This is a genomic window from Vibrio sp. V15_P4S5T153, from assembly GCF_963874485.1.
In the GTDB taxonomy this organism is placed as follows: domain Bacteria; phylum Pseudomonadota; class Gammaproteobacteria; order Enterobacterales; family Vibrionaceae; genus Vibrio; species Vibrio anguillarum.
In genome coordinates this window covers 1,513,512-1,628,854 of record NZ_CAWNHR010000011.1, presented here as the reverse complement: position 1 = coordinate 1,628,854, position 115,343 = coordinate 1,513,512, and the positions used below count along the sequence as shown (strand labels likewise).

General features: G+C 45.0%; 101 protein-coding genes, 2 pseudogenes and 1 other annotated feature (2 of these 104 cut by a window edge). Of the genes and pseudogenes, 68 read left to right on the top strand and 35 right to left on the bottom strand.

Annotated elements, in window-relative coordinates; genetic code table 11:
* Positions 1 to 2,329: the 5' portion of a glutamate synthase large subunit gene (gltB, locus tag AACT42_RS09370; RefSeq protein ID WP_094132257.1), read on the bottom strand. The gene continues 2,219 nt to the left of window position 1, outside the view; 2,329 of the gene's 4,548 nt are visible here — the first part of the coding sequence; its start codon is at positions 2,327 to 2,329; its stop codon lies beyond the left edge, outside the window.
* Positions 2,330 to 2,867: 538 nt separating this feature from the next.
* Between gltB and AACT42_RS09365 the strand changes: the two genes are divergently transcribed.
* From AACT42_RS09365 to AACT42_RS09355, 3 genes are all read left to right on the top strand, one after another.
* Positions 2,868 to 3,803 carry a TIGR01212 family radical SAM protein gene (locus tag AACT42_RS09365; protein ID WP_094132258.1) on the top strand — a complete coding sequence of 312 codons (936 nt, stop codon included), beginning with the start codon at positions 2,868 to 2,870 and terminating at the stop codon, positions 3,801 to 3,803.
* A gap of 99 nt (positions 3,804 to 3,902) precedes the next feature.
* Positions 3,903 to 6,242: an aerobic respiration two-component sensor histidine kinase ArcB gene (gene arcB, locus AACT42_RS09360; RefSeq protein ID WP_094132259.1), complete on the top strand. Its 2,340-nt coding sequence runs from the start codon at positions 3,903 to 3,905 to the stop codon at positions 6,240 to 6,242.
* A 4-nt stretch (positions 6,243 to 6,246) separates the two neighbouring features.
* Positions 6,247 to 6,693: a hypothetical protein gene (locus tag AACT42_RS09355; protein WP_013856107.1), complete on the top strand. Its 447-nt coding sequence runs from the start codon at positions 6,247 to 6,249 to the stop codon at positions 6,691 to 6,693.
* A gap of 92 nt (positions 6,694 to 6,785) precedes the next feature.
* On the opposite strand, the gene arcA is transcribed toward AACT42_RS09355, so the two are convergent.
* Positions 6,786 to 7,502 (bottom strand): two-component system response regulator ArcA, encoded by a 717-nt coding sequence (gene arcA, locus AACT42_RS09350; protein ID WP_013856108.1) that lies wholly within the window; start codon positions 7,500 to 7,502, stop codon positions 6,786 to 6,788.
* A gap of 704 nt (positions 7,503 to 8,206) precedes the next feature.
* Here arcA and AACT42_RS09345 point away from each other — a divergent pair.
* Positions 8,207 to 8,692, top strand: a complete 486-nt coding sequence (locus AACT42_RS09345; RefSeq protein WP_010318275.1) for a putative 4-hydroxy-4-methyl-2-oxoglutarate aldolase — start codon at positions 8,207 to 8,209, stop codon at positions 8,690 to 8,692.
* Here the strand turns inward: AACT42_RS09345 and AACT42_RS09340 are convergent.
* A complete protein-coding gene (locus AACT42_RS09340) occupies positions 8,689 to 9,192 on the bottom strand; it encodes a hypothetical protein (protein ID WP_017043071.1) in 504 nt (167 codons plus the stop codon). The genes AACT42_RS09345 and AACT42_RS09340 overlap by 4 nt on opposite strands.
* A 242-nt stretch (positions 9,193 to 9,434) precedes the next feature.
* Here AACT42_RS09340 and thrL point away from each other — a divergent pair, with 242 nt between their 5' ends.
* The 4 genes from thrL (at position 9,435) to thrC (ending at position 14,311) form a co-directional block, all read left to right on the top strand.
* Entirely contained in the window at positions 9,435 to 9,512 is a 78-nt protein-coding gene (gene thrL, locus AACT42_RS09335) for a thr operon leader peptide (protein ID WP_100208354.1), read from the top strand.
* Positions 9,450 to 9,567: a sequence feature (Thr leader region), on the top strand. Its footprint overlaps the gene before it by 63 nt.
* A 29-nt stretch (positions 9,568 to 9,596) precedes the next feature.
* Complete coding sequence (gene thrA, locus AACT42_RS09330; RefSeq protein WP_026027387.1) at positions 9,597 to 12,056, top strand: bifunctional aspartate kinase/homoserine dehydrogenase I; 2,460 nt, start codon at positions 9,597 to 9,599, stop codon at positions 12,054 to 12,056.
* Between the two features lie 18 nt (positions 12,057 to 12,074).
* A complete protein-coding gene (gene thrB / locus AACT42_RS09325; RefSeq protein ID WP_094132260.1) occupies positions 12,075 to 13,031 on the top strand; it encodes a homoserine kinase in 957 nt (318 codons plus the stop codon).
* Positions 13,028 to 14,311, top strand: coding sequence for a threonine synthase (thrC, locus tag AACT42_RS09320; protein ID WP_017047475.1), 1,284 nt, complete (start codon positions 13,028 to 13,030; stop codon positions 14,309 to 14,311). Before thrB ends, thrC begins: the two co-directional genes overlap by 4 nt.
* Before the next feature lie 109 nt (positions 14,312 to 14,420).
* On the opposite strand, the gene grcA is transcribed toward thrC, so the two are convergent.
* The gene (gene grcA / locus AACT42_RS09315) at positions 14,421 to 14,798 is read right to left on the bottom strand and encodes an autonomous glycyl radical cofactor GrcA (RefSeq protein WP_026027385.1); all 378 of its coding nucleotides are present in this window, start codon (positions 14,796 to 14,798) and stop codon (positions 14,421 to 14,423) included.
* A gap of 298 nt (positions 14,799 to 15,096) precedes the next feature.
* On the opposite strand from grcA, the gene nfo reads away from it, so the two are divergent.
* The 3 genes from nfo to AACT42_RS09300 all read left to right on the top strand — a co-directional run bounded on the left by nfo (position 15,097) and on the right by AACT42_RS09300 (position 17,605).
* Positions 15,097 to 16,014: a deoxyribonuclease IV gene (gene nfo / locus AACT42_RS09310; RefSeq protein ID WP_094133452.1), complete on the top strand. Its 918-nt coding sequence runs from the start codon at positions 15,097 to 15,099 to the stop codon at positions 16,012 to 16,014.
* Positions 16,015 to 16,285: 271 nt separating this feature from the next.
* Positions 16,286 to 16,966, top strand: coding sequence for a uracil-DNA glycosylase (gene ung / locus AACT42_RS09305; protein WP_094133451.1), 681 nt, complete (start codon positions 16,286 to 16,288; stop codon positions 16,964 to 16,966).
* Positions 16,967 to 17,053: 87 nt separating this feature from the next.
* Positions 17,054 to 17,605, top strand: a complete 552-nt coding sequence (locus AACT42_RS09300) for a hemerythrin domain-containing protein (protein WP_017047477.1) — start codon at positions 17,054 to 17,056, stop codon at positions 17,603 to 17,605.
* A 50-nt stretch (positions 17,606 to 17,655) separates the two neighbouring features.
* Here AACT42_RS09300 and AACT42_RS09295 read toward each other — a convergent pair whose 3' ends face one another.
* Positions 17,656 to 17,835 carry a DUF3545 family protein gene (locus tag AACT42_RS09295; protein ID WP_010318284.1) on the bottom strand — a complete coding sequence of 60 codons (180 nt, stop codon included), beginning with the start codon at positions 17,833 to 17,835 and terminating at the stop codon, positions 17,656 to 17,658.
* 710 nt (positions 17,836 to 18,545) lie between these two features.
* Between AACT42_RS09295 and AACT42_RS09290 the strand changes: the two genes are divergently transcribed.
* The 10 genes and pseudogenes from AACT42_RS09290 to tnpA all read left to right on the top strand — a co-directional run bounded on the left by AACT42_RS09290 (position 18,546) and on the right by tnpA (position 28,667).
* Positions 18,546 to 19,970 (top strand): alanine/glycine:cation symporter family protein, encoded by a 1,425-nt coding sequence (locus AACT42_RS09290; protein ID WP_013856119.1) that lies wholly within the window; start codon positions 18,546 to 18,548, stop codon positions 19,968 to 19,970.
* Between the two features lie 109 nt (positions 19,971 to 20,079).
* The gene (yaaA, locus tag AACT42_RS09285; protein WP_094133450.1) at positions 20,080 to 20,853 is read left to right on the top strand and encodes a peroxide stress protein YaaA; all 774 of its coding nucleotides are present in this window, start codon (positions 20,080 to 20,082) and stop codon (positions 20,851 to 20,853) included.
* Between the two features lie 16 nt (positions 20,854 to 20,869).
* Entirely contained in the window at positions 20,870 to 21,007 is a 138-nt protein-coding gene (locus tag AACT42_RS09280) for a DUF5363 family protein (protein ID WP_013856121.1), read from the top strand.
* The gene (locus AACT42_RS09275) at positions 20,994 to 21,782 is read left to right on the top strand and encodes a TatD family hydrolase (protein ID WP_094125663.1); all 789 of its coding nucleotides are present in this window, start codon (positions 20,994 to 20,996) and stop codon (positions 21,780 to 21,782) included. Before AACT42_RS09280 ends, AACT42_RS09275 begins: the two co-directional genes overlap by 14 nt.
* Before the next feature lie 208 nt (positions 21,783 to 21,990).
* Positions 21,991 to 23,250, top strand: a complete 1,260-nt coding sequence (locus AACT42_RS09270) for a NupC/NupG family nucleoside CNT transporter (protein WP_017043062.1) — start codon at positions 21,991 to 21,993, stop codon at positions 23,248 to 23,250.
* 646 nt (positions 23,251 to 23,896) lie between these two features.
* Complete coding sequence (gene deoC, locus AACT42_RS09265; RefSeq protein ID WP_094133449.1) at positions 23,897 to 24,673, top strand: deoxyribose-phosphate aldolase; 777 nt, start codon at positions 23,897 to 23,899, stop codon at positions 24,671 to 24,673.
* 95 nt (positions 24,674 to 24,768) lie between these two features.
* Positions 24,769 to 26,130: a thymidine phosphorylase gene (gene deoA, locus AACT42_RS09260; protein WP_094133448.1), complete on the top strand. Its 1,362-nt coding sequence runs from the start codon at positions 24,769 to 24,771 to the stop codon at positions 26,128 to 26,130.
* Between the two features lie 21 nt (positions 26,131 to 26,151).
* On the top strand, positions 26,152 to 27,375 hold the full coding sequence (locus AACT42_RS09255) for a phosphopentomutase (protein ID WP_026027379.1): 1,224 nt from the start codon (positions 26,152 to 26,154) through the stop codon (positions 27,373 to 27,375).
* Positions 27,376 to 27,454: 79 nt separating this feature from the next.
* A complete protein-coding gene (deoD, locus tag AACT42_RS09250; protein WP_013856127.1) occupies positions 27,455 to 28,174 on the top strand; it encodes a purine-nucleoside phosphorylase in 720 nt (239 codons plus the stop codon).
* A gap of 165 nt (positions 28,175 to 28,339) precedes the next feature.
* Positions 28,340 to 28,667 (top strand): annotated as a pseudogene (gene tnpA / locus AACT42_RS09245) (IS200/IS605 family transposase).
* 80 nt (positions 28,668 to 28,747) lie between these two features.
* On the opposite strand, the gene AACT42_RS09240 reads toward tnpA, so the two are convergent.
* Positions 28,748 to 29,365 carry a YtjB family periplasmic protein gene (locus AACT42_RS09240; protein WP_026027378.1) on the bottom strand — a complete coding sequence of 206 codons (618 nt, stop codon included), beginning with the start codon at positions 29,363 to 29,365 and terminating at the stop codon, positions 28,748 to 28,750.
* A gap of 187 nt (positions 29,366 to 29,552) precedes the next feature.
* Here AACT42_RS09240 and serB point away from each other — a divergent pair, with 187 nt between their 5' ends.
* On the top strand, positions 29,553 to 30,533 hold the full coding sequence (serB, locus tag AACT42_RS09235; RefSeq protein WP_026027377.1) for a phosphoserine phosphatase: 981 nt from the start codon (positions 29,553 to 29,555) through the stop codon (positions 30,531 to 30,533).
* An 86-nt stretch (positions 30,534 to 30,619) separates the two neighbouring features.
* Here serB and AACT42_RS09230 read toward each other — a convergent pair whose 3' ends face one another.
* Entirely contained in the window at positions 30,620 to 32,965 is a 2,346-nt protein-coding gene (locus AACT42_RS09230; protein WP_094131956.1) for a PilZ domain-containing protein, read from the bottom strand.
* Positions 32,966 to 33,156: 191 nt separating this feature from the next.
* On the opposite strand from AACT42_RS09230, the gene radA reads away from it, so the two are divergent.
* Positions 33,157 to 34,536 (top strand): DNA repair protein RadA, encoded by a 1,380-nt coding sequence (gene radA, locus AACT42_RS09225; protein ID WP_013856131.1) that lies wholly within the window; start codon positions 33,157 to 33,159, stop codon positions 34,534 to 34,536.
* A 162-nt stretch (positions 34,537 to 34,698) separates the two neighbouring features.
* Complete coding sequence (gene fusA / locus AACT42_RS09220) at positions 34,699 to 36,792, top strand: elongation factor G (protein WP_088732818.1); 2,094 nt, start codon at positions 34,699 to 34,701, stop codon at positions 36,790 to 36,792.
* Between the two features lie 168 nt (positions 36,793 to 36,960).
* Here fusA and AACT42_RS09215 read toward each other — a convergent pair whose 3' ends face one another.
* From AACT42_RS09215 to AACT42_RS09195, 5 genes are all read right to left on the bottom strand, one after another.
* Positions 36,961 to 37,173, bottom strand: coding sequence for a VF530 family protein (locus tag AACT42_RS09215; protein WP_017046551.1), 213 nt, complete (start codon positions 37,171 to 37,173; stop codon positions 36,961 to 36,963).
* Between the two features lie 154 nt (positions 37,174 to 37,327).
* On the bottom strand, positions 37,328 to 39,016 hold the full coding sequence (locus tag AACT42_RS09210; RefSeq protein WP_013856134.1) for an AMP-binding protein: 1,689 nt from the start codon (positions 39,014 to 39,016) through the stop codon (positions 37,328 to 37,330).
* A 176-nt stretch (positions 39,017 to 39,192) separates the two neighbouring features.
* On the bottom strand, positions 39,193 to 40,341 hold the full coding sequence (locus AACT42_RS09205) for an HD domain-containing phosphohydrolase (RefSeq protein ID WP_017046553.1): 1,149 nt from the start codon (positions 40,339 to 40,341) through the stop codon (positions 39,193 to 39,195).
* A 224-nt stretch (positions 40,342 to 40,565) separates the two neighbouring features.
* Positions 40,566 to 41,714, bottom strand: a complete 1,149-nt coding sequence (gene chrA, locus AACT42_RS09200) for a chromate efflux transporter (protein WP_094131955.1) — start codon at positions 41,712 to 41,714, stop codon at positions 40,566 to 40,568.
* 114 nt (positions 41,715 to 41,828) lie between these two features.
* Positions 41,829 to 43,139, bottom strand: coding sequence for an MATE family efflux transporter (locus tag AACT42_RS09195; RefSeq protein ID WP_081244942.1), 1,311 nt, complete (start codon positions 43,137 to 43,139; stop codon positions 41,829 to 41,831).
* A gap of 292 nt (positions 43,140 to 43,431) precedes the next feature.
* Here AACT42_RS09195 and galE point away from each other — a divergent pair, with 292 nt between their 5' ends.
* The 4 genes and pseudogenes from galE (at position 43,432) to galM (ending at position 47,957) form a co-directional block, all read left to right on the top strand.
* Positions 43,432 to 44,445, top strand: a complete 1,014-nt coding sequence (gene galE, locus AACT42_RS09190) for a UDP-glucose 4-epimerase GalE (RefSeq protein WP_094131954.1) — start codon at positions 43,432 to 43,434, stop codon at positions 44,443 to 44,445.
* A 53-nt stretch (positions 44,446 to 44,498) separates the two neighbouring features.
* Entirely contained in the window at positions 44,499 to 45,551 is a 1,053-nt protein-coding gene (locus tag AACT42_RS09185; protein WP_017050435.1) for a UDP-glucose--hexose-1-phosphate uridylyltransferase, read from the top strand.
* Between the two features lie 189 nt (positions 45,552 to 45,740).
* Positions 45,741 to 46,892 (top strand): annotated as a pseudogene (gene galK, locus AACT42_RS09180) (galactokinase); the annotation flags it as partial.
* 30 nt (positions 46,893 to 46,922) lie between these two features.
* Positions 46,923 to 47,957, top strand: coding sequence for a galactose-1-epimerase (galM, locus tag AACT42_RS09175; protein ID WP_237666784.1), 1,035 nt, complete (start codon positions 46,923 to 46,925; stop codon positions 47,955 to 47,957).
* A 69-nt stretch (positions 47,958 to 48,026) separates the two neighbouring features.
* On the opposite strand, the gene AACT42_RS09170 is transcribed toward galM, so the two are convergent.
* The 4 genes from AACT42_RS09170 to AACT42_RS09155 form a co-directional block, all read right to left on the bottom strand.
* On the bottom strand, positions 48,027 to 49,025 hold the full coding sequence (locus AACT42_RS09170; RefSeq protein WP_094131952.1) for a substrate-binding domain-containing protein: 999 nt from the start codon (positions 49,023 to 49,025) through the stop codon (positions 48,027 to 48,029).
* A 156-nt stretch (positions 49,026 to 49,181) separates the two neighbouring features.
* Complete coding sequence (locus tag AACT42_RS09165; protein WP_176429079.1) at positions 49,182 to 49,733, bottom strand: gamma-glutamylcyclotransferase family protein; 552 nt, start codon at positions 49,731 to 49,733, stop codon at positions 49,182 to 49,184.
* Between the two features lie 10 nt (positions 49,734 to 49,743).
* Positions 49,744 to 50,685, bottom strand: a complete 942-nt coding sequence (locus AACT42_RS09160) for a zinc transporter ZntB (RefSeq protein WP_094167983.1) — start codon at positions 50,683 to 50,685, stop codon at positions 49,744 to 49,746.
* 66 nt (positions 50,686 to 50,751) lie between these two features.
* The gene (locus AACT42_RS09155) at positions 50,752 to 52,203 is read right to left on the bottom strand and encodes a RimK family protein (protein ID WP_017046561.1); all 1,452 of its coding nucleotides are present in this window, start codon (positions 52,201 to 52,203) and stop codon (positions 50,752 to 50,754) included.
* Between the two features lie 70 nt (positions 52,204 to 52,273).
* Between AACT42_RS09155 and AACT42_RS09150 the strand changes: the two genes are divergently transcribed.
* Both AACT42_RS09150 and AACT42_RS09145 read left to right on the top strand, forming a co-directional pair.
* Entirely contained in the window at positions 52,274 to 53,389 is a 1,116-nt protein-coding gene (locus AACT42_RS09150) for a GNAT family N-acetyltransferase/peptidase C39 family protein (RefSeq protein WP_094132528.1), read from the top strand.
* Positions 53,390 to 53,569: 180 nt separating this feature from the next.
* Positions 53,570 to 54,754: an NnrS family protein gene (locus tag AACT42_RS09145; protein ID WP_094132525.1), complete on the top strand. Its 1,185-nt coding sequence runs from the start codon at positions 53,570 to 53,572 to the stop codon at positions 54,752 to 54,754.
* A 127-nt stretch (positions 54,755 to 54,881) separates the two neighbouring features.
* Here the strand turns inward: AACT42_RS09145 and dapD are convergent, their stop codons facing one another.
* From dapD to AACT42_RS09130, 3 genes are all read right to left on the bottom strand, one after another.
* Positions 54,882 to 55,913 carry a 2,3,4,5-tetrahydropyridine-2,6-dicarboxylate N-succinyltransferase gene (gene dapD / locus AACT42_RS09140; RefSeq protein WP_094132522.1) on the bottom strand — a complete coding sequence of 344 codons (1,032 nt, stop codon included), beginning with the start codon at positions 55,911 to 55,913 and terminating at the stop codon, positions 54,882 to 54,884.
* A 248-nt stretch (positions 55,914 to 56,161) separates the two neighbouring features.
* Positions 56,162 to 56,461, bottom strand: a complete 300-nt coding sequence (locus AACT42_RS09135; RefSeq protein ID WP_010318120.1) for a YebG family protein — start codon at positions 56,459 to 56,461, stop codon at positions 56,162 to 56,164.
* Positions 56,462 to 56,558: 97 nt separating this feature from the next.
* The gene (locus AACT42_RS09130; protein ID WP_013856148.1) at positions 56,559 to 57,452 is read right to left on the bottom strand and encodes a LysR family transcriptional regulator; all 894 of its coding nucleotides are present in this window, start codon (positions 57,450 to 57,452) and stop codon (positions 56,559 to 56,561) included.
* 117 nt (positions 57,453 to 57,569) lie between these two features.
* Between AACT42_RS09130 and AACT42_RS09125 the strand changes: the two genes are divergently transcribed.
* From AACT42_RS09125 to recD, 4 genes are all read left to right on the top strand, one after another.
* Positions 57,570 to 58,586 carry a TDT family transporter gene (locus AACT42_RS09125; protein ID WP_094132519.1) on the top strand — a complete coding sequence of 339 codons (1,017 nt, stop codon included), beginning with the start codon at positions 57,570 to 57,572 and terminating at the stop codon, positions 58,584 to 58,586.
* 98 nt (positions 58,587 to 58,684) lie between these two features.
* On the top strand, positions 58,685 to 62,128 hold the full coding sequence (gene recC / locus AACT42_RS09120; protein WP_094132516.1) for an exodeoxyribonuclease V subunit gamma: 3,444 nt from the start codon (positions 58,685 to 58,687) through the stop codon (positions 62,126 to 62,128).
* Between the two features lie 273 nt (positions 62,129 to 62,401).
* Positions 62,402 to 66,019 carry an exodeoxyribonuclease V subunit beta gene (gene recB, locus AACT42_RS09115; protein ID WP_094132514.1) on the top strand — a complete coding sequence of 1,206 codons (3,618 nt, stop codon included), beginning with the start codon at positions 62,402 to 62,404 and terminating at the stop codon, positions 66,017 to 66,019.
* Positions 66,016 to 68,142: an exodeoxyribonuclease V subunit alpha gene (gene recD, locus AACT42_RS09110; RefSeq protein WP_094132512.1), complete on the top strand. Its 2,127-nt coding sequence runs from the start codon at positions 66,016 to 66,018 to the stop codon at positions 68,140 to 68,142. Before recB ends, recD begins: the two co-directional genes overlap by 4 nt.
* A gap of 114 nt (positions 68,143 to 68,256) precedes the next feature.
* On the opposite strand, the gene AACT42_RS09105 is transcribed toward recD, so the two are convergent.
* Both AACT42_RS09105 and argA read right to left on the bottom strand, forming a co-directional pair.
* Positions 68,257 to 68,436, bottom strand: a complete 180-nt coding sequence (locus AACT42_RS09105; protein ID WP_013856153.1) for a hypothetical protein — start codon at positions 68,434 to 68,436, stop codon at positions 68,257 to 68,259.
* A 257-nt stretch (positions 68,437 to 68,693) separates the two neighbouring features.
* A complete protein-coding gene (gene argA / locus AACT42_RS09100; protein ID WP_026027647.1) occupies positions 68,694 to 70,031 on the bottom strand; it encodes an amino-acid N-acetyltransferase in 1,338 nt (445 codons plus the stop codon).
* 151 nt (positions 70,032 to 70,182) lie between these two features.
* Here argA and AACT42_RS09095 point away from each other — a divergent pair, with 151 nt between their 5' ends.
* The 4 genes from AACT42_RS09095 to csdE all read left to right on the top strand — a co-directional run bounded on the left by AACT42_RS09095 (position 70,183) and on the right by csdE (position 73,160).
* Positions 70,183 to 70,650, top strand: coding sequence for a DUF2850 domain-containing protein (locus AACT42_RS09095; RefSeq protein WP_013856155.1), 468 nt, complete (start codon positions 70,183 to 70,185; stop codon positions 70,648 to 70,650).
* A gap of 69 nt (positions 70,651 to 70,719) precedes the next feature.
* The gene (gene mltA, locus AACT42_RS09090; protein ID WP_094132509.1) at positions 70,720 to 71,823 is read left to right on the top strand and encodes a murein transglycosylase A; all 1,104 of its coding nucleotides are present in this window, start codon (positions 70,720 to 70,722) and stop codon (positions 71,821 to 71,823) included.
* 90 nt (positions 71,824 to 71,913) lie between these two features.
* Complete coding sequence (gene tcdA, locus AACT42_RS09085; protein WP_094132507.1) at positions 71,914 to 72,723, top strand: tRNA cyclic N6-threonylcarbamoyladenosine(37) synthase TcdA; 810 nt, start codon at positions 71,914 to 71,916, stop codon at positions 72,721 to 72,723.
* Positions 72,724 to 72,728: 5 nt separating this feature from the next.
* Positions 72,729 to 73,160, top strand: a complete 432-nt coding sequence (gene csdE, locus AACT42_RS09080; RefSeq protein ID WP_094132505.1) for a cysteine desulfurase sulfur acceptor subunit CsdE — start codon at positions 72,729 to 72,731, stop codon at positions 73,158 to 73,160.
* Positions 73,161 to 73,192: 32 nt separating this feature from the next.
* Here csdE and csdA read toward each other — a convergent pair whose 3' ends face one another.
* The 4 genes from csdA to AACT42_RS09060 all read right to left on the bottom strand — a co-directional run bounded on the left by csdA (position 73,193) and on the right by AACT42_RS09060 (position 76,783).
* Positions 73,193 to 74,404: a cysteine desulfurase CsdA gene (gene csdA, locus AACT42_RS09075; RefSeq protein ID WP_094132503.1), complete on the bottom strand. Its 1,212-nt coding sequence runs from the start codon at positions 74,402 to 74,404 to the stop codon at positions 73,193 to 73,195.
* Positions 74,404 to 75,003, bottom strand: coding sequence for a DJ-1 family glyoxalase III (locus tag AACT42_RS09070; RefSeq protein WP_094132501.1), 600 nt, complete (start codon positions 75,001 to 75,003; stop codon positions 74,404 to 74,406). The genes csdA and AACT42_RS09070 overlap by 1 nt, the downstream gene beginning before the upstream one ends.
* Positions 75,000 to 75,890, bottom strand: a complete 891-nt coding sequence (gene panE / locus AACT42_RS09065) for a 2-dehydropantoate 2-reductase (RefSeq protein WP_094132499.1) — start codon at positions 75,888 to 75,890, stop codon at positions 75,000 to 75,002. Before panE ends, AACT42_RS09070 begins: the two co-directional genes overlap by 4 nt.
* Positions 75,891 to 75,994: 104 nt before the next feature.
* Positions 75,995 to 76,783 carry a nucleoside-specific channel-forming Tsx family protein gene (locus AACT42_RS09060; RefSeq protein WP_081245439.1) on the bottom strand — a complete coding sequence of 263 codons (789 nt, stop codon included), beginning with the start codon at positions 76,781 to 76,783 and terminating at the stop codon, positions 75,995 to 75,997.
* 329 nt (positions 76,784 to 77,112) lie between these two features.
* Between AACT42_RS09060 and AACT42_RS09055 the strand changes: the two genes are divergently transcribed.
* From AACT42_RS09055 to AACT42_RS09045, 3 genes are all read left to right on the top strand, one after another.
* The gene (locus AACT42_RS09055) at positions 77,113 to 77,688 is read left to right on the top strand and encodes an LON peptidase substrate-binding domain-containing protein (protein ID WP_176429077.1); all 576 of its coding nucleotides are present in this window, start codon (positions 77,113 to 77,115) and stop codon (positions 77,686 to 77,688) included.
* Between the two features lie 162 nt (positions 77,689 to 77,850).
* Positions 77,851 to 78,453, top strand: coding sequence for an RNA polymerase sigma factor (locus AACT42_RS09050; protein ID WP_094132495.1), 603 nt, complete (start codon positions 77,851 to 77,853; stop codon positions 78,451 to 78,453).
* Positions 78,450 to 79,133 (top strand): ChrR family anti-sigma-E factor, encoded by a 684-nt coding sequence (locus tag AACT42_RS09045; RefSeq protein WP_017044032.1) that lies wholly within the window; start codon positions 78,450 to 78,452, stop codon positions 79,131 to 79,133. The genes AACT42_RS09050 and AACT42_RS09045 overlap by 4 nt, the downstream gene beginning before the upstream one ends.
* Before the next feature lie 55 nt (positions 79,134 to 79,188).
* On the opposite strand, the gene AACT42_RS09040 is transcribed toward AACT42_RS09045, so the two are convergent.
* The 4 genes from AACT42_RS09040 to AACT42_RS09025 all read right to left on the bottom strand — a co-directional run bounded on the left by AACT42_RS09040 (position 79,189) and on the right by AACT42_RS09025 (position 82,933).
* A complete protein-coding gene (locus AACT42_RS09040) occupies positions 79,189 to 80,580 on the bottom strand; it encodes an AmpG family muropeptide MFS transporter (protein ID WP_026029152.1) in 1,392 nt (463 codons plus the stop codon).
* 83 nt (positions 80,581 to 80,663) lie between these two features.
* Positions 80,664 to 81,209, bottom strand: a complete 546-nt coding sequence (locus AACT42_RS09035; RefSeq protein WP_094132493.1) for a peptidylprolyl isomerase — start codon at positions 81,207 to 81,209, stop codon at positions 80,664 to 80,666.
* Positions 81,209 to 81,778: a YajG family lipoprotein gene (locus tag AACT42_RS09030; protein WP_094132491.1), complete on the bottom strand. Its 570-nt coding sequence runs from the start codon at positions 81,776 to 81,778 to the stop codon at positions 81,209 to 81,211. Before AACT42_RS09030 ends, AACT42_RS09035 begins: the two co-directional genes overlap by 1 nt.
* 24 nt (positions 81,779 to 81,802) lie before the next feature.
* Positions 81,803 to 82,933: a methyltransferase gene (locus tag AACT42_RS09025; protein ID WP_094132489.1), complete on the bottom strand. Its 1,131-nt coding sequence runs from the start codon at positions 82,931 to 82,933 to the stop codon at positions 81,803 to 81,805.
* Between the two features lie 161 nt (positions 82,934 to 83,094).
* Between AACT42_RS09025 and AACT42_RS09020 the strand changes: the two genes are divergently transcribed.
* The 13 genes from AACT42_RS09020 (at position 83,095) to AACT42_RS08960 (ending at position 96,338) form a co-directional block, all read left to right on the top strand.
* On the top strand, positions 83,095 to 83,403 hold the full coding sequence (locus AACT42_RS09020) for a BolA family protein (RefSeq protein WP_026027643.1): 309 nt from the start codon (positions 83,095 to 83,097) through the stop codon (positions 83,401 to 83,403).
* Between the two features lie 495 nt (positions 83,404 to 83,898).
* A complete protein-coding gene (locus tag AACT42_RS09015; protein ID WP_026027642.1) occupies positions 83,899 to 85,239 on the top strand; it encodes a Na(+)-translocating NADH-quinone reductase subunit A in 1,341 nt (446 codons plus the stop codon).
* A gap of 5 nt (positions 85,240 to 85,244) precedes the next feature.
* Complete coding sequence (locus AACT42_RS09010; protein ID WP_094132487.1) at positions 85,245 to 86,489, top strand: NADH:ubiquinone reductase (Na(+)-transporting) subunit B; 1,245 nt, start codon at positions 85,245 to 85,247, stop codon at positions 86,487 to 86,489.
* Entirely contained in the window at positions 86,479 to 87,246 is a 768-nt protein-coding gene (locus AACT42_RS09005) for a Na(+)-translocating NADH-quinone reductase subunit C (RefSeq protein WP_013856173.1), read from the top strand. The genes AACT42_RS09010 and AACT42_RS09005 overlap by 11 nt, the downstream gene beginning before the upstream one ends.
* The gene (locus AACT42_RS09000; protein WP_013856174.1) at positions 87,246 to 87,878 is read left to right on the top strand and encodes an NADH:ubiquinone reductase (Na(+)-transporting) subunit D; all 633 of its coding nucleotides are present in this window, start codon (positions 87,246 to 87,248) and stop codon (positions 87,876 to 87,878) included. The genes AACT42_RS09005 and AACT42_RS09000 overlap by 1 nt, the downstream gene beginning before the upstream one ends.
* A gap of 7 nt (positions 87,879 to 87,885) precedes the next feature.
* On the top strand, positions 87,886 to 88,482 hold the full coding sequence (gene nqrE, locus AACT42_RS08995) for an NADH:ubiquinone reductase (Na(+)-transporting) subunit E (protein ID WP_013856175.1): 597 nt from the start codon (positions 87,886 to 87,888) through the stop codon (positions 88,480 to 88,482).
* A 33-nt stretch (positions 88,483 to 88,515) separates the two neighbouring features.
* Positions 88,516 to 89,739: an NADH:ubiquinone reductase (Na(+)-transporting) subunit F gene (gene nqrF, locus AACT42_RS08990; protein WP_013856176.1), complete on the top strand. Its 1,224-nt coding sequence runs from the start codon at positions 88,516 to 88,518 to the stop codon at positions 89,737 to 89,739.
* A gap of 178 nt (positions 89,740 to 89,917) precedes the next feature.
* A complete protein-coding gene (locus AACT42_RS08985; protein WP_094123634.1) occupies positions 89,918 to 90,925 on the top strand; it encodes an FAD:protein FMN transferase in 1,008 nt (335 codons plus the stop codon).
* A gap of 8 nt (positions 90,926 to 90,933) precedes the next feature.
* Positions 90,934 to 91,167, top strand: coding sequence for a (Na+)-NQR maturation NqrM (gene nqrM, locus AACT42_RS08980; protein ID WP_013856179.1), 234 nt, complete (start codon positions 90,934 to 90,936; stop codon positions 91,165 to 91,167).
* A 116-nt stretch (positions 91,168 to 91,283) separates the two neighbouring features.
* Positions 91,284 to 92,348, top strand: a complete 1,065-nt coding sequence (gene dinB, locus AACT42_RS08975) for a DNA polymerase IV (protein WP_017046582.1) — start codon at positions 91,284 to 91,286, stop codon at positions 92,346 to 92,348.
* Positions 92,349 to 92,490: 142 nt separating this feature from the next.
* Positions 92,491 to 93,234, top strand: a complete 744-nt coding sequence (locus AACT42_RS08970; RefSeq protein WP_094132485.1) for a YggN family protein — start codon at positions 92,491 to 92,493, stop codon at positions 93,232 to 93,234.
* A gap of 65 nt (positions 93,235 to 93,299) precedes the next feature.
* Positions 93,300 to 94,856 carry a diguanylate cyclase gene (locus AACT42_RS08965; protein WP_176432269.1) on the top strand — a complete coding sequence of 519 codons (1,557 nt, stop codon included), beginning with the start codon at positions 93,300 to 93,302 and terminating at the stop codon, positions 94,854 to 94,856.
* Positions 94,857 to 94,982: 126 nt separating this feature from the next.
* Complete coding sequence (locus tag AACT42_RS08960; RefSeq protein ID WP_064625823.1) at positions 94,983 to 96,338, top strand: sodium-dependent transporter; 1,356 nt, start codon at positions 94,983 to 94,985, stop codon at positions 96,336 to 96,338.
* A gap of 106 nt (positions 96,339 to 96,444) precedes the next feature.
* Here AACT42_RS08960 and AACT42_RS08955 read toward each other — a convergent pair whose 3' ends face one another.
* The 4 genes from AACT42_RS08955 to AACT42_RS08940 form a co-directional block, all read right to left on the bottom strand.
* Entirely contained in the window at positions 96,445 to 97,542 is a 1,098-nt protein-coding gene (locus AACT42_RS08955; RefSeq protein WP_088718002.1) for a succinylglutamate desuccinylase/aspartoacylase family protein, read from the bottom strand.
* A complete protein-coding gene (gene rimK / locus AACT42_RS08950; RefSeq protein ID WP_010320145.1) occupies positions 97,502 to 98,407 on the bottom strand; it encodes a 30S ribosomal protein S6--L-glutamate ligase in 906 nt (301 codons plus the stop codon). Before rimK ends, AACT42_RS08955 begins: the two co-directional genes overlap by 41 nt.
* Positions 98,407 to 98,847 carry an ATP-dependent zinc protease family protein gene (locus AACT42_RS08945; protein WP_019282319.1) on the bottom strand — a complete coding sequence of 147 codons (441 nt, stop codon included), beginning with the start codon at positions 98,845 to 98,847 and terminating at the stop codon, positions 98,407 to 98,409. The genes rimK and AACT42_RS08945 overlap by 1 nt, the downstream gene beginning before the upstream one ends.
* A gap of 295 nt (positions 98,848 to 99,142) precedes the next feature.
* On the bottom strand, positions 99,143 to 100,615 hold the full coding sequence (locus AACT42_RS08940; RefSeq protein WP_017046587.1) for an aminoacyl-histidine dipeptidase: 1,473 nt from the start codon (positions 100,613 to 100,615) through the stop codon (positions 99,143 to 99,145).
* Positions 100,616 to 101,501: 886 nt separating this feature from the next.
* Between AACT42_RS08940 and AACT42_RS08935 the strand changes: the two genes are divergently transcribed.
* From AACT42_RS08935 to pgpA, 14 genes are all read left to right on the top strand, one after another.
* Positions 101,502 to 102,797: an NCS2 family permease gene (locus AACT42_RS08935; RefSeq protein ID WP_013856188.1), complete on the top strand. Its 1,296-nt coding sequence runs from the start codon at positions 101,502 to 101,504 to the stop codon at positions 102,795 to 102,797.
* 39 nt (positions 102,798 to 102,836) lie between these two features.
* Positions 102,837 to 103,301: an oxytetracycline resistance phosphoribosyltransferase domain-containing protein Tet(34) gene (gene tet(34) / locus AACT42_RS08930; RefSeq protein ID WP_010320141.1), complete on the top strand. Its 465-nt coding sequence runs from the start codon at positions 102,837 to 102,839 to the stop codon at positions 103,299 to 103,301.
* Positions 103,302 to 103,390: 89 nt separating this feature from the next.
* Entirely contained in the window at positions 103,391 to 104,638 is a 1,248-nt protein-coding gene (gene frsA, locus AACT42_RS08925; RefSeq protein WP_017047326.1) for an esterase FrsA, read from the top strand.
* A gap of 100 nt (positions 104,639 to 104,738) precedes the next feature.
* On the top strand, positions 104,739 to 105,128 hold the full coding sequence (crl, locus tag AACT42_RS08920) for a sigma factor-binding protein Crl (protein ID WP_026027640.1): 390 nt from the start codon (positions 104,739 to 104,741) through the stop codon (positions 105,126 to 105,128).
* Positions 105,129 to 105,250: 122 nt separating this feature from the next.
* Positions 105,251 to 106,390 (top strand): glutamate 5-kinase, encoded by a 1,140-nt coding sequence (gene proB / locus AACT42_RS08915; protein WP_038148735.1) that lies wholly within the window; start codon positions 105,251 to 105,253, stop codon positions 106,388 to 106,390.
* A gap of 13 nt (positions 106,391 to 106,403) precedes the next feature.
* A complete protein-coding gene (locus AACT42_RS08910) occupies positions 106,404 to 107,654 on the top strand; it encodes a glutamate-5-semialdehyde dehydrogenase (RefSeq protein WP_094132481.1) in 1,251 nt (416 codons plus the stop codon).
* A gap of 131 nt (positions 107,655 to 107,785) precedes the next feature.
* Positions 107,786 to 108,235 carry a transcriptional regulator NrdR gene (gene nrdR, locus AACT42_RS08905; RefSeq protein WP_010320136.1) on the top strand — a complete coding sequence of 150 codons (450 nt, stop codon included), beginning with the start codon at positions 107,786 to 107,788 and terminating at the stop codon, positions 108,233 to 108,235.
* Positions 108,236 to 108,241: 6 nt separating this feature from the next.
* Complete coding sequence (gene ribD, locus AACT42_RS08900; protein ID WP_017046594.1) at positions 108,242 to 109,339, top strand: bifunctional diaminohydroxyphosphoribosylaminopyrimidine deaminase/5-amino-6-(5-phosphoribosylamino)uracil reductase RibD; 1,098 nt, start codon at positions 108,242 to 108,244, stop codon at positions 109,337 to 109,339.
* A gap of 1 nt (position 109,340) precedes the next feature.
* Positions 109,341 to 109,997 carry a riboflavin synthase gene (locus AACT42_RS08895; RefSeq protein ID WP_094132479.1) on the top strand — a complete coding sequence of 219 codons (657 nt, stop codon included), beginning with the start codon at positions 109,341 to 109,343 and terminating at the stop codon, positions 109,995 to 109,997.
* 88 nt (positions 109,998 to 110,085) lie between these two features.
* Positions 110,086 to 111,195: a bifunctional 3,4-dihydroxy-2-butanone-4-phosphate synthase/GTP cyclohydrolase II gene (gene ribBA, locus AACT42_RS08890; RefSeq protein ID WP_013856195.1), complete on the top strand. Its 1,110-nt coding sequence runs from the start codon at positions 110,086 to 110,088 to the stop codon at positions 111,193 to 111,195.
* Between the two features lie 208 nt (positions 111,196 to 111,403).
* Complete coding sequence (gene ribH, locus AACT42_RS08885) at positions 111,404 to 111,874, top strand: 6,7-dimethyl-8-ribityllumazine synthase (RefSeq protein ID WP_026027639.1); 471 nt, start codon at positions 111,404 to 111,406, stop codon at positions 111,872 to 111,874.
* The gene (gene nusB / locus AACT42_RS08880) at positions 111,874 to 112,341 is read left to right on the top strand and encodes a transcription antitermination factor NusB (protein ID WP_013856197.1); all 468 of its coding nucleotides are present in this window, start codon (positions 111,874 to 111,876) and stop codon (positions 112,339 to 112,341) included. The genes ribH and nusB overlap by 1 nt, the downstream gene beginning before the upstream one ends.
* A gap of 123 nt (positions 112,342 to 112,464) precedes the next feature.
* Positions 112,465 to 113,439, top strand: a complete 975-nt coding sequence (thiL, locus tag AACT42_RS08875) for a thiamine-phosphate kinase (RefSeq protein ID WP_026027917.1) — start codon at positions 112,465 to 112,467, stop codon at positions 113,437 to 113,439.
* Positions 113,436 to 113,939, top strand: a complete 504-nt coding sequence (gene pgpA, locus AACT42_RS08870; RefSeq protein WP_047689286.1) for a phosphatidylglycerophosphatase A — start codon at positions 113,436 to 113,438, stop codon at positions 113,937 to 113,939. Before thiL ends, pgpA begins: the two co-directional genes overlap by 4 nt.
* 143 nt (positions 113,940 to 114,082) lie before the next feature.
* Here pgpA and AACT42_RS08865 read toward each other — a convergent pair whose 3' ends face one another.
* Both AACT42_RS08865 and glnD read right to left on the bottom strand, forming a co-directional pair.
* On the bottom strand, positions 114,083 to 114,466 hold the full coding sequence (locus tag AACT42_RS08865) for a DUF3461 family protein (RefSeq protein WP_026027637.1): 384 nt from the start codon (positions 114,464 to 114,466) through the stop codon (positions 114,083 to 114,085).
* Positions 114,467 to 114,594: 128 nt separating this feature from the next.
* Positions 114,595 to 115,343, bottom strand: partial view of a bifunctional uridylyltransferase/uridylyl-removing protein GlnD gene (gene glnD, locus AACT42_RS08860; RefSeq protein ID WP_094132477.1) — the 3' portion only. The gene runs 1,876 nt beyond the window's last position; the window shows 749 of its 2,625 coding nt (coding positions 1,877-2,625); its start codon lies beyond the right edge, outside the window; the stop codon is at positions 114,595 to 114,597.

Genomic DNA, 115,343 nt, shown 5'->3' with positions numbered 1-115,343 from the left:
CAATGGTCAAACCTTGGATGCGCGATACAGTGCCAGTAAAGTACTTATCTACCACTGATTTGCTGATGCCCAACGCTTCAAAAATTTGCGCACCGTGGTAAGACTGCAGTGTGGAAATGCCCATTTTGGAGAAGATCTTCAGTAGCCCGCCGTTGATGCCTTTGCGGTAATTGTCAAACAGATCTTTCGCTGCAATGGTCGGGTCGAGTTTTTTAACTCGTTGTAAATCGATAATGGTTTCAATGACTAAATACGGGTTAACCGCATTTGCGCCATAGCCAATCAATGTCGCAAAGTGGTGTGTTTCACGCGCGTCGCCGGTTTCTACCACTATGTCACATTTAGCTCGTAAGCCTTTACGGATCAGGTGGTGATGAACCGCACCGACAGCGAGCATTGCAGGGATTGCCGCATGGTTTGAGTTTACCGCGCGGTCGGTCAATAAAATAATCGAGTAACCATCGATAACCGCATCTTCTGCATATTGGCAAATGCGTTTCAGCGCGCGTTCCAATTTGCCTTGATCTTCACTGGCTTGAAATACGATATCTAAGGTTTTCGCTTGCAGATGTTCGTTATCAATAGCGCGCAGTTTCTCAAGCTCAGAGTTGGAAAGAACAGGAGATTCCAATTCGACTTTTAAGCAGTGCAGGGGCGTCTCTGTCAGTAAGTTCTGATCTTTACCGAGGTAAGTATTGAGCGACATCACCATTCTTTCACGGATCGGGTCGATCGGTGGGTTGGTGACCTGAGCAAACAGTTGCTTAAAGTAGTTGGAGAGATGCTGTGATTGATGCGAAAGCACTGCCAGAGGCCAGTCTGCCCCCATGGCCGAAAGCGGTTCATAACCGGTTTTTGCCAAAGGAAGAATGATTTCATTCACCTCTTCTGAGCTGACGCCAAACGACTGTTGGCGGGACATTAGACGCTCAGGAGCAGGTTGGCTGTACTGGTTGCTCGCTTCAGGCAGTTTTTTCAAGCTGAGGAGGTTCTCTTCAACCCATTTGGCGTAGGGCTGAGCATTCGCAATGCTGTCTTTCACTTCCTCATCAGAAATGATGCGTCCTTGCTCTAAATCAGCGACAAAGATACGTCCGGGCTGTAAACGGCCGCGGTATTCCACGTTCTCTGGTGCAATTTCAACCACGCCAGATTCTGAAGCCATGATCAGAAAATCATCTTTAGTCACGGTATAACGTGATGGGCGCAGGCCGTTACGGTCCAGTGTTGCGCCAACTTGTACACCATCAGTAAAACATACTGATGCTGGGCCATCCCACGGTTCCATGACGTTAGCATGGTATTGGTAAAATGCGCGGCGGGTTGGATCCATATTTTTATTTTCTTGCCACGCTTCAGGGATCATCATCATCAGGGCGTGTGGCAGGCTGCGGCCAGACAGAACCAGTAACTCTAATGCCATATCGAAGTTGGCGGAATCTGAACTGCCTTCTTGGCAAATTGGCAGCAGCATGTCGATTTCAGCTTGTGTAAACAAATCTGATTCGAGGATCGCTTCGCGCGCTTTCATCCAGTTTAAATTGCCGCGAACTGTGTTGATTTCGCCGTTGTGCGCAATGTAACGGAAAGGCTGAGCTAAGCGCCATTTAGGGAATGTATTGGTCGAAAAACGAGAATGCACCAGCGCCAGCGCGGTCACCATGGTCGGATTTTGTAGATCAAGGAAGTACTGTGGTACTTGCTCTGTGGTGAGCTGACCTTTATACACCAAGGTTTTGTAAGACATGGAGTTGATGTAAAAATCATCACCAATGTTAGATACACTTTCTAAGCAGACGCGAACGGTGTAATTACGCAGAACGTACAATTTACGCTCTAATTCTGCGGGGGTGGTACTTGGGCCACCGGAGATGAAAACGTGCTCAAATTGAGGCTCAGTGCTAAGTGGGTCTGCGCCAATCATGGAGTTATCGGTTGGCAAAACGCGATAACCCAGTACTTCTAAATCGAGTCTCTTGGCGTTGCGTTCTAAAATATCACGACACTGGGCGCGTTTGTGCTCATCTCTTGGAAACAGCACCACGCCGACGCCGTACTTTTCAAACGAAGGCAGTTTTAAGCCAAGTTTAACGGTCTCTTCAAGTAAAAACTCATGGGGTTTTTGTAATAAGATACCTGCGCCATCACCAGAACATGGGTCACAGCCTTGGCCACCACGGTGTTCCATACGAGCAAGCATGTCTAAAGCTTGAGTCACTACTTGGTGAGACTTACGGTTTTTCAGGTGGGCAACAAAACCGATACCACAAGCGTCATGCTCCAATTCAGGAGTATATAGACCTCGTGAATCCTGCTCTCTATCTACCATAGATACATCCTTCCAGTTCAATTTAGACGCACGTGTGCTAAGGCATACTTAGCGATGCGACTTGTCCTTTAATTGTTATCAATCTAAACCTGCCTGTGTTGGCGGGTTCGAATCCTTTCCGTCTCTCGCCGGAAAAATATGGCGAGAAAAACATTCCTTAGTGATATTCAATTTATTTATGCCACTTGCTAGTGGTTTGTATAGGAGGGGTGCGAATATCACCGATTTTTCCACAACTATTTATGTAAGGAATATCACAAAAAATAGGGCGGATGTGTAAGTATCCTACAATTTTGTTTATAGGAATTCCAACGAAAACTCATTTTAGTCGCCCATTTTTTTCGTTAAAAATGCATGCACTGTTTAACATTGGTGCAACATTAAGCAAATAACGCTGTTTTTATGAATGTTTATTGATTTTTGTTAGGTAGGAGAGTGTTTGATACGGCTACTCTTTGTGAATTTATTTTGCAGGGATGTAATTTAGTTACATAAATCTAACTGAGATTCATTACTATCTATAAGCGGTATTTCTTCAATGCAATTACATCAACTGGTTAACACGATCGGCCAAGATCTGCAGCGCCGTTATGGCGAAAAAGTTCACAAGCTGACCCTGCATGGTGGTTTTAGCTGTCCGAATCGAGATGGCACGATTGGGCGAGGTGGTTGCACCTTCTGTAATGTCGCCTCTTTTGCTGATGAAGAAACACAAGCCCAAAGTATTGAGCAGCAATTGACAGAACGCGCTGGTGAAATCAAACGTGCCAAAAAATATCTCGCGTATTTTCAAGCTTATACCAGTACCTATGCGGAAGTGCAGGTGTTGAAAAATATGTATCAGCAAGCGCTTCAATCGGCTGACATTGTTGGGTTATGCGTCGGTACTCGGCCTGATTGTGTACCCGATGCTGTGCTCGATTTATTGGCCGATTATGTGCGACAAGGTTTTGAAATTTGGCTCGAACTGGGTTTGCAAACCGCCAATAATCAAACACTCAAACGGATCAACCGTGGTCATGATTTTGAATGTTATGCGTTGATCACTGAGCGCGCTCGAGCCTTGGGGATCAAAGTATGCACGCATCTCATTGTGGGGCTACCTAAAGAAACGCGTACCGATAATCTTCAAACCTTAAAGCAAGTCTTAGCGGTAGGCACTGATGGCATCAAGTTACATGGGGTGCATATTGTTGAAGGCAGTACGATGGCCAAAGCGTGGCGAGCAGGAAAATTACAAGCGCCAACGTTAGAAGAGTATGTTTCCATTGCGAGTGAATTGATTCAAATGACGCCACCTGAGATCATTTATCACCGAGTCTCGTCAGCCGCCCGGCGGCCGACCCTGCTTGCGCCACTGTGGTGTGAAAATCGTTGGCTTGCGATGACCGAAATAGGTCGAGCACTTAATCAAGGTGGCGCACAAGGCTCACGCTTAAGTCGACCGTTTGTCTATACGCTTCCAAACAGCTAAAGATTCAAGCAATTTCGCAAATCCTTGTGATTAACTTGGCTGACGAATCGACGTTAAACGCGTTAGACTAGTGGCACTGTTATTACATGGAAGTGTTTAATGAAACCCATGAAAAACCTTGCCCAGTACTATGTCGACCTATTGGTCAAACTGGGCATTCTCCGTTTCTCCATTCTTCTAGCGCTCGCTTTAGTGGCCTTGGCAGTGGTGGTGCAAGTTGGTATCACGTTGGTGCTCAATGGTTATGTTGATGATATCGACATCGTTCGTTCCGTCTTTTTTGGTTTATTGATCACGCCTTGGGCGGTCTATTTTCTTTCAGTGGTGGTCGATCAGTTAGAAGAGTCACGTCAACGCCTCTCGAAGTTGGTTTCTAAGCTCAAAGACATGCGCTCACGCGATCAAGAGCTCAATTATAAGCTTCAGCAAAATATCGAAAAACTCAACCAAGAAATTGAAGAGCGAATTAAGGCAGAGGAAGCGCGTGAAGAGGCGATGGCCGATTTAGAAAATGAGGTCTATCAACGCGAAAAAACGCAGCTTGAATTGGCAGAAAGAACCGCCTTATTGCGCTCTTTTATCGATGCCTCTCCTGATCTGATTTACTACCGTAATGCGAACGGCGTTTTTTCTGGCTGCAACCGAGCGATGGAAGAGCTAACGGGCAAGCGTGAGCATCAGTTGGTTGGGTTAACTCCGTGGGATGTCTATAGCAAAGAAGTCGCGCAACAGATCGTTGAAACTGACGAAAAAGTGTTTGCTGACAATCAAGCCATCACTTATGAGCAGTGGCTTGAATACCCTGATGGCCGCAAAAACTATTTTGAACTGCGTAAAGTCCCTTTTTATAGCAAAGATGGCCGCCACTTAGGGTTGGTGGGCTTTGGGCGAGACATTACCGAACGTAAACGCAATCAAGAGTCTTTGGAAAAAGCGAGCCGGGATAAAACCACTTTTATTTCGACCATCAGCCACGAATTGCGCACACCACTCAACGGTATCGTTGGTTTGAGCCGCATGTTGCTCGATAGCCCCATGACCCCAGAACAGCGTAAGTACATGCAGACCATTAATGTCAGTGCCATTACGTTAGGTAATATCTTCAACGATATCATTGATATGGATAAGTTTGACCGCCGGAAACTAGAGCTACTGCCAGCGCCGTTGAATTTTGAAGAATTTGTTGCTGAAATTGAAAGCATCTCGGCGTTGATGGCAGAGCAAAAAGGGCTTAGGTTTGATCTCGAACGGCTCAGTGATTTACCTGTTGCGATTGAAGTGGATGCTACGCGCCTGCGTCAGGTATTGTGGAACCTGATAAGCAATGCGATGAAATTTACCAAAGAAGGTGGCGTCGTCATGACGGTCTGCGCTGACATTGAGGATAAGTTTGCGCACATTACCATGGAAGTTGAAGACACAGGCATTGGTATACCGGAAGCTGAACTCGATAAAATCTTCGCCATGTATTACCAAGTTAAATCGGGTAAGGACAATTTGCACGCTGTTGGCACGGGGATTGGCTTAGCGGTATCTCGCCAGTTAATCAACTTGATGGATGGTGATATTTCTGTGAGCAGTGAAGAAGGTTTTGGTAGCACCTTCACCGTTTCAATTCGTGTGCCTTTGGCACAAGATGCCCAATTCAAACCAACGTTACCCGTTCCTCAAAAAAGTTTAGCCATTTTTATGGTTGAAGATATTGAGCTCAATATTACAGTTGCTCGTTCTTTGCTAGAAAGTTTAGGACACACGGTTACCGTCGCTATGACAGGTGAAGAAGCCAAACAAAAATTTGTGCCGCAAAAGTACGATCTGGTTTTCCTCGACATTCAACTGCCAGACATGACCGGGTTTGATGTCGCTGCGTTTTATCGAGAAACTTATGATAACCTTCCGCCACTTGTTGCATTGACCGCCAACGTATTGAAAAATAAAGCTGAATATCTAGAGAAAGGGATGGATGACGCGATCAGTAAACCATTGTCAGTACTGGCGATTCAAGAGGTGATTGCAAAATTCACCCATAGTGAGGCGATTCAACTTGCCGACGCTAAGGTTAAGGCTGCCTCAGAAGAACACAGTGAGTTGAACATGCATTTGCTCGATTTTGAAATGCTTGAGTCTTATATCGATATTGTTGGCCCGAAACCTGTGCTGGAAAGTATCCAAATGTTCGAGCAGATGATGCCCAGTTATGTTGAAGTGCTAGACTCCAATATGGTAGCAAAAGATCAAGCAGGCATTGTTTCAGAAGCACACAAAATCAAGGGTGCTGCGGGTTCAATTGGTTTGAAACACATCCAAAACGTTGCACAAAAGGCACAGTCGCCAGAGCTACCTGCTTGGTGGGAAAATATTGGTGACTGGATAGATGAAATTAAAAATGGGTATCAACACGATATTCAAGTCTTGAAACAATGGTTAACTCAAAGGTAATGGTATGAAAAAAATCGGGTTGGCTTCATTAGTCATGGCGCTACTATCTGGCTGTAGTTCACCGCAAGTGAATTGGCTGCAGGACAGCAGTGCCGTGATATCAAATATCACCATTGGGTTGAAAAGTAACCTTTGGATCAATCAAATGCCTACAGCTAATGAGAGCGAAATACCTCTTGTGCATGGGACATTAAGATTGGATTCATCGGCAATATTACCTGCCAATTTAACGATTGACGCGTTGATGGTCCAGCAAAGGGATAAAAATTGGCTGGTGGGCAGTGAATCGTTAGATTTACGGACTCAAAGTGAAGATCAATGGGAAGTTGTGTTTGAATGGCCGATGCAGCTTAATGTGGATAAGCCCGTTAATGTAGCTTTGCAATTGAGCGATGGTACAACAGCGCAGTGGCTTATCGAAAAGAGCGTCTTCATCGACAAAGTCTATTAGATTTATAGAACGGCTCCACGCACAGTAGTCAGCCATGAAAAAAGCCCTTTAACCTGAGGTTAAAGGGCTTCTAACTATCTGGGGGTAGACGCTTAGTCTTCTAGATCACCACAGAAGCGGTAGCCTTCGCCATGAATTGTGGCGATGATCTCTGGCGTACCTGATACTGATTCAAAGTGTTTACGGATACGACGAATCGTCACATCTACTGTTCTGTCGTGTGGTTTCAATTCACGGCCAGTCATCTTTTTAAGCAAATCTGCGCGAGTTTGGATTTTTCCTGGGTTCTCACAGAAGTGCAGTAAAGCGCGGAATTCTGAGCGAGGAAGCTTGTAGCCTTCACCATCCGGATTCACTAAAGAGCGGCTATTGATATCCAATACCCAACCGTTGAACTCATATTTTTCCACACTGCGTTTCTCTTCTTGAGTCGTATTGGTATTCATTGAACGACCTAGAAGATTACGAGCACGAATCGTCAGTTCACGTGGGTTAAATGGTTTGGTGATGTAGTCATCAGCCCCGATCTCTAAACCGAGGATTTTATCAACTTCATTATCACGACCAGTCAAAAACATCAGTGCAACATTAGCCTGTTCACGAAGCTCACGAGCTAACAGAAGGCCGTTTTTACCTGGTAAATTGATGTCCATAATGACCAAGTTAATGGGGTTATCAGACAGCACATGGTGCATCTCTTCACCGTTACTGGCCTCAAAAACAGCGTATCCCTCTGCTTCAAAAATACTCTTAAGAGTGTTACGAGTTACTTGCTCATCTTCAACGATAAGAATCTGCGGGGTTTGCATTGGCGGTACCTAAACTTGTGAAAAAATTGTGCTAATAGAATTAATTGTAGGCAAAAAATTGCAACATACAGGTAATCTGCTGCCGATAATAAACTAAAGTTTTGAAAAAAACACTTACTTCAGTTGCCCGCCGTCCTTAGGCATATCTTGCATTGAGGTCTCCATACCCTCGGTGTTCTACTAGTCTTTAAGGCGGATTCTATAATGTTAACAGCATGCTAACAACGGCAGAATGTTAATTCCAATCACTTTGTTGATTTACATCAAGAGTTCTAATGTAACAAATATTAATCGTCTTAAGCAGTTGTAAATTTACACCACATTACCCATGCAAATAGCATGCTTTTTGGGGATTTTCGCTGGGGATGGTAGCATTAGGCGTAATGGGCTTTACCTCACATAGAAATTTACCAGCAAAGAACTTGTTAACTCGATACTTGTCAAAAAATGGGAATTGCGTAAAAAATCAACGTTTACAGCGGGGGATATCGCACTATTATGGATGTCACCAATATGAATATTCAGTCTTTTAAATGCAGTTGGCCGCCAAGTTATGCTCATTCTCAGCGGGTTTTTCTTTGCATCGTTTGTATGAATAGGTGAGTAAAGTATCTGGCATTATGGTTCATTGAGCTGTGGTTTTACAGCGCGTCTAATGTGTCAGATGAAAATAATAAACAATAAACAATAATCAAGGAAGAAGGATGATAGATATCACACCAGATATTTGCGATAAATTTGAATCGCAAATCAATATATTGGATTTGCCTTTGCAAACTTTTGGTTTAAGGAGTGCTTTTTGGGGGCAAATTGTCACCGTGCGTTGCTATCACGATAACTCTAAAGTTCGTGACGTATTAAGCCAAAATGGTAAAGGTAAAGTTTTAGTCGTCGATGGTAACGGTTCGTGTCAAAGAGCCTTATTGGGTGACCAACTGGCGATCATGGCGATTGAAAACGGTTGGGAAGGGGTCATCATTTATGGAGCGATACGCGATGTTGCTGCGTTATCGCAAATGGATTTAGGCGTGAAAGCGTTAGCGAGTTGTCCACTTAAGACCGATAAGAGAGGTGCAGGCGAAATTAATGTGACGCTGACTATCCTCAACCAGATGATTCAGCCGGGTGACTATGTTTATGCCGATTGGAATGGTGTTTTAACGTCAACTCAAGCGCTAGACTGGCACTAGAATCTGAAACCCACCCCAAATTGAACGCCTTGCTGCCACTCTTGATAATCAAGGGTGGCATGTAAATCAACGTTTTCTGATAGTTGAAGTCGGCTAGATAGCTCCGCCGCCATAGCATCGGCACTGCTCGTATCATTCGGATTACTGGCGGCTGACCGTAAGGTGCTTTTTAGTGATAATTTTGGGGTTAGCTGGTAGCTAAGGCCACTTAAAAAACCACTTTCGGATCCGTAGTCGGAATTATTTATCCTCGCTCCAATGTACAGATCTAAATTGTCAAAAAGGTTATAAGAATAACCGCCATCAATAGTCCAACTATCAAATTGTTGACCATCACTTTCGCTTGAAAGAAATAAGCGATGTGGAGATTGGCTCTGTGAAGAAGGAAGTGCAGGTAAGGTATTGGCCATGCTAGATAAAGAGACAAGCAGAAATAAACATAGTGCAACTTTTAGTTTCATCTGCCTCTCCTTATTCTTGTTTTGAGTTACTGCGTCCACTGCGGTAACAACAATTAAAGCACAAATTTCACACGATGACAGCGTTATGTATATAGCATTTTGTTATTTGCTTATGTGTAAAATGGTTGTGCTTAATGTGCAATAAGTATCTTATTTGTGTTGTGTTTTTTAATTTGATTAATTCGGAATGACTATAAAAAATAGCAGATTTTCGTTGACTAATGATGACGAAGTAAGGTAAACGTAAAGGCAATTAAACACACGAGTATTTAAATTTTTCTATGTTACAGCGCAGCCTAGTAGTAATGACAACCACCATTATTATTACCGACATGACACATGTTGGGGCGGGCCGCTGAGCGAAAAGTTTTTACAAAAAAGGCCTGTATCCCACCAGATACAGGCCTTTTTTTATACCAATTTGAACTGTTTTGGAGGAAGGGATGCGAGTATTAAAGTTTGGAGGTTCATCGTTAGCCGATGCTGATCGTTTTTTAAGGGCGGCAGATATCATCGTTAACAATGTACAGCAAGAAGAAGTCGCCGTTGTGCTCTCTGCACCGGGAAAAACCACCAATAAATTAGTGGCAGTTATTGAGAGTGCTTTGCGTAATGGCGAAGCAGAACGCCAAATAGCGGAGCTTGAATTCTCATTTTTCGATCTACTCGCTGGCATCAAAGCACAATTACCTAATGTGGATTCGGCCGCTTTTGACAATCAAGTAAAAACGTCACTGTCTCAGCTGCGTCAATTTGTACACGGCATTAATTTACTCGGTATGTGCCCAGACAACGTCAATGCGCGCATTATCAGTAAAGGTGAGCGAGTCTCTATCCAACTGATGAAAGCGGTACTTGAAGCAAAAGGACAAGCGGCTGCACTGATTGATCCAGTACAATATCTTTTTGCTAAAGGAGAGTACCTTGAGGCAATGGTTGATGTTGAGATCTCCACGCAAAATTTCAAGCAAAATCCACTTCCGCAAGCGCATGTTAACATTATGCCGGGTTTCACGGCTGGTAATGAAAAGGGTGAATTGGTCTGTCTAGGCCGTAATGGCTCGGATTATTCTGCAGCCGTGCTTGCGGCATGTTTACGTGCAGATTGTTGTGAGATTTGGACCGATGTCGATGGCGTTTATAACTGTGACCCACGTTTGGTTGCGGATGCTCGTTTATTAAAATCACTCAGCTACCAAGAAGCGATGGAGCTTTCGTATTTTGGCGCGTCAGTGTTACATCCCAAAACCATTGCACCGATTGCACAATTTCATATTCCGTGTCTTATCAAAAACAGTTTTAATCCTCAAGGCGCAGGCACGCTGATTGGTCAAGATACAGGTGAAGATAAGCTGGCTATCAAAGGTATTACTACACTCAATAATTTGACTATGGTCAACGTCTCCGGCCCTGGCATGAAAGGCATGGTCGGCATGGCTAGCCGTGTGTTTGGCGCGATGTCTGCCGCAGGCGTTTCTATTGTGCTGATTACACAATCTTCTTCAGAATACAGCATCAGTTTCTGTATTGAGGCGCAAGATAAAGCCCTTGCCAAAAGAGCATTATCGGAAGCGTTTGAACTGGAATTAAAAGATGGCCTACTTGAGCCTGTCGAGTTTATGGATGACGTTGCGATTGTCACTCTGGTTGGTGACGGCATGCGCACTTCGCGCGGAGTGGCTTCTCAATTTTTCTCATCGCTGGCTGAAGTTCACGTCAATATTGTTGCCATTGCACAAGGCTCTTCCGAGCGAGCTATTTCGGCGGTGATTCCAGAAGATAAAATTTCAGAAGCGATCAAGGCTTGTCATGAAAATCTCTTCAATTCTAAGCATTTCTTGGATGTGTTTGTGGTCGGTGTCGGCGGTGTCGGAGGCGAATTAGTTGATCAAATTCATCGTCAGCAAGCCAAACTAGCCGATAAAGGAATTGTGATTCGAGTGTGTGGCCTTGCGAATAGTAAGGCACTATTGCTGGATAGCGAAGGCTTGCCGCTGGAGCATTGGCGTGATCGAATGCATAGCGCGAGTGAAGAATTTAGCCTCGCAAGGCTTATCTCTCTAGTGCAGCGTAACCATATCATTAACCCTGTCTTAGTTGATTGTACTTCCAGTGAAGTGATCGCCAACCAGTACGCCGAATTTTTGGCTGCGGGTTTTCATGTTGTGACGCCTAATAAAAAAGCCAATACCGCAAGCATGGCCTACTATCACCAGCTGCGTGAAGTGGCGCGCAACTCGCGCCGTAAACTGATGTACGAAACGACGGTTGGTGCTGGTTTACCTGTGATTGAAAACTTGCAAAATCTCATTGCTGCTGGTGATGAGTTGGAAAAATTCAGCGGTATTTTATCTGGCTCTCTCTCGTTTATTTTCGGCAAGCTGGATGAAGGTATGACACTTAGTCAAGCTACGCAGCTGGCTAAAGACAAAGGTTTTACTGAGCCTGATCCTCGTGATGATCTGTCGGGAATGGATGTGGCTCGCAAGCTGTTAATTTTAGCTCGTGAGGCGGGAATGCCTTTAGAACTGGATGACGTAAAAGTCGATCTTGCTTTGCCACCGGGTTTTGATATTTCGGGTACAGTTGAAGAGTTTATGGCGCGCTTGCCGCAGGCTGATGCTTATTTCCAAGAGTTATCCACTAAGGCAGCAGCCGAAGGTAAGGTATTACGTTATGTTGGTGAAATATCAGAAGGCCAATGCAAGGTGAAAATTGCAGTAGTCGATGAAAATGACCCAATGTTTAAAGTCAAAGATGGTGAGAATGCACTGGCGTTTTATAGCCGTTATTATCAACCGATTCCATTGGTGTTGCGTGGTTATGGGGCGGGTACAGAAGTAACAGCAGCAGGGGTGTTCTCTGATGTGATGCGCACCTTAGGTTGGAAGTTAGGGGTTTAATTGATGAGTTCAAGTGACATGAGTGTGGTGGTGTATGCCCCAGCTTCAATTGGTAATGTGAGCGTTGGGTTTGATGTTTTAGGGGCGGCCGTGTCGCCAATTGATGGTAGTTTATTGGGGGATCGCGTTGAAGTTAAAGCGGGCAGCGAACCTTTTGTACTCGAAACTGCAGGTCGCTTTTTCGACAAGCTGCCTGAAGATCCAAAGCAGAATATTGTTTACGATTGCTGGCTTGTTTTTGCCAGAGAGCTTGAAAAAAAGAGCATTGCAGTAAAGCCGTTGCAAATGACGTTAGAAAAAAATATGCCGATTGGTTCAGGCTTAGGTTCGAGTGCTTGTTCAATTGTTGCAGCTTTAGATGCGTTGAACCAGTTTCACGGTAACCCACTTAATCAAACCGAGCTTTTAGCGCTGATGGGCGAAATGGAAGGCAAAATTTCAGGCGGTATACATTATGATAACGTTGCCCCCTGCTACTTAGGCGGCGTGCAATTGATGCTTGAAGAGCTAGGTATCATCAGCCAAGAAGTGCCTTGTTTTGACGATTGGTATTGGGTGATGGCGTATCCTGGGATTAAAGTTTCCACAGCCGAAGCGCGAGCGATCTTACCTTCACAATATCGTCGACAGGACATCATTGCGCATGGCCGTCATCTCGCAGGTTTCATTCATGCTTGTCACTCAGGTCAGCCTGAGCTAGCGGCTAAACTGATCAAAGACGTGATTGCTGAACCGTATCGTGAGAAACTTCTGCCCGGCTTTTCGGATGCGCGTAAATACGCTGCATCAGCCGGAGCGCTCACCACTGGCATTTCCGGCAGTGGCCCAACACTGTTCAGTATTTGCAAAGAAAAAGAGGTTGCCGAGCGAGTTGCTCGTTGGCTTGAACAACATTATGTACAAAATGAAGAAGGATTCGTCCATATTTGTCGCTTAGACAAAAATGGCTCGACCGTTACAGGAAGTGCTCTATGAAGCTTTACAACATAAAAGAAAATGATGAACAAGTCTCTTTTGGCCAAGCCGTACGCCAAGGATTAGGACGCAATCAAGGGCTATTTTTCCCAGCAGAGTTGCCTCAGTTTGAAGATATTGACGCGTTACTAGCCGAAGATTTTATCTCTCGTAGTACAAAAATTCTCAGCGCCTTGATTGGTGATGAATTACCAGCAGAGCAAGTGAATGCGATGGTTGATGCGGCTTTTCAGTTTCCAGCACCCATTAAGCAAGTGAAAGACGGCATTTATGCTCTAGAGCTTTTCCACGGCCCAACGCTGGCATTTAAAGATTTTGGTGGTCGCTTTATGGCGCAGTCACTGGCCGCCGTTTCAAATGGTGGACAGATCACCATTTTAACCGCGACTTCTGGTGATACTGGCGCTGCGGTGGCTCATGCCTTTTATGGAATGCCCGACATCAAGGTCGTGATACTTTACCCTAAAGGTAAGATCAGCCCGTTACAGGAAAAACTCTTCTGCACTCTGGGCAACAATATTCACACTGTCGCGATAAATGGTGACTTTGATGCTTGCCAAGCGTTAGTTAAGCAGGCTTTTGATGACGCCAAGCTTCGCCAAGAGATCGGTTTAAACTCTGCAAATTCAATCAATATCAGCCGATTAATGGCACAAATTTGCTACTACTTTGAGGCCGCATCACAATTAAGCAAAGCGCAGCGTGAAAACTTAGTCATCTCCGTACCGAGTGGCAACTTTGGCAACCTAACCGCTGGTCTGTTGGCAAAAGCATTGGGCTTACCAATCAAACGTTTTATCGCGGCAACCAATGCCAATGATACCGTTCCTCGTTACTTAGAAACGGGTCAATGGGATCCAAAACCCACTGTCGCGACCACATCGAATGCGATGGATGTGAGTCAGCCGAACAACTGGCCGCGCATCGAAGAGCTTTGTCGCTTAAAGGGCTGGGGGCTAGATACCTTAGGTAAAGGTGCGGTATCTGATGCACAAAGTGCGGATTCAGTTCGTGAACTTTACGCGCAAGGTTATTTGTGTGAACCGCATGGTGCCATTGCGTATCGAGTTTTGGATGAGCAGTTACAAGCGGGAGAAACGGGGCTATTTTTGTGTACTGCGCACCCTGCCAAATTTAAAGAAGTCGTTGACGATGTGCTAGGCACTGACATTGAATTACCAGCTCCTCTTGCAAAACATGCAGTGATGACGTTGCTTTCTGAAGAGTTAGACAATGATTTTGACGCTCTAAAAACGGTGTTAAGACGCGTTCAGCCTTAAAGAGATCCTTATTTCATCTTATTGAAGTCAGGATGATATTCCTCTAACGATAAAAATGGCGCTCATTGAGCGCCATTTTTGGATATGAATATTCTCATCAACGCTATGATTATAGCGTCTCAGTGAAAGTACGTGCGATAACGTCACGTTGCTGTTCTTGAGTCAATGAGTTGAAACGAACAGCGTAACCAGAAACACGAATCGTCAGTTGCGGATACTTCTCAGGGTGTGCAACGGCATCTTCAAGAGTTTCACGCTTAAGAACGTTCACATTTAGGTGCTGACCGCCTTCGATGCGAGGTGCTGTTTCAATCGCAACTTCACGGCTTTCATACTCACCAAGGTCGCTGACCGCGATAACTTGATCTGCTTGGTAGCCTGCGTTAGCGGCAACGCAACGTGCTTCATTCTTTTCGTTATCGAGTAACCAGATAGAATTTAGTAGGTTGTCGTTTGCTGCTTTTGTAATTTGAATGCCTTGAATCATCACTATCTCCTAGTCCACTTAAGTGGCGTTATTGGTGTTTATTTTCTAACTTTGTTGAGTTGGTTATTATATAGCTAATATCCTTAAAATTAATATTGATTTAGGTCAAAAAACAACGATAAACATTGATAATGTGGGGTTTATTTTATTGATTTAAATCAATAAAGCATTTAAAAACAATGAGTTCTACTTTTTTTTAATACATAAAATATTTTTTATTCATTGTTTTGTTGTAATTTTACTACATTTTTAGCGCGTGTTTGACCTAAGTAACAGAAAATCAGACAATTGAAGTCCAATGTTGAAAGTACAAAGTGATTTAATGACAAATAGAATTCAGGGCCGTGGAATGAAATTTATTGGTGCTCATGTATCGGCCTCTGGCGGTGTTGACCAAGCCCCATTGAGAGCGAGAGAAATTGGAGCAAATGCATTTGCTTTATTCACTAAAAACCAGCGCCAGTGGGTTGCTAAACCGCTCGAAGAGGCAACCATTCGCGCTTTTAAGGCTAACTGCCACATGCTTGGTTTTAAAAGTGAACACATTTTGCCGCATGATTCATACCTTATTAATCTGGGCGCGCCAGAAGCCGATAAGCTTGCTAAGTCACGCGAAGCTTTTATTGATGAAATGCAACGTTGCCAGCAACTGGGGCTGACGCTTCTGAATTTTCATCCGGGTAGTCACCTTAAACAAGTCTCAGAAAGTGAATGTCTTGCGACGATTGCAGAATCGATAAACCTTGCACATCAAGCCGTGCCTGAGGTCGTTGCTGTGATTGAAAACACCGCAGGGCAGGGGACGAATCTAGGCTGGCGTTTCGAACATTTAGCCGAAATTATCCAGCAAGTTGAGGATAAATCGCGAGTAGGTGTGTGCCTTGACACGTGTCATACTTTTACTGCGGGTTATGATTTGCGCACAGTTGAGGCGTGCGAGGCAACCTTCTCAGAGTTTGATAGCGTGGTGGGAATGCACTACTTACGTGCAATGCACATCAACGACTCAAAGGCAAAGTTTGCCAGCCGTGTTGACCGCCATCATTCTCTAGGGCAAGGCGAAATTGGTTGGCCATGCTTTGAATTTATTGCCAAAGATGCAAGGTTTGATGGTATTCCATTGATTTTAGAGACAATCGATCCAGACATTTGGGCCCAAGAAATTCAAATATTAAGAGATCTACACGCACAATCGGTGGATTCAGTAGCATCTTAAATAAGTTGGCATCTTTCTTTCATAAAGACAAAGGCATAGCCGCGTCAAAATGAAGGAGGATGTCACTATGTTTCATATGATCTCACGTTCACCATCAATAGCTCGACCACCAGTCCGATTGCCTATACCTAACCGACATGTGAACGGTCAAGGGCATACTCGAACGCCACAAAAATCACATTAACTGGCAAAAGCTCTGTGACATTGACTCATGCAGTGGTGGCTTTTTATGGTTACAATGCTGTAATTAGTTAATTTGCAGAGCGTTGTTATGACTCAATCATTGACTTGGCACGATGTTATCGGCCATGAAAAACAGCAGGAGTATTTTCAACAGACGATAGCGTTTGTTGAAAAGGAAAGGCTGGCGGGGAAAGTGATTTATCCACCTGCTGCTGACGTGTTTAATGCGTTTCGTTTTACCGAATTTGGCGATGTTAAGGTTGTGATTTTAGGGCAAGATCCTTATCACGGGCCAAATCAGGCTCATGGGTTATGTTTTTCGGTGTTACCCGGCGTAAAAACTCCACCTTCACTGGTGAATATCTACAAAGAGCTGGTGCAAGATATCCCTGGTTTTGTGACTCCTCAGCACGGTTACCTAAAAAGCTGGGCCGAGCAAGGGGTACTATTGCTCAATACCGTATTGACCGTTGAACAAGGTATGGCGCATTCGCACGCTAATACTGGTTGGGAAACCTTCACCGATCGGGTGATTGAGGCGGTAAATCAGCAGCGTGAAGGTGTTGTCTTCCTGTTGTGGGGTTCACACGCGCAGAAGAAAGGCAGCATGATTGATCGCAGTAAACATCATGTATTAGTAGCACCGCATCCTTCCCCTCTTTCTGCGCATCGAGGCTTTTGGGGCTGTAAACATTTTTCAAAGACTAATCAATTACTTATTGAGCAGGGGAAAGCGCCTGTGAATTGGCAACCCGTATTGGATAAGTGATTAATTGATGTTTTTTCGAGCAGGGTCAAAACAAGCACGCTGAAGCTTTTATACACTTATCTAAAATAAGTGTAATGGAGAAGCACAATGATGATTGAAAGGATCCGTAGAGAACACGGGTATATGGCGCGTTTGCTTGCCATTTTGCGAGATAAACAACGGCAATTGAGTAATGAACAAAGTATCAACTACTCTTTAGTGAGAGAGATTATTGACTACTTGGCGACGCATTCAGAGTCAGTACACCACCCCAAAGAAGATATTCTCTATCACTATTATATTGATCATTATGGTCAACATAATGATATTCAAAATTTAGCGAGAGAACATGTAGAACTTTCTGAGAAAACTCATGCTTTTCTAGAGATTGTCGATATGATTTTGCAAGATGCTGTTGTACCACAGCACGTGTTCATCGAGCAGCTTGATGCATTTATTTCTTCCCAGAAGCGTCATCTGGAGTTAGAAGAACAATCGGTTTTACCTTTGATCAGCCGCACCTTTAATGTGACTGATTGGCAAGCGGTGGAGGCGAGTTGGCAACAATCCGAAGATGACCCAGTATTTGGTGAGACAATTGCGGAGCAGTACCAACAATTAGCTCACCGAGTTCGACAAACCGCACAAGAGTGCCAGTAATCTCTGCTGATTCAGTTAAACAAAAAGGCACTGTTGAAGTGCCTTTTTACTCAGAGTTTTATTTGATCAGCCTCGAAGCAGACATCCATCTCCATCAATTCTCTTTGTAACCGTTTTTGATCCTGAATCGCTTCAATTTCTCGCCACATTCTTTTTACTGGTTTAGTGCGACTAGAGCGGAGTTTTGTGATTTCCATTTCCAACATTTCGTCAAATTGCAAGCTTTCCATAAGCAACCTCTTGTTGTTGTTATTACGCCATGTCGTGCTCTCTAGATAGCACAGTTTTCGCTAGCCTAGCTATGATTTGTTTCTCATTTGTTTCCTTTTGATGAACCTTTTATTGGATTTTGACCAGAATTTCACAGTTTCAGTGGGATTCTTTAGTACAAAAAGGGAGCGGTTAAGCGACGCAAACGATTTTATTTGCATTTTGAAATGTTAAATAAATGTTGTTTTGAAAATTTACAATTGCCTGGTTGGTTGTTTTATGACCATTCAATAAAAAATTATCATAAATTTATGCAAGATTTAGTGGTGAAACTGATTAGCCCTTTATTCTCAAGGGGTGAGATTAAGTGAGTGCAACTGGGTTTTTATGGTTGTTTTTTATCTTTCAATGTTTCCAGTTTGGGTTGTTTTGGTTGCCAAGCTGTTGCTGTGTTGGTTTGTTAAATGTTAATCAAAGGTGATTTTATAGTGAAAAATAACATTTTAACTAAACTTGTTGCATATTGATTTTTGTTCTTTCAGGTTGCATTATCCGCCCGTCAAAAATACGTTGCCCCTTCAAAAGTTGAGACTCCTCACTTTTTGGACGAATAAAATGCATTGCATAATATCGATAAAAACATGCTGGTTAGAACGTTGACTCGCAGCATGTGCATTTTTTCGTGAAGCTTTTCGCTTAGGTCAGCGCTATCACTCTATGAGAGGTTCTTGTGACAGACTTAATCAATTTAATGAATGATTTACTTTGGGGATCCATCCTTGTTTATCTTTTAGTCGGTGTTGGTGTGTACTTCACCGTTCGCCTAGGATTCATTCAATTTCGCCATTTCGGCCACATGTTTAGTGTGTTGAAAAACAGCCGCAAAGCAGATAAAGCTGGTATTTCTTCTTTCCAAGCACTTTGTACTAGCCTTGCTGCGCGTGTTGGTACGGGAAACATGGCCGGTGTAGCCGTTGCTTTAACGGCAGGTGGTCCAGGCGCGATTTTCTGGATGTGGTTGATTGCTATGCTTGGTATGGCGACTTCATTTGCTGAAAGCACGTTGGCTCAGCTATACAAAACCCGTGACAAAGATGGTAACTACCGTGGTGGTCCTGCGTACTATATGGAAAAAGGCCTTGGTATGCGTTGGATGGGTGTCCTGTTTTCCATCTTCCTGATTATTGCTTTTGGCCTAGTATTCAATGCCGTTCAAGCTAATTCAATTGCAGGGGCTATGAAAAATGCTTTTGGATTTGATCCGCTGTATGTCGGTATCTTCATCGTTGCAATTTCGGCTTTCGTCATTTTTGGTGGTATCCGTAAAATTGCGCGTACCGCTGAGTTGATTGTACCTTTCATGGCATTAGCTTACTTAGCGATTGCGATGTTTGTCATGGTCACTAATATAGAAAAGCTACCAGCCGTATTAAGCCTTATTTTCAAAAGTGCATTTGGCCTTCAAGAAGCGGCCGCAGGCGGTTTAGGTTACGCGATTGCTCAAGCCATGATTAACGGCATCAAACGCGGTCTGTTTTCCAATGAAGCGGGTATGGGTTCAGCACCTAATGCAGCGGCTTCTGCAACGCCTTATCCGCCGCATCCTGCTTCTCAAGGTTACGTGCAAATGTTGGGTGTTTTTATTGATACGATTGTGATCTGTTCAGCAACCGTCGCCATTATTTTGATGTCGGGTGAATATGTACCGCACGGTGAAATTACCGGTATCGAGCTGACTCAGCGCGCATTAAGCTCACAAGTGGGCAGTTGGGGTGGGATTTTTGTTGCTTTTGCGATTTTCTTCTTCGCCTTTACTTCAATTATTGCCAACTACTCTTATGCCGAAACGAACCTGATTTTCTTAGAGCACAACAATAAGAAAGGGTTAACGTTGTTCCGTATTGTTTTCCTTGCCATGGTGATGTTTGGTTCATTGGCGACCTTGCCTACCGTATGGGCAATGGCGGATGTCTCGATGGGGTTAATGGCGATTGTTAACTTGGTGGCGATCATTCTGCTCTCTGGCATTGTGATTAAGCTCGCGAAAGATTATAACCGTCAGCTAGCCGCAGGTAAGGTTCCCACCTTCGATGCTAATGATTACCCTGAGTTAAAATCTCAGTTGGAAGATGGCATTTGGTACAACAACAAATAGCCTGTTATCGTTACTGACGATTAAATAGATTGAAAAAGCCATGCAGACACCGCATGGCTTTTTTTGTACTCTGTGAGCCATAAAATAAGAATAGAAAGGAAGGAAAATTATGCTCATTGTTGTTTCCCCAGCCAAGACGTTAGATTACGAATCCCCGTTGGTGACAAGCAAATATACTCAGCCGGAGCTTATTGACCATTCAGCTCAGTTGATCGATGTTTGCCGTCAATTGACTCCTGCCGACATCTCAGCGTTGATGAAAGTGAGCGATAAAATTGCTGGGCTCAACGTGGCTCGCTTTGCGCAGTGGAGCCCAACCTTCACGTTGGATAATGCACGTCCCGCCATTTTGGCGTTTAAAGGGGATGTTTATACAGGATTTGAAGCAGAAACATTATCGGATGCCGGATTTGAATATGCCCAACAGCATTTAAGAATGCTCTCTGGCTTGTATGGTGTATTGAAACCACTGGATCTGATGCAACCGTACCGTTTGGAGATGGGCACGAGATTGGGTAACCCGAGGGGGACTAACCTGTACCAGTTTTGGGGAGATATCATTACCGATAAACTCAATCAAGCTCTGAAAGAGCAAGACGATGATGTGTTGATTAATCTCGCTTCCAACGAGTATTTTAAAGCGGTTAATCCGAAAAAGCTTAAGGGGAGCATCATTACTCCGGTATTTAAGGATTGTAAGAAAGGGCAATACAAAGTCATTAGCTTCTATGCTAAGAAGGCTCGTGGCATGATGGCGCGCTACATTATCGATAAACAAATCTCTTCTGTAGAGCAATTGGCTCAGTTTGACAGTGCTGGCTACTATTTTGTAGAACAGGAGTCATCAGCAACTGAGTTGGTCTTTAAACGCGAAGAGCAGTGATGTAAGAGAGGCGGTTATGTGGCAGTGGTTGAAAAAGCAGGTTGCGCGTTATGATCGCTGGTGTGAGAACATGGGTTTAACACCAGATAAAAAACGTAGCTGTGTTCCTTATCGTCAAGATCCTGTTCAGAGTAAAGAACGTGAGCGAGAATAAGAAGCTGCGTTTATTTGATACGCATTGCCATCTCGATTTTCCTATCTTTGAGCGTGAGTTTGAACACCATTTACATTTAGCTCGCCAGCAGGGGGTTGAAAAAATAGTGATTCCCGCCGTTGGTCCAAGTAACTGGCAACGAGTGGCCGAGCTTGCTAACGGTTATCCTGAACTCTACTTTGCTCTCGGTTTCCATCCCTGTTTTTTATCAACCTCTTCCCCTGCGGATATCGACGAGCTTGAGCAAAAGTTACTTCAAAAACCAGCTCAATGCGTGGCTCTGGGGGAGTGTGGCTTAGATTTTACGACGGATATTGCTCCCGCTTTGCAAGAAACAATGTTTGAAATGCAACTAGAGCTTGCGAAACGAGCCAGACTTCCATTGATATTACACAGCCGCAAAGCGCACAACCGCCTTATACAACTGTTAAAAAAACATCAATTTAGCCAAGGTGGAGTGCTGCATGCTTTTTCTGGCAGCGTTCAACAGGCAAACCAGTTTATTGAACTGGGTTTTAAGATTGGCGTGGGTGGTGTTATTACCTATCCAAGAGCCAACAAAACCCGTCTTACTATTGCAGCACTCCCCATCGAAAGTTTAGTGCTAGAAACGGATGCTCCTGATATGCCACTCAATGGTTTTCAAGGGCAAGCGAATCACCCACAAAAACTGCCGATTATCCTGCAAACGCTTGCGTTGCTGAAGAACCAATCAGAGCAAACGGTTGCTGATGTTTTGTGGAAAAACAGCCATTCTCTGTTCTTTCCGGTGTGAATAAATTCGAAATGAAATGTAGGTTTAATGATTCTAGTATCAGTAAATATTGAACGTGCTCACATAAATGAGTGAATGGGCAGTGAATCTTATAAGAAAGTGTGAGGCTGGCATTACTTTATCTTAGTGGTGATGAGTATAATCACCCCGCTTCATGAGCTCCATTTTATAACACGCCAACAATAACCTAATAAGGAAATCATAAACTATGAGCCTGTTTATGAGCCTAGTCGGTATGGCAGTTCTGCTAGGACTTGCAGTTCTACTGTCTGATAACCGCAAAGCTATCAATCTAAGAACAGTGGGTGGCGCTTTTGCTATCCAATTTATTATCGGTGGTTTCGTTCTTTACGTACCATGGGGTCGTGATCTCCTTGCAGGTTTCTCTGCGGGTGTTCAAAACGTCATCGACTTCGGTAAAGACGGTACTGGTTTTCTATTCGGCAGCCTAGTTAACTTTTCAGTTGACGGTATTGGCTTCATCTTTGCTTTCCAAGTTCTACCTACTCTAATCTTCTTCTCGGCACTTATCTCTGTGCTTTACTACATTGGCGTTATGCAATGGGTAATTAAGATTCTAGGTGGTGGTTTACAAAAAGCACTCGGTACCTCTCGTGCGGAATCGATGTCTGCTGCAGCCAACATTTTCGTAGGTCAAACAGAAGCGCCACTCGTGGTTCGTCCGTTTGTACCTAAAATGACTCAATCTGAGCTGTTTGCAGTAATGTGTGGTGGTTTGGCTTCAGTTGCGGGTGGTGTACTTGCTGGTTACGCATCGATGGGTGTGCCGCTAGAGTACCTTGTTGCGGCCTCTTTCATGGCAGCACCGGGTGGTCTACTGTTTGCAAAAATCATCAAACCAGAAACCGATACTCCAGACGAAGAACTGGGTAGCGATATGGATGGCAATGATAAACCTGCCAACGTAATCGATGCTGCTGCAGGTGGTGCTTCTGTTGGTCTGCAACTTGCGCTGAACGTAGGTGCAATGCTACTTGCCTTCGTTGGTCTAATCGCGTTAGTTAACGGTATGCTTGGTGGTGTGGGTGGTTGGTTCGGTATGCCTGAACTGACTCTAGAACTACTGCTTGGTTGGCTTTTCTCTCCATTAGCATTCCTGATTGGTGTGCCATGGGAAGAAGCAACGCTAGCGGGCTCTTTCATCGGTCAAAAACTGGTTGTAAACGAATTTGTTGCTTATCTAAACTTCGTACCTTACGTGGGTGATAACGCACAGATCGTTGCTGCTACTGGTGCAGTGATGTCTGAGAAAACTCAAGCTATCATCTCATTTGCACTGTGTGGCTTTGCCAACCTTTCTTCTGTTGCGATTCTACTCGGTGGTTTAGGTGGTCTTGCTCCTAACCGTCGTCACGATATCGCGAAGATGGGTGTAAAAGCCGTTTGTGCTGGTACACTGTCTAACTTAATGGCAGCAACCATTGCTGGCTTCTTCCTTTCTTTCTAATTAAATAAGAGAAAGAGATATAGACGCCGTTTAACATCGCCCCGTAGCAAGAGATTGCTGCGGGGCTTTTTTGTTTTGGCGAAAGGAATACTTTGATTCACTCTTTAGTCGGGTGGTCAGTGTGTATCACCTCAAGCTCTCTTTTATAAGTTAGCTTTTAATGGATAGATCAGAGTTTATCGGTAAACGAGATTATCGTTGACGCTGATCTTTTTTGAGATACAAACCGTTTGCTCTATGAATGACGCTACAGTTTTGTAGTGAAAATCTATACTGTATCAGTGAGATTCATTTTCAATAGAAGAGTGAAGATATCAGCTAGCGCCAATCAATACATGGAGTATGATTTGACGCAAAGGCAGCCCGTTTTATCATGTCGTGTTGCTTTGATATAAATTAGATACGGGTATAAGTTACACACGGATATACGTTAGACACGGCGATGAGTGCAAATAAGCGGCATATCATGGTTGTGCCATAGGCCAAATTGGTACTGTGCGGTGACAGGGATAGCAATTGAAATGCAAGTGCATTTCGAGTCTTCAAGGAACCAAGTCCGTTCATTTGTGGCTAGTAAGCCATCTCGCTCTTAACACTGAGCGTGGTTTACTAGTGAACTATTTGAATATATTGATCGGAGATAGAAATGAGCGATTTAAAAGCAGCCGCACTACGTGCACTGAAATTGATGGATTTGACTACGCTAAACGATGATGACACGGATGCGAAAGTGATTGCCCTTTGTCATGATGCCAAAACGGCTGTAGGTAATACCGCTGCAATTTGTATTTACCCTCGCTTTATTCCTATTGCGAAGAAGACACTTCGTGAGCAAGGCACGCCAGATATTCGTATCGCAACCGTTACCAACTTCCCACACGGTAATGATGATATTGAGATTGCCGTTGCGGAAACTAAAGCCGCTGTTGCGTACGGTGCTGATGAAGTCGACGTTGTGTTCCCTTACCGCGCATTAATCGCCGGTAATGAGCAAGTCGGTTTTGATCTTGTTAAGCAATGTAAAGCCGCGTGTGGTGACATTCTGCTTAAAGTGATCATCGAAACTGGTGAGCTAAAAGAAGAAGCATTAATCAAAAAAGCGTCTCAAATCTGTATTGAAGCGGGTGCTGATTTCATCAAAACCTCAACGGGTAAAGTCCCTGTGAATGCAACACCAGAATACGCACGTATGATGCTAGAAGTGATTCGCGATATGGGCGTTGCCAAAACGGTAGGCTTTAAACCTGCGGGCGGTGTACGCACAGCGCAAGATGCTGCATTGTATCTCGCGATGGCTGATGAGCTACTTGGCGCAGATTGGGCCGACAGCATGCACTACCGTTTTGGGGCTTCAAGCCTGCTAACCAATCTTTTGAATACATTAGAAGTAACAGACCAAAAAGCCGATCCAGCTGCGTATTAATTATGCGCTGAAGTAGGACTGATAATAATAAGTCTGACTCGTGGAGCTGAGCCATCAGCTCCCGATTACCTCTTTACCTTACTGACCAAAGCATCATGCTTGGGAGGCAACTAATGTATTCAACTCAAACTTTTTTACCTCAAGAAATTATTCGCAAAAAGCGTGACGGCGAGATCCTCACCACCGAAGAAATTAACTTTTTTATTCAAGGTGTGGCGAATAATACCGTCTCCGAAGGCCAAATTGCGGCCTTTGCCATGACGATTTTCTTCAATGAAATGACTATGCCAGAGCGCATTGCACTGACGTGCGCTATGCGTGATTCTGGGATGGTGATCAACTGGGATGCGATGAACTTCGGTGGCCCTATCGTTGATAAACACTCAACTGGCGGCGTAGGCGATGTCACTTCGTTGATGCTTGGCCCCATGGTCGCAGCCTGCGGTGGTTTTGTCCCTATGATTTCAGGGCGCGGCCTTGGTCATACGGGCGGCACGCTGGATAAATTGGAGTCGATTCCCGGTTATAACATCACGCCAAGTAATGACGTATTTGGTCAAGTAACCAAAGAAGCGGGCGTTGCTATCATCGGCCAAACGGGTGATCTCGCGCCAGCGGATAAACGCGTATACGCCACACGTGACATTACCGCAACGGTCGACAATATTTCACTCATCACCGCCTCGATTCTTTCTAAAAAATTAGCCGCTGGGTTAGATTCCTTGGTAATGGATGTCAAAGTCGGTTCTGGCGCATTTATGCCGACTTACGAAGCTTCTGAAGAGTTGGCTAAATCTATCGTCGCAGTGGCTAACGGCGCCGGTACGAAAACCACGGCTATTTTAACGGATATGAACCAAGTGCTGGCCTCTTCGGCAGGCAATGCCCTTGAAGTGCGTGAAGCGGTACGCTTTTTAACTGGTGAATATCGCAATCCTCGCTTACTGGAAATTACCTTGGCCTCTTGCGTTGAAATGTTGTTATTAGGCAATTTAGCAAAAGACAGCAGTGATGCTCGTGCGAAACTGATGGCCGTTCTTAATAACGGAAAAGCGGCTGAATGCTTTGGCAAAATGGTCAAAGGGTTAGGCGGCCCCGCTGATTTTGTTGAAAATTACGATCACTATCTTGAAAAAACCGAGCTGGTTAAGCCCGTTTACGCTCTAGAAAGTGGCGTCGTATCGGCAATGGATACTCGCGCGATTGGCATGGCCGTGGTGGAGATGGGCGGTGGACGCCGCGTCGCAACTGACACTATTGATTACGCGGTTGGGTTTGACCAATTTATTCGCCTAGGTGAAGTTGCCGATAGCAGCAAGCCGTTGGCGGTGATCCATGCGCGTAATGAAGCGCAATGGCAACAAGCGGCCAAAGCATTACAAAGCGCCATTCAAATTGGCGGAGAATACACACCAACACCCGATGTCTACGGCCAAATTCGCGCAGAAGACGTATAAAAATATCGGTTGGAGAGAGCAATGAAAAGAGCATTTATTTTAGTATTAGATTCATTTGGTATCGGCGAAACCGCTGATGCACCACAATTTGGTGATGTTGGCGCTGACACTTTGGGCCACATCGCAGACCAATGTGCTAAAGGCGAAGCGAATAACGCGGATCGCCAGGGCCCATTGACGCTGCCAAACTTATCGAAACTGGGGCTTGCCATGGCGCATAAAGAGTCAACGGGGCGTTTTGCTCCGGGGCTTGATGCCAACGCTGATATTATCGGTGCGTACGGCCACGCAGCTGAGCTTTCATCAGGTAAAGATACTCCTTCGGGTCACTGGGAAATTGCTGGTGTTCCTGTACTGTTTGAATGGGGTTATTTCAGCGATAAGCAAAATAGTTTCCCGAAAGAGCTGACAGATCGCATTATTGAACGCGCAGGTTTGGATGGTTTTCTTGGTAACTGCCATGCATCAGGCACACAGGTTTTAGATGATTTGGGTGAAGAGCACATGAAAACGGGTAAACCGATTTTCTATACCTCAGCTGACTCAGTGTTCCAAATAGCTTGTCACGAAGAGACGTTTGGTCTTGATCGTTTGTTAGAACTTTGCCAGATCGCACGTGAAGAATTGGCGGATTACAACATTGGCCGCGTGATTGCGCGCCCGTTCATTGGCCCGAAAGCGGGAGAATTTGCTCGTACTGGCAACCGTCGTGATTTATCCGTTGAGCCGCCAGCGGCGACCGTGCTGCAAAAATTGGTTGATGAGAAGCAAGGTAACGTGGTTTCTATTGGTAAAATTGCTGATATTTACGCCTACTGCGGCATCACTCATAAAGTCAAAGCGACAGGCATCCCAGCTTTATTTGATGCAACACTAGAACAAATCAAACAAGCGAAAGATAACACCATCGTCTTCACTAACTTCGTTGATTTTGATTCCGCTTATGGTCATCGCCGTGATGTAGCGGGCTACGCTGCGGCACTGGAGTACTTTGACAAGCGTCTGCCACAAGTACTTGAGTTAATGGAAGAGGACGATGTACTTATTCTTACAGCGGATCATGGTTGCGATCCAACTTGGCCGGGTACGGATCATACGCGCGAGCATATTCCAGTCTTGATTTATGGGCATAAAGTGGCCCCCGGTTCATTGGGCCGCCGTGAGACGTTTGCTGATATTGGTCAGTCACTGGCGCACTATTTCGGTACGTCTGCGATGGATTACGGCACCAATTTCTTACAGTAAGCGTAGCGATTCATTTTTTGAGGATGAATAGAGAGATCACTCTCTATTCTTTGGTCAATTTAGATAAAGGATACTTTTAATGGCAACTCCACATATTAATGCTGAAATGGGTGCATTTGCAGACGTCGTTTTAATGCCGGGTGACCCACTTCGCGCAAAATACATCGCAGAAACTTTCCTTGATGATGTGGTTCAAGTGTGTGATGTCCGTAACATGTTTGGTTATACAGGTACATACAAAGGTCGTAAAATTTCGGTAATGGGCCATGGCATGGGGATCCCTTCATGCTCAATTTACGTGACGGAACTTATCAAAGATTTTGGCGTGAAAAAAGTGATCCGTGTCGGAAGCTGTGGTGCGGTCAGCGACGATATTAAAGTGCGTGATGTTGTGATTGGTATGGGTGCTTGTACCGATTCCAAAGTTAACCGCATCCGTTTTAAAGACCACGACTTTGCTGCGATTGCCGATTACAAAATGGTTAAAGCCGCAGAAGAAGCGGCTACGGCGCGTGGTATTAACGTGAAAGTGGGTAACTTGTTCTCCGCAGAGCTTTTCTACACGCCAGATCCAGAGATGTTCGATGTGATGGATAAATACGGCATTGTTGGTGTAGAAATGGAAGCGGCAGGAATCTACGGCGTAGCGGCGGAATATGGCGCAAAAGCACTGACGATTTGCACTGTGTCTGATCACATCAAAACTGGCGAGCAAACGACGTCAGAAGAGCGTCAAAACACTTTCAATGAAATGATTGAAATTGCGTTAGATTCAGTATTGATTGGCGACGCTCAATAATATTCTTTTATAAAAAACCTCAGTGTCGCAACTGAGGTTTTTTTATTGTCATCCCTAAACCACCGCCTTGGGCGGTGGTGATTGAACCTTGGGGCTATTGCCCGAAGGAGTGCCCATGCTAGAAGTAAACCACTTATTCACCACAAGTAAGAGGAAACTAAAAACATGGGCGATTATAGAAGTTCATCACATGTATATTGGCGTTGCAAATACCATATANAATGTTCAGCCGGATCACGTTCACTTGGTTGTGATAGTTCCACCAAAAGTTTCGATATCAACGTTGATGGGAGTATTGAAAGGGCGTTCAGCAATCCGCTTGTTTAACAAGTTCCCACATATAAGAAAGAAACTGTGGGGTAATCATTTTTGGGCAAGGGGATACTTTGTTGACACAGTTGGTGTGAATGAAGAAATCATCAGGCGTTACGTAAGGCACCAAGACAAGAAAGATCAAGAATATGAGGCGCAGTTAGAGTTGAAGATAAACTAGCAGTGCAGGGATGCCCCCTTATAGGGGGCTATAAACCAAAGCCGCCTTCTAAGAAGGCGGATTTTTACTTACAAAGCCTGCTAAGTCATATCATCCACATTCTGTAGCAGCAGGTTCTCACCACCACTTTTCGGTTTTCGACGCAGTAGTAGCAGCGTGAGCAATACACCGCTGACAAAGCTGGTTAGCAGCATGAGATACATGTAGCGATCACTTTTACGATAGTGGTGATCTGAAATCGCCGTGACGCGGCCAGTTTCAAAAGTAATGCGGATAAAACCAATGATACTGCTTTCATGATAGACAGGCTCAACCAGTTGCTGACGGCCAATGCTGGCCGTGCGCAGTGGTGTATCCAATCCTAATACTTCGCGTACGCTTAACGCGTTATCGCTGGCGGCTAATTTGACCCCTTCGGAATCATAAATGGTGGCATCAAACACCAGTTTGTCTTGAGCTAACTGGTTGGTAAGGGCTAGCAGGCGCTCTTGATCTTGCTCTGATATCATGCTGCCCGCAGATAATGATGCCTGTGAAATCAAAACCTTAGTTAATGTTTCTAGTTGGTTGGCCTGAATTCGTTCGTTACCTTTACTGATCACAACGCTGTTTTTTACGGTAAAGAAGAACATGCCTGCTAATAAAATGACGGTAAGCACACGAATTGCGACGCGAAATGAAAATAAAGAGCCGTCCATAACCCACCTGATTGGATAAATAAAAACTTTACTCATATTGAGACTTGCGTTTTTAAATTGCAATAGGGTAACGTCAGGGGCATACACCCATTTATTGATACTCGAGCATTGAATCGAGTTGATCCCATTTTGCTTGTGGTGCGTTTAAGCAGGCTGAAGGAAAAGGATTGATTAAGGAATGATAAACATGGATGCCCTCAAAACATTGCCGATCAAAAGGCACACAACGCTGCTCAACCGCTTGCCTGAAACTCGTTTCTCTTCACAATTTGACAAAGCAAAAGCAAGTTGGATTGTTTTTGCACCTTATCTATCCACTCAACATTTTGATGATATTGACTTTTTTACCGGTTACTACAACGCTGTCCTCGATATATGGAAAGTGGGGCATTATGAAGTGGCGCTGATGTCAGGTGAGCTGACGACAGAGCACGAGAAAATTTTACAAGGGCTCGAAATTGATTATGCCCGTTTGTGTGAAGTACCAGACCTTTCTAAACCGGGTTTGATTGTGATGGATATGGACTCCACGGCGATTCAAATTGAATGCATTGATGAGATAGCTAAGTTAGCGGGTGTCGGAGAGGAGGTAGCCGAAGTCACTGAGCGAGCGATGCAAGGTGAATTGGATTTTGAGCAAAGCTTGCGTCAGCGGGTTGGAAAGCTTGCTGGTGCCGATGAGTCGATTCTTGAAGCGGTTCGCTCTACATTACCCATGATGCCCGATTTACGTGAACTGGTGGCGACACTGCATGCATTGGGGTGGAAAACGGCGATTGCATCCGGTGGCTTTACCTATTTTTCAGATTATTTAAAAAGCGAACTGCAACTTGATCATGCGCAATCCAATACGTTGGAAATTGTTGATGGCAAGCTTACTGGTCAAGTGCTAGGTGATGTCGTTTCGGCACAAACCAAAGCCGATATTTTGGTTGAGTTAGCACAACGTTATGAGATTGAATTGCACAATACTGTCGCGGTTGGCGATGGGGCGAATGATTTAGTTATGATGGCTGCCGCGGGGTTAGGCGTTGCTTATCATGCTAAACCTAAAGTTGAAGAAAAAGCACAAGCGGCGGTCCGTTTTGCAGGCCTTGGTGGCGTGCTCTGTATTCTCTCTGCCTCATTGGTGAAGCAGCAAAAACTCAGTTGGAAAGTGAAGCCTTAAGTAAAGCTCAACAGCAAGAGATAAGAGAGTGAGCGATGCCCACTCTCTTTTTTACCCACACTCTCTTTTACAAAAGTCAGTCGCTTTTACAAGGTCAGCTCTAAGCGGATCAATACTTCTTCTGTAATATCGATCACCTCTCCATAACCAATGATTGAGGTGATCTCTTTTTCTAGCGTACGAGCGTGATGAAGACTAATTTGTGCCAACTCATTGAGATCACTGCGCAGCAGCGTAGTGATTGGGTCAAAGACGGGTGCACTGCAAATCCTCAAGATGTAAATTTCACCCATGTGCTGCGCTTTTTGAATGAAATCAATACGCTCTTTAGTGTTTTCAAAATCACTTAATAATTTCGATTGGATTGATTGAATACGCGTGCCAAATTTGATTGCCGCAATATAAACGTCGTGATATTGCGGTATCGCTCCTTCAATGCGCCGCATCGGTTTAGCCAGTAGCGTATTGGTGTGACCTTTGAATATTGGCTCTAACGTGATGCGATTTTCTTGGCCTAATTTAGCCAGTAACACAAGATGAGGCGGCAAGGGATAATTCACGCCAATCACTTTAGGGCGTAAATTTGCACCGTGTTTATCAACGAAAATTGGCGAACTTATCATCTTATCAAGCAAAATGTTGTGCAACCCTTCCAGCAAGTTATGACTTGGTAGCACTTCTTCTTTCTGTAACAACTTATCTTGATTGTTTTCAATAATGCTATTGAAAAAAGCGATTGTTTTGATGGTATGTATATTTTCTTCTATCAGCAATTGTAGACGCCGACCTTCGGGCCCAATACGAATGACATTATAGGGAAGGCTATGCAGTGGCAGCTTTTTGTCGTAAAGCTGTAATTCGTGGTAATTGATGGTGACGTTATCGCCTGCTTTCACGGGTAGTGGTGTATCCACAATAATACTTAAACCACGTTTGGATAAATCAATCGTGTGGCCTGTTGCATTTACTCCAGAGTCTGAGGTGATGGTTAGCGGTGTCTTGAATTGGTAACGAGGCTCTTTTCTACGCGAGCGAGCATCAAAATAAATGCCTGTAGGTTGGCCAATGATCTGCCTTGGATGACGAAATTTATTGAGTTCGCTATTGGGTAAATTGGGTTTGTCAGTCAATAGGTAATCTTTTGCCGAATCCTCATCGCCAATTTCTTGTAAAACGCCACAGTGCGTTAAGTGGCTTGAGCGATCTGACAATTCATGGGCATGAACCGCAAGTTCTTGACGCTCTTCATCCGAGAGTTCAAAGACAAATAAGCGAAACGCTTTCCAACTTTGTCGACGAGCGCCAACATGCCAAAACATTTTTCTTTGTTCACGGTTGGCCTCTGGCATCATCATTGAAAAAAAGAGCGTTTTTTCCTGATGTTCATGCTTAAAAGCATAAAGCACATTATTGCTACCCCGCATCCCCGGCTTGGTTAACTGTTCCATCCGCTCTTTATTGAATAACGAACCGAGTGCTTGTTGATTACGCTCGTCGTGCCAGTATTGCCAAATTGGTTGGTTATTTTCAGTCAGCAGCACCAACTTCAATTCACTGCCACTAAAAAACACTGGTAAGTTACAGGTGTGTTTTAAATAGGTGTGCTCGTAACCACGGGTTCGAGCTCGGATGAGTTTATCTTGGTTATCGTGGCGCGCTTTTTGAGTGTTATTTTGCAGCGATTCAGTAATCACTTTTTCGATGATGTTAGTGTCGGAAAGTTTTAGTGTACGCAGAAATTTCACGGCATCGTTATCGTAAGACTCATCAATACCTAAAATACGATATTCAATGGCGTGGTGCAGTCCAACCACTTCTGACGTTTTGTTGAGTTCGGAAAAATAGACTTTGATCACCTCACCGAGCTTGTAGTTAAAAGCGGCGGGAACTTTAAATTTTGCACCCGAAACGGATAGATCAACACTGAGGCCATTGACCAGCTGTTTACTAGGTAGGTGAATCTCAACTTGTGAGGTGACTTTTAAGCGATTTTCTTGACGCTTGAGATCATAACCAAGCTTAATTGGCTCAGCCTCAAAAAACGTACTGCCACCACCGTCTTTTTGTGGGTTTTGGGCACCACGTTGTTGCATCACGCGGAAGTTGTTTGGCGTATTGTTTAATGCTTCCCATACACCTTCCGTATACGCACCAAATTTTTTGACCCCTTTATGGTATGCGTTAAAGGCCACATCATCGAACCAATGTTTGCGGCCATCTAATTCATATTCGCGGCATTCCCCTTGTACCCGACCTCGCAAGTCTATGCTTTTAACACAAGGAGCCATGATGCGATTGAGCTCCATTTTGACCAGTAATTTCGCTGACGGGGATTCATCTTCTGTCATTTGAGAAAGAAGATGTTCAAAATCAGATGAACGGTAAGCTGGGATCAAACGCTCTGCGATTGATAGAATTTCAGATTGCTGCATACTTTTCTGTTAGAGTGTCCGTCTTAAAGATTAATCGGCATCGTTATCATAATCTTTAGTTATCTGTTGCGAAGGTTCAACCTTTATTTAAACGTAAATCAACCTATATCACTTCATGATTACTTAACAGTTTAATCTTTAAGCTTGAAAAGTATAGGTTACCAACAAGAAACAGGAATTGTTGAGGAAGCATGGCAAAAGCAAAACGCGCCTATGTATGTAATGATTGCGGCGCAGATTTTCCGCGTTGGCAAGGTCAATGTAGTGCTTGTGGTGCATGGAATACTATCACCGAAGTACGCTTGGCAGCATCGCCGCAGGTTGCACGTAATGAGCGACTAGGTGGTTACGCTGGGGCGGTAACGGAATCACAAGTCCAAGTACTGTCGGATATTAATCTGCAGGAAGTCCCACGGTTTTCTAGCGGCTTTAAAGAGTTGGACCGTGTATTGGGTGGTGGTGTCGTACCCGGCGCGGCGATTTTAATCGGTGGTAACCCTGGCGCTGGGAAATCGACTTTATTGCTGCAAACCATGTGTCAGCTCGCGGCGTCAATGCCTGCTTTGTATGTCACGGGTGAAGAATCGCTTCAGCAAGTCGCGATGCGAGCCTCTCGTCTTGGTTTACCTAAAGATAAGCTTAAAATGCTGTCGGAAACCAATGTAGATCGCATTTGCCAAATCGCTGAAAAAGAGCAGCCCCGCATCATGGTCATAGACTCAATTCAAGTGATGCATGTGGCCGACGTCCAATCCTCTCCCGGTACGGTGGCACAAGTGCGCGAGTCTGCGACAACGCTCACACGCTACGCTAAGCAAAATAACGTTGCCGTATTTTTAGTCGGACACGTTACTAAAGACGGTTCTTTGGCTGGTCCAAAAGTGCTAGAGCATATTATTGACTGCTCGGTATTGCTCGACGGAGGGACTGATAGTCGTTTTCGTACATTGCGCAGTCACAAGAACCGATTTGGTGCGGTCAATGAACTCGGCGTTTTTGCCATGACGGGACAGGGCTTGCGTGAAGTGAGTAATCCTTCTGCCATTTTCCTTTCGCGAGGCGAAGAAGATACTTCGGGCAGTTCGGTGATGGTTGTATGGGAAGGAACGCGTCCACTGCTAGTGGAGATCCAAGCACTGGTTGACTATTCACAATTAGCAAACCCAAGGCGAGTCGCCGTTGGGCTTGAGCAAAATCGCTTATCTTTATTATTGGCTGTGCTTCACAAGCACGGTGGCTTACAAATGTCCGATCAAGATGTGTTTGTTAATGTGGTTGGTGGCGTTAAAGTGACGGAAACAAGCGCTGATTTAGCACTTCTCATGGCACTGCTTTCAAGCTTCAGAGATAAACCACTTGCTAAAGATGTTGTCGTGTTTGGCGAAGTCGGTTTGGCCGGAGAAATTCGCCCAGTACCTAGTGGTCAAGAGCGATTAAATGAAGCATTTAAACATGGTTTTAAGAAAGCAATTATTCCGATGGCGAATATGCCTAAAGGTGGGATACCGGGCATGCAATTGCACGGTGTGAAGAAATTATCTGAAGCAATTGAAGCATTTGATGAGTTATAAATCTTAATTAAACTCGCCTCTTTTACGGTTATGACCTATATTTCACCGACAGTTCGTAACCGTACTATATTTTTTTTCAAGCAAGCGTATGCAAGGGTATCAGTCTTGACAGATTGTGATATACTCTGCGCGCACTTTATACCTTATTAACAGAGTAAGACAATGGCAGATTTATCAAAATACAGAAACATTGGTATTTTCGCGCACGTTGATGCCGGTAAAACCACTACCACTGAGCGTATTCTTAAGCTTACTGGTAAAATCCACCGTACAGGTGAAGTACACGATGGCGCTTCTACCATGGATTTCATGGATCAAGAAGCTGAACGCGGTATCACAATTCAATCAGCAGCGACGACTTGTTTCTGGAAAGATCACCGTTTTAACGTTATCGATACTCCTGGGCACGTTGACTTCACAGTTGAAGTTTACCGTTCTCTGAAAGTTCTTGATGGCGGTGTTGGTGTATTCTGTGGTTCTGGCGGTGTTGAACCTCAGTCAGAAACTAACTGGCGTTACGCGAACGATTCAGAAGTAGCTCGTCTGATCTTCGTAAACAAACTAGACCGTATGGGTGCAGACTTCTTCCGCGTTGTAGGACAAGTGAAGAAAGTTCTTGGCGCAAACCCACTTGTTATGACTCTTCCAATTGGTCGTGAAGACGAATTCGTTGGCGTTGTTGACGTATTAAACCGTCAAGCTTACGTTTGGGATGATTCAGGTCAGCCAGAAAACTACGAAATCAAAGAAATTCCAGCAGACATGGTAGAGCAAGTTGAAGAATACCGTGAAATGCTAATCGAAACTGCAGTAGAGCAAGACGACGAGCTAATGATGGCTTATATGGACGGCGAAGAGCCAACTATTGAGCAACTAAAAGCTTGTATCCGTAAGGGTACTCGTGAATTAGCGTTCTTCCCTACATTCTGTGGTTCAGCATTCAAAAACAAAGGCATGCAACTTCTACTAGATGCCGTTGTTGATTATCTTCCAGCTCCAGCTGAAGTTGTACCTCAAGATCTGACTGATCCTGAAACAGGTGAGCCTACTGGTAAAGTTGCAACAGTTTCTGTTGACGAACCATTCCGCGCACTTGCATTCAAGATCATGGATGACCGTTTTGGTGCCCTAACGTTTATCCGTATTTATTCTGGTAAACTGAAGAAAGGTGACACCATTCTTAACAGTGCTACTGGTAAGACTGAGCGTATTGGCCGTATGGTTGAGATGCACGCGAACGATCGTAACGAACTTGATTCCGCTCAAGCGGGTGATATCATCGCTATCGTTGGTATGAAAAACGTGAAAACTGGTCACACTCTATGTGATCCTAAACACGAATGTACTCTTGAGCCAATGATTTTCCCAACGCCTGTAATCTCTATCGCTGTTGCTCCTAAAGACAAAGGCGGTTCTGAGAAGTTAGGTATTGCGCTAGGTAAAATGGTTTCAGAAGATCCATCATTCCAAGTTGAGTCTGATGAAGAAACTGGCGAAACCATCCTAAAAGGTATGGGTGAACTTCACCTAGATATCAAAGTTGATATCCTTAAGCGTACACACGGCATTGATCTTATTGTTGGTGCTCCTCAAGTTGCTTACCGTGAAACTATCACTAAAGCAATTGAAGACAGCTATACGCATAAGAAACAGTCTGGTGGTTCTGGTCAGTTCGGTAAGATCGACTACCGTATCAAACCAGGTGAGCCAAATTCAGGTTTCACGTTCAAATCAGTAGTTGTTGGTGGTAACGTACCTAAAGAATTCTGGCCTGCGGTAGAGAAAGGCTTTAAGTCTATGATGGACCAAGGTGTTCTTGCTGGGTTCCCTGTACTAGACGTTGAAGTTGAACTGTTCGACGGTGGCTTCCACGCAGTTGACTCATCTGCAATCGCATTTGAAATCGCAGCGAAAGGTGCATTCCGTCAATCTATGCCTAAAGCTGGCGCTCAACTTCTAGAGCCAATTATGCACGTTGACGTGTTTACTCCAGAAGATCACGTTGGTGATGTTATCGGTGACCTTAACCGTCGTCGTGGCATGATTAAAGATCAAGAAGCTGGCGTAACAGGTGTACGTATTAAAGCGAACGTTCCTCTATCTGAAATGTTTGGTTATATCGGTCACCTACGTACAATGACATCTGGTCGTGGTCAGTTCTCTATGGAGTTCTCACACTACGCTGCATGTCCTGCAAACGTTGCAGAGCAAGTTATTGCTGACGTTAAAGCACGTAAAGAAGCAGATAAGAAGTAATTCTTAAAAGCTAAGCTGAACGTAAAAAGCCCCACCAGTGAAAGCTGGTGGGGCTTTTTTATGTAACAACGAAATAGAAAAGGGCATAAAAACCGATAAAAGCAGAACCGATAAAAGTGGAAACTGCCGGGTGAAGGTAGTTTATACCACTCAATTCATATCGTTTAGTTAGCCCTTAAGGTTGATATAGATTTCTTCCACTTTAATACGTGCCCATTCAGTTTTACGTAAAAACTTCAAGCTTGATTTAATACTCGGATCCTTTTTAAAGCAGTTAATATTGACCATATAGCTGAGCTCTTCCCAGCCATAGTATTCAACGAGCTCCGTGAGTAGTTTTTCTAAAGTGACCCCATGCAGCGGGTTATTATCTTGTGTCATGATTCAATTATTCAATAGCGTTATTTAAGCTAAGTATAGCAGGCACAGGAGTTAAATTAGGACAAAATATTAGGCAATATAGGAGGTTGTTAGTGTGAAAACTTGGTGTATTGGCAGGTTAGAGGTTAAGTCCAACCTGCTCAATTAGAATGGATTACTCTTCCCAAACAACCAGTTGTCCTTTTGGCCAATTGTGCCCCATTTCATGATATTTCTGTTCTAATACATGCCGCTTGATTTTTAAGGTAGGAGTGAGGACACCATTTTCGATTGACCATGGCTCCTTTATCATTAGCACGCCTTTGATTTGCTCATGCGATTCCAATTCCTCATTCATCCGCTTAATGACTTTTTGAGTAGTACGCTCATAACGAACGCGATCAAAATGAGGGAAATTATGTGGAACAACTAGCAAAATAGGGGCGGGAAGCCCTAAGCCAATCAGACACATCATCTCGACTCGAGTGTATTCGAACAGTTTATTTTCGATAGGTACGGGAGCCACAAACTTGCCTTTGGCTGTTTTAAAGGTATCCTTTTTGCGCCCTTGAATGGTGAGATAACCTTCAGCATCAATAAAACCGATATCGCCAGTATGTAGCCATCCTTCTTTATCAAATGACTCTTGAGTTGCAATGTCATTTTTATAATAGCCAGAAAATAGTCCTTGGCCACGCACCATAATCTCATGATCATTATTAGCGATTTTAAGTTCGATTCCTGGGCCTGCTCGTCCAACCGACCCCAATTTGTCGGCTCTAAACGGGTAGTTCAGGGTGCTATAAGCAAAAGATTCTGTCATGCCCCAAGCTTCGGTAATGTTTAGCCCAATTTGGTGATACCACTCTAATAACGCCGGTGATACGGGAGCCGAGCCACAACCAAGCACACGTGCTTGATCAAGCCCTAAGCCATCAGCAAGTTTCTTCTTAATCAGCGTGCTTACAAAAGGGATCTTTAGCAGAAAATTGAGCTTTTTCTGCGGTAATTTGTCTTGAATGCGTTGCTGAAATAGAGTCCATAACCTTGGTACTGAGATAAAGAGCGTCGGGCGCTGCATTTTGACATCTTCAATAAAGGTGTCTAATGATTCAGGGAAAGCCGTTTGTACCCCACCCATGATGGAAGAGCCAAAAATATAAACACGTTCAGTAATATGAGCTAAAGGGAGGTAGGAAAATAAACGGTCGTTTTCTTGAATGCCAATGTGGTTTATAAGCTGTTGAGCTGACCAGCTAAATGCACCGTAGGTCAGCATCGCTCCTTTAGGCAAGCCCGACGTACCCGATGTATAGACTAAAGACATCAACTTATTGTCATGATGTACAGGGCGTTCTGTGCTTGGTGGATAGTGCTCAATCAATTTTGTAAACAGGTGATCGCAAGTGGGAGCAGAATCATAGGGTAGCGCAATACTGATGATATCTGGCAAATGGCTCAATACTTGTTGGGTGGCTTGTCCGTTATCGAGTTTACCCACAATGACTATTTTTGTTTCGCTATGGGTGAGGCAGTATTCGATGGTATCGGCGCCAGCCGTTGGAAAAATGGGAACACTGACAAAGTCGCCGAGCATCATTGCGAGATCACACACAAACCATTCAGCGCAGTTTTTGGAAATGAGTGCAATTTTATCTTGGGGTTTTGCCCCTAGCGCTTGTAGCGCCGAGGCGAGCCTGAGTGCTTTGTCGGCCACTTCAGCATAGGTGTATTCAACAAATTTTCGGTTAATAATTTGTCTTAAATAAACTTGGTTGGGGCGTTCCGCTGCCCATTTCAAGATCATTTCATTCGGTGGTGGGAGAGCACAAGTTGCTTTGCTTAACTCGTTAGGCTGAATCATTCTCTAACTCCATGTTATTGGCAAAAATATTATTATTTTTATGTTAATGTTTTGTTAACTTTAGCATGGTGGAATGGTTAGGTAAAAGAAGATTGTAGTTACTAAACGTTAAAGTTGCGCGCTGGATTCACTTTCTTATTTTGACACTATTAACTCAGAGTGACGTTTATTTCTGTTCAGTTGAATCTATCCTTCGGGTCGATTTCTGGGTGAATATCAATCACATGTTTTAAGTAATCTTGATGATAGCGAAGGGCATTAACACAATGTTTATCAAGCTTGCCGCTCACGACCATTTTTTCCAGTTCGAGAAGAGCAAAAGGAACAGACCAAGCTTGTTTGTATGGACGATGGCTTGTTAAGGCATCAAAGACGTTGGCAACAGCAATAATGCGTGCCGATATCGGGATATTGTCTTGCATTAGGCCGTAAGGATAGCCACTGCCATCCAAAAACTCATGATGATAAGCGACGATCTCTTTTAATATGGATATGCAAGGGTGATCAGGTGTACCTATGTCATCAATAATTTGATTAATGATTTCAATCCCTTTTTCTATGTGGCTATACAGTTGAGCACGCTCTGGTTTATCTAATGTATTTGGGTTAAGTAATAAGCTTGTCGGTAGGGCAAGTTTGCCTATGTCGTGATAGCGCGAAAACTGGATGATGTTATCAATGGTCTCATCATCTAGTTGATAAATGTCAGCAACCTCAGTAGCGATGACTTTGGCATAACAGCTAATACGTTCTTTATGCTCTTTCGATTCCAGTTGATGCTCTGGGGAGCGTGCTTGAGTCAAATTTACAGTCTCTAAAATAGTGTGGACTAAATCGTATTCAGAGCAAACTGCAAAGCGAATCATCTCAATAAAAGGTTCTACATTCTGCTTTACCTGTTCGGTAAACAAATGGCTTTGACACGAGTTGAGGAAAATAAAGCCAATAAATGCTTGCTGGTGGTAAGTCGGAATCGCCAGTGATGAACAATAACCTTGCTCAATTAGCCAGCGAGTATGAGGATAGTCTGGCTTCAATTGGATTGGGATATTTTCAACGCTACGACTCTGGCCGTTTTGTGCGCATTGCTTAAGGACTGGAAGCTCAGCAAGTGGAAACTCGTAATGTATAAGCTCGCCCCCGTGAAAGGTGCTGTCGGCGTAGGTTTTCAAATTATCATGATGATGGTCGTATAGCGCAAAAGAGATACGGTCAATCTCTGGGACTTTGACTTGCATTCGTTGGTGTATGTTAGCCAGTTGCTTATTGAGTGGACCAACATGTGGAAAATAGGCGTGCTCGCAACCTTTGCTATGCGTATCCATCGCGTGTTCCTCTGCGCTACAGGGTCTCCAAGGTTGAAATGGAGAAGCTCTTCTAATTGATAAGTTTAGAACAGATAAGCGATGCGTGCGTGAAATTTAACTAAAAAATGGGTTATATAACCAAGCAATATGAGGTGGTACTGGAAAGCCGTTGGATGACGCTGGGTCACTAGATAAATACGGCTATTTGACGCCATTTTTAGTCACAAGGCGTATGGCCAATTTCAGTTTAATCCAAGTGCAATACCACTGAGCATAAAGAATATAACCAGCCAGACAATAGGCAGTTTGAGCTGTTTTAGTAGGTAAAAACCGATCAGAACAATCGCCATGTCTAAATTGTTGCTGACCGAGCTTGTAAATACAGGGTGATATAAGGCTGAGAGCAGCAAACCAACGACGGCGGCGTTAACACCGTTGATTGCTCCTGATACTGATCGATAGTTTGCTAAGGCTTGCCAATTTTTAAGCACGCCGAGCAGTAACAAAAAACCCGGCAAAAAGACGGCAATGGTCGCCAGCGTTGCGCCTAAGATTGGCGCTTGTGGTAGTAGAGCGTAGCCAATGTAAGTGGCGAAGGTAAACATTGGACCAGGAACCGCTTGTGCTGCGGCATATCCTGTTAAAAACAGATCTGGGTCAAGCGCGTCGCCAACCAAATTTTGCAGTAATGGAAGTACGACATGCCCACCGCCAAACACTAAGCTACCCGCTTGATAAAAGTGGTTAAATAGAGCGATTTCAGGCATTAAGTGGGCGGCAAAAGGTAAACCGACCAGTAAGCCAATAAAGAGAGTGAAAGGGACGAAAGCGGGGACAAATGAACGTTCAGTGGCTAAATCTTGACTAGGGAGCCATTTCACTCCGATCAGCGCTGCCCCAATGAGAACTCCGATTTGCGTTCCAATACTGGGTGCAACAATCAGCATCACAGCGGTGGCCACACACAACCCAACAGTTAAGCGATTCTTACAGAAGTTTTTATACATTCCCCATGTGGCATCCGCGACAACCACAACGGCTAGCAGTTTTAAGCCGTGAATCACGTTTTGAAATAAGGGGGTTTGTAGTAATTGGCTGCTGGCGATGGCAAGGGCAACCATGATCAAAACCGAAGGGAGTGTAAAACCAGCAAAAGCGGCGCATCCACCCAGTAAGCCACCACGATGGTACCCTAGTGCAAACCCAACTTGGCTTGAACCAGGCCCTGGCAAAAACTGACTTAAGGCAACGATCTGTGCGTATTCTTTATCTTCAATCCATTTTAATTTTTCAACGAATGTATTGCGGAAATAACCAATGTGAGCGGCTGGCCCACCAAAGCTTATCCACCCAAGCAGAAAAAAAGTTTTGAAAATAGTAAACATGTGCATAAGCACTCTTAAAGAGACGTTGTTTCGCTACTTTAAAAGGATGTTTGAGCAGATTCAAATTTAATCCTTAACCATTTGTAAACCGCAGAAAAACGATAAACAGACAGGCATGGGTTAACTGAGTTTAAACTTAGTCCAAGCCTTAGATCGCCAACGCCTAAACATGATGAGGCCTCTAAACCATTCATCCACCGAAATGGCCACCCATGCACCCATAACTCCCCATCCCCAATGTAAGCCAAATAAGTAAGTTAAACCTGCGCCAAAAGTCCACATGCTTAATATGCCCATCTGCACTGGAAAGCGAATGTCTCCTGCGCCTTTGAGTGCGGCAATAAAAATTAGGTTAAACGTGCGCCCAGCTTCCATTGCAATGGAGCCAGCAATTAACCCTGCGACCAAGGCCGTTATCTCAGGATCAGAAGTGAAGAGGGCGATGATGTCAGCGCGCAGTAGATAAATTGAGATCGTCAATGTGCTGGAGACGAGAAAGCCAACCACAAAATATTGTTGTACTTTAGTCAGAATCTCATCCACCCAACCTTTACCAATGTAGTAGCTAGTTTGAATTTGCCCGGCTTGCCCAAGAGCTACTGAGAATGCAAAGGCGAGGCGGGCAATATTTTGCGCATAAGTAAACGCGGCCAGTGAAGCCGTGCCCATTTTTACAACGAAAAAAATCACCGTCAGTTGCATCATGTTATAGGAAAGAATCTCTCCCGCATTCATCATGCCGATCTTGATGATCTTCTGGTATAGCGGCTTCGGGATGATTTTCCACTCTTTCACCGGTAGTGATATGTGGTAGTACTTAACGGTGTAGTACAGCAAAATAGTGCTGACAATTTGGCTGAATACTGTTGATATCGCAACCCCTTGTACACCGTAGACGGGCAGTCCAAAGGGTTGAAAAATAGCAATATAGTTACCGATGATATTCAATAATCCGGCAAATAAATTAATGAACATCGGCGCTTTGGAGTAGCCGTTACTGCGCAAAATCGTCGCCAGTACAATGCCGATGGTAACGTTTACTGTAAAGCTGCCACTGATAACCAGATATTCATAGCCATATTGTGCGACCTGCGCTTCTAAGCCGTAGGCATTCATGACTGAATTAGCGCTCAAATAAGCGGCTAAACTGAGCGATGAGCCAATGATTAATCCAAGCAGTAAACTGGCCACCCCAACATGTGCCGATTCACTTTGGCGGCCAGAGCCATTGTATTGCCCAATTAGGATCCCTGTACCACTGCTGACCATCATTGAGACAATCAGCAAGAAAAAATTGATTTGAGTGATAACCCCAACCGCTGATACAGCCTTGTCTGAATAACTACTCAGCATAAATACATCACTGGTGTTAATCGCCGTCCGTAATAAAATCTCAATAAAGATCGGCCAAGTCAAAGTGACGATATTCATTCGGTTATTCAGTTCTACACGGCTTTGGGTCATGGGCTAAAACTCAGCAAGGTAAGTCGAACTAGAGAAGATGATGGTGCAAGGTGGTGGGCAGCAAAATATCTCACTAGAGCCTACCTGTGCGTATTGTATACGTAATTTAAATAAAATCAGTTAAGTGAAGGGAATTGTTTTAGAGTTTTCGTGGAAACGTTTACATTGTGGTGTTTTGATCACAGATTGAAAGCGAGTAAGGCTGTTAGACTTTTTCAAGAGCGAGAATCAACCTCTATCGGTATCCCAATAGGAGAGTATGGTGAAAGTATTAGTGACGGGCGGTATGGGCTATATCGGAAGTCATACCTGTGTACAAATGATACAAGCGGGTATCGACCCCATTATCGTTGACAACTTATCTAACGCGAAGATTGAAGTATTAAGCCGTATCCATGCACTGACAGATAAAACACCCGTGTTTTATCATGGTGATATCCGTGATGAGGCCTTTCTCGATAAGGTATTTTCTGAACATAATATTGATGCTGTGATTCATTTCGCAGGTTTAAAAGCCGTCGGTGAATCCGTGATAAAACCGCTCGAATATTATGACAATAACGTCAATGGTTCGTTGGTGCTAGCGCGCAGTATGCGTAAAGCTGGAGTGAAAAGTATTGTATTCAGTTCATCGGCGACAGTGTATGGCGATCCTGAAATCGTGCCGATAACTGAAGATTCTCCAACCGGATCAACCACCAATCCTTACGGTCGTAGCAAATATATGGTTGAGCAGTGCCTGTCGGATTTAGTGGTTGCTGAGCCAGATTGGAGTGTGACCTTACTGCGTTACTTCAACCCTGTGGGGGCTCACCCTTCTGGCACTATGGGCGAAGACCCGCAAGGTGTGCCGAATAATCTGATGCCGTTTATTGCCCAAGTTGCGGTAGGTCGCCGCGAGAAGTTATCCATATTTGGTAGCGACTATCCCACACCGGATGGTACGGGTGTGCGTGATTACATTCATGTGATGGATCTAGCCGATGGCCATTTGGCCGCTTTAAATACGGTTGCGATGAAAGCGGGAAGGCATATTTACAACCTTGGATCGGGTAACGGATCGAGTGTGTTAGAGATAGTTTCAGCCTTTGCTCAAGCAAGTGGTGTTCCTATTGCTTATGATATTTGCCCACGCCGCCCGGGTGATATTGCCGAGTGTTGGGCTAGTACCACAAAAGCGGAGCGAGATCTGGCTTGGAAGGCGACGCGCAGTATCAATGAAATGGCTGCTGATACATGGCATTGGCAATCCAATAACCCGCAAGGGTACTAGTTTTATCCGGCGTGACGCGCCGGACTATCAAATAGCATAATTGAGTAAGCAATATGTCGAATGTTGAATTTAACCCAGTGGATCATCCACATCGTCGCTACAACCCACTCACGGGGCAGTGGATTTTAGTCTCACCACATCGCGCTAAACGCCCTTGGAGCGGGGCTGATGAAAAGCCAGCGGTAGATGAACTGCCAAGTTATGATGAGAAGTGTTTTCTTTGTCCGACAAACGAGCGTATTTCTGGTGATGTCAACCCAGACTACCGAGGTACATACGTATTCAACAACGACTTCGCAGCACTGATGGTAGATTCGCCAGATGCACCGAAGTCCGATAGCCCTCTATTCAAAACTCAAGGTGTGCGTGGTTTGAGCCGAGTGATTTGTTTCTCTCCAGATCACAGCAAAACTCTGCCAGAGTTACCCGTGGGCAACATTCGCAGCGTGATTGATACGTGGAACGATCAAATCGAAGAGTTAGGTAAAGAGTACGTTTGGGTGCAAGCATTTGAGAACAAAGGCGAAACCATGGGTTGTTCCCAACCTCACCCACACGGCCAAATCTGGGCTAATAGCTTCTTACCCAATGAAATTGAACGCAAGGAGCACAACCTAAAAGCGTATTACCAACAGCAGGGTAGTAACCTGCTGGTGGATTATGTGCAAGCTGAGCTGAAAGATGGCTCACGCATTGTGCTGGAAACAGAGCATTGGGTGGCTGTTGTGCCTTACTGGGCTGCATGGCCATTTGAAACCATGTTGCTGCCAAAAACGCATATCCGTCGCATGAGTGAGTTGAGTGATGCGCAACGTGACGATCTCGCCGTTGCGATCAAAAAACTGACCAGCCGTTACGACAACCTGTTCCAATGTTCTTTCCCTTATTCTATGGGCTGGCATTACGCGCCTTTCTTTGAAGAGGGTACGAACATTGACCATTGGCAACTGCATGCACTGTTCTACCCACCACTGCTGCGCAGTGCCTCGATTCGTAAGTTTATGGTGGGTTATGAAATGTTGGCTGAAAGCCAACGAGATTTAACCGCAGAACAAGCGGCGCAGCGTCTGCGCGAGCTAAGTGATGTTCACTACAAAGAGCAGTAACGTCATCTGTGCAGTTGTAGCCTTGTTGCTGCGTAAACGCACCCTAAGAACATAGGTAATCTATGTTCATTGGCTGAATTTACTTATCACCTCGCTGCGCCTCCAACGACTTGGGCTTAACAAAGTTTTTTTCATAGTGCTAAGTGGTTAATGGGAAATGAAAACCAGTTTATGAGTTTAGGAATGCAAATGTTTGATTTAATCCAAAATGTGAAAGCGTCTTTTGAGCAAGTGTTGGGCTACGCGCCTAGTCATATCATCCAAGCACCTGGCCGTGTGAACTTGATTGGTGAGCACACCGACTATAACGACGGTTTTGTGCTCCCCTGCGCAATTAACTACCAAACCGTGGTAGCGGCGGCCAAGCGTGAAGATAATTTAGTGCGCATCGTGTCTGTTGATTATGGCAATGCACTTGATGAGTTTGACCTCACCCAAGAGATTACTTTCCAACAAGACAAAATGTGGGCGAACTACATTCGCGGCGTGGTGAAATGTTTGCTTGCGCGTGGGTACTCGTTTACCGGAGCGGATATTACTGTCAGCGGTAATGTTCCACAGGGAGCGGGGCTTAGCTCTTCGGCTGCGCTTGAGGTCGTGATCGGTCAAACTTTTAAAGAACTTTATCAACTGGATATTTCTCAAGCGGAAATTGCACTAAATGGCCAACAGGCCGAGAACGAATTTGTTGGCTGTAATTGCGGCATTATGGATCAAATGATTTCGGCGCAAGGTCATGAGAACCACGCGCTACTTTTAGATTGCCGTAGCTTGGAAACACAAGCGGTTTCAATGCCAGAAGAGATGGCCGTTGTGATCGTCAACTCCAATAAAAAACGCGGCTTGGTAGATAGCGAATACAACACCCGCCGCCAGCAGTGTGAAGAGGCTGCGCGTATTTTTGGCGTAAAAGCGCTGCGTGATGTAAGCATTGAACAGTTTAACCAAAAAGTCTCTGTGCTTGATGAGCTGGTGGCTAAACGTGCTCGTCACATCATTACTGAAAATGACCGTACTGTTGAAGCGGCCCAAGCGTTGCGCGCCCACGACATGAAGCGCATGGGCGAGCTGATGGCCCAATCACACGCATCGATGCGTGATGATTTCGAAATTACGGTCAAAGAGATTGATACCTTGGTTGATATCATCAAAGAAGTGATTGGTGACCAAGGCGGTGTGCGTATGACTGGGGGCGGCTTTGGTGGCTGTATTGTGGCACTTGTCCCACCGACATTGGTTGATGCAGTGAAAGCGGCTGTCGATGAGAAATATGAAGTGGCGACTGGCCTGAAAGCGTCGATTTACGTCTGCCAAGCAAAAAAGGGAGCTGGTCTAGTGGAGGCTTGCTGTACATCTTCACTTGTTCACACTATGACTCAGCAAGTGGCCTATGATGGCCGCCCTGCACAACTTGTTAGTTTGACTAACCGCATTGGTAGCCGCGTAGTATTAATGGATATTGGCGCGACATGGCTCAGTTGTGAGTTGGCGCTTAAGGATGGGGAACGCAGAGAAGTTCTGTTGGGTGTTTCCACCATGAGCGACTTCCAGCAGCAACAAAGCTATATGGGCGTCACTGTGGGCCGTTATGCCAACCGGATCGCTAAAGGCCAATTTGAATTAAATGATCAACGCTATCAAGTGACGACCAACCAAGCTGGAAATAGTTTGCATGGCGGTCTTGAAGGGTTAGATCAGCGTCGTTGGACTACTGCTCACAAAAGTGCTCAACAGGTGACGTTTTCAATCCATTCATCGGATGGTGACCAAGGTTTTCCCGGTAATGTTGACATTGCCGTGAGCTATGAACTGAACGATCAGAATCAATTGATCCTCCGCTATTTAGCGACCACAGATAAACCAACGCCGCTTAATTTAACCAACCACGCCTATTTTAATTTGCTAGGCGCAGAGAGTGATCATACGATTTTAGATCATTCACTTTCTATAAAAGCCGATCAATTTTTACCCACAGATCCACATGGAATCCCATTGTCAGGGCCAAAATCTGTCATCGACACGGGCTTTGATTTTCGCGTTGCAAAATCAATAGGTCGTGACTTACTCAAAGATGAGCAGCAACAAGCAAGCAAAGGGTATGACCACAGTTATTTATTGCCTGATAAAGCTGATTTAACCGTGTGCGCCGCGCAACTGAAGTCACCAGATGCAAAGGTAACCATGAGCGTATTTACGACTAAGCCAGCCATACAACTTTATAGTGGAAACTGGCTATCGGGGACGCCCAATCGGCGCGGTGGGGTTTATCAAGGCTATGCAGGGGTCGCATTAGAAACTCAATACTTGCCGGATGCTCCCAATCATCCCGAATGGCAGCAACCCAGCTGTATTACTCTGCCAGGGCAAGAATATACTCATACCACCATTTACCAATTTGACGTTTAAGGTGGGTGCGTCGCTTAGATGTTGAGTATTGATGCCCAAAGTGGCGAGTGAAAGTGTAACCTGAGTGCGTCAGATTTTTTCTACCGAATCTCGACGCACCAAAGTCGGTGAGAAAATCATCGGTTCTTTTTCTATCGTTTCGCCACGGGCTAATTGGAGTGCCAGTTTAGCGGCTTTTTCAGCCATCATCTCGATTGGGTAGCGGATGGTGGTCAGCCTTGGGCGAATGTAGCGTGCGATCAACGCATCATCAAAGCCGATCACTGAAATTTGCTCAGGGCTTTTTACACCATTCTCCTCAAGCACATTTAACGCGCCCGCTGCCATATTGTCGTTGTAGGCGACCACGGCAGTCATGTCGATCGAACGGATCAGCAAGTGAGTCATCGCTTGCTCGCCACCTTCGCTGTGTGGTTCGGCCAACTCGATGTAATTAGGAGCGATCTCAATACCGTGATCTTTCAACGCGGCTTGATAACCAGCTACGCGATCTGTAGCGTCTTCAATCGAATGAGAAGAGCCAATACAAGCGATTTTTTTATGACCGTGGCGGATCAAAAACTCAGTCGCCAAATAAGCACCTTTGTAGTTATCCAATGAGATGCAGCGGTTAGCCAGTTGCGGGATATGACGGTTGATCAATACCATCGATTTCACTTCGGCGGCGTAGTCGATCAATTCTTGATCCGATAAACCTTTCGAGTGAATCACCAAAGCGTCACAACGGCTGTTGATCAACAGTTCAATCGCTTGGCACTCTTCTTCAGCACGGTGATAACCATTGCCAATCAACAGATGCTTGCCATTGTCATGAGCCACATTATCGACCGCTTTCACGAGCATGCCAAAAAAAGGATCGGAAACGTCACTGACTAGCACGCCTATGGTGTCGGTACTTTGGCTGACTAAAGCTCGTGCGGCGGCGTTAGGCCGATAGCCAAGTAAACTCATTGCGGCGGTGACCGCTTCAATCGATGTTTTACTCGCTTTAGGGGATTTATTGATGACTCGTGAAACCGTTGCCACTGACACACCGGCTTCGCGAGCTACATCTTTTATGGTAGCCATATTACACCTCTTGCTATTGCTCGCTGTATTTAACAATGGTGGTGTAAATAAGGCAAACGAACAATGCAATCAATGTGATAATTACGACTTTCTATATAGGTAAATCAAGGCTTCTAATTAATGTAAACGTTTAAAATTGGAATAAAAGCTAATGCGCTAACGGACCGTAGCAATCAGCTCATCAATGATCGCATGATGACAGGGTTCTACCCCTGCTAAATTACCGTATTTCGGCGCGAGGCGATCGTTAATCAGCGGATGTTGCCAGCCAACCGTGTGCTCAACAAAATGGCGCGCAAAGGTTTCTGAAAACTCTAAACAACCAGCCAGCACGGTATCGACATAGGTTTGTACGATAGGGCTTCGCTCGCAGGGAGGCTCTGGTGCCTCTTTGACATAAACCCAAATCGGACATTGGAGGTTAAACGCGTCATCACTCTCGATTTGATTAGCGTTGAGGGGCACTCGCTCATAACCACGCTCTCGACGGTCAAATTCTGCCAAAGCAGTTTCATCGATCTCCAGCAGTACGCCGTTGACTTGCCCTTGTCCTTCATTCACCACCAAAGGTGACAATATGTAGCTCTCATCAATTTTTCCCCAGTAACGAACTAAACCATGCGCGACCACGGGAATAGCTCTTCCTGTTTGCCCTGTTAACTGGCGAGAAGCGGAGTTGATCAAGCTGCCATAACCAAAAATATACATCATCAGTGAATTACGACTCCTTATTGAAAAAACGTAACCGATGCAAAATCCAAAACTCTAAACCAAAAATACCAACCAGTGCGATGCAAAAGAGAGCAAAAGCAACGGGGGATTCAGTGCCGGGAATACCGCCGACATTAACCCCAAGTAAGCCAGTTAAAAAGCTTGTGGGTAGAAAGATCGCCGCAATCACCGAGAATAAATAGGTGTTTTGGTTCATCTTCTCTGCATGATATTGACGTAATTCCCCTTTGATCAGTTCGAGCTCACCAAGGTAAAAATCGAGGGTTTCATTAATGCGCGTGATGGTGTTAACGCTGTGGCGCAGACGCAAGTTTTTATCATTTGCCAGCGAGACTTTGGAATCACTGAAATCATCGATGGCGTATTGCTGAGGTTTGATAAAACGTTTGATTTTGAGCAGCGCTTTATGCGTCTGCATCAGCTCGTCACTGAGTTCAATCTCGTTATCGTATTGGGTGATTTTCGCTTCAATGCTGTTTAAGTAGTTATCGATGTTTTTGTTTAAACCATCAATGATCTGCACGAGTACATCTGAAAGAGTTTGCGGGCCTTGCCCGGCCTGAAGTAGGTCACGGATTACATTGACGGCTTTTGACGGGATTTTTCGGGTTGAAAATAGCGCGCCATTGAAATAGAGAATGCGAACGCTCAACATATCTTCTGGGTTTGCGTTGTCGTTCATGTTGACGCCACGCAAAATCAGTAAAAAGTTATCATCATCGTATTGCTCAAACAGTGGGCGAGTGTCCTCTGCTAAGAGGCTGTCGACAATTGAAGTGGGGATCTGATACTGCAGCAACCACTCTTTTAAACCGGGAATATCGCGTTGGCAGTGATACCAATTCCCTGATTCAATCAGTGAAGCACTATTGAGTTTTTGCTGCGGAGCGGATGCAGAAAAATGCCACTGGTCGATCAAAAATTCCATGAATATCCTTATCACTTGCTCCTCAATGACTCTGCATTGAGGAGCAGTAGATTATACCAATTGAGATCAGAAGCCGCGCATTTGAATACGGCGCAGAAACTCAGTCATGATCCTATCGTAAAGAAGATCGCCTAAAAACGCATCCTCAACTTGGTGATCAATACTAGGGTTATCGTTCACTTCGATTACGTAAACTTGGCCATCAATCTCTTTCAAGTCAACGCCGTATAGGCCACTGCCGATAAGGTTTGACGCTTTTAAGGCAACATCAACCACGTTTTTAGGTACTTGTTTTAAATCCAAGGTTTCAAAGCCGCCAGAAGAGACTCGGCCACTGTTGTGATGTTGATAAATTTGCCAGTGGCCGCGGCTCATCATGTATTTGCAGGCGAAGATGGCTTGGCGGTTCATTACACCGATGCGCCAGTCAAAGTCAGTTGGCATGAAGGCTTGTGCCAAAATCAGAGCACTTTTTTCAAACAGTGCGCCGGCTTCGCGTTCCAGCTCTTGCTCGTCGCGTACTTTGACCACGCCACGTGAAAATGCGCCATCTGGAATTTTTAATACCATGGGAAAGCTCAACTCCTGCATGACATTGCTTTTCCATTGCTCATCAAAACTTTGCAAAATCACGCCCTTTGGCGCAGGCACTTTATTGCGTTGCAACAACTCAGTTAAGAACACTTTATTGGTGCATTTCATGATCGATTCAGAATCATCCATCACCACCAAGCCCATTTTCTCAGCCGTTTTTGCAAAGCGGTAAGTGTAATTACTGATGTTCGTGGTGGCGCGAATAAACAAGCCATCAAATTCACCCAAACGCGATAAGTCATCCGGTGAAATGGTTTCTAGGTTCACCCCTAAACGGTTTGCGGCGCGGCGAAAACGTTTTAATGCTGAGGGATCAGAAGGTGGCATTTTCTCTTCTTCGTCCACCAGCATGGCAATATCGTAACGGTACTTTTTCTCTTGCTTCGGTTTACGCCAAACTTTGGTTGAAAACAGTTCTAATGATTCGACGAAGAAATCTTGCTCTTGGTCGTTCAAATCTTGGAATGGGAAAGGGCCAATTTTGCTGATTTGCCACTGCCCTTGAACGCGGTTCATTTCCAACTCAATGACGGGCACCATAAACTGTTCAAACAGACGGCGAGCCAGTTTATCCAAGCCTTTTTCTGCGGTGCGGCCAAAATAAATTTTGCACTGTATAAAATCGGTTTGGGCGCACAGTTTATTGAGTTTCAATAAGCCAGAAGAGAGTAAAAAGGGTTGATTGATGTCGTTGATTGCCATCACTCGAGGGATAACGCGGTGGCCGCGTGCCTCTGCCATCAGCGAGCAGTAATAGCCGCTGCTCATGTAGCCATAATCGCGACACAGGTTGACCACTTGCAGGCTGCGATGAGTATGGGTGCCATTACTGTTGAGGTATTGGTCTACACTTACCACTTGCTCTGAGGGGAAATATTGTTGCCAGTCACTGGACTGGTCGGTCACGATCAAAAGGTTTGCCATTGCTATTCTTTTCCTTAATCAATAGGAATAATATTGAGCCGCAATCTTGCCAACCACTTAAGGACGTCGTATGGACTTTCGTCTTGCGAAAAGTGCTGATCTCACTGCTCTTAATGCGTTAGAACAACAGCTGTTTGACGGAGATAAAATCTCTCCACGTCAAATGAAGCGTTTTTTACATTCCAACCAAGCGGTGTTGTTTGTGGCCGATTCCGGCACAGAGCTGGCTGGATATGCATTGCTACTATTTCATCAAGGTACACAGCTATCAAGGTTGTATTCGATTGCCGTAAAACCTGATTTCAGAGGCCGGAGGATTGCTCAAAATTTGGTCGAGCAATGCGAGCGTGCTGCTCTTGATCAAGGTGCCACTACATTACGATTAGAAGTGCGTGAAGACAATACGGCAGCGATAAATTTATATGAAAAAATGGGCTATAAAACCCTGAAATTTCTTATCCATTATTACGATGATTTGTGTAATGGACGCCGGATGCAAAAACGCTTGTCGCCACAAGGGCCTAAGGTGCAATTACCGATGCCACTTTATGTTCAGACTACGCCATTTACTTGCGGTGCGGCATGCTTGCTGATGAGCTTTTCTTGCTTGTCTAAATCGTTTGAGCCGAGTCGCACCGCTGAGCTGCAACTGTGGCGAGAAGCGACAACGATTTTTATGGCGGCAGGGCACGGTGGGTGCAGCGGCCAAGGGTTGGCATTGGCTGCTAGTCGACGCGGTTATCATGTGGAGCTGTGGAGCCAATCCAAAAGCACGCCTTTTATTGATAGCGTGCGAGATGCCAATAAAAAACAAGTTATCGAATTGGTTCATCTTGATTTTTGTGAGCAGCTTACTCATCAAGATGTGGCGATGATTGATGCACCACCGAGTCAAGAGCAACTAGAAGCGTGGGTGACGGAAGGGGCATGTGTGCTGCTACTCATCAGCACTTATCGTTTCGATGGTAAGAAAGAGCCGCATTGGATCGTACTCAGTGGTATGAGCGATAAATTCTTCTTCATTCACGATCCACATGCAGAAACAGAAGCGGATGCGATGGCTTCGGCCTTCATTCCGGTCGGCAAAAAAGCGCTGTCACAAATCATCGGTTTTGGTAAACAAAAACAGACGGCTTGTGTGGTGATTAGCCCGAACCGCAGTGCCATGCGTGTAACCACTGGTTAGGATAGAGTTTAAGTGAATTCGTTGAGTCATAATGACTGTTTTTTCTTGAGTTGTTATGACTCTTTTTTTTGAGTGATATTTCTTATTTTATTGTTTTTATTCGGTATTTTTATTGGCTTAAATTGTGCTTGTGGTGTTGGTCGTCTGTCATGATATCCACCACCGCCGTAAGAGGTCACAGTGCTCAATATTACCGATATACAAGTAGAACAACGCATACCCGCTTGGTTGCGCCTTGGTTTTCGTCCCTTTTTCCTACTTGGTAGCGTATATGCCGTTTTAGCGGTGACGTTATGGGTCTGGATGTTTCAAACCGGTCAGCCATCGGCATTGCAAGTTCCTGCGCTGTGGTGGCATGTACATGAAATGCTGTTTGGTTTTGCTATGGCAATTGTGGTCGGTTTTCTATTGACTGCCGTACAGAACTGGACTGGCATTAATGGCACGAAACATTATCGCTTAGCCGTGTTAGTCGCCTTGTGGCTAGCGCCTCGAATCTTATTGTGGACGCCGACACCTTTGTGGGTCATCTCTTCTGTCGAAGCGCTTTTTTTGGCGGCTTCGGCCTATGAAATTGGCCGCCGAGTAGTGCAAGCGAAAGGCTGGAAAAATCTCTTTTTTGTGCCGCTGTTTATTTTAGCGATCGGCGCGAACTTTGCGAGTTATGCCACCATCAAAGGAATGCCGCCCTTTAGCTCAGCGGCGGTATGGCAGGCGATGTTGTGGTGGTTCACATTGTTGCTATCAGTCATGGGAGCACGCGTGATCCCTTTCTTCAGCGCAAGGCGTTTTAACTTTGAAAAAGCACAGCCATGGGTATGGCTCGATTGGTTAGCCAATGCACCCATTGCGGCCTTGTTTATTTTGAGTTTCTTCCCGCTGACGATGGTGCAGATTGGTCAGCCTATCATGTTACTGGCTGGGTTAGCGCAGTGGGTACGTTGGATGCGTTGGAAACCATGGCTAACACTGAGTGAGCCTCTGGTTTGGTCGCTGCACGCTGCGTATGCCTGCATTCCTTTGAGCTTATTATTGCGCGGGTTGATTGATGATGTATATGTCACTCATAACCTGATCCATCTCTTTGCCATTGGAGCCATCTCAGGCTTGATTTTGTCGATGATTGCACGCGTGACCATGGGGCATACCGGCAGGGCGATTTATCAAGGGCCTAAAATGAGTATTGCGTTTGCGGCTTTGATGATGTCGGCATTGGTACGCAGCCTCGGTGTGGCGTTTTTCCCAGCACAACTCTTTTTGATGCTGAATATCAGCGCCGCACTCTGGATATTGGCTTTTACTCTGTTTGTGTGGAAATTCGGCACGATGTTACTTACGCCGAGAGTCGATGGCCACCCGGGATAACGGTTTGGCTCGTAACGTGGAAGTAGCAAAATAAAAAAGTAGAAAGTAGAAAGTAGCCTAGCAGTAGAAAGCGCGCCAAAGAAAAAGGCTTGGCACATCGCCAAGCCGTTTTATCAGAAAAACTGGATCAGTTATGGCTGTGCAGCATGCTGTTCAGTTCAACGGCTGATTTATTGGCTAAACACTCAATTTGACCTGTGATCGAGTTGCGACGGAAAAGTAGATCCGATACACCAGCTAAATCACGTGCTTTAACGATCTCCACTTCTTGGCCTTGGTTATCGAGCATACGCACTTTAGTACCAGCAGTTACATATAAACCTGATTCTATCGTGCAGCGATCGCCGAGTGGGAAACCTAAGCCTGCATTTGCGCCAAGCAGTGAGTTTTCACCGATAGAGACCACGACCTTACCGCCGCCAGAAAGCGTACCCATGATAGAAGCGCCACCGCCGATGTCCGATCCATTACCAACAACCACACCAGCAGAAATACGCCCTTCAACCATGCTCACGCCTGTTGTACCAGCGTTGAAGTTGATAAAACCTTCATGCATCACAGTGGTACCTTCGCCCACGTGCGCGCCAAGGCGAACGCGCGAGGTATCCGCAATACGGATGCCCGCTGGGACAATGTAATCAACCATTTTCGGGAATTTATCGACACAATCTACCGTTAAAGCTCGGCCTGCAAGGCGAGCTTCAATTTGACGATCTGCTAGTTCAGGTAGGTCGATAGGACCTTCATTAGTCCATGCGATGTTGTGCAGCAGGCCAAAAATACCATCAAGCACAGTACCGTGTGGTTTCACTAAACGGTGTGAAATCAGTTGTAGCTTCAAAAAGCCTTCAGCGACTGATTGAGGCTGTTGGTCGGAAGCTAAAATAACCAGCACCAGTGGTTGTGAGGCGTTAGCGGCTTTATCGGCAAAACTGGCATTGTTAGCCTGATCATGTTGAGCAAATATCGCGGCGAGTTGGGCGCTTTGCTCGGTTGAGATGTCGATATACTGGTTGCCTTCGCCATAACCAGAGACTTGAGCAAGCTCGCTCACTAGTGCGTCACTTGGGTTGAGAATTGGCGCTGGAAAAAACGCTTCAATAATTTTTCCATCACGGTTTTTGGTTGCCGTGCCAAAGGCAAGTGCAAAGTAAGCCATCTTGATATCTCCATGTTGTCACTATTGATGCGCTCGCCAGCGTAGGTTGAGCATCATTGCGGCGCACTCGATTTATCAAGCATCATAAAGAGTGAGGCAGGGGTAGGAAAGGGCAAAAGGGGAGAAAGTCCGTAAAACGATACCTTTTGTCTTTTTAGCGATGTATTTCTTTAGACAGAAATATAAAACCGCTGACGAAGCAGCGGCCTTTTCACGTTCTATCATCTTAAGTTAAGCGTTTAATCGCCTTAAGCTGCATCTTCTTCTGGTGCTTCGTCTTTTACCGCTTTGGCTTTTTTAGGCTTAGCCGGTGCAGGCTTGCGCTTTGCGCCAAGTGCGTAAAGCACTTCTTCTTTGTTTTGCGCTAAGAACATCGCCAAAGCTTCTTGCTTGGCTTCATCTTCTAGCAACTCACTTTTCCCTAACAGTTCGAAAAGCTCATCTGCCATATCGAGCATTTTGTCATAAGCGTCAGCGTCTGCTTTAGAGGTAAAAGTCATCTTTTCTTCTCCGTTGCGTTCCACCACGTACTTGACGATTACAGCCATGGTTAATCCTCTAACTTAGTCATTAATTCTACTGGCTGTTTATACAGTTTTTAAACCATGAAGTCTAGGTGAGCAGGAAAAAGTGAGAGGTGGATGGCTACTCTTTGTTCCATTGATAACAAAATTCAATAAAGTGTTTGAGCAGTGGGCTTTGGTATTTTTCTTTATGCACCAATAGCCAAAAACGGCGTTTCATGTCCAGCGGAACATCGAGTCTTTTAACCCGGCCATCTTGCAGTGCTGAATGCGCAGCAAGGGTGGATAAACAGCCCAAACCTAACCCTGCCGAAACACTGTTGATTAAGGCTTCAGTGGTATTCAATTCAAAGGCTTCATGCCACTGCTCAAGTCGTGGTGCGATAGCCCGTAAGAAAAACTCTCGCGAGCCAGAACCCGCTTCGCGCAATACCCATTGGCTCTGTTCGAAATCATTGAGGGTGAGCTGATTTATCATTGTGAGTGGATGTTCGGGTGCGCAAATAATACACATTTCATCGTGTGAAAAAGGCGTTGAAATCAGCTCTGGGTGCAGTGTTTTTCCTTCAATCAACGCAAGATCCAGTTCGTAATCGACCAACTTTTGGCAAATCAGCGCCGAGTTGGAAATAAACAAACTTTGCGAGATGTGTTGGGTTTGCTGGCGAAATTGACTGAGTAGATAAGGCGCAACATGGTTGCCAATCGTATCACTGGTACCAATGCGCAATTGGCCTGCGAGGGTTTGCTCACTGTCAAACAGTTGGTTGATGTTGCTCGCACGGCTTAGCAGTTCATCGGCGAGCGGCAACAGTTTTTGTCCCTCTTGATTGAGGATTAAACGGTTATTGACCCTATCGAACAGCGCATGCCCAAGCTGTTTTTCCAGTTCAGACAGTGACATGCTCACGGCCGCTTTTGACAAAAACAGCGCCTCTGCAGCTTGGGTCAAGGTTTTGTGTTGCGTAATTGAAGTGAATACTTTCAATTGCTTAAGAGAAATATTGGCAGCCATAATTTTGTTTAATTAATCTGAACGTGTGTTCTATATATTTAGATATATCAGAACAAAAGGCAAGCGTATGATAGCGACATTGAACAACTACTTTGTTAGTTCTGATGAGAGGTCAATATGATTCGAGCAGCAAAAGCGAAAGTTATGGGTGCGCCAACCCCTATGGCGGGTTTAGCTCTAGGCATCGCAAGCTTGGGTTGGAGTTGGGAAAACTTTGCACCATTACAAGGTTATGGACAATTAAGTGGGGCCGTTATTGCCAGCGTGTTACTGGTGGTTCTTGCGTTTAAATTTCTTTTTCATGGCCACTTATTACGCCAAGATCTCGCTCATCCGGTCGTGGGCAGTGTTGTGCCTACTTTTGCGATGGGCACAATGGTGGTTTCCAATTCATTAGGCCATTTTTACCCAATGGCCGGTGATGCGTTATGGCTATTTGCTGTGGGTTTACACATCATCTTCTTGGTCAGTTTTTTGTACCATCGTGCGCAGTCTTTTGAACTTCACCACATGGTGCCAAGTTGGTTCGTTCCACCTGTGGGTATTATTGTGGCTGACGTGGCGTTTTCTGGAAACCCAGCACTTGCACCAATCGCAAATGCAGCCATGATGTTCGGTTTAGTCGCTTATGCGGTGATGCTGCCGATGATGATTTACCGTTTCATGTTCACACATGAAGTTCCAGATGCAGCAAAACCAACCATGGCTATTTTGGCGGCACCAGCGAGCCTCTCATTGGCTGGTTACTTAACTGTCACGGCTAACCCATCGCCAGTGATTATCGGCATTTTATTTGGTATTGCCGTGTTAATGACAACGATTATCTACTTAGCTTTCTTTAAATTATTACGCTTGCCTTTTAGTCCAGGCTACGCAGCGTTTACCTTCCCAATGGTGATTGGTGCAACGGCGCTATTTAAACTCACACATTGGATGGAAACCGTTGGGGTGAGTGCTGAGTATGTACAGCAAGTGCATTGGTTGGCTGGGTTAGAGTTGATTGTGGCAACTATTGTGGTGGGTTATGTTGCTATTCGTTACTTAAATTTCTATCAACCTCATCGCGTGCTACTCAGCAGCATGAATGAGCTAGAAGAGCAAGACGAACACGCATTGAACTGTGAAATGAAATAGCCTGCAGTTTAGGCAATTCAAAACATAAAATTCTCAAGTATAGAATGCACTTATGCTAATCTCAGTCCTTATTGTGACAAGAAAAGCGTGAGTGCATTTTGTTTACTGTCTACCATTCCAATAAAGTCGATACCTTAAAGATCCTACTCGTGCATTTGATCAAAAGTGCACCGTTAGCCAACCCCTTTGAGAAAGAGCAGATCTTGGTGCAAAGCCCGGGGATGTCGCAATGGCTCAAAATGGCCTTAGCGAAAGAGCTCGGTGTGGCGGCGAACCTTGAGTTTCCTCTACCGGCGACCTTTATCTGGGACATGTTCACTAAAGTGCTACCTGATGTACCTAAGCGCAGCGCTTTTAACAAAGAAGCGATGACGTGGAAACTGATGCATCTGTTGCCAACCTTGCTCACGCTCGACCCCTTTGCCCCTTTGCAGCGTTATCTTGAACAGGATGATGACCATTCCAAGCTCTATCAGTTGGCCGAGAAAATTGCCGATATTTTTGATGGTTATTTAGTCTACCGCCCCGACTGGATTGCCAAGTGGGAGTCGGGCGATGACGTGAGCGAGATTGGTGATGAGCACCCATGGCAGCCGATATTATGGCAAGCCTTATATCAATACACGCTAGATCAAGGCCAGTCGCACTACCATCGTGCCAATCTCTATCAAAGCTTTATTGATCAGCTTGCGCGTGGCTCGGTTGATTTAACCAAACTGCCTAAACGTTTGTTTATTTTCGGTATTTCGTCACTGCCGCCTCGTTATATGGATGCACTCAAAGCGTTGGGCGAGCAGATTGATGTTCACTTGATGTTTACCAACCCTTGTCAGCATTATTGGGGCGATCTTCGAGATAGAAAAACGCTCGCCAGACTGCACAGTCAGCAACGTAAAACGTTCGCCTTACAAGGTGATGAGATTCAGTTTGAAGGGCAACGCTCGCCGCTTAAAGGTGACATTGAAGCTAACCTCGTGGATGAATTGCATACCGAAGCTGCGGTTGGCAATGAGTTATTAGCCTCGATGGGAAAACTTGGGCGCGATAATCTTTTTTTACTCTCCCAAACGGAAAATGAAGAGCACGAATTTTTTATTGATCTGCCACGCGATAACTTATTGCATCAGTTGCAGGCCGACATTTTACATTTGCAAGAGCATCGAGATGATAGTCAACTGGACAGTAGCGACCACAAACAAGTGATTGCTTTGGATGATCCATCGCTCACTCTTCATGCTTGCCATAGCCCGATGCGAGAAGTGGAAGTGTTGCACGATCAATTGCTGGCAATGTTTGATGCTGACCCTGAACTGAAACCGCGCGATATTATTGTGATGGTGGCGGACATCAATGCTTACAGCCCAGCCATTGCGGCGGTATTTGGTAACGCGCCGGGTGAGCGCTTTATTCCTTACTCCATTTCAGACCGTACGGCAGATCAAGAGAGCCCGATCTTAGCGGTATTTATGCAATTAGTGCATTTACCCGATTCTCGCTGCCTAGCATCAGAGTTATTAGAGCTGCTTGAAACTCCTGCGATGATGGCAAAATTTGAGCTTAATGAGCAAGACTTTGCGCAAGCCAAATTGTGGGTAGAAGAGTCAGGCATTCGCTGGGGGCTTAATGCTAGCACCGCGCAACAATTTGAGTTGCCGCAGACCGAGCAAAATACTTGGCAATTCGGGATTGAGCGCATGTTACTTGGTTATGCCATGCCTGCCTCAGCGGGTTTATTTACGCAAGGCGAAGTGACGCTCGCGCCTTATAATGAAGTGCAAGGCATGAACGCTGAATTGGCTGGTAAATTAGCGCACTTTATTCAGCAAGTGAGCCATTACCGCGAGCAGTTAGCGCAAACCCAAAGCGTGGACGAGTGGCGTCGTTTGCTCGGTGAGATGCTTGGCGCTTTTTTCAAGGTTGAGTTGGAAGGGGAGCTCGCACTCAAGTCGATTCGCGACACCTTGTCGCAGTTAAAAGATCAACTGGCCGAGGCCGGTTATGAGCAAGCACTTGCGCCAAGTATTATTACTCAATATTTGCAAAACAAATTGTCAGGTACGCGCATCAGCCAGCGTTTTCTAGCGGGACAAGTCAATTTCTGTACTTTAATGCCAATGCGTTCCATCCCTTTTAAAACCGTTTGTTTACTAGGAATGAACGATGGCGTTTACCCGCGCACTATGCCAGCCGAAGGGTTTGATTTGATGAACGGTCGCACCCGCGCTGGCGATCGCTCGCGGCGTGACGATGACCGCTATTTGTTCTTAGAAGCGATGCTCTCGGCGCAGCAAACCTTGTACATCAGCTACGTCGGACGCTCAATTCAAGATAATACCGAACGCGTTCCTTCGGTGTTGGTCTCTGAGCTTTTAGAGTATTGCCAACAAAATTACTGTTTGGTCGGGGATGAAGCGCTTGGCAGCGATCAATCGGCCAAAAATTTAGCCTGTGCTTTAACGACCACTCACGCCATGGTGCCTTTTAGCCCTAATGCTTTTTTGAGTAAAGCTGGTAGCTATGCCAAAGAGTGGCTCCCTGCCGCGAGTCGGCAGGGGCGAGCCAGTGGTGAGTTTAATCTCGCCCTGAGCGATTATTTACAAGGGGCGAGCTTTCCTGTCAGTTTAGATCTGGTTGAGCTGCAACGGTTTTGGCGTTTGCCTGTGCAATATTTCTTTAACCGTCGCCTTAAAGTGACGTTCGAGCCTCCGTTACCGGTAATGGAAGATGATGAACCCTTTGCCTTAAATGGCTTGGAGAGCTACCAGTTACGTGATGAACTGCTAGAGTTGCTGCTTGAGCAACCCAATTCACCGCATGCCCTTGAGAGATTCATTGACCAGCGGCGCGCGCAAGGAAAGTTACCGATTGGTGCTTTTGGAGCCTTGGAATTTGAAACTAATCGCGTGCAAGCACAAGAATTGGCGCAAAGAATCGCTTTCTTATGCCATTCGCCACTTGATGACCAAGAGATCGATCTAAAATTTGAATTGTTTGGTGAAGGCAAAAACGTACAACTGACGGGGTGGCTGACTAAGCGCTATCAATCCGGTTTAGTGCGCTACCGCAGTGGTTCGATTCGCGCGCAGGATTATTTAGCCGCGTGGATTGATCACCTCTCACTAGCGGCGATGGGCGAAAGTCAACCTACTCATTTGATGGGCTACGATCGTAAAGAAGGTGTGCAGCATTTTATTTATCCGCCCATGCCCGATACCGAACAAGCCAAAGCGTTGCTCGCAGAACTGGTGGGTTTGTTTTATCAAGGTATGACAGCGCCGCTCGCTTACTTTCCAAAAACCGCGTTAGCCTGTGTGGAAGCTGGCTTCAGCCGTGGTCAATGGGTTGATGATCGCGATAAATCGCTCAAGAAAATGGCCGATACCTTTAATGAAAGTTACATGAGCCACGGTGAAGGAAGCAATGTTTACATCGCGCGTATTTGGCCGCAGTGGAATGAAGCCTTAGCTGAGCAGGTGCGTTTATTGGCCACGTTGGTGATGCAAGGGCCACGATTGTGGGTTCAAGTGGCGCAGGATGTTTAGCGATGGATAACTGCTTGGAAAGTAGAGTGGCCGCCAGTCAATCATTATTGTGTAGGGCGTTTTCTGTACGGCCACAGGTCAGAGGGACCATGATTTGGTTGGTTCGCATCATCGTGAGATTTACGAAACACGTGGCGCGGATAGTAAAGGCTGCCCGTTTGGCGAACCGTGAGAAAGATCTCACAACGTCTTAATTTATAAACTTATTTTGATTATTCATACCATTATTCAAGCGCGATCACATTCGCTTGCGTATTCAAAGGCTAACTGTTTATGAGTATGACCCCGGCTACGGTCACAACACCATTAAATACCCTTACGTTCCCGCTGCACGGTGCAAGGCTTATCGAAGCGTCGGCGGGCACAGGTAAAACCTTCACCATTGCTGGTTTGTATTTGCGCCTGTTACTTGGGCATGGTGATGCAAAGTCACGTCATCAAGTGCCACTGACGGTCGATCAAATTCTAGTGGTTACTTTTACTGAAGCTGCCACTGCAGAGCTTCGTGACCGTATTCGGCGGCGCATTCATGAGGCGCGTATTGCTTTTTCGCGCGGTTTCAGTGATGACCCTGTTATCAAACCGCTACTTGAGCAAACCAGTCATCACAAGCAAGCGGCGCAAATATTACTGCAAGCGGAACGGCAGATGGATGAAGCGGCAGTCTATACCATTCACGGCTTTTGCCAGCGTATGCTCACCCAAAATGCGTTTGAATCGGGCAGCCGTTTTAATAACGAATTTGTGACCGATGAAAGCCATCTAAAAGCGCAAGTGGTCGCGGATTATTGGCGTCGTCAGTTCTATCCGTTGTCGATTCAGCTTGCTGCGGAAGTGCGCCGTTTATGGTCATCACCAGCGGCGCTGCTTGAAAAAATCAGTGGCTATTTAACTGGCTCGGCGCTAACGCTCTCTGTTGAAGCGATGAGTGGAGATTTAAGCGCGCTTTATCAATCGTGCTTGTCACGCATAGAGTCGCTAAAAAAGCAGTGGCTTGATTCATGCGATGATTTACCGCCATGCATTGAAGCTTCAGATTTGCATGCAGCAACCAAGAAAGCGTTGCTGAAACGGCTAGAAGGGTTAGCGTTGTGGGCAAGCAACCCGCAGCATGAATTGAACCTACCGTGCGAATTACAAGAGTTTGCACAAAGCGCGTTGGAGGCTAAGTCGAAAAAAGGTCAACCCCCGCAACATGCGCTGTTCACGACCATTGAGCTCTTTTTGCAACAACCCATCAGCTTAGAAGCGCCGCTGCTGGCGCACGCTATTACTTATTGCCGAGCCATGCTTGCCAAAGCGAAAGCACAAAAGCAGTGGTTATCGTTTGATGATTTGCTCACTCAGCTTTCTGCCGCGATAGATAATGATGAGCTGGGCATACTGACTGAGCGGATTCGCAGCCTTTACCCCGTTGCGATGATCGATGAATTCCAAGATACCGATCCACTGCAATACAGTATTTTTAGCCGTATTTATCTGCCTAAGGCTGAATGCGGTTTGTTTATGATTGGCGACCCCAAACAAGCGATTTACGCGTTTCGTGGTGCAGACATTTTTACCTACATCAAAGCGCGTAAACAGGTGAGCGCACACTACACCTTGGGGACCAACTGGCGTTCTAGCGCGAATATGGTCAATGCCGTCAATCAGATTTTTAGTACGCCTGATAGTGCTTTTATCTACGACCAAGACATTCCCTTTTTACCCGTTGAAGCCAGCCCAAATGCGCAGCAGCGTCAATGGTGGCTTAACGGAACCGTACAACCTGCGCTCACCTATTGGCTGCAAGAAGCGCAAGACAGCCCGTTGCCAAAAGGCGAATACCTGCAATGCATGGCCAAAGCGTGCGCCAGCCAAATTCAGACAATTTTGAGCGCCGCGCAGCATCAACAAGCGTACTTTGATACTGCTAAAGGGCAAAAGAGCGTGCAAGCCGGTGACATCGCGGTCTTAGTGCGGACGGGTAATGAAGGTCGTATGGTGAAAGAGGCGCTCGCCACGCAAGGCATTGCCAGTGTTTATCTCTCGAACCGCGATAGTGTTTTTAGCAGCGAGGTAGCACAAGATGTACAGCGTCTATTGCAAGCGGTACTGACTCCTGAACATGATCGCGCCTTGCGGGCTTGTTTGGCCTCACCACTTTTCTCTTTAGATGCTGCCAGCTTGGATGATTTAAACAACGACGAATCGGTATGGGAAAGCGCGGTTAACGAATTTAAACAGTATCGCCAATTGTGGCTTGAGCGCGGCGTGCTTCCTATGTTGCGCAGTGTGATGAGCAAACGTCACGTCGCTGAACGTTGGTTGGAAGAGCCGCAAGGTGAGCGCTCACTGACCGATTTTATGCACATCGGTGAGCTACTACAGCAAGCGCGACAAGAGATTGATAGCGATCACGGTTTGCTGCGTTGGCTAGCACAAGCCATCAGTGACGCCGAGCATGGCCTAGGGAGCCGTGATGATCAAATTCAACGTTTGGAATCCGAACGCAACTTGGTGCAGATCGTCACCATTCACAAATCGAAAGGTTTGGAATACGACTTAGTGTTTCTGCCGTTTGTGGCCAGCTATCGCGAGGCAAGTGAAGGCAAATATCATGATGCCGTGAATGAGGAAACGGTGCTGGATATTACCGCCAGTGAAGCTTCTCTCAAGCAAGCAGATAAAGAGCGGCTTGCGGAAGATCTGCGCTTGATTTATGTAGCGCTGACTCGTGCTGTGTATGGCTGTTTTATCGGCATTGCGCCGCTGCGTAATGGCCGCTCCACCAAAGAGCCAACCGGTGTGCATTTAAGTGCCATTGGCTATCTGCTGCAAAATGGTCAAGCCGCAGGCATTGCCGATCTTAACGCTGCGTTGCACGCTCAATCCAATCAATACATTCGTGTTTCTGAGCCACCAGCCGAGCAGCCAGAGCCGTTTAAAGCGCTGAGCGTCGAGACGCCGGTATTGAGTGCCAAAACACTGCAAGCGCAGATTGACCGTTTTTGGCGAATGACCAGCTATTCTGGGTTGGTAAAACAAGGTGTGAAACACGCTAGCCACGACGCGAGTTTAGAAGTCTCAGGCTTTGATATCGACTCTGCTGATGAGCAAGCGGAAGCTTTACTGGTTGAGCCAGAACGTTCCATTTTTACTTTTCCACGCGGTGCAACGCCCGGTACTTTTTTGCATTCTCTCTTTGAGGAGGTCGAGTTTACTGAGCCTGCGAGCAGCGATGCTAACCAAAAAGTGATACTGGATTTACTGGTGCGAGAACAAATCGATATTGAATGGTTACCAGTATTACAAACGCTGGTCGATACCGTGTTACAGACACCTTTAGATGGCAAAACGTTGCGTTTGAACCAAAAAACCTCCACTCAGCGTTTGGTTGAAATGGAATTTCTATTACCGATAGAAGTACTGAGCGCTCCTGCATTGAACCGTGTCATTCAACGCCATGATCCACTGTCGGCCAAAGCCGGAGATCTTGGTTTTTACACTGTGCAGGGCATGCTGAAGGGCTTTATTGATTTGCTGTTTGAGCATCAAGGAAAGTATTACGTGCTGGACTGGAAATCGAATCATTTGGGGGATGATGTGAGCGCCTATCATGGCGATCGTTTGAAAGCGGCGATGGCAGAGCATCGCTATGATTTACAATATCAACTCTACGCATTAGCGCTGCATCGATTCTTACGCAGTCGTCTAGAAAACTATGACTACCATCACCATTTTGGCGGAGTCTATTATCTCTTTTTACGCGGCATGGATGGCGAGTCTGAGCATGGGATTTTCTCAACCAAACCGAGTTTTGAACTGCTTGATGAGATGGACAGATTGATTGATGGAGAAACCGTAGATACTCGCACGACCGATGCAGGGCAAATGGAGTTAGATTTATGAGCAGTACGCTAATGACAACGCTTAAGCAGTTAGCGGAAAAAGGCGCTATGCGTCAGTTGGATTACCAATTCGCGCGTTTTATCGAACAAAAAAGCCAGCAGCAACTTGGCGCTGAACATAGCCAAGCGCTCGGGTTTATTGCCGCGGTGGTCAGTGCTGAATTGGCCAAGGGGCATATCTGCTTACCTTTAGTGGACGCTTCAACGGCGCAGGGTGTCGACCTCGCAGCTAAGTTAGGCTTGTTTGGTGAGGCTGCATTGGCGGTCAATCAGCACCTATTGGCGATTGATTGGCCTTGGCTACTCAACCGTTCAGACTTAGTCGGACAACAAGGGGAAGCGGTGCCTTTAATGTTTGATGGGCAACGTTTATATCTACACCGTTACTGGCATTATGAAGTTACCTTAGCACAGCGTTTAATCAGCTTTGGGACACCCATGAGCCTAAAGCCTACTGATGTCCAAAAGCTAAAATTGCTGCTCGATACACTGTTTGCGCGTCAATACCACTTTCTGCTCCATGCGCTTCGCCAATTGCCAGAGACAGCCAATGCATCAGCACGCCAGCAACAAGTGTGTGATTTTCTGGATGTGGTCAACGCCGATGAACTTAATTGGAATGAGATTGATCAAGTCATTAGCCAAGCACGTACGGTGAAAGAACTCGAAGCATTAGAGACGCTGATCCCGCAAAGCGTTTGCATCAACTGGCAAAAAGTCGCAGCGGCAGTGGCACTGACACGCCGCTTTGCCGTTATTTCTGGTGGGCCTGGAACCGGGAAAACCACCACGGTTACCAAATTACTAGCCGCTTTGATTACCCAAGCCCAACAGCAAGGTGAGACGCCCACCATTAAATTGGTCGCACCAACGGGTAAAGCTGCGGCACGTTTAACGGAATCGATCGGTAAAGCGGTGGCTGAACTGGCGGTTGAGCCGGCGTTGAAAGCGGCGATTCCCACCGAGTCGAGCACTCTTCACCGTTTATTGGGCGTCATACCTAACAGTGTTGAGTTTCGTCACCATCAGCGTAACCCGCTGCATTTGGATATATTGGTGGTTGATGAAGCATCGATGGTCGATTTACCGATGATGGTCAAGTTAATCGAGGCATTACCCAAACACGCGCGCTTGATTTTACTGGGTGATAAAGACCAACTTGCGTCAGTCGAAGCGGGCGCTGTGCTGGGGGACATTTGTTCATTTTTGATCTTAGGCTACAGCCGAGCGCACAGCGAACACTTAGCCAAGTTAACGGGTTATCAAACCTTGATTACTCATTCACACCCTAACGCAACCCCGATTTCAGACAGTTTATGCATGCTGCAAAAAAGCTACCGCTTTGATGTCCGATCAGGCATCGGTCAATTAGCAAAAGCGATCAATGCTGGGCAAGTGGCTATGGTGGATGAGGTGTTAAAACGTAATTATGCTGATATTACGCACCACTCACTCAGCAGTGAAAGCTATAACCTAATGCTGAAAACCTTAGTTAAGGAGTATGGCCGTTATCTCACGCGCATCGAGAGTTCTGGTGCTTATACTGCGGAAACTCAAGCCCAAAAAGCCAAAGCCGTATTGGATTGCTTTAATCAATGCCGTTTGCTTTGCGCTATTCGTGAAGGGGATTTTGGGGTAAGTGGTTTGAATCAACGTATTGAACGTGCGCTGGTCGCACGTAAGTTGATCAATACTCAAGATGAGATTTGGTATCACGGCCGACCCGTGATGGTGGCGCGTAACGATCATGGGCTGGGTTTGTATAATGGTGATATCGGCATATGCATGCTTGATACGAGCGAGCAAGAACCGCGTTTGAAAGTGTATTTTGAGCTGCCAGATGGCAGCGTGAAAGCTATTTTACCAAGCCGCGTACCAGAGCACGAAACAGCCTATGCGATGACCATCCATAAATCACAAGGCAGTGAGTTTGATCTAACACTGATGATTTTACCGCCTGATTTTAGCCCGATATTGACCAGAGAGCTTATCTATACTGGCATTACGCGCGCCAAGAAGCAGTTGATGCTTTTTGCTGACATGGGAACGATGAAACGAGGGCTCAAGATAAAAACGCAGCGAGCCAGCGGCTTAGTTACGAGATTAGACAAGAGACTAGCGTAAATCAGCAACTGGAATAAACGAGTTTGAGCAGTCCCCACACAGTTTGAAGTTTACATGGTATGTTGAATTCATTCCGTTGTTTAGGGGAAGCTCAATTAATGATTTGGTGTGCTGCTATGCGAAAGCATGAGTAAAAGAGATGTTTCTGATTTTATAACGATCTTGCGAGCTGAGTATAAAGACTCGTAGCTTGTCGTTAACGGGAAATACGCAATGCACATGTTGGCCTTCAAGGAATTGGTTATCAGCCATATCCCAAAAGCTTTGAAGTGAGTTACAAATAACAGTTTTCATAGAATTTTTGCTCTTAAGTACGTGTCGTAGTAAAAGCAATCCGTGCAAGCCGACCTACTGGTATCTGACCAATCGGTATAAAGCCAAGTTCCTGTGTTGTTCATTAAATGTACATCATTAATGATGTCGGCGGATTCTACACATAATATTAAGTTAAATAAAGCGCTTATTTTGTATACAAAATAATGAAAACGTTTGCACTTGAACAAAGATAAACTATTCACCATAACTTAACGAATAAATACAATATCCTGACGTTAGAGCGTCAGTACTAAAATTTTTGAACGGCGTTGATAGTTGTACAAACTCTGTTTAGTTATCGGTAACGATTCCACACCGACTTCATAAAAACCTTGTTCTCTAAACCAATGCAAACTGTGCGTTGTCAAAACAAAGAGGCGATCTAAACGCATCGATTTTGCTTGTTGCTTCATGTGATTGAGTAACAATAAACCGCGGTTGCCGTCCCGATACTCCTGGTGAATAGCGACACACGCCATTTCTGCCATGCCCTCTTCTGGGTAAGGGTAAAGTGCGGCGCAACCAATCAATAAGCCATCTTTATCAATAATCGTGAATTTGTGGATCTCTTGCTCTAACTGCTCACGTGAACGCCGTACTAATATTCCTTGTTCTTCTAACGGGCGGATTAAATCGAAAATTCCGCCGATATCATCGATCTGTGCCTGACGGACTTGTTCGGCACTTGCCATGACAATCTGAGTACCGATCCCGTCAAAAGAGAACAACTCTTGGATCAAAGCACCATCTTGTTTGTAACTGACTAAGTGACTACGTGGCACACCTGCGCGGCACGCTGAAACGGCGGCTCGCAGAAAGCGTGAGGTACCTGAGCTATTATCCTGAACTTGGTCGGTATCTGCTTCAATACGCTGCATTATCCGTTCAACATCAGATGGGAACAGTTCAGCAATTGCGTTGCCTTGCTCATCGATAATGCCTTGCTCTGAGCAAAAACCGATCAGCTTATCTGCTTTTAGGCGTATTGCGACTTGTGTGGCTACTTCTTCAGAGAGCAAATTAAAACATTCGCCAGTGACGGAACTCGCAATAGGCCCCAGTAGCACGATCGAACCTTGGTCAAGCATACGGTTGATGCCTTCAATATCAATACGGCGAATGCGGCCACTGTGGCAATAATCGACACCATCATCTATACCTAATGGTTGAGAGATAACAAAATTACCACTAACGATATTGAGCTGAGTTCCTGCCATTGGCGTGTTATTTAAGCTCATTGAAAGGCGTGCTGTGATAGCGAGTTGGAGCTGCCCCGCGGCTTGCATGACTAAGCTGAGCGCTTCCTCATCAGTGACCCGAATGCCTTTGTGATAAGGAGTGGAGCAATGATGTGTCGCCAGAATTTGATTGATTTGTGGGCGAGCACCGTGCACCAAAACAATTTTGACACCAAGGCTATGCAGCAGTGCGAGATCGCTGATGATATTAGCGAAATTTTTATCGGCAATCGCTTCACCGCCGAGCATGATCACCATGGTTTTACCACGGTGAGCGTTAACATAGGGAGCAGATTGTCTAAATCCTTTAACGAGAGCTGTACTGCGAATTTTCACTCTGAGAGTACCTTGGTGTTTAAATATGTTCAAATAATGACTTTTTATTCACGTGTCGGCAAGTGGTTTTTTGAGTTTGGTGCAATTATTCAATCGCCGATTTTATCTCTGATTTAGGACACGTTAGACTGCTTGCCAATAAAGGCGAAATATGGCCAAAACCAACGAGTTAAGTCGCATGAAAATGACAAAAAACGTAGGCCTTACGGCTACGCCTCAGTTCACAAACTTGCGAAGACGTAAGTACATTGAACGAGGCTTGATGCTGGTTGTGATGATTGGCTTGCTTTCCGTAGCGTCGCTATACGGTGATCTCTTTACTCGGTTGGAAAACTATTTTTCGCCAAAGGATGAGGTGTATGGGGTTTGGGTTGAGCAGTATGTTGCCCCTTATTCAGCCAAACGAATTGAATTGGGGAAAGCAGGCGTGATCAGTAGCGGCCGAGTACTCACCACTTCATTTGAGTTTGATGGTCATTTTTTAGAATACCAGATTGGTGATACGAGCTATCGTTACAAAATGCGTGATGATAACAATACCGAAATGACACAAATGTCGTCGTCGCACTACAATCCAACCTTCCGATTGTCAGGAAAATACCAAAAAAACCTCCGTTAACAATTCGCTGATTGCGGTTTAGGCGCGAGTTTGTCATGCTTTTAGCAACTCAAATAACGGATAACTTCTGTGATTAAGCAAATTTTCCCTCTTGCGGCAGTACTGCTGCTGTTTGGTTGTGCGCAACCGACCGACCGTGCTCAGCAATATTTGGATGGTGATTTCTCTAAAGCGCTCAACAGAGTAGACACGGTGCAGTCCAATACGCCACGTGACTTTACGCAATTTCCCAAACAGAGCGAACAAGTGGTGACTCGCTCGGCGTCGATGGCAGCGATTTATCAACCTTTGTATCAACAGATCAGTGAATGGATTTTGCAAAGTGGTGATCCACAAGATTTGGCGAATTTTGGAATACAAGCGGCGCAGCTTGGTGGTGGCGATAAAAAAGGTAATGTGCTTTTCACTGGCTATTTTTCTCCGGTAATGGAGCTTCGCCATCAACCGGATGAAATATTCAAATATCCCGTATTTGGTTTGCCTGAATGTTCGGCCGATTGCCCAACGCGTGCGCAAATTTATGATGGTGCGTTAGCTGAAAAAGGGCTTGAGTTAGGTTATGCGGCGAACCTGATTGACCCTTTCATTATGGAGGTGCAAGGCAGTGGTTTTGTGCATTTTGAAGATGACGATACGCTTGAGTACTTCGCTTACGCGGGTAAGAATAACAAAGCCTACATCAGTATTGGCAAAGTCTTGATTGAACGAGGTGAAGTGACACGAGAGAAAATGTCACTCAAAGCGATCAAGGAATGGGTGCTAGCCAATGATGAACCGACGGTGAGAGAGCTGCTAGAGCAAAATCCTTCCTATGTCTTTTTTGCGCCCAAAGCGGCAGCCCCTGTCACTGGCTCTGCCGGTATTCCACTCCTGCCGATGGCCTCGGTGGCCGGAGATCGTTCCATCTTTCCAATGGGCACACCTATTTTAGCAGAAGTGCCGCTGCTTAACGCCGATGGTACATGGAGTGGCGCTCATCAGTTGCGAATGTTGATTGTGCTAGATACGGGCGGCGCGGTAAAAGATAACCACCTCGATCTGTACCATGGCATGGGCGAGCGCGCCGGAACGGAAGCTGGGCATTACAAACATTTTGGTCGCGTTTGGAAGCTGGGGTTAGAAAACTCAGCCACACAAGCGCCTTGGGCATTGCCGCCTGAAAAGCTACAATAGTGACACAGGTTTCGACCTAGACTTTTAAATAAAGAGTGCGTATAAATCGCACTCTTTATTTTTCTATCGCTTTCAATCGGACTTTTAATTATGCGTGAACTCGATACCCCCGCTTCAGATAGCTACAACCAACGCTTCGGAGGCACTCGTCGCCTTTATGGAAATCGTGAGGTTGAAATACTGCGTGCTGCGCATGTGTGTGTGATTGGTATCGGTGGCGTTGGCTCGTGGGCAGTCGAAGCATTGGCGCGCACCGGCATTGGCGAGTTAACGCTGATTGATATGGACGATGTGTGCGTCACCAACATCAACCGTCAAATCCATGCGATGAGCGGTACGATTGGGCAAAGTAAGATTGAAGTGATGGCCGAGCGGGTCAAGCTCATCAACCCTGAGTGTGTGGTGCACTTAATTGATGACTTTATCACGCCAGATAACCAGCACCGCTATTTGAGTCAAACGTTCGATTACGTGCTCGATGCGATAGACAGTTTGAAAGCGAAAGCTTCACTACTGGCTTATTGCCGTAGCAATAAAATTAAAGTGATTACCGTTGGTGGTGCGGGTGGTCAAGTTGACCCAACTCAAATCAAGGTCGCGGATTTAACCAAAACGATTCAAGACCCATTGGCAAAAAAACTCAAAGATACGCTTCGTCATCGCCATAATTTCCCTGTAAACCCTGCGCGTAAGTTTGGTATCGATTGCGTGTTCTCGACAGAGCAGCTCAAATATCCGCAAGCCGATGGCAGTGTGTGCGCGGTGAAATCAACCGCAGAAGGGCCAAAGCGGATGGATTGCGCCAGCGGATTTGGCGCTGCGACGGTTGTTACCGCAACTTTTGGTTTTGTTGCCGTAGCGCGCATTGTTGAAAAGTTAATTCAGAAACATAAGGTGTAACGTTAATGACTCCTTTTCCTGCCTCCCCCTTTGGTCGTGAGATTGGCGCCGATGACATTGTGGCGACCATGCAAAATTTTACTGGTTGGGAAGATCGCTACCGACAAGTTATCTTGTGGGGGAAATTATTGCCCGCGATGCCTGATGCTTTGAAATCGCAGCAAGTCAGTGTTGCAGGCTGCGAGAGTCAAGTATGGTTAGTGGGGCAGGAGTACCAAGGAATATGCTCTTTCTGTGCCGATTCGGATGCGCGGATTGTGCGTGGTTTAATTGCTTTAGTCCTTGCTGCGTACAACGGCAAGACCTACGCACAAATTCAAGCGTTTGATGTGGATGCTTATTTTGAAAAAATAGGCTTGATTGCTCATTTAAGTCCTTCTCGTGGTAATGGCCTTAAAGCCATTGTCGATAAGATAAAAAATATCGATCCAAGCTGAGCATCTCCCCCTTTTGATGAAAGGGGGAATTATTACAGCATATCAACCGCTTTAGTAATGGCGGCGATCAACTGTTCAACCTCTTGTTCGGTATTGTAAATACCAAACGAAATTCTCACGGTGCCAGTTAATCCGAGCGCATCCATTAATGGGTGAGCGCAGTGATGGCCAGAGCGAACCGCGATGCCTTGCTGATCGAGTAAGGTGGCTATGTCTTGATGATGAACGCCATCCATCACAAAACTGAGAATACTGGCATTCGGTTGATAGCCGATCACGCGAATATCATCGAGCTGCTGCAGAGCTTGATAAGTGCGTGCTTGCAATCTATGCAGGTGAGTTTCTACGGCCGTTCGATTGCAGTTTTGTAACCATTCGATTGCTTTGGCAAGGGCTATCGCCCCTGCGACATTCGGTGTGCCTGCTTCAAATTTCCCCGGCAGTTCGGCAAATGTTGTACCTTCAAACGAGACTTTTTCTACCATCTTGCCGCCGCCATGCCATGGAGGCATTGTTTCAAGCAGCGATAATTTTCCGTACAGAACGCCAATGCCAGCGGGAGCGTAAAGCTTGTGCCCAGAAAAGAGATAAAAGTCGGCGTCGAGTTCGCGCACGTTGACGGTTTCATGAACAATTCCTTGCGCGCCATCAATCACGACCACAGCGCCGACTTGGTGCGCCAGTTTAATCGCAGTTTCAATCGGTTGGCGCGTGCCCGTCACGTTGGTGGTATGGGCTAGGGCGACAATTTTGGTTTTATTCGATAGTCGTGCTTGAAAAGCCTCAAGATCAAAGTGGCACTCTGGCGTGATGGGGACTTTGACGACACTTGCTCCGGTTTGAGCCGCGACGATTTGCCAAGGCACTATATTGGCGTGGTGTTCCATTTCACTGACCAGAATCTCATCACCGGCTTGCAATGTATTACGTGCGTAAGTCTGCGCGATCAGGTTGATCGCTTCGGTCGCTCCGCGAGTCCAAATAATCTCTTTACGAGATGATGCGCCAATAAATTGAGCCATAGTGTCACGCGCCGCTTCAAAATCGCTGGTCGCTTTGGCCGTTAAGCGATGGCTACCACGATGTACATTGGCATTTTGCGTACTGTAGTAATGACTAATGGCATCTATCACCACTTGTGGCTTTTGCGTGGTAGCGGCGCTGTCTAGATAAATCAGAGTTTCGCCATCCACGGCTTGATTGAGTGCGGGGAATTGATCGCGAATGGTCTGCACGTCAAACATTATTGCTCACCTAACTTGTGATAATTCAATGCTGCCAGTGTCACCATTGGCTGTGCAACTGACCATGCGTGTGCTTTACCTGAGAGTGATATGATGATCTCCATCGCGAACTCAAGTGCTGTTCCCGGCCCTTGGCTGGTGATTAATTGATGGTTTGTATCGATGGTTACGCGTTGATCTCGCCATAAATCAGTGGGGATATGATCGCGAAAAGCCGGGTGCCCTGTCATGATCGCTTGCGGGAAAAACTGATGATGTTGCAAAACTAAGGCTGGCGTGGCACAAATAGCCGCCAACCATCGACCATGGTTATGCTGTTGCTTGAGCATTTCGATTAGCACTGGATTGTCACGAAAGATCTCAGCGCCTCCAACGCCACCGGGCAGCGCAATCACGTCAAACTCTTCATCGATCACATCCAGCAGTTTACAGTCTGCGGTTAATGTCACTCCGCGTGAGGCTTTCATCATCAATTGCCCGTCGAGATTAGCGCTGGCAACCACGACTTGATAGCCAGCTCTGACCATCATATCAATCACGGTGATCGCTTCCATCTCTTCGCAGCCTGTTGCTATCGGGACTAAAATTCGTTTACTCATTGGCTTTTCCAGCTGTGTTCTATCTGTTGAATAGCGTGATATAACTTACTATTTTCTGGTGTTGCGAGCTGATGTTGCTCTGCTTTCTTCAGTAAATAGCCCGTAATAAAGTCTATCTCAGTCTTACGTTGATAGAAAATATCTTGATGCATTGACGAATAATTCTCTGCTGTGGCTTGAATCACCTGCTTAACCTTAGCAAGCAGTGATGATTGAGTGATCGCAAAGCCTTCAGCGCTCATGACATCGGCGACTTCTGCAACAATATTTTCCAGCGGCCGTTGGAAGCGTTCATCGGCTAACTCACCATTGCGACATTGCTCTAATGCGGTGAGCGGGTTAATCGCGCAGTTAATTGCAAGCTTATGCCATAGTGCTTCTTCAATCGTGTTATTCCACATTACGTCTGGCAATGCATGCTGAAGTACATCCACTAGAAACTGACACTGCTTGCCTTGGGCGTTGTAAGCCCCTAATTGAGTTACGCCTTTGCCAGCATGCAACACTTGATTCATTGATGGCTTGAGTGCACCGTGCGTGGTGGTTGAAAGCACAATAGGAAAGTCATTCAGTTGATCCTGCATCGAATCAAGCGCGCCCATGCCGTTGTGCATAAATAGCAAAATGGTGTCACGATTGAGTGTATTCAGCAGCGGAGTGAGCGCCTGCTCGACTTGCCAAGCTTTAACGGTAATCAGTAAGAGATCGGCATGGCAGAGCGCGCTGTGATCATTACAGGGTAGGGTAATAGATGCCTGTTTATCTAAAGCAATGGAAAGTGAAGATTGAGCTTGTCTGCCCCATAATGAAACGCGGTGTCCAGCTTCATGCAGCTTTGTCGCCCAAAGCAACCCAACCGCGCCCGGCCCAAGCACGACGATATTCATAACACCTCTCCATTGTTGACTTTGCGCCAAGGATAATGAGGTAGAAATGGAAAGCAATAAAAATGGCGCTCGAGAGCGCCATTTAGCTAAAAACTTAGGTTCGATTAGAACTTGTAAGTCACAGCTAGGTAGTGACCAAAGCCAGTTGACTTGAAGCCATCAGTATCTTTGATACCGTAGATATCTTTGTAACCTTTTAGACCGTAACCCACAGCAAAGCGGTCTGAGTGCCAGTAGATACCGTTAAACATAGCACCGCCATCGCTAGATGTTGCGTATCCTTTACCTGTTTCCATACCAAATTGGTAATCGATGTAACCTTGGTAAGAGATAAATGAGCCGTTTTCAAAGAAGTAGAAAGGCTTGAACCAGTTGGTTGAGATTTGGAAACCATTCCAATCTTTCTTATTTGAATCGTAAGTACCGTACAGGTTTAAACCTACTTTACCTAGCCAAGGCACATTCACATCAGAGCCAAGGCCCACTTTTTGAGTGTTAACGCCAGAGTTACCACCCCATTCCATTAGTGTAGAGACATACAACTCTTGCACTGGCCCGAAAGACAAATCTTTACCTGTAAGTGCATCTAGTGACATACGAGGTGCAAATTTCATAAAGATTTTTTCGGCACCTTCTTTGTCACTGCTTGGGTTGCTTAGCAGGTTAAAGATATCAACGTAACCGTACAGATCAAAAATCCCTGAGCGGCCGCCAAATTCCATCTCTAAGTAATCATGCGATGACTCACCTGGTAATTCATCGATTGCAGCCATTAGGTTAAATTGCATCCATTTGTAATCGTTTTTATGGATGTCGCCATCTGAATAGTCAGCGGCCATAACTGGAGCAGAAGTTGCAGCCATTAGGCCTAGAGCTAGAAGTGATTTACGCATAAGGGGGACTCTCTATGTTTTGTCATAATTCAGCACACGTATATTTCTGATGTGCGTTCAATTGGCCCGAATAATAACGATAAAAATCTCAATTAAAAGTGATTGCGAATGCAAAAGTGAACAAACTTAGTGACTGTGGTCACGTTAATGAATATTTGCTCGGAACTAAATTAATATTTCGTTCGCTTGCATCTTTAATGTGATTTTAATCACTTAAACGTTTGCTTTAGTATTGTTTTATGCAAATCGATAAACCAACATTTTTAGTTAGTGATCGTTTTGTAATCTTCAACGTATTTATTGACGGGCATGATGAAGAGTGATGAATGATGAAGAAATTGATGCTGTTTCCTTTAGCTTCAATCGTTTTACCAGAAGGGAAAATGAAGCTACGGATCTTTGAATCAAGGTATAAGAGGATGGTCACTCAATCCAGTCAGTCTGACTCTACATTTGGGATTTGTTTGATTGATAATAAAAAAGGCAATAAAGCAAATCAGTTATCTAAATTTGGGATGTTGGTTAGGATTGTTGATTTTGAAGCGCTCGACAATGGGATGTTAGGATTAACCGTGATGGGAATGGAGCGCTTTAAAATAGAGTCAGTAGTGAGCGAATTTGATGGCCTGCGAGTTGCTCAGGTCACGTCATTGCCCAGTTGGCCAGTAAGAGATTTAGAACCTCACGAATGGTATTTAAGCCACCAGCTACAAGCGGTTTATCAGCAATTCCCTCAGCTTGGCGAGCTCTATTCGCACTGTTTTTTTGATGATGCCAGTTGGGTGGCGCAGCGATGGCTAGAGCTGCTCCCTATCTCGATTCAACAATTTGATGATTTAATGAGGCAGGATGACGCGCACAGTGCGGTTGACTTTTTATTGCAGGTAATCGAAGTCTCACACTAACTTTGAAAGCGTGCAGTAAACTTAAACGAGAAGTCGCTCTGTAGTAGTGGCTCTGCATAAAAAAGAATACGACGAGTGATCGATGTATGCATTACTCACGTATAAAGGTTTATGGCTACTGTATGCCAATAACAACGGTTACTCCTAAAGGAAGAGCGCAGCATGAGCAGTGATTCTCAGCATAGTGTGTCGCTAAGCCCAAGCTACACCAAGCAAGACTGGGCTGAATGCATGGAACGTGTCAAGCAACGTGATAAGCAGGCGTTTGCCTTAGTGTTTCGTTATTTCTCTCCTCGTTTACAACAGTTTGCGTTTAAGCATGTAGGCAGTGAGCAAGTGGCGTTAGAAATGGTGCAAGAAACCATGGCCACGGTGTGGCAGAAATCGCATCTATTCGATAACCGAAAAAGTTCGCTTTCGACGTGGGTTTACACGATTGCACGCAATTTGTGTTTTGATCTCCTGCGTAAGCAGCGCGGACGAGAGTTACATGTTTATGCCGATGATATTTGGCCAACTGACTACTGCCCACCTGATTTGGTTGAACATTATTGTCCTGAACATGACATGTTAAAAGAGCAAATATTAAAGTTTGTGGCGTTGTTGCCTGAAGCTCAGCAAGCCATTGTGAAGGCGGTGTATCTTGAAGAACTGCCCCAGCAGCAGGTTGCGGAGATGTTCAATATTCCTCTCGGTACTGTCAAATCGCGTTTACGACTAGCCGTTGAAAAACTTAGACATTCTATTCAAGCGGAGCAATTATGAGCCACCATCCAAGCAACGAAGTACTGCAGCAGTATGCCAATGGTTCAATTGATGCGGCGCATGGCATTATGATTGCCACTCACCTTGAACTCTGTACTCAGTGTCGTCAACAGGTTCAATACTTAGAAACTCGGGCCGCCGAAGCATTGCTGAGCCAATCGTTGCCGCAACAAAGAATGGCCGTTTCTAATGATGATCATTTAAACCAGATGTTTGAAACGATCACGGCGCTGGATACTCTACACCCATCGACCTTGCGTAAGCCTGAGCCGATAGAAATTAAAGTCAATGATCGCGTTGTGATGCTGCCTAGTACACTGAGCCAACTGATTCGTTTCAAAGGCGAGTGGCGCAGCTATGGTGGTAAAGTTTTTAGTGCCCACCTAGATATTGCTGAAGACTCTCGCATGAACCTGATGTACATCAATCACAACGTGCAGATCCCTCAGCATACACACAAAGGGGTTGAGTCGACCTTGGTGCTCCATGGTGGTTTCAGTGATGAAGATGGACATTATCAAGTGGGTGATTTCATTCAAAGAGATGCGAGTATTAAACACAGCCCTTTTACCAAAGTGGATGAAGATTGTTTATGCTTAACGGTGCTAACTGAGCCGATGCTGTTTACGCAAGGTGTTGCGAGAGTGTTTAACTTATTTGGTAAAGGTCTCTATCCGTAGTCTATAGCGGGCACATCAAATTAAAAAAGGTCGTATTGTACGACCTTTTTTTCATCTAACGCTTATCAATGCCTTGCTTGGCAATATCATCGATGTCTCTCTGCCGAGCTTTTTGCAGTAAATCAGCAAAATAATGGCGCAGTGAGTAGAGCATGATAAGGCTTGGTACTACCATCAGTGCAGTAATAATAAAGAACAGTGACCAATTATTGAGATAGTCGACCAGCTCTCCGCTAAAAGAGGCCAACGTGGTGCGGCCAAAGTTTCCTAGAGAGGCCAATAGCGCATATTGCGTTGCTGAAAATGCCTGCCCTGTTAACACAGTAAGAAACGAAACAAAGGCCACGGTGGAAAACGCAGTGGTAAAGTTATCGACAATAATGGTCGCCAAGAACAGATGCTCATTAGGGCCAACTTGAGCGATCCACGAAAACATCAAATTACTGGCAGACATCGCGATGCCACCAATCATCAAGCCGCGAACAATACCAAATCGCACGTTAAACATACTGCCAATCAAAGTGAAGAACAGGGTTGCTCCCCAACCAATTAACTTCGAGTAGTGACCAATTTGTTCGTTGCTAAAGCCAATTTCTTTGTAAAATGGAATCGACATTCGGCCAAGAAAAGCTTCGCCAATCTTGAATAAAAAAACAAACAACAGCAGGGTTAGTGCTACTTGCGCGCCATTGCGTTTGAAGAAATCGAGAAATGGTTCGATTACGGTAACGGTGAACCACGCGACGACTTTCGAACCAACTACCTGATTGTGCCGCAGCTCCGCTTGATGCTGTAGCGCTTCGCGATGTGTTTTTGGTTCGCCCACCAAGAGCGTGAAAAGCATTAACAGCCCGACACAGAGTGCCATGCCATAATAAACGGCATTCCAACCGATACTATCGGCGTTTACAAAAGCGAGATAGCCCGGCAGAGAATATCCAGTCCACCACCCCATGATGGCCATGGCGGAGGCTTGTGGCAGCTTATTGGCTTGTGATTTGGGGAAAGTATCGATACGAAAAGCATCAATCGCGATATCTTGAGTGGCAGAAGCGATCGCAATGCCCAAGGCAAGCATTGAGGTAAACATCAAATTTTGGGCTGGATTGACACCCGCAATCAGCAACGTACAGATCAAAATGATCGATTGGCACAAAAATACCCAACTGCGGCGTTGACCTAATAATGGCGTCAGAATGGGTAATTTGACGCGATCCACCAATGGGGCCCATAGAAAATTAATCGCGTAAACTGCGAAGACACTGCCAAAATAACCAATTGCAGCGGTGGTTAAGCCTGCATCTTTTAGCCATCCTGACATATTTGAACCAATCAAAACCCACGGAAAACCGCTCGAACACCCCATCATAAATACCCACAATAGGCGTTTATCAAGATAGCTACGGATAGTTTCCATCCAAGTGAGAGAGGAGGAGGTTGATGGCATACAGCGAATCCTTGTCAGTAAAGCAGCTTAGGTCGAAAGGCGACCCAATAAAATCAAACGCCGATAAATCGGCGTTGGTATGGTTATTGTTCTAGTGTGACATTCGTAATAACGATTGGTTCGATGGGGACGTCTTGCATTTGTCCTTTCGTGCTGGTCGGTTGTTGAGCCATTTTTTGCACAACATCAAACCCTTGCGTGACTTTACCAAAGACTGCATAACCCGGTGGGCGAGCGTTGTAGTTGAGAAAATCATTATCGACCAAGTTAATAAAGAATTGGCGAGTAGCTGAGTTAGGATCATTGGTACGGGCCATTGCGATCGTCGCGGTGTCATTGGTCAACCCATTGCTCGCTTCATTTTTGATGGGAGCGTAAGTGGTGAGTTGTTTTAAATCCGCATCAAATCCGCCGCCTTGTGCCATAAACCCTGGGATAACGCGGTGGAACTGGCTGCCAACATAACTGCCATCTTCAACATATTTTACGAAGTTTGCGACAGTCGTTGGCGCTTTCTCTGTATTAAGTTCAACAGTAAATGACCCTAAGTTCGTCTCAATTAGGACGTTGGGCGCCGAAAACGCAGTGCAACTGACGAGCGCTAATGTCGTAACGAGAGAACGTAACATTAAAAGCGCTCCTGTAAATAACCATTAAGTTCGCTGTCATTGGCAATTTCTTTAAGTACCAAGTTCATGACATCGTTGAGTACCATTTCAATCTCATCATTTGAAGCGCTGAGTGTACCGGAACGTTTTGCCGTTCCGTTGAACGTTTTCACCAATTTGCCTTTTGGTGTTTCCGCGGTAATTTCAAGCGTGACACTGCCATCCATTTCATTCGACATGACGCTGTGTTTTACCGTCACTAGTGCTTCTGCAATTTCAACGGTGACATTGTTTTCGCTGTTCACTGTTAAGCGATAGCCTTGAGAGCTAAATTGTTCTGCCAGCGCATTCTCAACCGCAATGCGAACATTTTGTTTGGCATGAATTGGCTCAATATTAGAGCGGCCACTATCCACTAAAGCCACATATTGCGCCGATCGAATATCTTTGCTAACCAGAGTAAAGGCTTTATTGTTGACGACCGTATTTTTGCTGGTCGTTGCAGTAGGCATAAAGTTGATTTGCTGTTGCTGAGGTGCGGCACAAGCGGTGAGTAATGCGATTGAGGCTGCGAGAACCAGTTTTTTCATGGTCATTTCCTTTCTTATCCTTGCCTATTTAGTTGCTTGTAAGATAACAAATTTATGGTTGGTCGCGACAGTTTTTACCTGCTCTTGGCCAAATAATCTTGCTAGTTTTACATCGTAGCCGAGGTGGCGATTGCCGATCACTAATAATCGTCCCCCTTTTTTAAGAACATGCTTTGCATCACAGAACATCTGCCAAGCAATGTGATCCGTGATAGCTTGTTGTTGATGGAATGGTGGGTTGCACAATACTAAACAGCTACTCTCTTGTTGAAAACCATCTAAGCAGTTATTCGCAATGCATTGAATATTGCGATCTTCTCCTAAATTCTCCAGCAAATTTAGCTTTGCAGACTCGACGGCCATCAAGCTTTCATCAACGCAGGTCATTCGTACTTGAGGATTGAGTTGGCCCATCTTGATTGATAACACCCCGTTGCCGCATCCAAGGTCGATGATGTGCTGTAACTTAGGATCTTGTGGAAGATGCTGTAGAAAAAAGCGTGCGCCGAGATCCAATCCCTCACCTGAGTAGACATTCGGCAGATTTTTTAGACGGATGGATTCGCTTTCTACGGCCCATTCAGTTATAGGTTCCACCGTTTCAATCGGTGATACGTTCGGTGCTGAAAAAATGAGGCGGTGTTTTTTCCATGCAAGAGAAGTGCTTGTTGAACCTAAATACTTTTCAAATAAGTTTAAGGTTGATGTGTGGATCTCTTTCGCTTTGTTGACCGCTATCACAGGGCAATCTTGGGCAAGGGACTGACGGAGTTGGCTTAATTGCCAAACCAAGTGGCGATTGCTCTTGGGCAATTGAAAAAGCACCAGATCGACCGATTCAGGGATGGCATCCATTGTTGAGAGCAATTGCACGTTGCGGCACTGATTGCGCTGAAGATTGTTTAACGTACCTTGTTGCGAAATAAAAGAGTCGCTCATCATGGTGACGTGATGCTTATCTGCAAACCAACACGATAGAGCGCCAAAGTGATCGTTTAAAATAAGGATGCGTTTGCCTATTGCTAAATTCAACGCTTCAATATGATTAATCACATATTCATCGCCCGCATCCCAAGCTTGTAATGTTTCGTTTGAATGATGTGGGAAACGGTGCAAGCTCAACGTTCGATCATGCAGTGCCAACTCTGTTTTCATAATTTTTTATAGGTCGTAGTGAGAATTACGGATGCATTGTCTCAAATGGCGTAGAAACAAGGAACCAAAACCTTTCGCTATTCTATAAGGCTAGTTAAACTTAAATCTCTTTACACTCGTATATGTTCTCATGCTCTTATTTGAGGAAGAAAGGCAACGGTATGATCCAACCCATAATCGAACAAAAATTGCATCAAGCATTTCACCCTGATTATTTGAAAGTCGAAAATGAAAGCTACATGCACAATGTGCCTTCAGGATCGGAAAGCCATTTTAAAGTCATTGTGGTGAGTGACAGTTTTGAAGGAATGCGTTTGATTGGCCGTCACCGACAGGTTAACCAAGTGTTGGCAGAAGAGTTAGCGAACCACATTCATGCACTCTCGATTCATACCTACACACCACAAGAGTGGCAGGCGCAAATTAGTGGCGTACCTGATAGTCCTATGTGTATGGGCGGTGGAAAATAACTCGTTCAGAGCCGTCTGAATATGCTGTTCTCTTGTTCTGTTTTTGAGCGGAATGTTAACAGTATTTAAACAAATTGACGAGATGAACAAGTTGAGAGAAATTGTTTTAGGTAGTGAATAAAAATAAATACTCATAAGGGGTAAGGAATAGGTTATTTGTGCGATGCTTCAAAGTTATGACTATTCGCTAGCCTTTATGATTCAAATCCTTCCAAATAAAACGACTTATCAGAGGATTGGTCATGGCATCAGGTTCCGAAAAAATGCTAGACTATTGCACCTAATGGATCTCATACCATACTTGTGATGAGGTTATTAAAAGGATGTTGCGGTTCTGGCGTTTAAAACAAGCCAAAATCGGACACAGAAATGTCGTGTCTAAGGCTGGTTTAACTTTCATTTGGCCTCTTATCAAGAACGACCATGAAAGATAAACAAGCCTTGAACTTACGCAATTAAAAGAATCTTTTTCCCGATAAAATAGTGCAAGTGCGTATGATTACAATAAAAAGGGGTTTGGACCTTCCTATTGCAGGAACTCCTTCCCAGGTGATTAATGATGGTAAGACCATCACTAAAGTCGCCTTGCTTGGCGAAGAGTACGTTGGCATGCGTCCTACCATGCATGTTCGCGTAGGCGATGAAGTAAAGAAAGCTCAAATTCTTTTTGAAGATAAAAAGAATCCGGGTGTTAAATTTACTTCACCAGCAAGCGGTAAGGTTATCGAAGTCAATCGTGGCGCCAAACGTGTCCTACAATCCGTAGTGATTGAAGTGGCAGGTGATGAGCAAATCACGTTCGATAGCTTTGAAGCTAGCCAACTAGCAAGTATTGACCGTCAAACGGTTAAAACTCAGTTAGTTGAGTCTGGTCTTTGGACTGCGTTGCGTACTCGTCCGTTTAGCAAGGTTCCAGCAATTGAGTCTTCAACTCAGGCTATTTTTGTGACAGCAATGGATACCAATCCATTAGCGGCAAAACCTGAGACGATCATTAATGAGCAATCTGAAGCATTCGTCGCTGGTCTCGATATCCTTTCAACTCTGACTGAGGGTAAGGTTTACGTCTGTAAATCTGGTACTAGCTTACCACGCTCTTCACAGCCAAACGTTGAAGAACATGTGTTTGATGGCCCACACCCTGCAGGTCTTGTAGGGACTCACATGCATTTCCTCTATCCAGTAAATGCAGTCAATGTGGCGTGGAGCATCAATTACCAAGACGTGATTGCGTTTGGTCAATTGTTCTTAACCGGTGAGCTATACACACAACGAGTGGTGTCGCTTGCAGGACCCGTAGTCAACAAACCTCGTCTTGTCCGTACTCAGATTGGTGCTAGCCTCGAAGAGTTAACGGATAACGAATTGATGCCGGGCGAAGTTCGTGTCATCTCTGGTTCTGTACTTTCTGGTGTGAAAGCGGCGGGGCCTGTAGCTTATCTTGGTCGTTACCACCTCCAAGTATCGGTTCTGCGTGAAGGTCGTGACAAAGATTTTCTTGGTTGGGCAATGCCTGGCAAGAACAAATTTTCAGTCACTCGCTCTTTCCTTGGTCATCTATTCACAGGTCAGTTGTTCAACATGACAACCACAACCAATGGTAGTGATCGTGCGATGGTACCTATTGGTAACTATGAAAAAGTGTTGCCACTAGATATGGAACCAACGCTCCTACTTCGTGACCTATGTGCAGGTGACATCGATAGCGCTCAACGTCTCGGTGCCCTTGAACTGGACGAAGAAGATCTCGCATTGTGTACCTTTGTATGTCCTGGTAAATACGAATATGGTCAGCTACTTCGTGAGTGCCTAGACAAGATTGAGAAGGAAGGGTAATTTTCATGGGCCTTAAAAAGTTTCTTGAAGACATCGAGCATCATTTTGAACCTGGCGGCAAACATGAAAAATGGTTTGCCTTGTATGAAGCAGCAGCAACGCTTTTTTATACGCCTGGTTTAGTTACAAAACGAAGCTCACACGTTCGTGATAGCGTTGACCTCAAACGCATCATGATCATGGTTTGGCTAGCGGTATTCCCAGCGATGTTCTGGGGTATGTATAACGTTGGTCACCAATCGATTACTGCACTTAACCATCTGTATTCTGGCGCTGAATTGGCGACAGTCATCAGTGGTAACTGGCACTATTGGCTAACTGAAATGCTTGGCGGTACATTAAGTACGCAAGCCGGTTGGGCAAGTATGATGCTGCTCGGTGCTACTTACTTCCTACCTATCTACGCCACGGTGTTCTTGGTCGGTGGTTTTTGGGAAGTGCTGTTTTGTATGGTGCGTAAGCATGAAGTTAACGAAGGTTTCTTTGTAACTTCAATTTTGTTTGCTCTGATTGTTCCACCCACACTGCCTTTATGGCAAGCCGCTTTAGGGATTACCTTTGGCGTGGTTGTTGCCAAAGAAATCTTTGGTGGTACCGGGCGTAACTTCCTAAACCCAGCATTAGCCGGTCGTGCTTTTCTATTCTTCGCCTACCCAGCACAGATCTCTGGTGACGTTGTTTGGACAGCTGCAGATGGTTTTTCAGGTGCAACGGTGCTAAGCCAATGGGCTCAAGGTGGTAACGGTGCTCTGATCAATAAGGTCACTGGCGAAGCCATTACTTGGATGGATGCGTTTGTTGGTAACATTCCTGGCTCTATCGGTGAAGTGTCGACGTTAGCACTGGCGATTGGCGCGGCATTTATTGTCTACATGGGCATTGCTTCATGGCGCATTATTGCGGGTGTTATGGTAGGTATGATTGCCATATCAACGCTGTTCAATGTTATTGGTTCAGACACAAATGCAATGTTTAATATGCCTTGGCATTGGCACCTAGTACTTGGTGGCTTTGCGTTTGGTATGTTCTTCATGGCAACCGACCCAGTATCGGCTTCATTTACTAACAAAGGTAAATGGGCATACGGTATTTTGATTGGTGCAATGTGTGTGATGATTCGTGTGGTTAACCCAGCTTACCCAGAAGGTATGATGCTGGCGATCTTATTTGCGAACCTATTTGCACCTTTGTTTGACCATATTGTGATTGAGAAGAACATCAAGCGGAGACTAGCACGCTATGGCAAGTAATAACGATAGCATTAAAAAAACGCTGTTTGTTGTTATCGCATTGAGCTTAGTGTGCTCAATCATCGTATCGACAGCAGCGGTTGGCCTGCGTGACAAGCAAAAAGTTAACGCAGTACTTGATAAGCAAAGCAAGATTGTTGAAGTTGCAGGCATTAACGAGTCTGGTAGCGTGCCAGAGCTTTTTGCTAAATACATTGAACCTCGTTTGATTGATTTTAAAACCGGGAACTTTGTTGATGGCGATGCAACGGCCTATGATCAACGCAAAGCTTCTAAAGACCCAGCTCAATCTATCAAGCTAACAGCGGAACAAGATAAAGCGAAGATTATTCGTCGTGCTAATACTGGGGTTGTTTACCTAGTGAAAAGTGGCGACGAGATTTCTAAAGTGATTGTTCCCGTTCACGGTAATGGTTTGTGGTCAATGATGTACGCATTTGTGGCTGTAGAAACCGATGGTAATACCGTTTCCGGCATTACTTACTACGAACAAGGTGAAACTCCGGGATTGGGTGGTGAAGTTGAAAACCCATCATGGCGAGCTCAATTTGTTGGCAAGAAATTGTTTGATGACAACCACCAACCTGCAATTAAAGTTGTGAAAGGTGGCGCTCCTGCCGGATCTGAGCATGGCGTTGATGGACTTTCTGGCGCAACACTGACCAGTAACGGTGTTCAACACACTTTCGACTTCTGGTTAGGTGATATGGGCTTTGGTCCATTCCTAGCAAAAGTTCGTGACGGAGGTTTGAACTAATGTCTAGCGCAAAAGAGATTAAAAAGAGCATTCTAGCGCCGGTGTTGGATAACAACCCAATCGCACTTCAAGTGCTTGGTGTCTGTTCTGCCCTTGCGGTAACCACTAAGTTGGAAACGGCGTTTGTTATGACGCTAGCCGTTATGTTTGTAACGGCTTTCTCTAACTTATTCGTTTCGTTAATTCGTCACCACATACCTAACAGTGTGCGTATCATCGTTCAGATGGCGATCATTGCTTCATTGGTTATTGTTGTTGACCAGATCCTACGTGCTTACTTATACGATATCTCGAAACAGCTATCGGTGTTCGTAGGGTTGATCATTACTAACTGTATCGTAATGGGCCGTGCTGAAGCATTTGCAATGAAGTCGGCACCGATTCCTTCCTTTATCGATGGTATCGGTAATGGTTTGGGTTATGGTTTTGTCTTGATCACTGTTGGTTTCTTCCGCGAACTTCTTGGTTCAGGCAAGCTATTTGGAATGGAAGTTCTACCTCTTGTGAAAGATGGTGGCTGGTATCAACCTAACGGTTTGATGCTGCTAGCACCTTCGGCATTCTTCCTAATTGGCTTCATGATTTGGGCGATTCGCACGTTCAAACCTGAACAACTAGAAGCGAAGGAGTAAGGGCGTTATGGAACATTATATCAGTTTGCTTGTTCGATCGATTTTTATCGAAAACATGGCACTCTCTTTCTTCTTGGGTATGTGTACATTTCTTGCTGTATCTAAGAAAGTAAAGACATCGTTTGGTTTAGGGATTGCGGTTACTGTTGTTCTGACCATTTCAGTACCAGTGAATAACTTGGTTTATAACTTGTTACTTAAACCAGGTGCATTGGGTGAAAATATTGATCTTACATTTCTAAATTTCATTACCTTTATCGGTGTTATTGCCGCATTGGTACAGATCTTAGAGATGATATTGGATCGTTTTTTCCCACCTTTGTATAACGCGCTGGGCATTTTCTTACCTTTAATCACAGTGAACTGCGCCATTTTTGGTGGTGTATCTTTCATGGTTCAGCGTGATTATAACTTTGCTGAATCCGTCGTTTACGGTTTCGGTTCGGGTGTGGGTTGGATGTTAGCGATTGTCGCTCTTGCCGGTATCCGTGAGAAAATGAAATATTCAGATGTACCTCCGGGTTTACGTGGTTTAGGGATTACCTTCATCACGGCGGGTCTAATGGCGTTAGGCTTTATGTCTTTCTCTGGTGTTCAACTGTAAGTCGGGTAAACCGCAACAATTAAGGAATAGTCAATGGACATTATTCTTGGTGTAGTGATGTTTACCCTGATTGTTCTAGCACTCGTTTTGGTAATTTTATTTGCTAAATCTAAGCTAGTTCCAACAGGCGACATTACAATTTCAATTAACGGTGATGCAGATAAGTCTATTGTGACTAATCCAGGTGGTAAGCTACTGAGCGTACTTGCAGGTTCTGGTGTCTTTGTATCATCGGCGTGTGGTGGTGGCGGCTCTTGTGGTCAATGCCGTGTAAAAGTGAAATCTGGTGGTGGTGATATTCTTCCTACTGAACTTGATCACATTACTAAAGGTGAAGCTCGTGAGGGTGAACGTTTAGCGTGTCAAGTGGCTGTGAAAACAGACATGGATATTGAACTTCCTGAAGAAATTTTTGGTGTTAAAAAGTGGGAATGTACCGTTATCTCTAACGACAACAAAGCCACCTTCATTAAAGAGCTTAAACTTCAGATCCCTGATGGCGAGTCAGTACCTTTCCGTGCTGGTGGTTACATTCAGATCGAAGCGCCAGCACACCACATCAAATATTCAGATTTTGACGTGCCAGAAGAGTATCGTGGCGATTGGGACAAATTTAACCTGTTCCGCTACGAGTCAAAAGTTGATGAAGATATTATTCGTGCTTACTCAATGGCGAATTACCCTGAAGAGTTCGGTATTATTATGCTAAACGTGCGTATTGCTACGCCGCCGCCTAATAATCCCAATGTGCCACCGGGTCAGATGTCTTCTTACATTTGGTCACTGAAAGAAGGTGATAAATGTACTATTTCTGGTCCATTTGGTGAGTTCTTTGCCAAAGATACGGATGCAGAAATGGTCTTTATCGGTGGTGGTGCGGGCATGGCTCCAATGCGCTCACACATCTTCGATCAGCTTAAGCGTTTAAAATCTACCCGTAAAATGTCTTACTGGTATGGTGCGCGCTCTAAGCGTGAGATGTTCTACGTTGAAGATTTTGACGGCCTTGCAGCTGAAAACTCGAATTTCGTATGGCACTGTGCGCTTTCTGATCCAATGCCTGAAGATAACTGGGATGGATACACAGGTTTCATCCACAATGTATTGTATGAAAACTATCTGAAAGACCATGAAGCGCCTGAAGATTGTGAATACTACATGTGTGGTCCACCGATGATGAATGCGGCTGTGATTGGCATGCTGAAAAACCTTGGTGTAGAAGATGAGAACATCCTTCTTGATGACTTCGGTGGTTAATTCACTGAAGTAAGTAAAACCTATGGCTGGCTCTGATGAGTCAGCCATTGTTTTTTTAGTTTTAGTTTTGCCTTGTGGCTTTGAATTCCAACTCAGTTAACATAGAAAATAGGTGTAGGAATTTCTTTTCTATAACCACTTCTTTTCTATATTCACTTTCATTTTTAGGAGTAAACAAGTGAAAAAATGGCTTGTTGCGTTAGCTTCTCTATTCATCTTGGCGGGTTGTGAAAAATCGGTTGAGCAAGTTCATCTCAGTGGCCCTACTATGGGCACGACTTACAATATTAAGTACCTGAAAGCTGAAGGTATCCCTAGCTCGGAGGCTCTCCAAAAGGAAGTTGATCGGTTATTGGAAGAAGTGAACGATCAAATGTCGACCTATCGTAAAGATTCCGAGCTCAGCCGTTTTAATCAATATCAAGGAACGGAACCTTTTACGGTTTCTTCTCAAACCGCAATCGTGGTGAAAGAAGCGCTGCGTCTTAACGGTCTTACTTTAGGTGCATTGGATGTCACTGTTGGTCCTTTGGTTAACCTATGGGGTTTTGGCCCTGAAGCTCGTCCTGATGTGGTGCCAAGCGATGCTGAATTGGCTGAGCGTAAAAACAATATAGGTATTGAGCATCTTAGCGCAACCGACACTACGTTAAGTAAAGATCTTCCTAATCTCTATGTGGACCTTTCAACTATTGCGAAAGGATGGGGAGTCGACGTGGTCGCTGACTACATTCAATCACAAGGCATTGCCAATTACATGGTTGAAGTCGGTGGTGAGATGCGCTTAAAAGGCGTAAATCGAGAAGGCGTAGCTTGGCGAATCGCCATAGAAAAACCGACAGTTGATGAACGTACCGCTCAAGAGATCATTGAACCTGGTGATCTGGCAATTGCCACTTCAGGTGATTACCGCAATTATTTTGAACAAGATGGTGTGCGTTATTCTCACATTATCAATCCAATCACTGGAAAACCCATCCATAATAAAGTGGTATCGGTTACCGTTTTGGACGCATCTTCAATGACGGCAGATGGCCTAGCGACTGGATTAATGGTACTAGGAGAGACGAAAGGTATTGAGGTTGCAGAGCAATACAATATTCCTGTGTTCATGATTGTGAAAACAGAACAAGGTTTTGAAGAGATTGCCTCCAGCGCATTTAAGCCATTTCTAAATAAAAAGTGAGTTAAGTTATGAATACTTTTTTCATTACATTCAGTGTATTTCTGTGTGTCATTGCCGCGATGGCGGTTGGCTATGTCTTTCAAAAGAAAGTAGTCAAAGGCAGCTGTGGTGGATTAGGTGCTGTTGGCATTGAAAAAGTGTGTAATTGCCCAGAGCCTTGTGATGCACGTAAAAAACGCGAAGCTAAGGCCGCAGCAAGAGCTGAAAAGTTAGCGCATTGGGAAAAAGATCGTATCGCCTGAGCTACGATTAAAGAGCCTGTTTTGTGCAGGCTCTTTAATTTTTAAAAGCAATTCATTTCAATCCATAGAAACCAAGAATATACTGTTTATGTATACAGTCTTTTGATGGCTTTGAATTGGAAAATAAAATCAAAAAAATTATCCATATTGATATGGATTGTTTCTACGCTGCGGTAGAAATGCGTGATAACCCCGAATATAGGCATCGCCCTCTAGCCGTTGGTGGTCATGAAAAGCAGCGTGGTGTGTTAAGTACTTGCAATTATGAAGCGAGGAAATTTGGCGTTCGTTCCGCTATGCCGACCGCTCAAGCTTTAAAATTATGCCCCAATCTGCTGGTCGTTCCGGGGCGAATGTCGGTATACAAAGCTATCTCCATTCAAATCCGACAGATATTCGAACGTTATACTTCCATTATTGAGCCGTTATCATTAGATGAAGCATTTCTTGATGTGAGTGATTCACCGCTATGTCAAGGAAGCGCAACATTGATAGCTCAAGCCATTCGCCATGATATTCACAACGAACTCCAACTGACCGCCTCTGCAGGTGTAGCACCTGTAAAATTTTTGGCTAAAGTGGCCTCTGATATGAATAAGCCTAACGGCCAATTTGTAATACCACCCGATAAAGTACAGCAGGTGGTCGATTCATTGCCGCTAGAGAAAATACCCGGTGTCGGTAAGGTTAGTCTGGAAAAGTTGCACCAAGCGGGTTTTTATAAGTGTGAAGATATCAAGCTAACGGACTATCGAGAGCTACTTCGTAACTTTGGCAGATTAGGCGCTTCACTATGGAAGAAAAGTCATGGAATTGATAATCGCGAAGTCGTGACAGAGAGGGAGCGCAAATCATTAGGTGTCGAAAGAACATTTAGTCAAAATATCTCAAGTTATGAAGAGTGCTGGCAGGTGATTGAACATCATCTCTATCCAGAGATAAAAGCGAGGTTAGACAGAGCGAGTGTTGATGGGTCGATTGTCAAACAAGGGATCAAAGTCAAGTTTGCCGATTTTCAACTTACGACGATTGAGCATCTTCATCCACAGTTAGAGCTCAATGATTTTCGAACCCTTTTGGAGAATATTTTGTTGCGGCAAAATGGGCGAGAAATTCGCTTACTTGGTTTACAGGTGATGTTAAAGCCAGAAATGCTCAATAAGCAGCTCAGTTTTTTTTAAATTAGTGAAACAAACTAACATTTATGTCATTAAATTGACGGTTTTTAGGTTGAAATCATTTATATTGCTAGCGAGAAATACTAACTCATCAAATATCCACACCTGATATGGTTAGTCATAAAACGATCGATGAGAGAAAACAATGAAAAAAGTAGTGTTAGTCACTTTAATGTTGTTGAGCTCCCCTTTGTGGGCAGCGCAGTGCCGAGTTGATGTGAACCATGAAGTTCACCTTGATGGTGATAAGGTTGAAATTCTTAAAACGAGCACCGACACTGTTTTGATAGATAAACAGAATAATCTCTATATCCGTGGTGAAAAGATGGAACTCGACAGTGAGCAGAAAACGGCCCTTGAGCAGTATAGAGAAAGCATGAATGCCTCATTGCCTAAAGTAAAACAGATGGCGAGTGATGGCTTAGCGTTGGCGAATGATATTTTGGATGATGTTGCGAAAAGTATTGAATCTCCCAACGCCTTCGATAGCGCCAAGCAATCCATAGCCGCTTTTTTTGCCAATATTGAATCTCGTTATTACAAAGATGGTGAGCTGGTTCTCCCTGCGCAGACTTTTGAATCAATGACGCAAACTTGGGCCGATGATTTTGAAAAAGCGAAAGCTTTATTTAACAAAGAGTTTATATCCGGTGCCTTCGATGCCCTTTCACTGAAAATGAGAGAAGAGGGTGGCTTAAACATCACAAAATTGACCGATACAATGGCGGACTTAAAAGTTAAGTTAGCCGAGCGAATTCAAGAAAACGCCGCCACAATTCAAAAAGAGAGTCGTGATTTTTGTGAGTCTCTTGATGATATGGTTGAGCAGGAGCAACAACTGCACCAAAAAATACCAGTATTAAAAGATTATCAAGTCTTTACCATCTAAACTTAAAGAGCACATTCGGTGCTCTTTATTTGTCTCTATGATGTTAGGTTAATTTACTGGTATGGATGTTGTTTAATAATTTTAGTTTGAGACGGTTAACAGCATTAGTTTCAATAGCCTTCGTTGTGCTGTTTATTTTGTGTTATCTGCTATTTAAGTTTATGTGGTCTTATGATCGCGCCGTTGAAGATGCTCTTTCCTTGCAACGAGGTGAGGTTAACCGAGTTCGAACTGTTCTTAATATGCAAAAAACGGACATGGGGGCATCATTGGCTGATTATGCCGCATGGAATGAAATGGCCGATTTTATTGCTAAGCCTAATGATGATTTTATTCGCGACAGTATTGGTACTCACACCTTTGAATCCAAGTCATTAGACGGTCTTTTTATTTTTAATCCAGATGTGCAATTAGTTTGGGGCCAGCGCTACGACTATGAGACTGGCCATGAAGCCAGTTATGATGCGATTCGATATAATTTTGGTGATATTTTAGCGGACGCGATGAAAGCACCAAAAGATTCCATCAAACCGAATCTCAGTTTTATCGTGATAGACGACAAACCTTTTATCGTTGCAACCTCTCGGGTTTGTAATAGTGACGCAAAGGAATGCGACAAAGGTTATTTACTTTTTTTAAAAAGGATCAGTGGACAGTTTATCAATGAGCTTGTGATTGCAACTGGGGTAAATGTGGAAGTGATGCTGATCAAAAGTCTTAATGATCAAACCGTTGCAGCGCTACATGAAGATAATATCTCTTACCTTGAAATGCTTGATTATCGCAATCGTCTTACTGTGTTGATTAAAGTAAGTCATACCGTTAAAGTCCCACCGTTTATTCAATGGCAGGAGCTGTCTGGGCTTGCTTCATTCTCTATCCTAATGTTTTTCTTGAACTTAGTTGTAGCGAATAAAGTAGTCAAGCCAATCAATGATGCCAATCAAGTACTGGATCAATTTAAAGCATCGGGTGGAAAGATGCCTAGTGAGCGATCCTTCATATCGAAGGAAATGAAAGAGTTTTCGCGTACGATGAACCAAATAGTATGGGAGCTGGAAACCAGTCGGCGTGAACTAAAATGGCAATCAGAGCACGATCCACTCACACGTATTGCGAACCGCCGTCGTTTAGAAAAGGTCTTTAAAAGCTATATTGTTGATTATCAATTTAGATATATCGTATTGTTTTTAATCGATATTGACTATTTTAAATTGTTCAATGATCACTACGGCCACTTAGAGGGTGATGAAGCATTGAAATCTGTTGCGACTAGCTTAAAAAAATTGGATTTTGGCGGTGAAAAACTGGTTGCTCGCTTTGGTGGAGAAGAGTTTTGTGTAGTTTTGGCAAGCGACATCGAAATTGATGGTCAAGCTTATGCTAAACGACTGATCGAATCGGTTGAATCACTGCGCATTACCCACCAATTTTCCCCGGCTAAGAAGACGCTTTCAATTAGTGTTGGAGGGGTTGAAATTGATACCCCACAGTTGAATCACTATCTAGATTTCTTTCATGTGGCTGATAGAGCACTTTATGCAGTCAAAGCACAAGGAAGAGGTCGTTATCTCGTGCAAAAATTCACCTCTAATCTCCCGTTAACATTGCCTGTTCAATAATCTTTACGCAGTAAATTCTGTTTATTTTTGCAATGCTTGTTTAATAAATAAGCAGTGGAATTGCTCTATTTGATTGCCTATATTACTGTACTAGCTAACTAGTCTATTGATATTTGTGTGAGTGGTATGACACAGTCTGATTCTCGTGAACATTTTGGTTCACGTCTTGGTTTTATTCTTGCGGCGGCGGGTGCGGCAGTTGGCCTAGGTAATATTTGGGGCTTTCCAACCCAAGCGGCAAGCAACGGCGGCGGCGCATTCTTATTGGTTTATTTGGTGATGATCATGGTCGTTGCCTTCCCTATGTTAGTGGTTGAAATGGCGATAGGCCGTTTTGGGCAAGCAAACCCTGTTGATAGCATGCGCTCATTAACGCCTCATCCACTAGGTAAAATGGTCGGTGGCTTTGTCGGTTGGATTGGTTTGAGTGTTCCGAGTGCGGTACTGGCGTTTTACAGCATCGTCGGTGGCTGGCTAATCTGCTTTTTACTCGGTGCGATGACAGAGTTATTGGGTTTTGTGGAAATCACAGCTTGGTTGAAAGGGTTTAGTGTTGAGCGTAACTTATTCGGAACCTTAGTGTTTTATATTTTGACGATTCTAATCGTGCAAGGTGGTGTTAAAGACGGGATTGAAAAATGGTCAACGCGTTTAATGCCTGCATTGTTTGTACTGTTTGGTGTGCTGTTTGTTTACATCATGATGCAAACTGGAGCGATGGAAGGTTTACAACACTATTTAGTCCCTGATTTTTCAAAGGTGTTTGACAGACATCTCTTACTGGCGGCAATGGGGCAAGGTTTCTTCTCATTAACCATTGGTGGCTGCTCGATGTTGATTTACGGATCTTATCTGAGTAAGCAAGAAAACCTGCCGAAGATGGCACTAAATGTGACTTTAGTTGATACCGCCGTGGCTTTCATTGCTGGCCTTGTTGTGTTGCCTGCGATGTTTGTTGCGATGCATAAAGGGGTGGAAATCTATGCCGCTGACGGTTCTTTACTAAATTCAGATACGCTCGTTTTTACCGTGTTGCCATTGATGTTTGATAGCCTTGGTTGGATGGGGCAGGTGTTTGCTATCGTATTTTTCACTTTACTGACGATCGCCGCGTTAACCTCTTCTATCTCTATGCTGGAATGCCCTGTAGCCTTAGTCAGCGAGCGTTTTAATACGAAACGCGCACCAACAAGCTGGGTATTAGGCGCGTTAATTGCGCTAGTCAGTGTCGTTATTGTTTATAATTTTGGTGCGCTATTTGGCTTAGTGGCAACGGTTGCGACGCAATATTTGCAGCCGACAGCAGCGCTGATGTTCTGCCTATTTGGCGGTTGGGTATGGCGTCGTCACTCGAAGGTCAAAGAGTTAGAGCAAGGTTTCCCTGAGTTCCAATTGGGTTGGTTTGGTAAAATCTGGCCTTGGTATGTGAAATTTGTCTGCCCTGTATTAGTGGCTACGGTGATTTGGGCTTCGTTCGGTTAATGAGTTACTTTCTTCATCCCACTCATGCTTAAACATAATAAAGCCCTTTGAATAAGGGCTTTATTATTGAACTTATGTGTCTCTATTGTTTAGAGTTATCGACTATTTAGACCATCGACGGTGGCATCAAGTGTCCCGTGGTCAGAGGTTCTAAATCGCTGTCTGCGACCTCTTCAATAAAATCGCCCACGACCTGCTCAACCATCTCATCGCTTTGCGAGAAGTAGGCGAGATGGAATACGGCATCTCCTTCATTAACAAGAGGCAGAGTTTGTTGGCCAATCACAATACCCCCCTTATTGGCTCTTAATTCGACTTCGACATGACCAAGCGGTGAGTTGATATAGGCAAGCACTTGTCCTTTTTCGACCTTGTCACCAAGCGTCACCACAGTGCGCAAGATGCCATCGCTCTCGGCTCTGAGCCAACTGGTTGATTTTGCGATGATCGATGTCGGTACGGCCTTGCGACTTTTGCGCATCATACCAATTGCTTGCATGGTGCGTTTCACACCGACAATACCCGCATTGATGGCAATAGGTTCAAATTTTAGCGCTTCACCTGCTTCATAAGTTAATACTGTGATGCCTGATTTCTCCGCTTCACTTCTGAGCGAGCCATTACGCAGTGGAGAGTCGATGATCACTGGGGTTGCAAATGCTTGGGCAATACGCAAGGTTTCAGGATTAGTGAGATCGGCGCGGATTTGTGGCAAATTCGTGCGATGAATAGCACCAGTATGCAGGTCAATGATATAATCACAACGTAAAGCGACTTGGGAAAAGAAAGTATGTGCAATGCGAGAGGCGAGGGAGCCAGTTTCACTTCCAGGGAAGCAGCGATTGAGATCGCGTCGATCAGGAAGGTAGCGAGATTTATGAATAAAGCCAAAGGCATTGACGATGGGGACAACAATCAGTGTCCCTTTTAGTTTTTGCGGGTCGATGGAGTTGATCAGTTGACGGACTATTTCAACGCCGTTCAGTTCATCACCATGGATGGCGGCATTGACCATTAAGGTTGGGCCAGTGGATATTCCATTAATGATTTCGATAGGGATAGAGAGTGGCGAGTGTGTATAAAGCTTAGCCGCTTCTAGCTCCATTGCCTTGCGCGTTCCTGGGGGAACTGAATCCCCCAGGAAATGAAATGCTGTGTTTTTCCTAACCTTTGCCACGTGTTTTTGTCCCTTTCGTTGCCGCATTTTTTTCAATAAATTCGACAATCAACCCGGCGATATCTTTACCAGTAGCGGCTTCAATACCTTCAAGACCTGGCGATGAATTGACTTCCATCACTAATGGGCCACGTTCCGATCGCAAAAGATCCACACCCGCAACATTGAGACCCATAATCTTCGCCGCATCGATAGCCGTCTTACGTTCTAGAGGGGTGATTTTTACCAAAGAGGCCGTTCCGCCGCGGTGTAGGTTAGAGCGAAACTCACCATCGGCACCTTGCCGTTTCATGGCTGCGATAACTTTGTCGCCAATAACGAAACAGCGAATATCGGCGCCACCAGCCTCTTTGATGTACTCTTGCACCATGATATTGGCTTTCAAGCCCATGAACGCTTCGATCACACTTTCTGCTGCTTTGCGTGTTTCCGCTAACACTACACCGATGCCTTGAGTTCCTTCAAGTAATTTAATTACTACCGGTGCTCCTCCGACCATGTCGAGTAAGTCTTTGACATCATCGGGTTTGCTGGCGAAACCAGTAATTGGCATACCAATGCCGCGACGAGACAATAGCTGCATTGAGCGAAGTTTATCTCTGGAACGGCTAATAGCCACAGATTCATTGACGGGATAAACCCCCATCATTTCAAATTGGCGTAATACCGCAGTACCGTAAAACGTAACGGATGCACCAATACGAGGAATGACTGCATCAAAACCCGCTAACTCTTCACCTTTAAAGTGAATTTCGGGTTTTTCAGAATTGATATTCATATAGCAACGCAGCCCATCAATCACTTTGACTTGGTGGCCACGGCTTTTACACGCTTCAATCAGACGCTTGGTTGAATACAACGAAGCATTACGTGACAGAATACCAATTTTCATTATTTGCTCTCCTCGAAAGCGATTAAAAACGATTTAGTTGGATTAACTAAAATTCGACGGTGCATTGCGGTGCGACCTAATAGCATACGAAAACCCATATTTTCGCGATTGGTTAACGTTATTTCAATGGGCCAAGTTTGGCCGCCCAAACTAACGTCTGATTGAATAACGTAACGTGACTCTTCATGGCCACCGGAATCACGGACGATTCGTTCATCAATGACTTTAGCTTCGCACACTGTGACCTTGTCATTATTGCGCTGCACAGGGTGGATCCAAAAGCGAACCCAAAGAGTCTCTTCCTTGATGAAGCTCTCTACCTTAAATGCGTGTAAGCACGACGTGCGGGCTCCGGTATCGACTTTGGCATTAATTTGCTCAATACCTAACCCTGGAAGGCTGAGAGTTTCTCGCCATCCGACAATCATTTCTTCTTTCATCGCAGTTTCAATATTTTTGGAGAATGTAAGACGCCGCTAAGGAGTAGCCGCATCCCCGATACAACTTTTAAATGGTGTTATCGCTTGAAGAGAGTGTGGTGAATAACTCTAGGAACTTCAAGGGGGCGAACTCTAGCAGTCACAAAAAATGTGCGCTAATGAAATTAATTTGCCTTATCGATAAAATTAATTGATAGAAAAAGAGGTAAGGATTGATGCCGAATTCCGCTGCCAAAGCAAGATATTCATCAACTTGCTATTACACGCTGGTTGAAGAATTCGACATCAGAGTGGGTTAAACTTTCGCTGGAATATGCTCTAGTAGGGCAACCATTTGCTCCCAGAAAAGGTCGACTGTGTCGATCTTCACTTTCTCATCCGGTGAGTGAGGGAATTTAATGGTTGGGCCAAACGAAACCATATCCATTTCTGGGTAAGGTTTTTTGAAAAGACCACATTCTAGGCCAGCATGGATCACCATGATATTCGGTTTATGACCGTAAATACCTTGGTACATGTCTCTGAAAATAGCCATGATCTCTGAATCGGCATCTGGTTTCCAGCCCGGATAAGCACCAGTAAAGGCAATTTCCGCATTCGCTAGCTCAGCAACGGATTTGAGCATGCTTTCAACCTGTTGGCGACCTGAATCAATCAGAGAACGAATAAGGCATAACACAGTCACAGAGTTTTCTTGCGTGGTAATCACACCGACATTCAATGAGGTTTCAACTACGCCTTCAATTTCATCGCTCATCCGGATCACACCGTTTGGACACGCGTTTAATGCGGCAATAAAACGTTGTTGATCAACAAGAGCGAAGACATTTTCTGCATTTTCTTGCGGGTTGTTGAAAGTGACAATTCCTGTTTCGACGCGTCCAAGCTCTTCTTTCACTAGCTGGGTATAGGTGCTAAATAGCTCATCCAGTTTTACCCCATTTTCGGCAGGAATGGCCACGGTGACAAACGCTTCTCGAGGAATGGCGTTACGTAGGCTACCACCGCGAAACTCGATCAAACGTAAATCAAGTTCTTGTGCGTGACTAGCAAGAAAGCGAGCCAGCAGCTTGTTAGCATTCCCACGGCCAGTATGGACGTCACACCCAGAGTGACCTCCTTTTAACCCTTTCAAAATCAATTGATGTGTTACGTAACCAGCAGGCATGGCTTGTCGTTGGATATTAAAAGTCATTGCGCCATCAATACCACCAGCACAGCCCATATATACTTCGCCCTCTTGTTCTGAATCAGTATTGAGCAGGATCTCTCCTTCTAACCAACCCGCTTCAAGGCCGAAAGCACCTGTCATACCCGCTTCTTCATCAATCGTCAGTAACACCTCAATAGGGCCGTGCTTGAGCTCTTTTGACGCGAGAACAGCCAAACATGCTGCCATACCCATACCGTTATCGGCACCTAAAGTGGTTCCTTTGGCTGTTACCCATTCGCCATCGATATACGGTTGGATAGGGTCCTTAGCAAAGTCGTGCTGCGTGTCTTCGTTTTTTTGCGGCACCATATCAATATGAGCTTGTAGAACCACACCTTTCTTATGTTCCATGCCAGCTGTCGCTGGTTTTTTTATGAAAACGTTACCGGTTGGATCTCGGCGTACCGCTAAACCCTGCTCTGTCGCCCACTGGATGATGTGTTGGGCTAAGGCTTCTTCATGCTTAGACGGGTGAGGAATGGAACAGATTTTATCGAAAAATTGCCATACGGGTGCCGATGACAATTTACTGATTTCAGAATAGAACTCAGACACGGAATACTCCTTTTATTCGAGCTTGCCAGATCATGAACAGGCGAAATGTTTCTTTGGTAGCGATATCGACTAGATCTGAGCATGACTTGTAGTGGTGGACAGCATACCACTCTCGACAATCAGCGAGTAGCCTCACCGCTTGAGAATTGTTTTATTGGTGTCACATTAAATCGACTGTAGCGTATAGAAGAGATGACACAATCGGCGATGAGATTCTTCCCCTTACCGCCTAATAATCATTTTTTGCTGATATTTGTGTAATTTAATTACTTAAATCTGTTGATGTAGATCATTAAAATAAAATTATGTGATTTTTATCACGCTAAATATTGTAATTTAATTTCTTGGTGGTATATTTGTAACCAACTTCGAAAGCGAAGAAAAAATGCTCAAAGGATGAGTCCGTTTATCGCCTCCATGGAACCGAGAAATCAAATTTATGTTCAATTGATTTTATAAGGTGATAGTTATGAAAGGTTTACCATCTGCAATGTTCTGGACAAACAAGTCTGTTTACACTGGCAACTTTGCTTACCCAACAAGCTTTGGTTATTAAGACTTTAAGCATGTTATTTGAACTGTATGTTCACCCCCTAGATATTGGAATTTTTTTGTAGTCAGTTTGGCTAAAATGATTCGCCGCCACCTCAGATGAGGTGGCGTTTTTTTATCTCAATGTTCAGCACTTCCTTTACGGCTCAATGGCAATACGATATGGAAATCCGCTTTTTCTTTTTGAAGAAATGAAGCGCGACTAGGTTCATAAGCCATTAATAAAAGCATATTACAGCCTTAATTCTATCTGGAATTTGTGATCTGATCTCTCTATAATCCACAGCCAATCGATTACGCAACCGTTTACTTTTTACCCTTATAGGACTCGATCATGCTCGAAAGGCTATTTAAACTTAGTGAATATGGCACAAACGTGCGCACTGAGGTTATCGCAGGAATAACGACATTTCTCACGATGGCATACATTATCTTTGTTAACCCTGCGATCTTAGCGGATGCCGGCATGGACCGTGGTGCAGTATTTGTTGCTACGTGTCTTGCGGCGGCTATTGGCTGTTTCATCATGGGCTTTGTTGCCAACTACCCAATCGCACAGGCTCCGGGTATGGGGCTAAACGCATTTTTTACTTACGCCGTTGTGCTCGGCATGGGATATACATGGCAAGTTGCGCTGGCGGCGGTATTCGTTTCTGGTGTGCTGTTCATTTTTCTTAGTATCTTTAAAATCCGTGAGTGGATCATCGGTTCGATTCCGATGTCATTACGAACGGGGATCTCGGCCGGTATTGGACTTTTTCTTGCCTTTATTGCCCTGAAAAATGCAGGCATTGTGGTTGATAACCCTGCAACTTTGGTTTCTGTCGGCGCAATTACTTCTCTTCCTGCTGTACTCGGTGCGATAGGTTTCTTCCTGACGATTGCTTTGGTTCATCGTGGTTTAAAGGGTGCCGTAATGATCGCGATTCTTGCGGTTACTGGCCTTGGTTTAGTGTTTGGTGACGTTCAGTGGCATGGCATTATGTCGGCACCACCAAGTATTGCGCCAACTTTTTTGCAGCTTGATTTCTCCGCCGTTTTTGAAGTGGGTATGATCTCAGTGGTGTTTGCGTTTCTGTTTGTCGATCTATTTGACACGGCTGGCACCTTAGTTGGTGTGGCGCAAAAGGCAGATTTGATTGGCAAAGATGGTAAAATCCCACGTCTAAATAAAGCATTGCTTGCCGATTCTACCGCTACGTCAGTCGGTGCCCTGCTGGGTACATCAAACACAACCTCTTACATTGAAAGTGTGGCGGGTGTTGCTGCTGGCGGGCGCACAGGGCTGACTGCAGTCGTTGTTGGCATTTTGTTCTTACTTGCATTATTCTTCTCGCCATTAGCTGGAATGATCCCTGCGTACGCTACGTCTGGTGCATTATTTTACGTGGCAATTTTGATGCTTTCTGGTTTGGTCAGTATTGATTGGCGCGATTTAACAGAAGCGGCTCCTGTCGTCGTTACCTGTTTATTAATGCCGCTGACATTCTCTATCGCAGAAGGTATTTCTCTTGGTTTCATTGCTTATGCGGCTATCAAACTATTTAGTGGCAAAGGGCGCAGTGTATCGATGAGTGTGTGGGTGATGTCAGCCATCTTCATCTTTAAGTATATCGCCTCTGCAATGTAATGAACGACACAGATTATTTAAATAATTAGGTTTACAACAATGAGCAATAAATTCGTTATCACTTGGGACAACATGCAGACTTACTGTCGTCAATTGGCAGAAAAACAGATGCCTGCAGAGCAATGGAAAGGTATTTGGGCAGTGAGCCGTGGTGGTCTGGTTCCTGGTGCCATATTGGCGCGAGAATTAGGTATTCGCCATGTCGATACGATTTGCATTTCAAGTTACGATCATGATCACCAGCGTGACATGACAGTGATCAAAGCACCTGAAGGTGACGGCGAAGGTTTCTTAATTGTTGAAGATTTGGTCGATAGTGGTGATACCGCACGTAAGCTACGTGAAATGTATCCTAAAGCGAAATTGATTGCGGTGTGTGCGAAGCCTTCTGGCGTAAGCTTGTTAGATGATTATGTTGTGGATATTGCTCAAGATACGTGGATTGAGCAGCCATGGGATATGACGATTCAATACGCAGAACCGATTAACCGTAAACAAAAGTAATGTTTTTCTTTGCGTTTATTTGAAAATGGCCCTTTATCGGGCCATTTTTTTTATTACTATTAGAGCACCGCTCTCAATTGAATCGACTTATGTCTGAATCTAACAGCCAAAACCTTTCTGAAACCTTGTTCCAGAAATACAAGCAAGCCCAAGAAACCTCGGCATTGACCCGTTATATGCCAAGCAGCCAAGAAATTTTGGACCTAAAAAAACAGCAAGAAGGGTACGTTTGGTATCGAAATCTCAGGCGTTTACAGTGGATATGGCAAGGTGTTGATCCAGTAGAGCAAGAAGAAGTTCTCGCCCGCATTGCCTCTTCGAAACATTCGCGAACCGAAGCGGATTGGCTAGATACGGTTATGGGCTATCACAGTGGTAACTGGGCATACGAGTGGACTAAGCTGGGTATGCGTCACCAAAAGCGCGCTAATGACAAGCAAGACGAAGAGGCGGCCAATGAACTTTTTTCCGCGTCGCTCTGCTTTAGCATTGCTGGTTATCCGCATCTAAAAAATGATAATTTATCCTTACAGGCGCAGATACTGTCAAACAGCGCTTATAACGAAGCGGCCAAATTGACTCGTTATGTGATTAAGCAGATTGAAGTACCCTATAAGAACAAAAAAATAGTCGCTAATTTGCATTTGCCCAATACCGATAGGCCTCATCCGGTCGTTTTGGTTAGCGCCGGTTTAGACAGTTTGCAGACGGATATGTGGCGTTTGTTTAGAGATTATCTCGCGCCTAGAGATATTGCGATGTTAACCATTGATATGCCCTCTATCGGTCATAGCTCCCATTGGCCTTTAACTGAAGATTCTTCATGTCTGCATCAAGCCGTACTCAATGAACTGGAAAGCTTGCCTTGGGTTGATCATCGAAAAGTGGGGCTTGTTGGATTTCGATTTGGTGGTAACTCCATGATCAGGCTCTCTTTTCTAGAGCAAGATAAAATCAAGGCTTGTGTTTCATTAGGCGCACCTATCCACGATATTTTAGCTTCGCCAGAAAAATTGAAAAAAATGCCCAAAATGTATATTGATGTGCTGGCGTCTCGTTTAGGTAAAGACGTGGTGGATATTAATAGCCTTGCTGGGTTGATGCGAGCGTGGTCACTGAAAGTGCAAGGTTTTTTAACCAGTAGGCGAACTAAAGTTCCGATTTTGGCTTTAGGATTAGAAGGTGATCCCATTTCACCCTATTCAGATAATCAATTAGTTGCAATTTTTAGTGAATATGGCAAAGCGAAACAGATAAAAAGCAAAACAATTACACAAGGATATGAGCAATCCCTCGATTTAGCGATAAAGTGGTTAGAAGATGAGCTATTTAGGTGACTTTTCTACTAAATTAGTTAAGCATGATATTGGTATGCGGTAACAAGCATATGATTAATAAAAATAATGATCGTTCTTAACATTGAAATGGAGAGTCAATATGTCAGAAATGACCCACACCCCGACTCATTATCGCTTATTGTCTGCTTTAAAAGCTATTGGACCTTATTTACGAGAAGGCCAATGTCGTGAGGATCACTACTTATTTGATTGCCTTGCGTCTTGCGTTAATGACAAAAAATCCCCAGAGAAACGAGAGTTTTGGGGCTGGTGGCTGGAACTTACTAAGAAAGAATCAGGGTTTGAGGCTAAGTATCATACAGGACGTTACAACTTAGCTGGCGCGTGGGATGCCGACGCGATTCCTAAATCCGTATTTTCTGAAGTCAAACGTACCCAAGAAGAGTTTCATGCCAAACTGGTAGCGAGTCTCTATGAGCGCTTTGAATTGAGTGTTGAGATTGCACAAGATTCCGCTGAATTCGTCTGATTTTCGTTATCCCCTTACCCTCGTGATGAAAAAGGTGCTTTTTAGCACCTTTTCTACTTGTGAATTATTGCTTTGATTGCTAAAACATCAGCTCTTATGTGTTTTCCATTTCAGAAGAAATCATGACAACGAATCAACAAAGCGGAAAAGCGGTGCAACTTCAAACAATCGTTGTGAAGCTAGGAACCAGTGTATTAACCGGTGGTACTTTGGCGTTAGATAGAGCTCATATGGTTGAGCTTGTCCGTCAATGTGCTGAACTGAAAAAGCAAGGCCACTCAGTGGTGATTGTATCGTCGGGCGCAATTGCCGCTGGTCGAGAACACTTAGGTTACCCCGCACTCCCCAACGCAATGGCTAGCAAACAGTTGCTTGCTGCGGTTGGGCAGAGTCAACTGATTCAAGCATGGGAATCTCTTTTTGCCATCTATGGGATTAAAATAGGTCAAATGCTACTGACTCGTGCCGATCTAGAAGATCGTGAGCGTTTTTTGAATGCGCGAGATACCATTAATGCTTTGGTCGAGCACGATATTATTCCTGTGGTCAACGAAAACGATGCCGTGGCAACCAGTGAAATTAAAGTGGGTGACAACGACAACTTATCAGCTCTGGTCGGTATTTTATGCGGTGCCGATAAACTATTGCTGCTCACTGACCAAAAAGGGCTCTTCACCGCGGACCCGCGTAAAGATCCTAACGCTGAACTGATTAAAGAAGTCAAAACCATTGATGATACCTTGCGTAAAATCGCTGGGGGTAGTGGTACTACGCTTGGCACCGGAGGTATGGCAACTAAGCTTCAGGCCGCTGATATTGCTCGTCGTGCAGGGATTGAAGTCATTATCGCCGCAGGGCGTGCCAGCAACGTTATTTTTGACTCTTTAAGTGATGCGCCACAAGGCACCCGTTTCTTGCCATGTACCGAAGCGTTAGAAAACCGCAAACGCTGGATTTTAGCGGGTCCTGCCGCTTCTGGTGACATTGTCATTGATGGCGGAGCCGTCAACGCTGTAGTCGCGAATGGCAGTAGCTTATTAGCGAAAGGGGTAGTGAATGTCAGTGGTACTTTTGCACGTGGTGAAGTGGCGCGAGTAACCGATAAACAAGGCGTATTAATTGCCCGTGGCATCGCCGCTTATTCCAGCCAAGACTTAGCCAAAATCGCGGGCAAACACAGCAAAGATATCGGAGGCATTTTAGGTTACGATTATGGCTCAGAAGTCATTCATCGCGATGATCTTGTTGTGATCCAAGAATAGTAAGGAAAAGAAAGTGGATTTAACCATAATGGGTAAAGCCGCCAAACAGGCCGCTTTCCAGCTCGCTACCGTTTCAACGACACAAAAAAACAATGCATTAGCGATCATTGCCGATGAACTGGAGGAGCAGAGCGCCGCGATTTTAAAAGCGAATGCTCAAGATATCGAACTGGCCCGCCAAGCCGGGTTGAACGATGCGATGCTTGATCGCCTATTGCTCAATGAATCGCGCCTGCAAGCCATTGCTAATGACGTGCGTAATGTGATTAATCTCAATGACCCTGTCGGTAGTGAAATCGATAGCCGAGTGCTTGAAAACGGATTGTCATTGTCTCGCCGCCGAGTACCGTTAGGTGTGGTGGGCGTTATTTATGAAGCGCGTCCGAATGTGACCATTGATATTGCGGCATTGTGTTTAAAAACGGGTAACGCCAGTATTTTACGGGGAGGGAAAGAGACCTTTTTCTCCAATATGGCGCTAGTCAACGTTATTCAATCGGCGCTAGAAAAAGCGCAACTTCCAGCCGCTGCGGTGCAGTATATTGAGAAACCGGATCGCGAACTGGTTTCACAGCTGCTCAAGCTTGATGAATATGTTGATATGATCATTCCGCGCGGCGGCGCTAGCCTACATAAAATGTGCAAAGAAAACAGCACGATTCCGGTGATTATTGGTGGTTTTGGCATTAGCCATATTTTTGTTGACCAATCGGCGGATCTAGACAAATCAGTCGAGGTAATTGAAAACGCCAAAATTCAGCGCCCTTCTGCGTGCAACGCACTGGATACTTTGCTGGTTCATCAAGCGATTGCCAGTGAATTTTTGGCAAAACTGGTGCTACGACTTAATGATCAAGTGACCTTCGTTGTCGAGCCAAAAGCCCAAGCCTGCATGAGTCATGCAAAACAGTTGAGAGAGGCCGTTGAGGGCGATTTTGACACCGAATGGCTAAGTTACACTTTGGGCGTCAAAGTGGTCGATGACGTGCAGCAAGCGATTGAACATATGCGTGAACACAATGCAAGCCATTCGGATGCGATCATGACAAATGACCTATTTAATGCAGAGCTGTTTATTAATTCAGCGGGCTCTGCTGCAGTGTATGTCAATGCTTCGACGCGTTTTACCGATGGAGCTCAATTTGGTTTAGGCGCTGAAGTGGCCGTTTCGACCCAAAAATTGCACGCTCGCGGGCCGATGGGCTTAGAAGAGTTGACCAGTTATAAGTGGGTTGGCAAAGCCAATTACTTATCACGTTGTTAAGTTCTTTTCGTTATGGATAACGCAAAGTGTGGTTGTTAACAAAATAGAGATTGAAAAGGGGCTGATGCCCCTTTTGCGTTCAACTTGCGTACTAATTCCGGTACACTGATGCTCATTGCTATGGAGGTGATATGCATTGTCCTTTTTGTTCAGAGAACGACACCAAAGTGATTGATTCTCGTCTTGTCGCAGATGGCCATCAAGTGCGCCGTCGCCGTCAATGTTTGGCATGTAATGAACGTTTTACCACGTTTGAATCGGCCGAGCTCTTGATGCCAAGAGTTATCAAATCAAATGGAAATCGTGAACCGTTTAACGAAGATAAAATGGTCGGTGGTATACAGCGAGCATTAGAAAAACGCCCCGTCAGCGCCGATGCGATTGAGCTTGCAATCAGTATGATTAAATCTCAGTTGCGAGCCACTGGTGAGCGAGAAGTCCCAAGTAAAATGATTGGTAACTTGGTGATGGAGCAGCTCAAAGTACTCGATAAAGTCGCTTACATCCGCTTTGCCTCCGTGTATCGCAGTTTTGAAGATATTCGTGAGTTTGGTGAAGAAATCGCGAAGCTGGAAGATTAATCGCTTATGTTTACTCCTTTTGATTATCAAATGATGTCGCGAGCCATTGAGCTTGCCAAAGGTGGCGTTTTTACCACTCAACCTAACCCCAATGTCGGCTGCGTGATCACTCAAGGAGAGCAGATTGTTGGTGAAGGTTTTCATGCGCGTGCTGGTGAGCCGCATGCCGAAGTACACGCCTTGCGCATGGCAAACGAGCAAGCGCAAGGCGCTACCGCTTATGTCACTTTAGAGCCTTGCTCGCATCATGGCCGTACACCGCCTTGCGCTGAAGGCTTGATTAACGCCAAAGTGGCGAAAGTGATTTGCGCAATGCAAGATCCGAATCCTCAAGTCGCTGGGCGTGGTATTCAAATGTTGCGTGACGCTGGGATTGAAGTCGAAGTCGGTTTGTTAGAAGCGGATGCCATCGCGCTCAATCCAGGTTTTATTAAACGCATGACAAGTGGGATGCCCTTTGTCCAATTGAAAATGGCCGCAAGTCTTGATGGACAAACGGCACTCAATAATGGTCAGAGTCAATGGATCACTTCAGCGGCCGCGCGGCGAGATGTGCAAAAATTTCGCGCCAAAGCGGGTGGGATTTTATCGACCAGCAAAACAGTGATTGAAGATGATGCTTCATTGACTGTGCGTTGGGATGAACTGCCTCCATCAGTGCAAGTAAACTACCCACAACATCAGTTACGCCAACCAGTGCGAGTCATTCTTGACAGGCAAAACCAACTCCATGATGGTCTAAAGCTGTATCAACATTCCGGTGAAGTATTGGTGCTTGGCACTGAACATACGTCATTGCTCAATAGCAACCAGACACAATTTGAGTTAGCGGATACCTTAGCTTATTTAGCTGAGCAGTCACAAATGAATCATCTCTGGGTAGAAGCTGGTGCCACACTGGCTCGTTCACTGATCCAAGCCCAATTGGTCGATGAGATCATTTTGTACTTAGCGCCTAAAATCATGGGTAGTGATGGTCGGGGGCTATTTGGTGCTTTGGGGCTATCTTCCATGGCGGATACGCTAGAATTAATCATCAAAGATGTACGACAAGTTGGGCCGGATATTCGGATCATTGCCGTACCTAAAATAAAAGATAAATAGCATGTTTACAGGAATTATCGAGGCGGTAGGTACACTTGCCGCGATTACACCCAAAGGTGAAGACATCAGTGTGACCGTGAAAGTCGGTCATCTTGATATGAGCGATGTCAAACTTGGTGATAGTATTGCCACAAATGGTGTCTGTTTGACCGTGGTAGATTATAACAGCACTCAATATACAGTGGATCTCTCACTAGAAACGCTCAACAAAACCGGGTTTGCTCACTATCAAGTTGGTGACAAGGTCAACCTAGAAAAAGCCATGTTGCCGACCACTCGTTTTGGTGGACACATTGTTTCTGGGCACGTTGACGGTGTTGGTGAAATCATTGAACGTAATCCCGTTGGTCGTTCGATAGAGTTTTGGGTAGCGATCCCACCGGCATTGAATAAATACGTGGCTGAAAAAGGCTCAATTACAGTAGATGGTATCAGCCTCACTGTGAATGATTTAAGAAAGAATGCCTTTAAGCTGACCATAGTGCCTCACACTTCTGCCGAAACGACCATTGATGCATTTCATGTTGGGCGTAAAGTGAATTTGGAAGTGGATGTGCTCGCGCGTTATATGGAGCGTTTGCTGCAAAACCAGCAAGATGAAGAGACACCAGAGTCAAAAATTAGCTTAGCATTTTTACAACAAAATGGTTTTGCGTAAACCGCGCATTGTCCCATGCCACCACGGTCGTGGATAAATCTAAGTCAGGGACTGTGCGGAAAATAGTTCAGCGATAGGAAAATAGAGTATGCCAATAAGTACCCCGCAAGAGATCATTGAAGATATTCGTCTTGGGAAAATGGTCATTTTAATGGATGACGAAGATCGTGAGAACGAAGGTGACTTGATCATGGCCGCCGAGCACGTTACTCCTGAAGCGATTAATTTTATGGCTAAATTTGGTCGTGGCCTGATCTGCTTAACCATGACTAAAGCTCGTTGTCAGCGTTTAGGCTTGGCTCCTATGGTGCAGGATAATAATGCTCAATACACCACCAATTTTACCGTCTCGATTGAAGCGGCCGAAGGCGTAACCACCGGCATTTCAGCGGCCGATCGCGCCGTGACGGTACAAGCTGCGGTGGCGAAAGAGGCGAAAGCTTCAGACTTAGTGCAACCTGGGCACATTTTCCCACTGGCTGCGCAAGAGGGGGGCGTTTTAACTCGCGCTGGGCATACGGAAGCCGGTTGTGATTTGGCGCGCCTTGCGGGATTAGAGCCCGCCTCTGTGATCGTCGAAATTTTAAATGATGATGGCACCATGGCGCGTCGCCCTGATCTTGAAGTGTTTGCCGAACAACATGGTTTAAAACTCGGTACGATTGCTGATCTGATTGAATACCGTAACAATACTGAGACGACCATTGAGCGTGTTGCACAGTGCAAGTTGCCGACAGAATACGGTGAATTTGAACTGATCACTTACCGCGACGTGATTGATAATCAGATCCATTACGCATTGCAAAAAGGCACATTGGATGGTCAAGCGCCATTGGTGCGAGTTCATCTGCACGATACCTTTACCGATTTGCTGCGCAGTGATCGCAATGCTGAACGCAGTTGGACTTTAGATAAAGCGATGCAGCGTATCGGCCAAGAGGGCGGCGTATTGGTCATTTTAGGTAATGAAGAGTCGAGCGACTTATTGATCCATCGCGTTAAGATGTTTGAGCAACAAGACAAAGGCCAAGCGCCTACTTTAGCGAAAAAACAAGGTACTTCACGCCGTGTGGGGATTGGTTCACAAATTCTGGCGGATTTAGGTGTTCGTGACATGCGTTTACTCTCTTCAGCCAATAAAAAGTATCACGCTTTAGGCGGTTTCGGCTTGAATGTGACTGAGTATGTTTGCCAATAATGCCATCTCGTTTTAGCGCTTAGAACCTAACGTCACATTTAAAAATACACCGTAATAAAACCAATAAAGGAAGCCCAACGCTTCCTTTATTATTTCGCTGATTAGCCGCTTGGTTTGCCGTCTAAGCCGAATTTCCATTAGATATTGCTCACAAAATTGTGCTAGAATCCGGCGATTCTCACTTGTGTATATAGTTAAAGGAAGGCTTATGAAAGTGATCGAGGGTGGTTTCCCCGCACCAAATGCAAAAATTGCTATCGTTATTTCTCGTTTCAACAGTTTTATTAACGAAAGCCTGCTTTCTGGTGCAATCGATACTTTAAAGCGTCACGGACAAGTTAGCGATGACAATATTACTGTTGTTCGCTGCCCTGGTGCTGTCGAATTACCTCTTACTGCTCAACGCGTAGCAAAAACGGGTAAATACGACGCTATCGTGTCTCTTGGCACTGTGATTCGTGGTGGTACGCCACACTTTGATTATGTGTGCAGTGAATGCAATAAAGGTTTGGCGCAAGTGTCTCTGGAATACAGCCTTCCAGTGGCATTTGGTGTTCTAACTGTTGATACCATCGATCAAGCCATTGAACGCGCGGGAACCAAGGCTGGTAACAAAGGTGCAGAAGCTGCACTAAGCGCGCTTGAGATGATTAACGTTCTTTCAGAAATCGATTCCTAATGGGGGCCAGTGTGAAACCAGCCGCACGTCGTAATGCACGTCAATTTGCGCTACAAGCAATTTATTCTTGGCAAATTACAAAAGAAAATGTTGCCACTATCGAAGAGCAATTCCTCTCGGGTGGTAAGTATGATGAAGAAGAGCATCATGCTGCTGAGCCAGCGTTAGCGGCTCCAGAAACCGACGTTGCATATTTCCGTGATCTACTCACGGGTGTAGTGCTAAGCCACACAGAGCTAGATAGCAAATTGCGTCCTTTCGTGTCTCGTCCAATGCAAGACTTAGACATGATGGAATTGGCGTTACTTCGTTTAGCCATGTACGAAATGACTCGTCGCGATGATGTGCCATATAAAGTGGTCATCAATGAGGCGATTGAGTTAGCAAAGGTATTTGCTGCTGAAGATAGCCATAAATTTGTGAATGGCGTGCTTGATAAAGCCGCCCCACATGTACGCAAAAAATAATAAGTCGTTTTAAAATAAAAGGTCAGCATTCGCTGACCTTTTTTATGACGGATCTTTCTCCGCGAAAGCCCTAAGCGATGAGAAATGATGTACATAATAAAAACTCAGGGCAGGGAATTTTTTATGTTCGGTGAATTCAATTTAATCGATACCTATTTCTCTAACCGTCAGTCACAACGTAAAGATGTCTCTCTTGCTCTAGGAGATGATTGTGCATTGGTCAAAGCACCAGAAAATGTTCGGATCGCCATCAGTACCGACACCTTAGTCGCAGGCACTCATTTTTTAACCGATGCGAATCCGGCTTGGGTGGCTCATAAAGCATTGTCATCTAACATCAGTGATTTGGCTGCGATGGGGGCAACGCCTGCTTGGGTATCGCTCGCACTCACTCTACCCAGTGTCGATGAAGCATGGCTAAAACCCTTTTGTGATGCTTTTTTCGAACTTGCGAATTACTACAATATTCAGCTAATTGGTGGAGATACAACCAAAGGACCACTGAGCATTACCTTGACAGTACAAGGTTTTGTGCCACAAGAATTGGCGCTGCTGCGCAGTGGAGCCAAAGTGGGAGATTGGGTTTACGTCACTGGTGAACTCGGTGATAGCCAAGCAGGGCTCGATGTGATTCTTGACCCAAGCTTACGCCATAAACCTTTTGCCCAAGAGCTTGAAAAGCGTCACTATCTCTCAACGCCAAGAATTCTTGCTGGCCAAGCATTGCTTCATTTGGCTTCTTCTGCAATTGATATTTCCGATGGTTTGGTGTCTGATCTCAAGCATATTTTGCATCGTTCAAATGTTGGGGTGAGTTTGGATGTCGGTGCGTTGCCTATTTCGCAAGAGCTGTTGCAGTTTGTGGGCGAGAGACAAATAGCCCAGCAATATGCACTAACCAGCGGTGAAGAGTATGAGTTGTGTTTCACTGTTCCAGAGCATAACCGAGGTTCCATCGAAAGTGCGCTTGCTCATTGTGGTTGTAAGGTGAGTTGCATTGGCCAAATTCGCCCGCAGGGTATTTTCGAGCTCCAGCATCAAGGCAAAAAACTCAATTGGCAGTTAAGCGGCTATGATCATTTTAAGGTGAACGGATGACAAACCCTATCGCATTAATCTCATTAAAGAACCCTTGGCATCTTTTGGCCACGGGTTTTGGCAGTGGCCTATCGCCTATCGTGCCCGGCACAATGGGAACGCTTGCCTCAGTGCCTTTTTATTTGCTGTTAGTACAGCTACCTATCACAGTGTATTGTGCCGTGGTTGTGCTGGCTTGCTTGGTGGGCGTGAAAATTTGCCAAGTGACTTCTGACGACATGAAAGTGCATGACCACGGTTCGATTGTGTGGGATGAATTTGCCGGTTTTTGGATAACAATGCTAGTCGTGCCACTGTTTGAATTGCCCAGTTTAGATTGGAAATGGCTGGTGGCTGGATTCGTGCTGTTTCGCTTTTTCGATATGCTCAAACCGTGGCCGATTAGTTGGTTAGATAAACGAGTGCATGGTGGTTTGGGGATTATGCTCGATGATATCGTGGCAGGTGTTGTATCCGCGATTGCGCTGTATTGGGTCGGCTTTTGGGCGGGTTGGTTATAACATGGTCAGCGTTCAATATTGATTGACGGCTTATACTTAGTAATAAAAAGGTTCCTTTGGGAACCTTTTTTGTCAGTGAAGAGTTATCTGAAACAGGGTTATTCGATGCTTTGGGTATCTAAAGTTATTTTACCGTCTTGAGACTATTTTAGCTTCTCTAAGTCAGCTTCAATTTCAGCGATTTTGCTCGTGACCACTTTTTCCAAATGGCGCAAGTCAGTCAATATTTTTTGCTTCAGATCGAGATCACTCATAGGAACCGGCTTAGTGATTTTATTTAGTTCATCAATCACCAAGGTTAAATTACGGTTAATCTCTGTCACCTCTTTGTATTGATGGCTGCCGCTATCGACCAATACATTTTTTACTTGTCGAGGGTATTTAAATTTCACGCTTTTAGCGAACAGCTCGCCTTTCTGCTTATGAAAGTAAATCTTCAACACATCTTTATGGGCTTCTTGACGAAGTGAATAGCGCTCAATCTGTTTAGGATCTTGAATGCCTAAACCGGTGAGGTAGGGATACATAGGCAACCTCTATTGTATTTTGTGACACATCAATGAACCATTTCAATGTAGCAGTCCATGCTCGCCCGAGATAGTTCATCGTGATATCAATGGTTCAAGTTGTGGACCAGATCGCTTTCCTTTTCTGTTTAATTTGGCGCGAGTTCAGAAACATTTTTAATCAGCATTTCACGTAACGTGCACTCTTCTTCTTCACTCAATTTTCCGCCTTGTGAACCAGTGAGAATAAACAAGTCTTCTGCTCGTTCGCCAATGGTGGTGATTTTTGCACCATGCAGGTTAATGTTTAAGTCAGCAAATGTGGCTCCGACCGTTGCCAGTAGCCCAGGAGTATCAAGTGCGACTAATTCCATTAAGGTTCGTTTATTGCTTTTGGTGGGTAAAAAATCGACTTTAGTTTTGACTTTAAAATGTTGCAAGTTACGTGGCGTGCGGCGCAATTTCAGTTTGTTCTGCCAACCCGTTTCTAGCCCACTGAGTAGGTGTTTGATCAAGGATGGGTGACACTCTTCGTCAATTGCATGGCCGTTTTGATCCAGTATCATGAAGGTATCAAGGACGTAGCCATCTTTACTCGACATGATCTGCGCATCATGAACATTGAGATTTCGACGGTCCAGTTCAGCAACTACAGTCGCAAAGAGGGCGGGTTGATCTTTAGTGTAAACAAACAATTCAGTGCCGCCACGAGTGGCTTTTTTGCTCATCAGGATCAGCGGTTGGCTTGGGTCGCTATGTTTGAGTAGGTGCTCACAATGCCAAGCGATCTGCTTGTGAGTGTGACGCAAAAAGTAATCGGCTTTAAAGCGCTGCCAAAGCACTTCAATTTCACGTGCGCTGTAGCCTTCTTTACGAAGCAATGCGGATGCCATTTGTT

Bases quoted from the DNA above. Each gene is read 5' to 3' on its own strand.
- AACT42_RS09095 (WP_013856155.1), top strand. From the start codon at position 70,183: ATGGCCAAAACCAACGAGTTAAGTCGCATGAAAATGACAAAAAACGTA.
- tcdA (WP_094132507.1), top strand. From the start codon at position 71,914: ATGCGTGAACTCGATACCCCCGCTTCAGATAGCTACAACCAACGCTTC.
- AACT42_RS09055 (WP_176429077.1), top strand. From the start codon at position 77,113: ATGAAGAAATTGATGCTGTTTCCTTTAGCTTCAATCGTTTTACCAGAA.
- AACT42_RS09205 (WP_017046553.1), bottom strand. From the start codon at position 40,341: ATGGATACGCATAGCAAAGGTTGCGAGCACGCCTATTTTCCACATGTT.
- AACT42_RS08960 (WP_064625823.1), top strand. From the start codon at position 94,983: ATGACACAGTCTGATTCTCGTGAACATTTTGGTTCACGTCTTGGTTTT.
- AACT42_RS09000 (WP_013856174.1), top strand. From the start codon at position 87,246: ATGTCTAGCGCAAAAGAGATTAAAAAGAGCATTCTAGCGCCGGTGTTG.
- AACT42_RS09025 (WP_094132489.1), bottom strand. From the start codon at position 82,933: ATGAAAACAGAGTTGGCACTGCATGATCGAACGTTGAGCTTGCACCGT.
- AACT42_RS08970 (WP_094132485.1), top strand. From the start codon at position 92,491: ATGAAAAAAGTAGTGTTAGTCACTTTAATGTTGTTGAGCTCCCCTTTG.
- AACT42_RS09030 (WP_094132491.1), bottom strand. From the start codon at position 81,778: ATGAAAAAACTGGTTCTCGCAGCCTCAATCGCATTACTCACCGCTTGT.
- ribBA (WP_013856195.1), top strand. From the start codon at position 110,086: ATGCCAATAAGTACCCCGCAAGAGATCATTGAAGATATTCGTCTTGGG.
- AACT42_RS09270 (WP_017043062.1), top strand. From the start codon at position 21,991: ATGAGCCTGTTTATGAGCCTAGTCGGTATGGCAGTTCTGCTAGGACTT.
- AACT42_RS09150 (WP_094132528.1), top strand. From the start codon at position 52,274: ATGGACTTTCGTCTTGCGAAAAGTGCTGATCTCACTGCTCTTAATGCG.
- AACT42_RS09240 (WP_026027378.1), bottom strand. From the start codon at position 29,365: ATGGACGGCTCTTTATTTTCATTTCGCGTCGCAATTCGTGTGCTTACC.
- csdE (WP_094132505.1), top strand. From the start codon at position 72,729: ATGACTCCTTTTCCTGCCTCCCCCTTTGGTCGTGAGATTGGCGCCGAT.
- nusB (WP_013856197.1), top strand. From the start codon at position 111,874: ATGGGGGCCAGTGTGAAACCAGCCGCACGTCGTAATGCACGTCAATTT.
- thrC (WP_017047475.1), top strand. From the start codon at position 13,028: ATGAAGCTTTACAACATAAAAGAAAATGATGAACAAGTCTCTTTTGGC.
- ung (WP_094133451.1), top strand. From the start codon at position 16,286: ATGACTCAATCATTGACTTGGCACGATGTTATCGGCCATGAAAAACAG.
- thrL (WP_100208354.1), top strand. From the start codon at position 9,435: ATGTTACAGCGCAGCCTAGTAGTAATGACAACCACCATTATTATTACC.
- recD (WP_094132512.1), top strand. From the start codon at position 66,016: ATGAGCAGTACGCTAATGACAACGCTTAAGCAGTTAGCGGAAAAAGGC.
- AACT42_RS09015 (WP_026027642.1), top strand. From the start codon at position 83,899: ATGATTACAATAAAAAGGGGTTTGGACCTTCCTATTGCAGGAACTCCT.
- panE (WP_094132499.1), bottom strand. From the start codon at position 75,890: ATGAATATCGTCGTGCTTGGGCCGGGCGCGGTTGGGTTGCTTTGGGCG.
- frsA (WP_017047326.1), top strand. From the start codon at position 103,391: ATGTCTGAATCTAACAGCCAAAACCTTTCTGAAACCTTGTTCCAGAAA.
- AACT42_RS09195 (WP_081244942.1), bottom strand. From the start codon at position 43,139: ATGAATATCGTCACTTTGACTTGGCCGATCTTTATTGAGATTTTATTA.
- chrA (WP_094131955.1), bottom strand. From the start codon at position 41,714: ATGCACATGTTTACTATTTTCAAAACTTTTTTTCTGCTTGGGTGGATA.
- AACT42_RS09125 (WP_094132519.1), top strand. From the start codon at position 57,570: ATGATTCGAGCAGCAAAAGCGAAAGTTATGGGTGCGCCAACCCCTATG.
- crl (WP_026027640.1), top strand. From the start codon at position 104,739: ATGTCAGAAATGACCCACACCCCGACTCATTATCGCTTATTGTCTGCT.
- nfo (WP_094133452.1), top strand. From the start codon at position 15,097: ATGTTGAAAGTACAAAGTGATTTAATGACAAATAGAATTCAGGGCCGT.
- AACT42_RS09215 (WP_017046551.1), bottom strand. From the start codon at position 37,173: ATGACACAAGATAATAACCCGCTGCATGGGGTCACTTTAGAAAAACTA.
- AACT42_RS08865 (WP_026027637.1), bottom strand. From the start codon at position 114,466: ATGTATCCCTACCTCACCGGTTTAGGCATTCAAGATCCTAAACAGATT.
- AACT42_RS09040 (WP_026029152.1), bottom strand. From the start codon at position 80,580: ATGCCATCAACCTCCTCCTCTCTCACTTGGATGGAAACTATCCGTAGC.
- AACT42_RS09230 (WP_094131956.1), bottom strand. From the start codon at position 32,965: ATGCAGCAATCTGAAATTCTATCAATCGCAGAGCGTTTGATCCCAGCT.
- radA (WP_013856131.1), top strand. From the start codon at position 33,157: ATGGCAAAAGCAAAACGCGCCTATGTATGTAATGATTGCGGCGCAGAT.
- AACT42_RS09345 (WP_010318275.1), top strand. From the start codon at position 8,207: ATGATAGATATCACACCAGATATTTGCGATAAATTTGAATCGCAAATC.
- thiL (WP_026027917.1), top strand. From the start codon at position 112,465: ATGTTCGGTGAATTCAATTTAATCGATACCTATTTCTCTAACCGTCAG.
- AACT42_RS09105 (WP_013856153.1), bottom strand. From the start codon at position 68,436: ATGAAAACTGTTATTTGTAACTCACTTCAAAGCTTTTGGGATATGGCT.
- AACT42_RS09365 (WP_094132258.1), top strand. From the start codon at position 2,868: ATGCAATTACATCAACTGGTTAACACGATCGGCCAAGATCTGCAGCGC.
- AACT42_RS09155 (WP_017046561.1), bottom strand. From the start codon at position 52,203: ATGGCAAACCTTTTGATCGTGACCGACCAGTCCAGTGACTGGCAACAA.
- AACT42_RS09165 (WP_176429079.1), bottom strand. From the start codon at position 49,733: ATGTATATTTTTGGTTATGGCAGCTTGATCAACTCCGCTTCTCGCCAG.
- galE (WP_094131954.1), top strand. From the start codon at position 43,432: ATGGTGAAAGTATTAGTGACGGGCGGTATGGGCTATATCGGAAGTCAT.
- serB (WP_026027377.1), top strand. From the start codon at position 29,553: ATGGATGCCCTCAAAACATTGCCGATCAAAAGGCACACAACGCTGCTC.
- nqrM (WP_013856179.1), top strand. From the start codon at position 90,934: ATGAATACTTTTTTCATTACATTCAGTGTATTTCTGTGTGTCATTGCC.
- AACT42_RS09045 (WP_017044032.1), top strand. From the start codon at position 78,450: ATGAGCCACCATCCAAGCAACGAAGTACTGCAGCAGTATGCCAATGGT.
- AACT42_RS09170 (WP_094131952.1), bottom strand. From the start codon at position 49,025: ATGGCTACCATAAAAGATGTAGCTCGCGAAGCCGGTGTGTCAGTGGCA.
- AACT42_RS09280 (WP_013856121.1), top strand. From the start codon at position 20,870: ATGTGGCAGTGGTTGAAAAAGCAGGTTGCGCGTTATGATCGCTGGTGT.
- csdA (WP_094132503.1), bottom strand. From the start codon at position 74,404: ATGTTTGACGTGCAGACCATTCGCGATCAATTCCCCGCACTCAATCAA.
- nrdR (WP_010320136.1), top strand. From the start codon at position 107,786: ATGCATTGTCCTTTTTGTTCAGAGAACGACACCAAAGTGATTGATTCT.
- arcB (WP_094132259.1), top strand. From the start codon at position 3,903: ATGAAACCCATGAAAAACCTTGCCCAGTACTATGTCGACCTATTGGTC.
- ribD (WP_017046594.1), top strand. From the start codon at position 108,242: ATGTTTACTCCTTTTGATTATCAAATGATGTCGCGAGCCATTGAGCTT.
- AACT42_RS09160 (WP_094167983.1), bottom strand. From the start codon at position 50,685: ATGGAATTTTTGATCGACCAGTGGCATTTTTCTGCATCCGCTCCGCAG.
- galM (WP_237666784.1), top strand. From the start codon at position 46,923: ATGACTCAGCAAGTGGCCTATGATGGCCGCCCTGCACAACTTGTTAGT.
- recB (WP_094132514.1), top strand. From the start codon at position 62,402: ATGAGTATGACCCCGGCTACGGTCACAACACCATTAAATACCCTTACG.
- AACT42_RS09060 (WP_081245439.1), bottom strand. From the start codon at position 76,783: ATGCGTAAATCACTTCTAGCTCTAGGCCTAATGGCTGCAACTTCTGCT.
- ribH (WP_026027639.1), top strand. From the start codon at position 111,404: ATGAAAGTGATCGAGGGTGGTTTCCCCGCACCAAATGCAAAAATTGCT.
- dapD (WP_094132522.1), bottom strand. From the start codon at position 55,913: ATGGCTTACTTTGCACTTGCCTTTGGCACGGCAACCAAAAACCGTGAT.
- AACT42_RS09070 (WP_094132501.1), bottom strand. From the start codon at position 75,003: ATGAGTAAACGAATTTTAGTCCCGATAGCAACAGGCTGCGAAGAGATG.
- deoD (WP_013856127.1), top strand. From the start codon at position 27,455: ATGGCAACTCCACATATTAATGCTGAAATGGGTGCATTTGCAGACGTC.
- AACT42_RS09185 (WP_017050435.1), top strand. From the start codon at position 44,499: ATGTCGAATGTTGAATTTAACCCAGTGGATCATCCACATCGTCGCTAC.
- AACT42_RS08955 (WP_088718002.1), bottom strand. From the start codon at position 97,542: ATGCGGCAACGAAAGGGACAAAAACACGTGGCAAAGGTTAGGAAAAAC.
- AACT42_RS09035 (WP_094132493.1), bottom strand. From the start codon at position 81,209: ATGTTACGTTCTCTCGTTACGACATTAGCGCTCGTCAGTTGCACTGCG.
- AACT42_RS09010 (WP_094132487.1), top strand. From the start codon at position 85,245: ATGGGCCTTAAAAAGTTTCTTGAAGACATCGAGCATCATTTTGAACCT.
- AACT42_RS09255 (WP_026027379.1), top strand. From the start codon at position 26,152: ATGAAAAGAGCATTTATTTTAGTATTAGATTCATTTGGTATCGGCGAA.
- AACT42_RS09050 (WP_094132495.1), top strand. From the start codon at position 77,851: ATGAGCAGTGATTCTCAGCATAGTGTGTCGCTAAGCCCAAGCTACACC.
- nqrF (WP_013856176.1), top strand. From the start codon at position 88,516: ATGGACATTATTCTTGGTGTAGTGATGTTTACCCTGATTGTTCTAGCA.
- deoA (WP_094133448.1), top strand. From the start codon at position 24,769: ATGCTTGGGAGGCAACTAATGTATTCAACTCAAACTTTTTTACCTCAA.
- AACT42_RS08945 (WP_019282319.1), bottom strand. From the start codon at position 98,847: ATGAAAGAAGAAATGATTGTCGGATGGCGAGAAACTCTCAGCCTTCCA.
- AACT42_RS09020 (WP_026027643.1), top strand. From the start codon at position 83,095: ATGATCCAACCCATAATCGAACAAAAATTGCATCAAGCATTTCACCCT.
- AACT42_RS09355 (WP_013856107.1), top strand. From the start codon at position 6,247: ATGAAAAAAATCGGGTTGGCTTCATTAGTCATGGCGCTACTATCTGGC.
- AACT42_RS09295 (WP_010318284.1), bottom strand. From the start codon at position 17,835: ATGGAAAGCTTGCAATTTGACGAAATGTTGGAAATGGAAATCACAAAA.
- thrA (WP_026027387.1), top strand. From the start codon at position 9,597: ATGCGAGTATTAAAGTTTGGAGGTTCATCGTTAGCCGATGCTGATCGT.
- AACT42_RS09210 (WP_013856134.1), bottom strand. From the start codon at position 39,016: ATGATTCAGCCTAACGAGTTAAGCAAAGCAACTTGTGCTCTCCCACCA.
- rimK (WP_010320145.1), bottom strand. From the start codon at position 98,407: ATGAAAATTGGTATTCTGTCACGTAATGCTTCGTTGTATTCAACCAAG.
- AACT42_RS09135 (WP_010318120.1), bottom strand. From the start codon at position 56,461: ATGGCTGTAATCGTCAAGTACGTGGTGGAACGCAACGGAGAAGAAAAG.
- AACT42_RS09005 (WP_013856173.1), top strand. From the start codon at position 86,479: ATGGCAAGTAATAACGATAGCATTAAAAAAACGCTGTTTGTTGTTATC.
- AACT42_RS09300 (WP_017047477.1), top strand. From the start codon at position 17,054: ATGATGATTGAAAGGATCCGTAGAGAACACGGGTATATGGCGCGTTTG.
- fusA (WP_088732818.1), top strand. From the start codon at position 34,699: ATGGCAGATTTATCAAAATACAGAAACATTGGTATTTTCGCGCACGTT.
- pgpA (WP_047689286.1), top strand. From the start codon at position 113,436: ATGACAAACCCTATCGCATTAATCTCATTAAAGAACCCTTGGCATCTT.
- AACT42_RS09130 (WP_013856148.1), bottom strand. From the start codon at position 57,452: ATGGCTGCCAATATTTCTCTTAAGCAATTGAAAGTATTCACTTCAATT.
- nqrE (WP_013856175.1), top strand. From the start codon at position 87,886: ATGGAACATTATATCAGTTTGCTTGTTCGATCGATTTTTATCGAAAAC.
- AACT42_RS08935 (WP_013856188.1), top strand. From the start codon at position 101,502: ATGCTCGAAAGGCTATTTAAACTTAGTGAATATGGCACAAACGTGCGC.
- thrB (WP_094132260.1), top strand. From the start codon at position 12,075: ATGAGTGTGGTGGTGTATGCCCCAGCTTCAATTGGTAATGTGAGCGTT.
- arcA (WP_013856108.1), bottom strand. From the start codon at position 7,502: ATGCAAACCCCGCAGATTCTTATCGTTGAAGATGAGCAAGTAACTCGT.
- grcA (WP_026027385.1), bottom strand. From the start codon at position 14,798: ATGATTCAAGGCATTCAAATTACAAAAGCAGCAAACGACAACCTACTA.
- deoC (WP_094133449.1), top strand. From the start codon at position 23,897: ATGAGCGATTTAAAAGCAGCCGCACTACGTGCACTGAAATTGATGGAT.
- AACT42_RS08895 (WP_094132479.1), top strand. From the start codon at position 109,341: ATGTTTACAGGAATTATCGAGGCGGTAGGTACACTTGCCGCGATTACA.
- AACT42_RS08965 (WP_176432269.1), top strand. From the start codon at position 93,300: ATGTTGTTTAATAATTTTAGTTTGAGACGGTTAACAGCATTAGTTTCA.
- proB (WP_038148735.1), top strand. From the start codon at position 105,251: ATGACAACGAATCAACAAAGCGGAAAAGCGGTGCAACTTCAAACAATC.
- yaaA (WP_094133450.1), top strand. From the start codon at position 20,080: ATGCTCATTGTTGTTTCCCCAGCCAAGACGTTAGATTACGAATCCCCG.